Annotated in this window: 71 protein-coding genes (1 of these 71 cut by a window edge); 52 read left to right on the top strand and 19 right to left on the bottom strand. The window is 70.9% G+C overall.

Annotated features, from left to right (window positions below; all coding sequences use genetic code 11):
• Nucleotides 1-571 precede the first annotated feature (571 nt).
• From ACODT0_RS21925 to ACODT0_RS21910, 4 genes are all read left to right on the top strand, one after another.
• Nucleotides 572-1,915, top strand: a complete 1,344-nt coding sequence (locus ACODT0_RS21925) for a hypothetical protein (protein WP_489042261.1) — start codon at nucleotides 572-574, stop codon at nucleotides 1,913-1,915.
• A gap of 143 nt (nucleotides 1,916-2,058) precedes the next feature.
• The gene (locus ACODT0_RS21920) at nucleotides 2,059-2,865 is read left to right on the top strand and encodes an MHYT domain-containing protein (RefSeq protein ID WP_489042260.1); all 807 of its coding nucleotides are present in this window, start codon (nucleotides 2,059-2,061) and stop codon (nucleotides 2,863-2,865) included.
• A gap of 78 nt (nucleotides 2,866-2,943) precedes the next feature.
• On the top strand, nucleotides 2,944-4,104 hold the full coding sequence (locus tag ACODT0_RS21915) for an acyl-CoA dehydrogenase family protein (RefSeq protein ID WP_057597689.1): 1,161 nt from the start codon (nucleotides 2,944-2,946) through the stop codon (nucleotides 4,102-4,104).
• A 153-nt stretch (nucleotides 4,105-4,257) separates the two neighbouring features.
• Nucleotides 4,258-4,566: a Dabb family protein gene (locus ACODT0_RS21910; RefSeq protein WP_261218053.1), complete on the top strand. Its 309-nt coding sequence runs from the start codon at nucleotides 4,258-4,260 to the stop codon at nucleotides 4,564-4,566.
• Nucleotides 4,567-4,569: 3 nt separating this feature from the next.
• On the opposite strand, the gene ACODT0_RS21905 is transcribed toward ACODT0_RS21910, so the two are convergent.
• The gene (locus ACODT0_RS21905) at nucleotides 4,570-5,502 is read right to left on the bottom strand and encodes a LysR family transcriptional regulator (RefSeq protein WP_489042259.1); all 933 of its coding nucleotides are present in this window, start codon (nucleotides 5,500-5,502) and stop codon (nucleotides 4,570-4,572) included.
• Between the two features lie 114 nt (nucleotides 5,503-5,616).
• Here ACODT0_RS21905 and ACODT0_RS21900 point away from each other — a divergent pair, with 114 nt between their 5' ends.
• The 5 genes from ACODT0_RS21900 (at nucleotide 5,617) to ACODT0_RS21880 (ending at nucleotide 12,695) form a co-directional block, all read left to right on the top strand.
• Nucleotides 5,617-6,660 (top strand): tripartite tricarboxylate transporter substrate binding protein, encoded by a 1,044-nt coding sequence (locus ACODT0_RS21900; protein WP_489042258.1) that lies wholly within the window; start codon nucleotides 5,617-5,619, stop codon nucleotides 6,658-6,660.
• Between the two features lie 64 nt (nucleotides 6,661-6,724).
• Nucleotides 6,725-8,431: a carboxylesterase/lipase family protein gene (locus ACODT0_RS21895; protein WP_489042257.1), complete on the top strand. Its 1,707-nt coding sequence runs from the start codon at nucleotides 6,725-6,727 to the stop codon at nucleotides 8,429-8,431.
• An 11-nt stretch (nucleotides 8,432-8,442) separates the two neighbouring features.
• Nucleotides 8,443-9,870, top strand: a complete 1,428-nt coding sequence (locus ACODT0_RS21890; protein WP_489042256.1) for a dipeptidase — start codon at nucleotides 8,443-8,445, stop codon at nucleotides 9,868-9,870.
• A gap of 139 nt (nucleotides 9,871-10,009) precedes the next feature.
• A complete protein-coding gene (locus ACODT0_RS21885; RefSeq protein WP_413762107.1) occupies nucleotides 10,010-11,491 on the top strand; it encodes an SEL1-like repeat protein in 1,482 nt (493 codons plus the stop codon).
• Nucleotides 11,492-11,513: 22 nt separating this feature from the next.
• Nucleotides 11,514-12,695: a S41 family peptidase gene (locus tag ACODT0_RS21880; protein ID WP_261218037.1), complete on the top strand. Its 1,182-nt coding sequence runs from the start codon at nucleotides 11,514-11,516 to the stop codon at nucleotides 12,693-12,695.
• On the opposite strand, the gene ACODT0_RS21875 is transcribed toward ACODT0_RS21880, so the two are convergent.
• Nucleotides 12,689-13,987: a DEAD/DEAH box helicase gene (locus ACODT0_RS21875; protein WP_082321744.1), complete on the bottom strand. Its 1,299-nt coding sequence runs from the start codon at nucleotides 13,985-13,987 to the stop codon at nucleotides 12,689-12,691. The two genes, ACODT0_RS21880 and ACODT0_RS21875, sit on opposite strands and share 7 nt — an antisense overlap.
• A 99-nt stretch (nucleotides 13,988-14,086) precedes the next feature.
• Between ACODT0_RS21875 and ACODT0_RS21870 the strand changes: the two genes are divergently transcribed.
• The 5 genes from ACODT0_RS21870 (at nucleotide 14,087) to ACODT0_RS21850 (ending at nucleotide 17,563) form a co-directional block, all read left to right on the top strand.
• Nucleotides 14,087-14,473: a translation initiation factor Sui1 gene (locus ACODT0_RS21870; protein ID WP_057597644.1), complete on the top strand. Its 387-nt coding sequence runs from the start codon at nucleotides 14,087-14,089 to the stop codon at nucleotides 14,471-14,473.
• Entirely contained in the window at nucleotides 14,473-14,709 is a 237-nt protein-coding gene (locus tag ACODT0_RS21865; RefSeq protein ID WP_489042255.1) for a DUF3820 family protein, read from the top strand. The genes ACODT0_RS21870 and ACODT0_RS21865 overlap by 1 nt, the downstream gene beginning before the upstream one ends.
• A 191-nt stretch (nucleotides 14,710-14,900) precedes the next feature.
• Nucleotides 14,901-15,341 (top strand): RNA-binding regulator, encoded by a 441-nt coding sequence (gene rbp / locus ACODT0_RS21860; RefSeq protein WP_261218032.1) that lies wholly within the window; start codon nucleotides 14,901-14,903, stop codon nucleotides 15,339-15,341.
• Nucleotides 15,342-15,549: 208 nt separating this feature from the next.
• The gene (locus ACODT0_RS21855) at nucleotides 15,550-16,038 is read left to right on the top strand and encodes a tripartite tricarboxylate transporter TctB family protein (RefSeq protein WP_057597256.1); all 489 of its coding nucleotides are present in this window, start codon (nucleotides 15,550-15,552) and stop codon (nucleotides 16,036-16,038) included.
• A 13-nt stretch (nucleotides 16,039-16,051) separates the two neighbouring features.
• A complete protein-coding gene (locus ACODT0_RS21850; RefSeq protein ID WP_057597257.1) occupies nucleotides 16,052-17,563 on the top strand; it encodes a tripartite tricarboxylate transporter permease in 1,512 nt (503 codons plus the stop codon).
• A 56-nt stretch (nucleotides 17,564-17,619) separates the two neighbouring features.
• On the opposite strand, the gene ACODT0_RS21845 is transcribed toward ACODT0_RS21850, so the two are convergent.
• Nucleotides 17,620-18,378 carry a sulfite exporter TauE/SafE family protein gene (locus tag ACODT0_RS21845; protein WP_057597258.1) on the bottom strand — a complete coding sequence of 253 codons (759 nt, stop codon included), beginning with the start codon at nucleotides 18,376-18,378 and terminating at the stop codon, nucleotides 17,620-17,622.
• A 417-nt stretch (nucleotides 18,379-18,795) separates the two neighbouring features.
• Here ACODT0_RS21845 and ACODT0_RS21840 point away from each other — a divergent pair, with 417 nt between their 5' ends.
• Both ACODT0_RS21840 and ACODT0_RS21835 read left to right on the top strand, forming a co-directional pair.
• On the top strand, nucleotides 18,796-20,031 hold the full coding sequence (locus tag ACODT0_RS21840; RefSeq protein WP_489042254.1) for an ammonium transporter: 1,236 nt from the start codon (nucleotides 18,796-18,798) through the stop codon (nucleotides 20,029-20,031).
• Between the two features lie 6 nt (nucleotides 20,032-20,037).
• On the top strand, nucleotides 20,038-20,352 hold the full coding sequence (locus tag ACODT0_RS21835) for a hypothetical protein (protein WP_057597260.1): 315 nt from the start codon (nucleotides 20,038-20,040) through the stop codon (nucleotides 20,350-20,352).
• Nucleotides 20,353-20,362: 10 nt separating this feature from the next.
• Here ACODT0_RS21835 and ACODT0_RS21830 read toward each other — a convergent pair whose 3' ends face one another.
• The 4 genes from ACODT0_RS21830 to amaB form a co-directional block, all read right to left on the bottom strand.
• Nucleotides 20,363-22,042, bottom strand: a complete 1,680-nt coding sequence (locus tag ACODT0_RS21830; RefSeq protein ID WP_489042253.1) for a thiamine pyrophosphate-binding protein — start codon at nucleotides 22,040-22,042, stop codon at nucleotides 20,363-20,365.
• Nucleotides 22,043-22,085: 43 nt separating this feature from the next.
• Nucleotides 22,086-23,321 carry a pyridoxal phosphate-dependent aminotransferase gene (locus ACODT0_RS21825; protein ID WP_489042252.1) on the bottom strand — a complete coding sequence of 412 codons (1,236 nt, stop codon included), beginning with the start codon at nucleotides 23,319-23,321 and terminating at the stop codon, nucleotides 22,086-22,088.
• Entirely contained in the window at nucleotides 23,318-24,235 is a 918-nt protein-coding gene (locus ACODT0_RS21820; RefSeq protein ID WP_057597263.1) for an amino acid ABC transporter substrate-binding protein, read from the bottom strand. The genes ACODT0_RS21825 and ACODT0_RS21820 overlap by 4 nt, the downstream gene beginning before the upstream one ends.
• Before the next feature lie 103 nt (nucleotides 24,236-24,338).
• Nucleotides 24,339-25,880 (bottom strand): L-piperidine-6-carboxylate dehydrogenase, encoded by a 1,542-nt coding sequence (gene amaB / locus ACODT0_RS21815; protein ID WP_057597264.1) that lies wholly within the window; start codon nucleotides 25,878-25,880, stop codon nucleotides 24,339-24,341.
• Nucleotides 25,881-26,140: 260 nt separating this feature from the next.
• Here amaB and ACODT0_RS21810 point away from each other — a divergent pair, with 260 nt between their 5' ends.
• Nucleotides 26,141-26,644 (top strand): hypothetical protein, encoded by a 504-nt coding sequence (locus tag ACODT0_RS21810; protein WP_057597265.1) that lies wholly within the window; start codon nucleotides 26,141-26,143, stop codon nucleotides 26,642-26,644.
• On the opposite strand, the gene ACODT0_RS21805 is transcribed toward ACODT0_RS21810, so the two are convergent.
• Nucleotides 26,634-27,470 carry an IclR family transcriptional regulator gene (locus tag ACODT0_RS21805; protein WP_479671035.1) on the bottom strand — a complete coding sequence of 279 codons (837 nt, stop codon included), beginning with the start codon at nucleotides 27,468-27,470 and terminating at the stop codon, nucleotides 26,634-26,636. The genes ACODT0_RS21810 and ACODT0_RS21805 overlap by 11 nt on opposite strands.
• A 207-nt stretch (nucleotides 27,471-27,677) precedes the next feature.
• Between ACODT0_RS21805 and ACODT0_RS21800 the strand changes: the two genes are divergently transcribed.
• The 7 genes from ACODT0_RS21800 (at nucleotide 27,678) to ACODT0_RS21770 (ending at nucleotide 34,414) form a co-directional block, all read left to right on the top strand.
• Entirely contained in the window at nucleotides 27,678-28,748 is a 1,071-nt protein-coding gene (locus ACODT0_RS21800) for an ABC transporter ATP-binding protein (protein WP_489042251.1), read from the top strand.
• Nucleotides 28,745-29,605: an ABC transporter permease gene (locus ACODT0_RS21795; protein ID WP_489042250.1), complete on the top strand. Its 861-nt coding sequence runs from the start codon at nucleotides 28,745-28,747 to the stop codon at nucleotides 29,603-29,605. The genes ACODT0_RS21800 and ACODT0_RS21795 overlap by 4 nt, the downstream gene beginning before the upstream one ends.
• A 4-nt stretch (nucleotides 29,606-29,609) precedes the next feature.
• Nucleotides 29,610-30,404, top strand: coding sequence for an ABC transporter permease (locus ACODT0_RS21790; protein ID WP_093351031.1), 795 nt, complete (start codon nucleotides 29,610-29,612; stop codon nucleotides 30,402-30,404).
• Nucleotides 30,405-30,701 (top strand): (2Fe-2S)-binding protein, encoded by a 297-nt coding sequence (locus ACODT0_RS21785; protein WP_489042249.1) that lies wholly within the window; start codon nucleotides 30,405-30,407, stop codon nucleotides 30,699-30,701.
• A complete protein-coding gene (locus tag ACODT0_RS21780; protein ID WP_489042248.1) occupies nucleotides 30,698-32,107 on the top strand; it encodes an FAD/NAD(P)-dependent oxidoreductase in 1,410 nt (469 codons plus the stop codon). Before ACODT0_RS21785 ends, ACODT0_RS21780 begins: the two co-directional genes overlap by 4 nt.
• Entirely contained in the window at nucleotides 32,104-33,285 is a 1,182-nt protein-coding gene (locus ACODT0_RS21775; protein WP_489042247.1) for an NAD(P)/FAD-dependent oxidoreductase, read from the top strand. Before ACODT0_RS21780 ends, ACODT0_RS21775 begins: the two co-directional genes overlap by 4 nt.
• A 64-nt stretch (nucleotides 33,286-33,349) precedes the next feature.
• Nucleotides 33,350-34,414, top strand: a complete 1,065-nt coding sequence (locus tag ACODT0_RS21770; RefSeq protein ID WP_057597404.1) for an ABC transporter substrate-binding protein — start codon at nucleotides 33,350-33,352, stop codon at nucleotides 34,412-34,414.
• A gap of 23 nt (nucleotides 34,415-34,437) precedes the next feature.
• On the opposite strand, the gene tet is transcribed toward ACODT0_RS21770, so the two are convergent.
• A complete protein-coding gene (gene tet / locus ACODT0_RS21765) occupies nucleotides 34,438-35,640 on the bottom strand; it encodes a Tet(A)/Tet(B)/Tet(C) family tetracycline efflux MFS transporter (protein ID WP_489042246.1) in 1,203 nt (400 codons plus the stop codon).
• Between the two features lie 90 nt (nucleotides 35,641-35,730).
• Between tet and tetR the strand changes: the two genes are divergently transcribed.
• Entirely contained in the window at nucleotides 35,731-36,408 is a 678-nt protein-coding gene (tetR, locus tag ACODT0_RS21760; RefSeq protein WP_489042245.1) for a tetracycline resistance transcriptional repressor TetR, read from the top strand.
• 61 nt (nucleotides 36,409-36,469) lie between these two features.
• Here the strand turns inward: tetR and ACODT0_RS21755 are convergent, their stop codons facing one another.
• Nucleotides 36,470-38,107 carry a GMC family oxidoreductase gene (locus ACODT0_RS21755; RefSeq protein WP_489042244.1) on the bottom strand — a complete coding sequence of 546 codons (1,638 nt, stop codon included), beginning with the start codon at nucleotides 38,105-38,107 and terminating at the stop codon, nucleotides 36,470-36,472.
• 29 nt (nucleotides 38,108-38,136) lie between these two features.
• Nucleotides 38,137-43,806, bottom strand: coding sequence for an alpha-2-macroglobulin family protein (locus tag ACODT0_RS21750; protein WP_489042243.1), 5,670 nt, complete (start codon nucleotides 43,804-43,806; stop codon nucleotides 38,137-38,139).
• Nucleotides 43,807-44,076: 270 nt separating this feature from the next.
• Between ACODT0_RS21750 and ACODT0_RS21745 the strand changes: the two genes are divergently transcribed.
• The 6 genes from ACODT0_RS21745 to ACODT0_RS21720 all read left to right on the top strand — a co-directional run bounded on the left by ACODT0_RS21745 (nucleotide 44,077) and on the right by ACODT0_RS21720 (nucleotide 49,117).
• Complete coding sequence (locus tag ACODT0_RS21745; protein ID WP_261210097.1) at nucleotides 44,077-44,967, top strand: LysR family transcriptional regulator; 891 nt, start codon at nucleotides 44,077-44,079, stop codon at nucleotides 44,965-44,967.
• Nucleotides 44,968-45,150: 183 nt separating this feature from the next.
• Nucleotides 45,151-46,323: an MlaE family ABC transporter permease gene (locus tag ACODT0_RS21740; RefSeq protein ID WP_057598159.1), complete on the top strand. Its 1,173-nt coding sequence runs from the start codon at nucleotides 45,151-45,153 to the stop codon at nucleotides 46,321-46,323.
• Nucleotides 46,320-47,174, top strand: coding sequence for an ABC transporter ATP-binding protein (locus ACODT0_RS21735; protein ID WP_261210100.1), 855 nt, complete (start codon nucleotides 46,320-46,322; stop codon nucleotides 47,172-47,174). Before ACODT0_RS21740 ends, ACODT0_RS21735 begins: the two co-directional genes overlap by 4 nt.
• Nucleotides 47,175-47,177: 3 nt before the next feature.
• Complete coding sequence (locus tag ACODT0_RS21730) at nucleotides 47,178-48,149, top strand: MlaD family protein (protein ID WP_261210102.1); 972 nt, start codon at nucleotides 47,178-47,180, stop codon at nucleotides 48,147-48,149.
• A gap of 33 nt (nucleotides 48,150-48,182) precedes the next feature.
• Nucleotides 48,183-48,839, top strand: coding sequence for an ABC-type transport auxiliary lipoprotein family protein (locus ACODT0_RS21725; RefSeq protein WP_296732683.1), 657 nt, complete (start codon nucleotides 48,183-48,185; stop codon nucleotides 48,837-48,839).
• Between the two features lie 56 nt (nucleotides 48,840-48,895).
• Complete coding sequence (locus ACODT0_RS21720) at nucleotides 48,896-49,117, top strand: hypothetical protein (RefSeq protein WP_057593185.1); 222 nt, start codon at nucleotides 48,896-48,898, stop codon at nucleotides 49,115-49,117.
• A gap of 14 nt (nucleotides 49,118-49,131) precedes the next feature.
• Here the strand turns inward: ACODT0_RS21720 and ACODT0_RS21715 are convergent, their stop codons facing one another.
• The 3 genes from ACODT0_RS21715 to ACODT0_RS21705 are packed head-to-tail and all read right to left on the bottom strand — an operon-like array spanning nucleotide 49,132 to nucleotide 52,516.
• Nucleotides 49,132-50,145 (bottom strand): alginate O-acetyltransferase AlgX-related protein, encoded by a 1,014-nt coding sequence (locus ACODT0_RS21715; protein ID WP_057593184.1) that lies wholly within the window; start codon nucleotides 50,143-50,145, stop codon nucleotides 49,132-49,134.
• Between the two features lie 2 nt (nucleotides 50,146-50,147).
• Nucleotides 50,148-51,686, bottom strand: coding sequence for a serine hydrolase domain-containing protein (locus ACODT0_RS21710; RefSeq protein ID WP_489042242.1), 1,539 nt, complete (start codon nucleotides 51,684-51,686; stop codon nucleotides 50,148-50,150).
• Nucleotides 51,683-52,516: an IclR family transcriptional regulator gene (locus ACODT0_RS21705; protein ID WP_057593182.1), complete on the bottom strand. Its 834-nt coding sequence runs from the start codon at nucleotides 52,514-52,516 to the stop codon at nucleotides 51,683-51,685. Before ACODT0_RS21705 ends, ACODT0_RS21710 begins: the two co-directional genes overlap by 4 nt.
• 119 nt (nucleotides 52,517-52,635) lie before the next feature.
• Here ACODT0_RS21705 and ACODT0_RS21700 point away from each other — a divergent pair, with 119 nt between their 5' ends.
• From ACODT0_RS21700 to fahA, 6 genes are read left to right on the top strand one after another with little or no spacing between them, the layout of a single operon-like run.
• Nucleotides 52,636-53,595 (top strand): MBL fold metallo-hydrolase, encoded by a 960-nt coding sequence (locus ACODT0_RS21700; RefSeq protein ID WP_057593181.1) that lies wholly within the window; start codon nucleotides 52,636-52,638, stop codon nucleotides 53,593-53,595.
• A gap of 59 nt (nucleotides 53,596-53,654) precedes the next feature.
• The gene (locus ACODT0_RS21695) at nucleotides 53,655-55,331 is read left to right on the top strand and encodes an FAD-dependent oxidoreductase (protein ID WP_489042241.1); all 1,677 of its coding nucleotides are present in this window, start codon (nucleotides 53,655-53,657) and stop codon (nucleotides 55,329-55,331) included.
• A 24-nt stretch (nucleotides 55,332-55,355) separates the two neighbouring features.
• Entirely contained in the window at nucleotides 55,356-55,553 is a 198-nt protein-coding gene (locus tag ACODT0_RS21690; protein WP_057593179.1) for a DUF2783 domain-containing protein, read from the top strand.
• A gap of 21 nt (nucleotides 55,554-55,574) precedes the next feature.
• A complete protein-coding gene (gene hmgA, locus ACODT0_RS21685; protein ID WP_057598158.1) occupies nucleotides 55,575-56,885 on the top strand; it encodes a homogentisate 1,2-dioxygenase in 1,311 nt (436 codons plus the stop codon).
• Entirely contained in the window at nucleotides 56,882-57,856 is a 975-nt protein-coding gene (locus tag ACODT0_RS21680; protein ID WP_489042240.1) for a Bug family tripartite tricarboxylate transporter substrate binding protein, read from the top strand. The genes hmgA and ACODT0_RS21680 overlap by 4 nt, the downstream gene beginning before the upstream one ends.
• A 28-nt stretch (nucleotides 57,857-57,884) precedes the next feature.
• On the top strand, nucleotides 57,885-59,153 hold the full coding sequence (gene fahA, locus ACODT0_RS21675) for a fumarylacetoacetase (protein ID WP_489042239.1): 1,269 nt from the start codon (nucleotides 57,885-57,887) through the stop codon (nucleotides 59,151-59,153).
• An 81-nt stretch (nucleotides 59,154-59,234) separates the two neighbouring features.
• On the opposite strand, the gene ggt is transcribed toward fahA, so the two are convergent.
• The gene (gene ggt / locus ACODT0_RS21670) at nucleotides 59,235-61,043 is read right to left on the bottom strand and encodes a gamma-glutamyltransferase (RefSeq protein ID WP_479671047.1); all 1,809 of its coding nucleotides are present in this window, start codon (nucleotides 61,041-61,043) and stop codon (nucleotides 59,235-59,237) included.
• A 106-nt stretch (nucleotides 61,044-61,149) separates the two neighbouring features.
• Between ggt and ACODT0_RS21665 the strand changes: the two genes are divergently transcribed.
• The 9 genes from ACODT0_RS21665 (at nucleotide 61,150) to ACODT0_RS21625 (ending at nucleotide 73,957) form a co-directional block, all read left to right on the top strand.
• On the top strand, nucleotides 61,150-62,058 hold the full coding sequence (locus tag ACODT0_RS21665) for a LysR family transcriptional regulator (protein WP_489042238.1): 909 nt from the start codon (nucleotides 61,150-61,152) through the stop codon (nucleotides 62,056-62,058).
• Complete coding sequence (locus ACODT0_RS21660; protein ID WP_489042237.1) at nucleotides 62,055-63,215, top strand: branched-chain amino acid ABC transporter substrate-binding protein; 1,161 nt, start codon at nucleotides 62,055-62,057, stop codon at nucleotides 63,213-63,215. The genes ACODT0_RS21665 and ACODT0_RS21660 overlap by 4 nt, the downstream gene beginning before the upstream one ends.
• Nucleotides 63,216-63,387: 172 nt before the next feature.
• The gene (locus ACODT0_RS21655) at nucleotides 63,388-65,871 is read left to right on the top strand and encodes a type VI secretion system Vgr family protein (protein WP_489042236.1); all 2,484 of its coding nucleotides are present in this window, start codon (nucleotides 63,388-63,390) and stop codon (nucleotides 65,869-65,871) included.
• Between the two features lie 22 nt (nucleotides 65,872-65,893).
• Nucleotides 65,894-66,322 carry a DcrB-related protein gene (locus ACODT0_RS21650; RefSeq protein WP_057593172.1) on the top strand — a complete coding sequence of 143 codons (429 nt, stop codon included), beginning with the start codon at nucleotides 65,894-65,896 and terminating at the stop codon, nucleotides 66,320-66,322.
• A 22-nt stretch (nucleotides 66,323-66,344) separates the two neighbouring features.
• Nucleotides 66,345-70,913 (top strand): RHS repeat-associated core domain-containing protein, encoded by a 4,569-nt coding sequence (locus tag ACODT0_RS21645; protein ID WP_489042235.1) that lies wholly within the window; start codon nucleotides 66,345-66,347, stop codon nucleotides 70,911-70,913.
• Nucleotides 70,914-70,938: 25 nt separating this feature from the next.
• On the top strand, nucleotides 70,939-71,343 hold the full coding sequence (locus ACODT0_RS21640; protein ID WP_261213083.1) for an immunity 22 family protein: 405 nt from the start codon (nucleotides 70,939-70,941) through the stop codon (nucleotides 71,341-71,343).
• 92 nt (nucleotides 71,344-71,435) lie between these two features.
• Complete coding sequence (locus ACODT0_RS21635) at nucleotides 71,436-72,458, top strand: thiamine pyrophosphate-dependent dehydrogenase E1 component subunit alpha (protein ID WP_395349720.1); 1,023 nt, start codon at nucleotides 71,436-71,438, stop codon at nucleotides 72,456-72,458.
• A complete protein-coding gene (locus ACODT0_RS21630; RefSeq protein ID WP_489042234.1) occupies nucleotides 72,449-73,429 on the top strand; it encodes an alpha-ketoacid dehydrogenase subunit beta in 981 nt (326 codons plus the stop codon). The genes ACODT0_RS21635 and ACODT0_RS21630 overlap by 10 nt, the downstream gene beginning before the upstream one ends.
• 18 nt (nucleotides 73,430-73,447) lie before the next feature.
• Nucleotides 73,448-73,957, top strand: coding sequence for a MarR family winged helix-turn-helix transcriptional regulator (locus tag ACODT0_RS21625; protein ID WP_413762080.1), 510 nt, complete (start codon nucleotides 73,448-73,450; stop codon nucleotides 73,955-73,957).
• Here the strand turns inward: ACODT0_RS21625 and ACODT0_RS21620 are convergent.
• Nucleotides 73,885-74,565: a peroxiredoxin-like family protein gene (locus ACODT0_RS21620; RefSeq protein WP_057593167.1), complete on the bottom strand. Its 681-nt coding sequence runs from the start codon at nucleotides 74,563-74,565 to the stop codon at nucleotides 73,885-73,887. The two genes, ACODT0_RS21625 and ACODT0_RS21620, sit on opposite strands and share 73 nt — an antisense overlap.
• Before the next feature lie 125 nt (nucleotides 74,566-74,690).
• Between ACODT0_RS21620 and ACODT0_RS21615 the strand changes: the two genes are divergently transcribed.
• The gene (locus tag ACODT0_RS21615) at nucleotides 74,691-75,590 is read left to right on the top strand and encodes a LysR family transcriptional regulator (protein WP_057593166.1); all 900 of its coding nucleotides are present in this window, start codon (nucleotides 74,691-74,693) and stop codon (nucleotides 75,588-75,590) included.
• Between the two features lie 9 nt (nucleotides 75,591-75,599).
• Here ACODT0_RS21615 and ACODT0_RS21610 read toward each other — a convergent pair whose 3' ends face one another.
• The gene (locus tag ACODT0_RS21610; protein WP_261213071.1) at nucleotides 75,600-76,367 is read right to left on the bottom strand and encodes an SDR family oxidoreductase; all 768 of its coding nucleotides are present in this window, start codon (nucleotides 76,365-76,367) and stop codon (nucleotides 75,600-75,602) included.
• A gap of 113 nt (nucleotides 76,368-76,480) precedes the next feature.
• Here ACODT0_RS21610 and ACODT0_RS21605 point away from each other — a divergent pair, with 113 nt between their 5' ends.
• Both ACODT0_RS21605 and ACODT0_RS21600 read left to right on the top strand, forming a co-directional pair.
• Nucleotides 76,481-77,419 carry a LysR family transcriptional regulator gene (locus ACODT0_RS21605; RefSeq protein ID WP_489042233.1) on the top strand — a complete coding sequence of 313 codons (939 nt, stop codon included), beginning with the start codon at nucleotides 76,481-76,483 and terminating at the stop codon, nucleotides 77,417-77,419.
• Between the two features lie 123 nt (nucleotides 77,420-77,542).
• Nucleotides 77,543-78,565, top strand: a complete 1,023-nt coding sequence (locus ACODT0_RS21600; RefSeq protein WP_296734116.1) for a Bug family tripartite tricarboxylate transporter substrate binding protein — start codon at nucleotides 77,543-77,545, stop codon at nucleotides 78,563-78,565.
• A gap of 91 nt (nucleotides 78,566-78,656) precedes the next feature.
• Here the strand turns inward: ACODT0_RS21600 and ACODT0_RS21595 are convergent, their stop codons facing one another.
• The gene (locus ACODT0_RS21595; protein WP_489042232.1) at nucleotides 78,657-78,980 is read right to left on the bottom strand and encodes a DUF1840 domain-containing protein; all 324 of its coding nucleotides are present in this window, start codon (nucleotides 78,978-78,980) and stop codon (nucleotides 78,657-78,659) included.
• A 13-nt stretch (nucleotides 78,981-78,993) separates the two neighbouring features.
• On the bottom strand, nucleotides 78,994-80,265 hold the full coding sequence (locus ACODT0_RS21590; RefSeq protein WP_057593161.1) for an SAM-dependent methyltransferase: 1,272 nt from the start codon (nucleotides 80,263-80,265) through the stop codon (nucleotides 78,994-78,996).
• 187 nt (nucleotides 80,266-80,452) lie between these two features.
• Here ACODT0_RS21590 and ACODT0_RS21585 point away from each other — a divergent pair, with 187 nt between their 5' ends.
• The 3 genes in view from ACODT0_RS21585 to ACODT0_RS21575 are tightly spaced (at most 16 nt apart) and all read left to right on the top strand, a layout consistent with a single transcriptional unit that may run on beyond the window.
• Entirely contained in the window at nucleotides 80,453-82,801 is a 2,349-nt protein-coding gene (locus tag ACODT0_RS21585) for a bifunctional salicylyl-CoA 5-hydroxylase/oxidoreductase (protein ID WP_489042231.1), read from the top strand.
• Nucleotides 82,802-82,817: 16 nt separating this feature from the next.
• Nucleotides 82,818-83,297 carry a MarR family winged helix-turn-helix transcriptional regulator gene (locus ACODT0_RS21580; RefSeq protein WP_057593159.1) on the top strand — a complete coding sequence of 160 codons (480 nt, stop codon included), beginning with the start codon at nucleotides 82,818-82,820 and terminating at the stop codon, nucleotides 83,295-83,297.
• Nucleotides 83,294-84,104 carry the 5' portion of an enoyl-CoA hydratase family protein gene (locus ACODT0_RS21575; protein WP_057593158.1) on the top strand. 44 nt of this gene lie beyond the right edge of the window, so 811 of the gene's 855 nt are visible here — the first part of the coding sequence; the start codon lies at nucleotides 83,294-83,296; its stop codon lies off the right edge, out of view. The genes ACODT0_RS21580 and ACODT0_RS21575 overlap by 4 nt, the downstream gene beginning before the upstream one ends.

Genomic DNA, 84,104 nt, shown 5'->3' with positions numbered 1-84,104 from the left:
TCTCTTGGCGAGACAAGAGAAAGTGACTCGCCCGCCGGGGCGAGACCCGGCCAACGGCCCAACCAAGAGGCAGCACCTGAAGAAAACCCAAACCCCTGTCTCACCAGCGACCAATTCCCCCTCCACATTCCCTAGACTCCCCCGCGCGCCTCAAACAACGCCGAACAAAGAGAAGAGAGAAGGAGACCCCGTGCCCACCTGCCCCCTGTTCCGTCGCTTCGCAATCACCACCGTAGCCATCGCGCTAGCAGCCTGCAGCACCACAACAACGACAACGAGCCCACCGTCAACGACACCAGCAGCCGCGCAGACAGCAGAGCCGGCACCCACCCCGTCCACCCCCCTCCTCACCACCAGACCCACAGCCTGGCACCCCCCAGAGCCCCTGGTCCCCCCCTCCTCCTTCTCCGGCGTCCACGGCCTGGCCATCGACCAGAAGGGCCGCCTGCTCGCAGGCTCGGTCCTGGGCAACACCCTCTGGGAAGTCGACCGAAAAACAGGTGCAGCCAAGATCCTGATCGACGCCCCCGAAGGCCAGTCCGACGACATCGCCATCGGCCCTCAAGGCGAGATGGCCTGGACCAACTACCTCATGGGCATGCTGCGCTACCGCGAGAACGACACCGCCCCCATGCGCGTCCTCGCCAAGGACCTGCCCGGCCTCAACTCGCTGGCCTTCGACCCGCGCAACGGCAAGCTCTACGCCTCGCAGGTGTTCCTCGGCGACGCGCTGTGGGAAATCGACCGCGCGGGCCAGAAGCCGCCGCGGTTGATCCGCAAGGACATGGGCGGCTTCAACGGCTTCGAGGTCGGGCCCGACGGCATGCTCTACGGACCGCTGTGGTTCAAGAACCAGGTGGTGAAGATCGATCCGGCCGACGGGCGCATCACGCCGATTGCCGACGGCTTCCAGATCCCGGCCGCGGCCAACCTCGACGGCAAGGGCAACCTCTGGGTGGTCGACGCGCGCAGCGGCGAACTCGTGAAGGTCGAGCTCGCCACCGGCCGCAAGACGGTCGCGAAGCAGCTCAAGCCCTCGCTCGACAACCTCGCGATCGCGCCCGAGGGCACGATCTACATCTCGAACATGGCCGACAACGAGGTCATGGCCTTCGAGCCCGCCACCGGCGAACTGCGCACGCTCACCGGCGGCAAGCTCGCGGTGCCGGCCGGCATGAAGCTCGACGGCAACGACCTCTGGGTCGCCGATGTGTTCGGCTTCCGGCGGGTGGACGTGCGCAACGGCGAGGTGCGCGACGTGTTCCGCATGCAGCGCGAGCCCGAGCTCGAGTACCCGTTCGCGGTCGGGCTCTCGGCGCGGCTGTTCGCGCTGAGCTCGTGGTTCACGGGCACGGTGCAGCTGGTCGACCGCCAGACGCTGAAGACGGTGGAGACGATCCACGGCCTGAAGGCCCCGTTCGACGCGATCCCGATGCCCGACGGCAGCGTGATCTACGCCGAGATCGCCACCGGCAGCATCACGCGCGCGAGCGGCGCGAAGTTCGCCGAGCGGCAGGTGATCGCGAGTGGGCTCAACGGTCCGGTGCAGATGGTGATCGGCCGCGACGGTGCGCTCTACGTCACCGAGGCGGCCGGCAAGCTGCTGCGCATTCCGCTCGATGCCAGCGCGCCGCTGCGCACCATCGCCGACAAGCTCGCGCTGCCCGAGGGCCTGGCGCAGACGCCCTGGGGCAGCTTCGTGGTGGCCGAGAGCGCGGCGCGGCGGCTGGTGGAGATCGACCCGGCCGATGGCTCGCGCCGCACCATCGCCGAGAACCTGCCGATCGGCCTGGCGCCCGGGCCCGGACTGCCGCCGCCCTATGTGGTGACCGGCGTGGCGATCGGGCCCGACGGCACGGTCTACATGGCGGCGGACCGGAACAACGCGATATACCGGATCCGGCCTCAGCGCTGAAAAATTAAGAAAAAAGTAATCTAAACGGAATTGTAAAAAACCAGTTTACTTTTAAAAACAAACATTACAAACTCGCCCGGAACGGTCCGGTACCACCGATTTCCGGAGGCGAGCGGTACCGTTTTGCTGTCGAAAGGACAACCATGACACCGCTCGTCGCAGGCCAGCTGCTGTCGCCCGAGTACTCGCTGGGGCTGGTGGCACTGTCGTACTTCATTTCCTTCGCCGGCTCGCTGACCGCGCTGATCTGCGCCGGCCGCATGGTCGGCGCCGACGGCCGCCCGAACTTGGCGGCCGTGGCCTGCGCCGCGGTGGCGCTCGGCGGCATCGGCATCTGGTCGATGCACTTCATCGGCATGCTGGCGTACCGGCTGCCGATCTCGATCGCCTACAACATGCCGCTGACCGTGGTCTCGCTGGTGGCGGCGATCCTGATCTCGGGCATCGCGCTCTACCTCGCGGGCGGACGCCGCAAGTTCAGCCGCGCGGGCTGGCTCGCGGGCAGCCTGCTGGCCGGCCTGGGCGTGTGCGTGATGCACTACATGGGCATGTTCGCGATGAACATGCGCGCCACGATGCAGTTCGACCCGATGGCGGTCGGGCTGTCGGTGCTGATCGCGATCAGCGCCGCGGCCGCCGCGCTGTGGCTGGCCTTCAACGTGCGCAAGCTGAGCCTGCAGATCGGCGCCGCGGCCGTGATGGGCCTGGCGGTGTGCACCATGCACTACGTGGGCATGAGCGCGGCCACCATGGTCTGCACCGCCGCCGCCCCGCTCGACGCGCTCGCCATCGGCGGCAGCTACATGGGCCTCACGGTGTTCGGCACGGCCGGCGCGGTGCTGATCTTCATCTACTGGGTGCTCACCGGCAACAGCATCGAGTCGCCGATCTCGGCCGCCTCGAACGCGCGGCCGGCACCGGCCACGGCGCGCCGCGCGCGCACCAGCTAGTTGGCGCAAGCCCCGCGGCCGGGGCGCGCCTAGAGTTCCTGCGATCGGGGCCGGGAGCGCCCCGCCCGTACGGACACCATGCACTACACGCACGAACACCTCGAGATCCAGAAGACCCTGCGCCGCTTCATCGACGAGGAGATCAATCCGCACGTCGACGAGTGGGAGGCGGCCGAGACCTTTCCCGCGCACGAGGTCTTCAAGAAGCTCGGCAACCTGGGCCTGCTGGGCCTCAACAAGCCCGAGGCCTACGGCGGCGGCGGCCTCGACTACTCGTACGCGATGGCGCTGGCCGAGGCGCTGGGCCACGTGAGCTGCGGCGGCGTGCCGATGGCGATCGGCGTGCAGACCGACATGTGCACCCCCGCGCTCGCGCGCTTCGGCAGCGACGAGCTGCGCCGCGAGTTCCTCGCGCCGGCGATCGCGGGCGACACCGTGGGCTGCATCGGCGTGTCCGAGCCGGGCGCGGGCAGCGACGTGGCCGGGCTCAAGAGCCACGCGCGCAAGGATGGGGACGACTACCTCATCAGCGGCCAGAAGATGTGGATCACCAACAGCCTGCAGGCCGACTGGATGTGCATGCTGGTCAACACCGGCGACGGCCCGGTGCACCGCAACAAGTCGCTGGTGATCGTGCCGATGGACAGCCCCGGCATCGAGAAGGCGAAGAAGATCCGCAAGATCGGCATGCACTCGAGCGACACCGGCCTGATCTATTTCGACAACGTGCGCGTGCCGCAGCGCTACCGCATCGGCGAGGAAGGCCAGGGCTTCGTCTACCAGATGCAGCAGTTCCAGGAAGAGCGGCTGTGGTGCGCGGCCAGCTCGCTCGAGCCGATGGACGACTGCATCGCGCAGACCATCGAATGGGCCCAGCAGCGCAAGCTGTTCGGCGGCACGCTGGCCGACCAGCAGTGGGTGCAGTTCAAGCTGGCCGAGCTCAAGACCGAGGTCGAGGCGCTGCGCGCGCTGACCTACCGCGCCTGCGACCTGCACGTGCAGGGCCAGGACGTGACCGAACTGGCCTCGATGGCCAAGCTCAAGACCGGCCGGCTCACGCGCGAGGTGGCCGACACCTGCCTGCAGTTCTGGGGCGGCATGGGCTTCACGCTCGAGAACCGCGTCTCGCGGCTGTACCGCGATGGCCGCCTGGCCTCGATCGGCGGCGGCGCCGACGAGGTGATGCTCGGCATCCTCGCGAAGACCATGGGCATCGCGAAGCGGCCGCCGCGCGACTGAGCCCGGAGCGCCGCCAGCGGAAAACTGTTCTCCAGCGGCGACGCGGTCTTTCGCGCCGCGCCTGCATACCATCGTCCGCACGCCGCGGGCTCCTTTCCTGCCCCGCGGCAGCTGGAGCCTTCGCGTGATCTTCGTCCTTCATTCCCCCGCGCCATGTTCAAGCACATCGTGATGTGGGACCTGCGCGCCGACACGCCCGAGGAGAAGGCGCGCGCCACCCGGTTCGTGAAGCAACAGTTCGAATCGCTGCGCGGCCAGGTCCCGGGCCTGCTGCGCATCGAGGTCGGCATCGATTCGAGCCGCGTCGCCTATGCCTGCGACGTGGTGCTGTATTCGGAGTTCGACAGCCAGGCCGCGCTCGACGGCTATGCCACGCATCCGGCGCACCTGCGCGTGCGCGAGGCGCTCGGCGATCTGCGGATCGCGCGGCACCAGGTGGATTTCGCGGCCGACCCCGGCTGACGGCTACCCCTGCTCGGCCGCCGACTCCGCGCGCGCCAGCGCCATGCAGAAGCCGCGCACGATCTGCAGCGCGGGCGCCTCGGTGCGGCCCTCGAGCGTGACGAAGGCGAACTGCGCATCGAGCCCGGCCTGCGGCGCCACGGCCAGCTCGACCAGTTCGCCGCCGTCGCGCAGCGCGCGCGTGACGGCGAGCACGCCGAGGAAGATCGCGTCGGTGTTGCGCACGGCTTCCACCAGCACGCCGATCTCTTCCGAGGACACCTGCAGCCAGCGCTGCGGACTGGCCTCGCTGCCGTAGCGCTCGACCAGGCGGCGCGCGACGTCGTCGCTCACGCGCGTGGAGATCAGCGGAAAGCGCGCGAGCTCGGCGAAGGCCAGCGCGCCCGCCTCGCGCAGGCGCTGTGCCAGCGGATGGCCGCGCCGGCAGACGAAACCCGAACGCAGGGTGGGCAGCACCTCGATGCGCAGGTCCTCGCTCGGCGAGAGCGCGCGGTAGGTGATCAGCAGCGCATCGATGGCACGCGCGCGCAGCGCCGCGAGCTGCTGCTCGGGCCCGCCGCCGTGCAGCTCGAGGCCGACGCGCGGGTAGTCGCGCAGCATGTGGATCAGGAGCGGCGCCGAGAACAGCGCGCCCGGCGCGGCGCCCAGGCCCAGCCGCAGCTGGCCCGCCTGCCCGTCGCTCAGCAGCGCCGCGGCCCGGCGCAGCTCCTGCGCCTCGCTCGAGATGCGCCGCGCGCGCGCCAGCACCATCGCGCCGAAGGGCGTGAGCTCGTTGCGCTTGCCGATGCGGTCGATCAGCGGCATGCCGAGCTCCTGCTCGAGCATCTGGATGCTGCGGCTGAGCGCGGGCTGCGTGAGGTGCACCTTCTCGGAGGCGCGGCTGAAGGAGCCGGTTTCGGCGAGCGCGAGCAGGTGCTCGAGTTGCTGCAGGTTCATGGCGTGCCGATCATGAGTCCAGATCATGATAAGCAGAAAAACAATGCATTGGACAGATAGATGAGCGATTTCTAGCATCCGTCGCGTACTGCTTTCGACCCAAGGAATCGCCCCATGCACGGCTTCTCGCAACGCTTCTCCCGGCTGTCGTCCGGGCTGTCCCGCCGCCGCGGCGCCCTGGCGCTCGCCGTGGCCCTCGCCGGTCTTGCGGCCGTGGGCACCGGCGCCTGGGCGCAGCCCGCGGCCTTTCCCTCCAAGCTGGTCACCTTGATGGTGCCGTACCCGGCCGGCGCGGCCAGCGACTTCACGGCGCGCGCGCTCGCCGAGCCCGTGGCCAAGGCGCTGGGTGGGCAGGTGATCGTCGAGAACCTGGGCGGCGCGGCCGGCGCCATCGCCGCCAACAAGGTGCTCGCGGCGCCGGCCGACGGCCACTACCTGTTCCAGGGCTCGCCCAGCGAGCTGATCCTCTCGGGCATGGTCAACAAGAGCGTGCGCTACCGCCCCGAGGACTTCCAGCTGGTGGCGCCGGTGGCGATCTCGCCGCTGGTGGTGGTGGTCAACGACAAGCTGCCCGCGCGCACGCTCGACGAGCTGGTGGCGCTGGCGCGCGCCCGCGGCAAGGACGCGCCGCTGAGCTACGGCTCGACCGGCGCGGGCACGCTCTACCACCTGCTGGGCGAGCTGTTCGCCAGGCGCGCCGGCGCGAACGCCACGCACGTGCCCTACAAGGGCGGCGCGCCGCTGATGCAGGACCTGCTCGGCGGCCAGATCGACTTCGCCTTCATGCCCTACCAGGCCTTCTATGCCGACTACGCGCGCCAGGGCAAGCTGCGCGTGATCGGCGCACTCTCGGGCGGCCGCCTGCCGGCGCCCTTCGAGGACGTGCCCTCGAGCGCGGACTCGGTGTCGATGAAGGGCTTCGACTTCAGCATCTGGACCGCCTACGCGGTGAAGAAGGGCACGCCGCAACCGGTGGCCGAGCGGCTCAACGCCGCGATCGAGAACGGGCTGACCAATGCCCATGCGCGCGCCCAGCTCGAGGCGCAGGCCAAGACGATCTTCCAGCCGATGAGCCTGGAGGCGGCCGAGAAGTTCTACCGCGCGGAGATCGCGCGCTACCGCGAGCTGGTGCGCACCGTGGGCTACGAGTCGCCCTGACAGCGCCGCTTTTTCTTTCCCCCACCGACTGAAGAGAGGCCGCTCGCCGGCCCGAAGGAGACTTATGACCCCCCTCGATCGAAGGGCGCCTCCTCGCGCCCTGCCGCTGGCCCTGGCCGCGATCCTGTGCACCGCCCTCGCGGCCTGCGGCGGCGGAGGCGGCAGTGCCGCGAACTTCGCGCTGCCGCCGATCGCCACGCCCGCGCCGCCACCGCCGGCCGCGCCCGATCCCGCGCTCGCCAGCACCGCCGAAGGCCCGGTCGCGGGCCAGCGCCAGGACGGCCTGGTCGCCTTCCTCGGCATTCCCTATGCACGGCCGCCGGTCGGCGACCTGCGCTGGGCGCCGCCGCGGCCGCCCGCTGCGCACGACGCGACGCTGCAGGCCCAGGCCTTCGGCACCGCCTGCCTGCAGGCGCCCGAGACCAATGTCGACGGCCGCTCGGCCGAGGACTGCCTCTACCTCAATGTCTGGAAGCCCGCGGACGCGAAGCCCGGCGACCGGCTGCCGGTGCTGGTCTACATCCACGGCGGCGCCTTCGTGCTCGGCTCGGGCTCGCAGGCCTCGGGCACGCTCGCGGCGCGCGGCGGCGTCGTGGTGGTGAGCTTCAACTACCGGCTCGGCGCGCTCGGCTACCTCGCCAACCGCTCGCTGCGCGCGCTCAACCGCGACGGCAGCCTCGGCAACTTCGCGCTGATGGACCAGATCGCCGCGCTCGAATGGGTGCAGCGCAACATCGCTTCGTTCGGCGGCGACGCGGGCAAGGTCACGATCTGGGGCACCTCGGCCGGCGCCACGCAGAGCTTCTCGCTGCTGCAGTCGCCGAAGGCCCGGGGCCTGTTCCACCGCGCCGTGATGCAGAGCGGCGGTGGCGGCGAATATTCGAACCAGGGCATGGACACGGCGCTGGGCATCGGCGATGCCGCGGTCGCCAGGCTGGGCTGCGCCGGCAAGGCCGACGATGCCGCCACCGTCGCCTGCCTGCGCGGCCTGCCGGCCTCCGCGCTGCTGGCCGTGGGCGGCAGCAAGTGGCGGCCCACGGTCGACGCGCAGGTGCTCACGCAGGTGCCGGCGCGCGCCTTCGAGAGCGGCAACTTCAACCAGGTGCCGGTGATGATCGGCGGCGTGTACGACGAGGGCACCCTGTTCGTCGACAGCAAGCTCGGCGCCGACGTCTACCCGTTCTACCTGCGCGGCCTCGCGCCCGCGGGCTTCGACACCACGGCCATCGAGGCGGCCTACCCGCTCTCGCGCTTCGCGGTGCCGGCGCAGGGCGTCGCGCGCGCCATCGGCGACGGCATGTACGCCTGCGGCAACAGCGCGCGGCGCGGCGCGCTCTCGGCCTGGGTGCCGGTCTACGGCTGGGAGTTCACCGACCCGGTGCTGTCCTTCCCCGCCAGGCCCTCGGCCTTCTACTACGGCAGTGCACACGGCATGGACAGCTTCTATTTCGGCGACATGGCCGACCAGCTCGCGGGCTATCCGTACCTCGATGCCGCCGACACCACGGCCGCGGGCGGCGATGCCGTCGTGGCCACGCAGCGCCGGGCGCTCGCCGCGCAGATGAGCACCTACCTGCTCAATTTCGTGCGCAGCGGCGATCCGAACCAGGGCACGCCGGTCGCCACGCCCTGGCCGCGCTTCGCCTCCCCGGCTGACCCCGCGCTGATCGCCTTCGGCTATCCCGCGATCGGCGTCACGCGCGGCGACTTCGAGCGCACGCACCGCTGCGACACGCTGTGGGGACCGGGCGTGTTCCCGCCGATCTACTGATGAACACCACCATGCATTCCACAGACACCCCTTCCGCGGACGCCGGCACGCAGGCCGTCATCGACCACCTCGCGGCGCGCCAGCAGCCGATCGTGGCCTGGCTCGAGGACTTCCTGCGCATTCCCAGCGTGAGTGCCGACCCGGCCTTCGCGCCCGGCATGGACACGGCGCGCCGCTTTCTGCTCGAGCGGCTGCGCGCCATCGGCCTGCACGAGGTGCAGCTGCTCGACGGCGGCGGCGAGCCCGCGGTCTACGGCGAATGGAACGGCGCGCCCGGCCGGCCCACCCTGATGGTCTACGGCCACTACGACGTGCAGCCCGCCGACCCGCTCGCGCTGTGGCGCACGCCGCCGTTCGAGCCGGCCACGGTCGACGGCCGGCTCTATGCGCGCGGCAGCTCCGACGTGAAGGGCTCGACCACCATCGCGCTCGAGACCATCGCGGCCTTCCTCGCGGTGCGCGGCGGCTGCCCGGTCAACATCAAGGTCTTCCTCGAGGGCGAGGAGGAGACCGGCAGTCCCTCGCTGCGCCACCTGGTCGAGCGCCACCGCGCGCTGCTGCGGGCCGACGCGGTGCTGTCGGCCGACGGCGGCCGCGCGAGCGCCGAGGTGCCGACGATCAACACCGGCGCGCGCGGCAATGCGCAGCTCGAGGTGCGCCTGCGCAGCGCGCACAAGGACCTGCACTCGGGCCGCTACGGCGGCGGCGTGCGCAACGCGCTGCACGAGATGGCGCGGCTCATCGCCTCGCTGCACCATGCCGACGGCGGCGTGGCGGTCGAGGGCTTCCATGCCGGCGCGCAGCCGCCGACGCCGCGGCAGCGCGCCGACACGGCGGCCTTTCCCTACGACGAGGCGGCCTTCTTCGCGGACGTGGGCGGCAGCGACCACGGCGAGCCCGGCTACAGCGCGCGCGAGCGCATCACGCTGCGCCCCGCGCTCGACGTCAACGGCCTGTGGGGCGGCTACACCGGCGAGGGCGGCAAGACCATCGTGCCCTGCGAGGCCGGCGCCAAGCTGACCGCGCGCGTGGTCGCGGGCCAGGATCCGGGCGCCGTCATCCGCGCCGTGCTGCGCCACCTGCAGGCGCACTGCCCGGCGGGCTGCACGCTCGAGACCGTCGCGCTGCACGAGGGCTCGCCGGCCTCCACCCTCGCGCCCGCGCATCCGCTGGTACGCGCGGCCGAGGCCGTGCTCGAGCGCGAGAGCGGCCGGCGGCCGATCCACGTGCGGCTGGGCGCGAGCGTGCCGGTCACCGCGCTGTTCAAGGAGACGCTGGGCATCGACACGCTGATGTTCGGCTTCAACCTGCCCGACGAGGACGTGCACGCGCCGAACGAGTTCTTCCGGCTGGCGTCGATCCAGCAGGGCGCGCGCGCGTGGACACTGCTGCTGGCGGAACTGGCGTCGTACCCGCCGGAGCAGTTCCACGGGCACTGAGCGCGAGGCTCGGCATTCCGCCGGCGGCTTGCCCGCGCGGTGAGCGGCACGGCACCCGCGGCCCCGTTCGGACGCATCGTGATGGCGGCTACCATCGCGCAGCGTCTGCCCGACCCGCCGTCTCCGCCCCTCCTTGCCCATGAAGCTGCTTGCCGCCCGCGTCTGCGCATTCGTCCTCGGAGCCGCCGCGTCCCTCGGCGTCGCCGCCGCCGATCTCGACGCCGGCGTGCGCGCCTACCGGGCCCGGGACTTCGATGCCGCCGTGGGCCAACTGCAGCCGCTGGCCGAGCTCGGCGACCCGGATGCGGCCTTCTACCTGGGCAGCATCCATGCCCGCGACGACAGCCGCCATCAGGACGACTACATGGCCTACAAGCTGCTGTCGCGCGCGGCACGCGCCGGCCGGGTCGATGCCAGCGACGCACTGATCCTGATGCGCGCCAAGGGCAAGGTCAGCCTCGTGTTCGAAGGCTATGCGCTACGCCCCGAGGACAAGGCCGGGCTGGAGCCGCTTCGGCAGGCCGCGCTCGAAGGCCGCTTCGACACGCTCGGCACGGAGAACCTGACGCGGCTCGCGGTCGCCTACTGCGAACACATGGGATTGGCCGAGGGAAGCGGTCCCCAGAGAACCGTCGATCGCAACGAGAACGTGCACGACTGGCTGCAGCGGGCGGCGGAGGCCGGGGAGCCGCGTGCGCAGTTCCTGCTCGGCATGCTGTATGCCGGTGGCCAGCCTTGCCATGGCGTGTCGGTGAAGATCGATCGTGCCCTCGGCCTGTCGTGGTGGCGCAAGGCTGCCGCCCAAGGCCTGCTGCAGGCTCAGCGAACGATCGCCGCCTTCGTCGTGCGCGCACGGGATGGCATCCCGGCCGACCCGAAGGAAGGCATGGAATGGCTGCGCCAGGCGGCGGCTCGCGACGACGCGCCCGCCATGGCGTGGCTGGGCATCTATCACGACAAGGGCTACGGAGTGCCCAGGGATGCGGCGCAAGCCATGCGCTGGTTCCGCAAGGCGGCCGATCTCGACGACGTCACCGCGCTCGACAACCTGGGCGACATGCTGTCGGCGGGCCAGGATGTCCCGGCGGATCCGGTCGAAGCGCATGCCCTGTACCGACGCGCCGCGGACCTGGGGGACCCTTATGCGCAGCGCCGTCTGGCCGAGATCTACACCCAGGGCGCCGGCGTGGAAAAGAACGCGGAACGCGCGCTGCAGTGGCGCACCGCCTCCGCGCGCGGCGGCGACCCGGTGTCGCAGACGATCCTGGGCCAGATGTACCTGTTCGGACGCGATGCGCCGCGCGATCCCAAGGCGGCACTGGACTGGCTGCGCGAAGGAGCGAGCCGCGGCCAGCCGCAAGGCCTGCTTCTGCTGGGCAGCGTGCTGGAGACGGCGCCGGGCGGCCTGGCGAAAGCCTGGGCCCTCTACACGCTGTCGGACCGCGCGGGCGAGCCCCGGGCAGCCCCGCGGCGAAACACCATCCAGGCCCGGATGTCGGCCGACGAACTGGCGCGCGGCAAGCGCCTGGCGGCCGACTGGCGCCTGGACGCACGCCAGCCCGGCGACTGGAATTGGCGGGCTCTCTCCCTCACGGCGACATCGCCGGAGGACAGTTTCTAGACCTCGACAGCGACCCCGCTTCATGGACCTCCGACCGCACTGCATCGCCGCGCTGGCCGCCGCCCTGCTTCCCATCGCCACCCTCGCTCAAGACCGGCCCGCGCGAGAGCCGTTGCCGCGGGACGACCTGCAATCGCTGGCGGCCACCTACCAGCTGCTGCGCGATTCCTACGTGAGGCCGCTCTCCGGCGAGGAGATCCTGCAGGCGGCCTTGCGCGGCATGGTCCGCGAGATCGACCCGGAGGGCGGGCAATTCCTGATGAAAGAGGACCTGGCCGACATGTCGCCACCGCCGAACTACACGGGCGGCGCGGTGGGCCTGGAGATGATCAACCGCAACGGCGAGGTCGCGGTGATCTCGCCCATCGCGGACAGCCCGGCGGAGAAAGCCGGCATCCGCCCCAATGACGTGCTCAGCGCGATCGACGGCACGCCCATCAAGGGCAATCTCAGCCTGGCGTTCAAGATGCTGCGCGGCCCGCTCGGCAGCAGCGCGACGCTCACGATGCGCCGCCCGGGATCGAACACGCCCAGGGATTTCAAGGTCGAGCGGCAGAACGTGCAGGGGGCGGTCGTGCGCCTGTCGATGGCATCGCCGGACATCGCGGTGCTGCGCATCGCCGAGTTCAGGGAAAACACGCTGAACCTGGCGGCCCGGGAGCTCGACGCGCAGTGGCGCAAGCGACCGTTCAAGGGGCTGGTGCTCGACCTGCGGCGCAATCCGGGCGGGCTTTTCGATGTGGCCGTCGGCGTCTCCTCGCTGTTCCTGCCGGCCAGGAGCAAGGTGGTGGAAACGCAGGGCCAGCGCACCGAAGCGAATGCCGTCTATTTCGCCGAACCCGCGTACTACACGCGCGGCGGCGCAGATCCGTTCGCCGGGGTCGCCCGGGAGGTCCGCGAGCTTCCGATGGTCGTGCTTGTGGACGAGGGCACGGCCTCGGGCGCGGAGATCGTGACCGCGGCCCTGCGCGATCACAAGCGGGCGCGCATCGTGGGCCGCAGGACCTTCGGTCGCACGAGCATCCAGACCGTGACACCGCTGGGTGTCGACCGTGCGGTGCGCTTCACCTCCGCCTACTGGTTTCCACCCTCGAACGAAAAGCTCGAAAAGACCGGCATCACGCCGGACCGGGTGGTGGAAGCGGTCGATTTCCAGCGCGAGATCGAGGAGGCGGTCGCCGAGCTTCGCGCAAGGCTTCAGTGATCCTTCCCGGGTGACGGCGAAGCCTTTGCCGCTTCCGCCGCCTGCGCCGCGCGCAGCTTGTCCTTCTTGCTCGGCCGCTTGCCCTTGATGCCGCCCGTGCCGCTGGTGTCGACCAGGGGCGGCGCGACCTCGGTGGGCTCGAAGCCCTCGATGCGCTCGCGCGGCACGCGCCGGTCCTGGCGCTTCTCGATCAGGCGGAAGTGCGCCTCGGAAGCCGGCGTCACGAAGCTGATCGCGAGGCCGCTCTCGCCCGCGCGGCCGGTGCGGCCGATGCGGTGCACGTAGTCGGTGGGCGAGCGCGGCAGGTCGTAGTTGACGACCACCGGCAGCCGCGCGATGTCGAGGCCGCGCGCGGCCAGGTCGGTGGCCACCACCACGTCCCAGCGGCTCTGCTTGAACTGGTCGAGGATGTCGGTGCGCGCGCCCTGCGAGATGTCGCCGTGGAAGGGCACGGCATAGATGCCGTGGCGGTAGAGCTTCTCGGCCACGGTCTGCGCGGCATGCTGGGTGGCGACGAAGACCAGCACGCGGCCCCAGGCCTCGCCGTGCTGCTCGAGCAGGTGGCGCAAAAGCTGGGTGCGGCGGGTGCTGTCGACCTCGATCGCGCGCTGCACGATGTCGGGCGCGGTGCCGGGCTCGCCCTGCACGTCGATCGTTTCGGGGTCGCGCAGCATGCGGTCGGCCAGTGCCTGGATGGCCTGCGGGAAGGTGGCCGAGAACAGCAGGTTCTGCCGCTTCGCCGGCAGCTGCGCGAGGATGCGGCCCAGTTCCTCGGCGAAGCCCAGGTCGAACAGGCGGTCGGCCTCGTCGAGCACCAGGGTGGCGATCGCGTCGAGCCGCAGCGCGTTGTGCTCGACCAGGTCGAGCAGCCGGCCCGGCGTGGCGACGATCAGGTCGGCACCGCCGCGCAGGCCCATGAGCTGCGGATTGATCGACACGCCGCCGAAGACCACCGCGATGCGCAACCGGTCGGGCAGTGCGCGCGCGAGGTCGCGCAGGGTCTCGCCGACCTGGGCCGCGAGCTCGCGCGTGGGCACCAGCACCAACGCGCGAAGCCGGCGCTCACCCCCGGCCGAGTCGGCGGCCAGTCGATGCAGCAGCGGCAGCGAGAATGCCGCGGTCTTGCCCGAGCCGGTCTGGGCCGAGCCGCGCAGGTCGCGTCCCTGCAGAATCGCGGGAATGGCCGCGGCCTGGATCGCGGTCGGCTCGGCGTAGCCGCGTTCGGCGGCGGCGCGCACGAGCGCCGGGGCCAGCCCCAGCGATGCAAAGGACGGGGTGGGCGCAGCGGTCAAGCGGCGGACTCCCCACGGAAGAAGGCGGGCGGCAGGTGCATCGGAAAGGCTCGTCTGGGCTGGAAGAAAAGAGATCGGGAACGAAGAGAACGCAGGAACATGGCAACCCACAAGGACAACCCGGCGGCCACCCGGCTGGTGTATTCGACCGAGGCCGGCGGCCGCATGTGCCCCGATTGCGGCGAACCGCTGGCGCAATGCCGCTGCAAGGACCTCGCCGAGCAGGCGCGGCTGCGCGCCGCCGATGGCATTGTGCGTGTGTCGCACGAGACCGCGGGCAGAAAAGGCAAGGGCGTGACCGTGGTGAAGGGCGTGGCGCTCGACGCGGCCGCCCTGCTTTCGCTCGGCAAGCAGCTCAAGGCGGCCTGCGGCACCGGCGGCACGGTGAAGGACGGCACGATCGAGATCCAGGGCGACCACCGCGAACAGGTGATCGCCACGCTCACCAAGCTGGGCCACACGGTCAAGCGCGCGGGAGGCCGCTGATGAAGCCCGAGGACCTCGAGCGCCTGGTCACGCTGGCGATGCCCTTCGGCAAATACAAGGGCACGCTGATCGCCGACCTGCCGGGCAACTACCTGACCTGGTTCGCGCGGGAGGGTTTTCCCCCGGGAGAGATCGGGCGGCTGCTCGCCTTGATGCATAAAATAGACCACAACGGCCTCTCGGGCCTGCTCAAACCGTTGCGAAACCGCCCGTCGGGATCAGAGGTTTCCCGATGAATGTGCAATTAAAAGCTTGATTTCCCGGCCAAACCGGGATAATCGCCGCTACGTGTCAGTGAGCCATCAGGCTCCCGTGCACGTTATCCGGTGATCGGTCAGTTTCGCGCACAGCGCCTTCGTTTGTTGTGATTCTGGGACTCCATCGCTTTTTCTGTTATTTGGTTTTTTTGAGTTGAGGAGTCCCTTTCATGGGCAAGAAACTTTACGTGGGCAATCTCGCCTACTCGATCCGTGACAACGATCTGGAGCAAGCCTTCGGCGCCTACGGTGCCATCGTCAGCGCCAAGGTCATGATGGAACGTGACACCGGCCGCTCCAAGGGCTTCGGCTTCGTGGAAATGGGTACCGACGCCGAGGCGCAAGCCGCGATCGCCGGCCTGAACGGCCAGCCGGTCCAGGGCCGCGCCCTGACCGTGAACGAAGCCCGCCCGATGGAAGCCCGCCCGCCCCGTAGCGGTGGCGGCGGCTACGGTGGTGGTGGCGGCGGTTACGGCGGTGGTGGCGGCGGCGGCGGTTACGGCGGCGGTGGCCGCAGCGGCGGTGGCGGCGGCTACGGCGGCGGTGGCCGCAGCGGTGGCGGCTACGGCGGTGGCGGTAACGACGACGGCTACGGCCGCGGCGGTTACTAAGCCCTCTCACACCATCGAATGGCGGCCCTGCCGCCTTTCGCTGAAAAAAGCTCCTTCGGGAGCTTTTTTCGTTTCCGGATGTCGCTCGGCCGAGACGGCGCGGGCTTACCCGTAGTAAGCGCTACGCATTAGTCCCTACCGGCCGGGTCAGCCAGCGGTCAGGCGCCGGAAACGACCCTCCTCCCTCCAAAACAGAGGGTCGAGAGACATGAAAATCAAGAGCCAGGCCGACTTCTTTTCAGGAGTCATGTTCACGGCCGTGGGCGGCGCCTTCGCCATCGGCGCCACCGCATACAACATAGGCGACGGGGCCCGCATGGGTCCCGGTTACTTCCCGCTCATGCTGGGCATCCTGCTCGCGCTGCTCGGGCTGGGGATCATGTTCCAGGCCATGGTGGTCGAGACCACCGACGGCGATCCGATCGGCAAATGGGCCTGGAAGCCGCTGGCCTACGTGCTGGGCGCCAACCTGGCCTTCGGCGTGCTGCTCGGCGGCCTGCCGAGCATCGGCCTGCCGGCGATGGGAATGATCATCGCGATCTACGCGCTCACCATCATCTCGAGCCTCGCGGGCGAACACTTCAACCTGCGCGACGTGCTGGTGCTGGCCACCATCCTCGCGGCGGGCAGCTACGTGGCCTTCATCTGGGCGCTCAAGCTCCAGATCCAGGTCTGGCCCACCTTCATCGCAGGCTGAGGAGCACACCACCATGGAACTGTTCCAGAACCTCGCGACCGGCTTCGGCGTCGCCTTCACTTTCACCAATCTGCTGTACTGCCTGATCGGCTGCATCCTGGGCACGCTGATCGGCGTGCTGCCGGGCATCGGACCGGTCGCCACGATCGCGATGCTGCTGCCCGCGACCTACGCGCTGCCGCCCGTCTCGGCCCTGATCATGCTGGCCGGCATCTACTACGGCGCGCAGTACGGCGGCTCGACCACCGCCATCCTGGTCAACCTGCCGGGCGAATCGTCCTCGGTGGTCACCTGCATCGACGGCTACCAGATGGCCAGGCAGGGCCGCGCGGGCCCGGCGCTCGCGGCCGCGGGCCTGGGCTCGTTCTTCGCGGGCTGCGTCGGCACGCTGATCCTGGCCGCCTTCGCGCCGCCGCTGACCGAGCTGGCCTTCAAGTTCGGCCCGGCCGAGTACTTCTCGCTGATGGTGCTGGGCCTGATCGGCGCGGTGGTGCTGGCCTCGGGTTCGCTGCTCAAGGCGGTGGCGATGATCGTGCTGGGCCTGCTGCTGGGCATCGTCGGCACCGACGTGAACTCGGGCGTGGCGCGCTTCAGCTTCGACATTCCCGAACTGACCGACGGCATCGGCTTCGTGGTGATCGCCATGGGCGTGTTCGGCTACGGCGAGATCATCGGCAACCTCTCGCAGCCCGACGACGAGCGCGAGGTCTTCACGCACAAGGTCAAGGGCCTGTGGCCCACCAAGGACGACTTCAAGCGCATGACGCCCGCGGTGCTGCGCGGCACGGCCCTCGGTTCGGCCCTGGGCATCCTGCCCGGCGGCGGTGCGCTGCTGGCGGCCTTCGCGGCCTATGCGCTCGAGAAGAAGATCAAGATGCGCCCGGGCGAAGTGCCCTTCGGCAAGGGCAACATCCGCGGCGTGGCCTCGCCCGAGTCGGCCAACAACGCCGGCGCGCAGACCTCCTTCATTCCGCTCTTGACGCTGGGCATCCCGCCCAACGCCGTGATGGCGCTGATGGTGGGCGCGATGACGATCCACAACATCCAGCCGGGCCCGCAGGTGATGACCAGCAACCCCGAGCTGTTCTGGGGCCTGATCGCCTCGATGTGGATCGGCAACGCGATGCTGATCATCCTGAACCTGCCGCTGATCGGCATGTGGATCAAGCTCTTGACGGTGCCCTACAAGTTCCTGTTCCCGGCGATCGTGCTGTTCTGCGCCATCGGCGTGTACTCGACCAACAACAACACCTTCGACGTCTGGATGGTCGCGATCTTCGGCTTCGTGGGCTACCTGTTCCTCAAGCTGCGCACCGAGCCGGCCCCGCTGCTGCTGGGCTTCATCCTCGGCCCGATGATGGAAGAGAACCTGCGGCGCGCGCTGCTGCTGTCGCGCGGCGCCTGGAGCGTGTTCGTCACGCGGCCGCTGTCGGCGGGCCTGCTGGTGGCCGCGGCGCTGCTGCTGGGCATCGTGCTGCTGCCGGCCGTGAAATCGAAGCGCGAGGAAGCCTTCGTCGAGGATTGAGCGCCACCGCGCTGTTCGACTGAGCAAAGGCCCCGGTGTTCGCCCCGGGGCCTTTTCTATTTGAGGAAGGCGTCGTACGCGGTCTTGAGGATCAGCGCGCTCACCACGACCATGAACACGATCCGCACGAAGCCCGCGCCGTGCCTGAGCGCCACGCGCGTGCCGATCAGGCTGCCGGCCACGTTGGCGACCGCCATCGCCAGCCCGTAATGCCACCAAACGTGGCCCTTGAGCGCGAGCAGCAGCAGCGCCGCGCCGTTGGTGAGCACGTTGATGACCTTGGCCGAGGCCGAGGCGTTGAGGAAGTCGTAGCCCATCCAGCGCACGAACAGGAACACCAGGAAGCTGCCCGTGCCGGGGCCGAAGAAGCCGTCGTAGACGCCGATGCCCAGGCCGATGCTGCAGGCCGCGAGCGTCTCGGCGCGGCCGGTGAAGCGCGGCGCGTGGTGACGCCCCATGTCCTTGCGCGCGAGCGTGTAGAGCAGCACCGCCAGCAGGATGGCCGGCAGCGCGCGGCGCAGGAAGTCGCCCGGAAACTGGGTGACGCCCCAGGCGCCGGCCAGCGCGCCGCAGAAACCGGCCAGCGCGGCCGGCCACAGCGCGCCCCAGCGCATCTGCACACGCTGGCTGAACTGCGCCGCCGAAGCGGCCGTGCCCCAGATCGACGCGCTCTTGTTGGTGCCCAGCAACGTGGCCGGCGGTGCCCCGGGGAAGGCGGCGAACAGCGCCGGCACCAGGATCAGTCCACCACCGCCCACGATCGCATCCACGAACCCCGCGAGCAGCGAGGCCGCGGTCATCAGCCACATTTCCATGGCTGCGATTGTCGCACCGGAATCACTATCAAAAGAGTAGCAACCAACGGCGACGCAGCCGACTCTCCGGCCGCTTTTCAAGGCAAGGAATCGGGGCGCCGATGCGAAAGCGACAGGCAAAAAAAAGCGCCGACCAGCGGCGCTTCTGAATTTTTCAACCCGGCTCTCGGATGTAGCCTTTTGGATGATTGTTCTTGTCGATCGGGAATTTGTCTCCTCGGCCCTCGGCAGCACGAGCAGGGCCCGTTCGCGAGTGGCTGGACTTTAGGGGGTGCACCGCCGCAGTGCATTGGGAATTACCCGCTTTGCCTTACTTTCGCGCACGGCGTAGCAAACCAAAGTGTTTCACGCAGTTAACGATGTGGCACGACTTGTGCACAGAGCCCGGGACCACCACTCCAAGAAGAGACCGCCGCCATGGCCCTGGTACCGCAAGCCTCCATCAGCGCCGCGGACACCGCGTGGATGATGACCTCCACGGTGCTGGTGCTGCTGATGACGCTGCCGGGCATCGCGCTCTTCTATGCCGGCATGGTGCGGCGCAAGAACGTGCTCGCCACCATGGCCTGCGTGGTCGCCATCGCCGCGGTGGTGTCGCTGACCTGGTTCGCGCTCGGCTACTCGCTGGCCTTCACGCCCGGCTGGCCCTGGCTCGGCGGCACCGGGCGCTTCTGGTTCGCGGGCTTCGACTACCTGAAGGACGCCGGCACGCTGGCCGTGAGCCACGTGGCGCCCAACGTGCCCGAAACGGTCTACGCGATGTTCCAGCTGAGCTTCGCGATCATCACCACCGCGCTGGTGCTCGGCGCCTTCGTCGAGCGCATGCGCTTCTCGGCGGTGCTGTGGTTCGCGCTGCTGTGGAGCGTGCTGGTCTACGCACCGATCGCGCACTGGGTCTGGGAGCCCGGCGGCTGGCTCTCGCAGATGGGCGCGCTCGACTTCGCGGGCGGCTCGGTGGTGCACGTCAATGCGGGCGTGGCGGGACTGGTCTGCGCCTATGCGCTGGGCCCGCGCCGCGGCTACGGCCGCGAGCCCTTCGAGCCCTACAACCTGGCCTTCACCATGGCCGGCGCCAGCCTGCTGTGGGTGGGCTGGTTCGGCTTCAACGCGGGCTCGGCGGTGGCGGCCGACGGGCGCGCGGGCCTCGCGATGCTGGTAACGCACGTGGCGGCCGCCGCGGGCGCGGCGAGCTGGATGATCGCCGAGTGGACGGTGCGCCGCAGCCCCTCGCTGCTGGGCCTGTGCTCGGGCCTGGTCGCGGGGCTGGTGGCGATCACGCCGGCCGCGGGCTTCGTCACGCCGCCTTCGGCGCTGGCCATCGGCGCCATCGCCGGCCTGGCCTGCTACTGGGGCGCCACCGGCCTCAAGCGCCTGCTGGGCGCGGACGATTCGCTCGACGTGTTCGGCGTGCACGGCATCGGCGGCATCGTGGGCGCGCTGCTCACGGGCGTGTTCGCCGACAAGGCCATCTCGGGCGCCAGCGGCAACGTGCTGACGCAGGCGATCGCGGTCGGCGGCGTGGCGGTCTACAGCGCAGCCGGCACCGCGATCGTGCTGTTCCTGGTGCGCGTGCTGGTGGGGCTGCGCGTCGATCCCGACAGCGAGGCGCAGGGGCTCGACCTGGCCCAGCACCGCGAACACATCGGAGGCTGAACCGCGATGGATGGCCACGTCCTGTCCGAGAGCGAGCGCATCGCGCTCGCGGCGCGCCTGCACGTGGCACTGCGCCGCAAGCACGGCCGCGTGACCGACACCGAGTGGATGGCCGTCAATGCCGAGTACGCCACCGAGATGGTGCGCTTCGCGCGCGCGCATGCGGCCGAGACCCACGACGATGAGCTCGCGGCCATCGCGCTGCGGCTCGAGCAGGCGATGGAGCCGCTGGCGCGCGCCGCGCGGCTCGAGGCCGCGGCGCGGCTGCCCGACGGCAGCGGGCGGCAGCCGCCGCCCAAATACATCGGCGGCCTGCGTTAGGCCGCCTGCGCTAGGCCCTCTTCGCGAGCGCCGTATCGCGGATCGCCTGCAGCGTGGTCGACGGCGTGATCGCCTCCGGATCGAGCACGCAGTGCAGGATCGCGGGCTTGCCGCTGGCCCGCGCGCGCGCCAGCGCGGGGCCGAACTCGGCGGTGCTCGTCACGCGCTCGCCGTGGCCGCCGAACACCTCGGCATAGCCGCGGAAGTCGGGGTTCTTCAGCTGCGTGGCGCTGACGCGGCCCGGGTAGTGGCGCTCCTGGTGCATGCGGATGGTGCCGTACATGGCGTTGTCGAGCAGCACCACGAGGATCGGCAGCCCGTACTGCACCGCGGTTGCGAACTCCTGGCCGTGCATCAGGAAGTCGCCGTCGCCCGCGAACACCACCACCTCGCGCTGCGGCCACAGCCGCTTCGCGCCGACCCCGGCCGGCAGGCCGTAGCCCATCGAGCCGCTGGTGGGCGCGAGCTGGCTCGCGAAGGCGCGGAACGGCCAGAAGCGGTGCACCCAGGTCGCGAAGTTGCCCGCGCCGTTGCAGAAGATGGTGTCGTGCGGCAGCACCTCGCGCAGGTGCTGCATCACCTCGCCCATCTGCAGCGGACCCGGCACGCGGATCGGCGCGGGATCGCTCCAGCGCAGGAACTCCTCGCGCGCTTCGGCCGTGCGCGACTTCCAGGCCGGCGCCCGCGCCGGCTTCAGCCCGGCCACCGCCTCGGCGAAGGCACGCGGCGTGGCATGGATGCCCAGCGCGGGCCGGTAGAGCTTGCCGAGTTCGTCGGCATCGGCATGCACGTGCACCAGCGCCTGCGCGGGCTGCGGAATGGCCAGCAGCTCGTAGCCCTGCGACGGCACCTCCGACAGCCGGCCACCGACCAGCAGCACCAGGTCGGCCTCGCGGATGCGCTGCAGCATGCGCGGATTGGCGCCCAGCCCCAGGTCGCCCGCGTAGCAGGGATGCTCGGCCGACAGCAGCATCTGGCGCCGGAACGAGCAGTACACGGGCAGCGAGTGGGCCTCGGCGAACTGCGCGAACTGCCGCGCGGCCTCGGCCGACCAGCGGCTGCCGCCGAGCACCACCACCGGCCGCTCGGCCTGCGCGAGGCGCTGCTGCAGCTCGGCGATCTGCGCCGCGCCCGGATGAGTCTCGGTCACGGCATAGGGCAGCGAGTCGGCCACCGCGGCGGCCTCGGTCAGCATGTCCTCGGGCAGCGCGATCACCACCGGGCCGGGCCGGCCCGAGGTCGCCACGTGGAAGGCGCGCGACACCAGCTCGGGCACGCGCGCGGGGTCGTCGATCTGCACCACCCACTTGGCCATGGTGCCGAACACCGCGCCGTAGTCGAGCTCCTGGAAGGCCTCGCGCCCCAGTGCCTCGCGCGCCACCTGGCCCACGAACAGCAGCAGCGGCGTCGAGTCCTGGTGCGCGATGTGCACGCCGGCCGAGGCATTGGTCGCGCCCGGTCCGCGCGTGACGAAGCAGACGCCGGGCCGGCCCGTGAGCTTGCCCTGGGCCTCGGCCATCATGGTGGCGCCGCCTTCCTGGCGGCAGACGGTGACGGCGATGGCCGCGTCGTGCAGCGCGTCGAGCACCGCGAGGAAGCTTTCGCCGGGAACGCAGAACAGCTGCTCGACGCCGTGCAGGACGAGCTGGTCGACCAGGAGCTGGCCGCCGGTGCGGGAGGTGGGGGTCACGAGAGGGCTCCGATGCGAGGGAGAAGAAGAAGGAAGGACGGATTCATTCGAGCGCCGCGCAGGCCGCCGCGATGCGCGCGCAGGCCTCCTCGAGCTGCGCCATCGAGGTCGCGTACGAGATGCGGAAGTAAGGCGCGAGCCCGAACACGCTGCCCGGCACCACCGCCACCTCGAAGTCCTCGAGCAGGTAGCGGCAGAAATCCGCGTCGCTGGCCAGCAGCGCGCCCCGGCGCGTGCGCCGGCCCAGCAGGCCCTGGCAGCGCGCGAAGGTATAGAACGCGCCCTCGGGCCGCGGGCAGTGCAGGCCGTCGATGCGGTTCAGCGCGGCCACCACGAAGTCGCGCCGGCGCTGGAAGTCGTCGCGCCGTTCGGCCACGATCTGCTGCGGCCCGGTCAGCGCCTCGATCGCCGCGGCCTGGCTCACCGACGAGGGGCACGAGGTGGTCTGGCTCTGCACCACGGCCATCGCCGCGATCAGCGCGCGCGGCCCGGCGCCGTAGCCCACGCGCCAGCCGGTCATCGCATAGGCCTTCGACACGCCGTTGATCGTCAGCGTGCGCTCGCGCAGCCGCGGCTCCACCGCCGCCGGCGTGGCGAAGGCCAGGCCGTCGTAGAGGATGTGCTCGTAGATGTCGTCGGCCAGCACCCACACGCGCGGATGCCGCAGCAGCACCTCGCACAGCGGCTTCAATTGATCGGCGCCGTAGGCCGCGCCGCTCGGGTTCGAGGGCGAGTTCAGGAACAACCAGCGCGTGCGCGGCGTGATCGCCGCCTCGAGCTGCGCGGCCTCGAGCCGGAAGCCCTGCGCGTCGCCGCAGGGCACGCCGACCGGCACGCCGCCGCAGATGCGCACGATGTCGGCGTACGAGGTCCAGTAGGGCGCGGGCAGGATCACCTCGTCGCCCGGATCCAGGCTCGCCATCAGCGCGTTGAAGATCACCTGCTTGGCGCCCGCGCTCACGCTGATCTCGTCGAGGCCGAAGTCCAGCGCGTTGTCGCGCCTGAACTTGAGCTGCACCGCCGCCTTCATCGCCGGGCTGCCGTCGAGCACCGTGTAGCGCGTGTCGCCGCGCCCGATGGCGCGCACCGCGGCCTCGCGCACGTTGTCGGGCGTGTCGAAGTCGGGCTCGCCCGCGCCCAGCACGATCACCGGGCGGCCCGCGCGTTTGAGCGCATTGGCATGGTCGGTGATGCGCAGGATCGCCGACACGCCGAGCGCGCGCACGCGCTGCGCCGGCACGAAGTCCGAGGAAGAAGAGACGGCGGCAGCGGGACTCACTTGGCGTAGCTCTCCAGCGGCTTGTCGTTGGGCTCGAGCACCAGCTGCTTGAGCATCGCGCTCATCGGCAGGTTCAGGCTGGTGTTCTTCGGCGGGATCGGCGCCACGAACCACTTGGTGTAGAGGCGCTCGAGCTCGCCGCTCTTCATGAGGCGGCGCAGCGCGCCGTCGACCGCGGCCTTGAAGGCCGGGTCGTCCTTGCGGAACAGCAGCGCGATCGGCTCCGAGCCCAGCGGCTCGCCGACGATGCGGTAGGCCGTCGGGTTCTTCGAGTTCGCGATGATCCCGGCCAGCAGGTTGTCGTCGAGCACGAAGGCATCGGCGCGGCCCGACTCCATCAGCAGGAAGCTCTCGAGGTGGTCCTTGCCGAGCATGGTGTTGATGCTCACGTTGTTGCTGCGCTCGCGCTTGCGCAGCAGCTGCACCGCCGTCGTACCGGTGGAGGCCGACACGGTGCGGCCCGCGAGCTGGTCGAGCGTGGTGATGCCCGAGTCGACGCGCGTGGCCATGCGCACCTCGCTCACGTAGGTGGTGAGCGCGAAGGCCACCTGCTGCTGGCGCGCGAGGTTGTTGGTGGTGGGGCCGCAACCGATGTCGAGCGTGCCGTTCTGCACCAGCGGGATGGTGTTCTGCGCCGTGACCGCCATGTACTCGAGCTTCGCGGCCGGCACGATGTCCTTGAGCACGCGCTCGCACAGCTCCACGTGGTAGCCCACGTACTTCTCGCCCGCGCCCAGCATGTAGGCCATGGGCGGCGAGGCCTCGCGCACGCCGAGCACCGCCTTGCCGCTGGCGGCGATCTTCTCGAGCGTGCCCGCGGGCGCCGGTTGCTGCGCGCCGGCCGTGGCGGCCAGGGCCAGCAGCAGCGTGGCGGCCGCGGCCTTGAGCGGGTGCAGGGATGGAATGAAGTTCATGTCGTCGTCTCCTCGTCGTTGTGGTGGATGGTCAGGCAAGCGCGCAGGCATCCGCTCCGCGGCGACGCTCATGCGCCGCCGCGGCCGGTATGCCGTCAGAAAATCAGTCGCCGATGTCGAAGGTCACGCCTTGCGCCAAGGGCAGTGCCGTCGAATAGTTGATGGTGTTCGTCGCGCGGCGCATGTAGGCCTTCCAGCTGTCGGAGCCGGCCTCGCGGCCGCCGCCGGTTTCCTTCTCGCCGCCGAAGGCACCGCCGATCTCGGCGCCGCTCGGGCCGATGTTGACGTTGGCGATGCCGCAGTCGGAACCGGCGCACGAGAGGAAGCGCTCGGCCTCGCGCATGTCGAGCGTGAAGATCGACGACGACAGGCCCGCGCCCACCGCGTTGTGCTGCTCGATCGCCTCGTCGAGCGAGGCATAGCGCAGCACGTAGAGGATCGGCGCGAAGGTCTCGCGCAGCACCGCGCCGGCATGCGCCTTCAGTTCGACCAGCGCCGGGCGCGCGTAGTAGGCCTCGGCACCGCCGATGCCCTCGACGCGGCCGCCGCCATGCACGATCGCGCCGGCATCGCGGCTCTCGTCGAGCGCCTTCTGCATGCCTTCGAAGGCCGCGCGGTCGATCAGCGGACCGACCAGCGTGCCGGCCTCGCGCGGATCGCCGACCTTCACGCCGCCATACACCTTGACGAGGCGCGGCACCAGCTTGTCGTACACGCTCTCGTGCACGAACAGCCGGCGCAGCGTGGTGCAGCGCTGGCCCGCCGTGCCCATGGCCGCGAAGGCGATCGCGCGCAGCGTGAGATCGAGGTCGGCCGAAGGCGTGACGATGGCTGCGTTGTTGCCGCCGAGTTCGAGGATGGCGCGCGCGAAGCGGGCCGCGAGCTTGGGACCGACCTGGCGGCCCATCGCGGTGGAGCCGGTGGCCGACAGCACCGCCACGCGATGGTCGTCGACCAGCAGCTCGCCGATGTCGCGCTGGCCCAGCAGCAGGCCGAGCAGGCCCTCGGGCGCGTCGGCGCCGAAGCGCTCGATGGCGCGCGCGGCGATCGCATGCACCGCGAGCGCGGTCAGCGGCGTCTTCTCGGACGGCTTCCACACCACCGGGTCGCCGCACACCAGCGCCAGCGCCGCGTTCCACGACCACACCGCGACCGGGAAGTTGAAGGCCGAGATCACGCCGCACACGCCCAGTGGATGCCAGGTTTCCATCATCCGGTGCTCGGCGCGCTCGGTGGCCAGCGTGAGGCCGTAGAGCTGGCGCGAGAGCCCGACCGCGAAGTCGCAGATGTCGATCATTTCCTGCACCTCGCCCGCGCCCTCGGACGGGACCTTGCCGGCCTCGAGCGTGACCAGCCGGCCGAGGTCGCGCTTGGCCGCGCGCAGTTCCTCGCCGAGCAGCCGCACCAGTTCGCCGCGCCGCGGCGCCGGCACCGCGCGCCAGGCCTTGAAGGCCGCATGCGCGCGCGCGATGGTCTCGGTGGCCGCGGCCGGCGTGGTCTGCGCGACCTGCGCGATCACCTCGCCCGTGAGCGGCGAGCGCACCGTCAGCTCGCCGCCGACGTGGGACTCGCGCGGCACGCCCAGGCGCTGGAGCAGTTGTTCGACTTCGGAGGGCAGGGAGACGGAGGTGTGGACTTCGGACATGGGCGCGCTCCGCGGGGGAGTCGGGAAGAAAGAAGAAGGAAGGCGACCGGGGTCGGGGGAACCGCGCCAATATCTGCGAAGTGGGCGGGGTTGGCTAGTGAAAATATGGAAGGACTTGATGCGTTTGGGGAAGGAACTCGGCCGCCGGAGCTCGCCTGCGTATCACCCGCCACGCGCGTTCCTCGAAACGGCTCGCGCGCCTACGCACCGATTTGCGCCCGGCGCCGACGATGCGGCACCCTCACTTCGCCGCCCCTGCCATGAAGCTGATCCACACCCTCTATGCCGCGGTCCATGCGCTGATGGCGCTCGCCTTCGCCATCGCGTCGCTGGTTCTGATCGTGATCGCGGCGCGCGCCGGCTGGGGCGCGGTCGTGCACGACCTCGACCTGCCGGCGGCCGAGGCGATCATCGAGGCGGTGGGCCTGCTCGCGGCGGCTGTCGTGGCGCTGCAGATCTCCCAGACCGTGGTCGAAGAGGAGGTGGTGCGCGACGCCCACATCGGCGCGCCGACCCGGGTGCGTCGCTTCCTCTCGCGCTTCATGGTGGTGATCGTGGTGGCCGTCGCGGTCGAAGGGCTGGTCGCGACCTTCAAGGCGCGCGAGGCGCCGGAGCTGATGCTGCACGCGGCCGCCATGCTGGGCGCGGTCGGGCTGATGATGGCCGGCTGGGGCCTCTTCATCCGGCTCAACCGCTACGCCGAGGAACTGGAGCCCGAGGCGATGCAGGAAGCGAAGAACGAGGACCGCAAGCTCAAGCAGTGATCCTCTGCCCCGCCGGCGACCCCGCCAGGCTCTGCGCCGGCCGGCGCAGCGAGGCATCGAAGGGATTGATCCTCGGCCCGATCGCCACCGCCTCGCGCTGCAGCAGGTCGACCACGGTCGGCAGCCGGTCGGCATTGAGGCGGTCGGCGATGGTGCCCACGCTCAGCGCGGCCACGGCGCGGCCCTCGCGGTCGAGGATGGGCACGGCCACGCCGGCCATGCCCTCGAGCAGGCCGGTGTTGCGGCCCGCGAAGCCGCTCTGGCGCACGCGCTCGATCTCGGTGCGCAGGTAGACCTCGTCGTAGACGCCGTACTCGCGCACGCGCGAGAGGTTGAAGCGGATCACCTCCTCGCGCTCGCCCTCGGGCAGGAAGGCCAGGATCGCGAGCGCGCCCTGCCCCACGCCGAGCGCGATGCGCCCGCCGATGTCGCCGGTGAACGAGCGGATCGGGAACGGGCCCTCGCTGCGGTCGAGGCACACGGCGTCGAAGCCGCTGCGCACCAGCAGGAAGATGCTGTCGCCCAGGCTCGCGCACAGGCGCAGCAGCGCGGGCCGGCACAGGGTGCGCAGGTCGCCGGGATTGCCGGCGTTGGCCGCGAGCGCGAAGAACTCGATGCTCAGCCGGTACAGCTTGCTGCGCTCGTCCTGCTCGACCACGCCCTCGGCCATCAGCGACTGCAGCAGGCGGTGCGTGGTGGCCTGCGTGAGGCCGACGGCGCGCGCGATCTGGGTGACGCGGCCGCCCTCGGCCTGCACCACGCCGAGCGCCCGGATCACCGAAAAGATGCGCGGCACGCCGCCGCTGGCCGCGGTTGTGGTTTCCATGTCCCGTTTCCTTGGAATATGTCGATCTTGCTCGGGCCATCATATTCCATTGAACGGAATAAATTGAAGAAATATTCTGATTAATGGAATACCCGTGGCGATCTGGCGCGATCGTTGCAATAGAGTGACCCGAAAGCACTCACGCATCCATGGCCCCGGCGCCTGCGCGCCGGCCGTGGATTCCGACCCCCGACGAAAGGCGTTTCCATGTCATTCCTGCGGCTCAGCGACGTGTCCAAGTCCTATGGCGCCACCCGCGCGGTGACGGCCATGAACCTCACCGTCGAGAAGGGCGAGTTCGTCTCGCTGCTCGGCCCCTCGGGCTGCGGCAAGACCACCACGCTGCAGATGATCGCGGGCTTCGAGGCCGTGACCAGCGGCCGCATCGAGCTCGCGGGCCAGGACATCACGCATGCCAAGGCCAACACGCGCGGCCTGGGCATCGTGTTCCAGAGCTATGCGCTGTTTCCGCACATGACGGTGGCCGACAACGTGAGCTTCGGCCTCGAGATGCGCAAGATGCCGAAGGCCGAGCGCCGCGAGCGCGTGCAGCAGGCGCTGGCGCTGGTGCACCTCGAGGCGCATGCCGCGCGCTATCCGCGCGAGCTCTCGGGCGGCCAGCGGCAGCGCGTGGCGCTGGCGCGCGCGCTGGTGATCGAGCCGCCGGTGCTCTTGCTCGACGAGCCGCTGTCGAACCTCGACGCCAAGCTGCGCGAGGAGATGCAGTTCGAGCTGCGCCAGATCCAGCGCAAGGTCGGTACCACCACGGTGATGGTCACGCACGATCAGAGCGAGGCGATGTCGATCAGCGACCGCGTGGTGGTGATGGAAGGCGGCCGCGCGACGCAGATCGACCATCCGCACCGCGTGTACGAGCATCCGAGCACGCGCTTCATCTCGACCTTCGTGGGCAAGGCCAACCTGCTGCCGGGCCGGGTCACGGCCTGCGGCACCGGCAGCTGCAACGTGGCGGTCGGGCCGCTCGCGGTCGAAGTCGGCGAAGGTGGCTACGACAGCGGCGCCGCCGTGCTGATGAGCGTGCGCCCCGAGAAGCTGCAGCTGGTGCCCGCGGGCAGCGGCCGGCTCGACGGCACGGTGCGGGAGCGCTTCTTCCTCGGCAGCCAATGGCTCTACCGGCTCGCCACGCCGGCCGGCGAGCTGATGGTGCTGAGCCCCAACGACGGCCGCGCCGCGCTGGCCGAGGGCGACGCGGCCGGCATCGACTGGCCCGCGCACTGCACGCGCCTGTTGCGCGACGAAGCAGCGGTGGCGGCATGAGCGGCATCTCCCGCAAGGCCACGCCCTGGTGGCTCTCGGGCCCCGCGCTGGTGCTGTTCATCGCGCTGCTCGTGGTGCCGCTGCTGCTCACGGCCGTGCTGTCCTTCAACGTCTACGACCCGGCCAGCGGCCCGCGCACCGGCGAGTTCACGCTCGCGCACTACGCGCAGGTGTTCGGCGACGACTACTACCACGGCATCTTCTGGCGCACCTTCTGGATCTCGGCGCTGGTCACGCTGATCTGCGTGCTGATCGGCGCGCCCGAGGCCTATGTGCTGAGCCGCATGCGCAACCCCTGGCGCTCGGTGCTGCTGCTCGTGGTGCTGGCGCCGCTTTTGGTGTCGGTGGTGGTGCGCGCCTTCGGCTGGAGCATGCTGCTGGGCCCTGAGGGCGCGGTCAACGCGCTGCTGCAACTGGTGGGCATCGGCCAGGTGAAGATCCTCTACACCAGCGCGGCCGTGGTGATCGCGCTGGTGCACGTGATGCTGCCCTTCATGGTGATCCCGGTCTGGACCTCGCTGCAGAAGCTCGATCCCGGCGTGGAGAACGCGGCCCTCTCGCTCAATGCCACGCCCTTCACCACCCTGCGCCGCATCGTGCTGCCGCAGGTGATGCCCGGCATCCTCTCGGGCAGCCTGATCGTGTTCGGCCTCGCGGCGAGCTCGTTCGCGATTCCCGGCCTGCTCGGCGGACGCCGGCTCAAGATGGTCGCGACCGTGGTCTACGACGAGTACCTGAGCGAGCTCAACTGGCCGCTGGGCGCGGCCGTGGCGCTCACGCTGCTGGTGGCCAACCTCGTGGTGATGCTCAGCTACAACCGCCTGGTCGAAGGCCGCTACAAGAAAGCGCTGGGGTGATCGCATGAGCAGGAACGGCCCCATCGCCCTCGCGTTCAACGCGCTCGTCATCGCCTTCATGCTGGCCCCGCTGCTGGTGGTGTGCATCGTCGCGTTCACGCCCGAGAACACGCTGACCATCCCGACCACGCACTTCTCGCTGCGCTGGTTCGAGGCGGTGTTCGCGCACCCCGACTTCATGCAGTCGTTCTGGAACAGCCTGTGGCTCGCGCTGAGCGCGGCCACCATCGCGACGCTGCTCGCGGTACCGGCCGGCATGGCGATCACGCGCTACGACTTTCCGGGCCGCGACTTCCTCAACGGCCTGTTCCTGTCGCCGCTGATCATTCCGCACCTGGTGCTCGGCGTCGCGCTGCTGCGGCTGTTCGCGCTGGTGGGCGGCACCGGCAGCTTCGGCTGGCTGGTGATGGCGCATGCGCTGATCGTCACGCCCTACACGCTGCGGCTGGTGGTGGCGGCACTGGTGGGCTTCGACCGCAGCGCCGAGCAGGCCGCGCTCTCGCTGGGCGCGAGCCAGGCCACGGTGTTCCGCCGCATCACGCTGCCGATGATCCTGCCGGGCGTCACCGGCGGCTGGATGCTGGCCTTCATCAACAGCTTCGACGAAGTGACGATGTCGATCTTCGTCACCTCGCCGAGCACGGTGACGCTGCCGGTGCGCATGTACATGTACGCCACCGAGTCGATCGACCCATTGATGGCCGCGGTGTCGGCGCTGATGGTGGCCGTGACGGCCGTCGCGATGGTGGTGCTCGACCGGCTCTATGGCCTGGACCGCGTGCTGGTGGGGCGCAAGTAGATGGCGACCCATGCATTGCTGCATCGCGTGGCCGAGACCGGCCGCGCCACGGTGTCCTTCACGCTCGACGGCGCGCCCGCCTCGGCGCTGGCCGGCGACACGGTGCTGACCGCCGTGCTCACGCAGGCCGCCCGGCTGCGCCGCAACGAATTCAGCGACGCGCCGCGCGCGGGCTTCTGCATGATGGGCGCCTGCCAGGACTGCTGGATCGCGACCGCCGAGGGCGAGCGGCTGCGCGCCTGCTCCACCTTCATCGCGCCGGGCATGGCGCTGCTCACCGGGCGGGGCGAGGCATGACGACGACGGCACTTCCTCCCGTGATCGTCGGCGCCGGGCCGGCCGGCGTGCGCGCGGCACAGGCGCTGGTCGCGCATGGCTTGCGCCCGGTCGTGATCGACGAGGCCGCGCGCGCCGGCGGACAGATCTACCGCCGCCCGCCCGCCAACTTCGTCGAACGCGCGGCGGCCACGCTCTACGGCTTCGAGGCCGCGCGCGCGAAGGCGGTGCACGCGGCCTTCGACGGCCTGCGCGATCGCATCGACTACCGGCCCGACAGCCTGGTGTGGAACGCGCAGGGCGGCGTGCTCGACGTGCTGCACGGCCCCACGCGCAGCACCGCGCGCGTGCCGCATGGCCCGCTGATCGTGGCCACCGGCGCCACCGATCGCGTGCTGCCGCTGCCGGGCTGGACCCTGCCCGGCGTCTACACGCTCGGCGGCGCGCAGGTGGCGCTCAAGTTCCAGGGCTGCGCCATCGGGCAGCGCGTGGTGTTCATGGGCACGGGGCCGCTGCTCTACCTCGTGGCCTACCAGTATGCGAAGGCCGGCGCGCAGGTGGCGGCCGTGCTCGACACCGCGCGCCTCGCGGACCAGGTCGCGGCCACGCCCGCGATGCTGCGGCAGCCGGCGGTGCTCGCGAAGGGCGTCTATTTCGTCGCCTGGCTGCGCGCGCATGGCGTGCCGCTGCATGGCGGCGTGCGGCCGCTGCGCGTGCTCGGCGACGATGCCGCGAGCCGCGTCACCGGTATCGCCTGGCACGACGGCCGCGAGGAACGCCGCATCGACTGCGATGCCGTCGGCTTCGGCTACGCGCTGCGGTCCGAGACCCAGCTCGCCGACCTGCTGGGCTGCCGCTTCGAATTCGCACCGATGCACCGCGCTCACCTGCCGGTGCGCGATACGGCGGGCCGCTCGAGCGTGGCGGGCGTGTACCTCGCGGGCGATGGCGCCGGCATCATGGGCGCCGACGCGGCCGAGTGGGCCGGCGAGCGCGCGGCGCTCGCGCTGCTCGCGGACCAGGGCGTGGCCGTCGATGGCGCGCGCGCCGCGCTGCTCGAGCGCAAGCTCGACCAGCTGACGGGCTTTCGCCGCGGACTCGAACGCGCGTTTCCGCTGCCGCGGGACTGGGCCGCCAACGCACCCGACGAGCTCGTCGTCTGCCGCTGCGAGAACATCACGGCCGGCACGCTGCGCCAGACCGTCGCGGTCAACGGCGCCGACGAACTCAACCGCCTCAAGGCGCTGTCGCGCGTGGGCATGGGCCGCTGCCAGGGCCGCATGTGCGGCGTGGCCGCGGCCGAGATCCTCGCGCATGCGACCGGCCAGCCGCTCGCGCAGGTGGGCAGGCTGCGCGGTCAGGCGCCGGTCAAGCCGATACCGATCCGGCTCGTCACGCAGGCCCCCGCCGAGGGAGCGCGCGCATGAGCACCACCCGTACCCTGCGCTGCGACGTGGCGATCGTCGGCGGCGGCATCGTGGGTTCGTCGGCCGCGCTCGCGCTGCGGCGCATGGGCCTGGAGGTGGTGCTGCTCGAGCGCGACCTCTGCGGCTCGCGCTCCAGCGGCGTCAACTACGGCGGCGTGCGGCGCCAGGGCCGGCCCTTGAGCCAGCTGCCGCTGGCGCAACGCGCGCACCGCATCTGGGGCCGGCTCGGCGAACTGATCGGCACCGAGGGCGAGTACCAGCGCTCGGGCCATTTCAAGATCGGCCGCAGCGAGGACGACATGGCCGCGCTCGAACGCTACCGCGCGAGCGTGCGCGACGCCGGCTTCGACCTCGGGCTCGAGCTGGTGACGGGCACGCGGTTGCGCGAGCGCTGCCCCTGGCTCGGCGCGCGCGCGCTCGGCGGCTCGCTGTGCATCGAGGACGGGCAGGCCAATCCGCGGCTGGTGTCGCCGGCCTTCGCGCTCGCGGCACGCCAGGCGGGTGCGCAGGTGCTCGAGCGCCATCGCGTCGACGAGGTCGCGCACGACGGCACGCTGTTCCGGCTGCGCGCCACGCATGCCGAGGGCACGCTCGAGGTGCGGGCACCAGTGCTGCTGAACTGCGCGGGCGCCTGGTCGGGCCCGATCGCCACCCACTTCGGCGAGGCCGTGCCGCTGCAGTCGGGCCATCCCGCGATGGCCGTGACCGAGCCCCTGCCCTTCTTCATGGACTGGAGCCTCGGCGTCGAGGGCGGCGGCATCTACTGCCGCCAGGTCGCGCGCGGCAACCTCGTGCTCGGCGGCGGTGCCGGCATCGGGCTCGATGCCGAGCGCGCGCGTTCCGAGCGCGACGCGATCGCCACGCTGTCGACGCAGGCGATCGAGCTCTTGCCGCGGCTCGCGCATGCGCACTTCATCCGCACCTGGAGCGGCACCGAGGGCTACCTGCCCGACCGCCAGCCGGTGCTGGGGCCGAGCCGCACCACGCCCGGCCTGTTCCACGGCTTCGGCTTCGCGGGGGCGGGCTTCCAGATCGGCCCGGCGGCGGGCGAGGTGCTGGCCGAACTGGCGCGCGACGGCCGCAGCACCACGCCGATCGAGGCCTTCGCGATCGAGCGCTTCCTTCCCGACACGCGGGCCGAGCGGCCCGCCGAAGCCGCCGCATCGGCCTCGCACTGAACACGACCAGAGCAACCCACCGCAACCGCAGATCCACCCTCGACACCGAACGGAGAGTCCCACCATGGCACGACGCGAACGCACTTCCTTTTTCCTCACCTTCGCCGCCACCGCGGCGGCCGCCCTCGCGGGCTTCGGCGGCGCGGCCCACGCGCAGACGAAGACGCTCTACATCGGCATGAACGGCGGCACGATGGAGAAGGCGTACACGCAGTACGTCTTCCCGGCCTTCGAGAAGCTCTACGGCGCGAAGGTGGTGGTGGTTCCCGGCACCTCCTCCGACATCCTCGCCAAGGCGCAGGCCAACAAGGACCGGCCGCAGATGCACGTGATGTTCCTCGACGACGGCATCATGGTGCGCGCCATCGGCATGGGCCTGTGCCAGAAGCAGAAGCCCAATCCCTCGCTGGCCGAGATCTACCCGGCCGCGCGCTTCAAGGACGACATGGCCAGCGGCGTGAGCCTGGGCATGACCGGCCTGGCCTACAACGCGAAGATGTTCAAGGAGAAGGGCTGGGCCGCGCCCACCTCGTGGATGGACCTGGCCGATCCGAAGTTCAAGGGCAAGGTGGTGTTCCAGTCGATGTCGTCCTCGTCCTTCGGGCTGCACGGCTTCCTGATGTTCAACCGCATCCAGGGCGGCAACGACAGGAACGTGGAACCCGGCTTCAAGGCCTGGCCGACCACCATCGGCCCCAACGTGCTCGAGTACATCCCGAGCTCGGCCAAGCTCTCGGAGATGGTGCAGACCGGCGAGGCCGCGATCTTCCCGCTCACGCCGACGGCCGTGGCCGCGCTCAAGGTCAAGGGCATCCCGGTGGAATACGCGCCGCCCAAGGAGGGCGCGGTGGTGCTGATGGTGGGCCAGTGCGTGATCGCCAACAACAGCGAGCCCGAGCTGTCGCAGAAGCTCGCCGAGTTCCTGCTGAGCCCGCTGGCGCAGGCCAACGTGCTGCAGTACGGCGCGCAGATCCCGACCAATCCCAAGGCCCCGGCCGTGGGCGAGGGCGCGACGCAGGTGGCCGAGATCAACCAGTGGATGAAGAGCGCCATCACCATCGACTGGGAGAGCATCAACGCCAACCGGCCGGCCTGGAACGCGCGCTGGAACAAGACGATCGAGAAGTGACCGGCGCTTTTCGGTGAAGTGGCTCAGCGCGTGCGGCGCAGCAGCACCGGCAGGCACAGCAGGTAGAGCGAGGCACCCGCGAGCCACACGATGCCCGGAAAGCGCGCGCGGAACGCGAAGTACAGCGGGCTGATCAAGAGCGGCCCGAACACCGCGGCCAGGCTGGTGATGCTCGCGAGCACGCCCTGCAGCCGACCCTGCTGCGCCTCGCCCACGCGCGCCGACAGCGTGGCCTGCAGCGCGGGCGCGCAGACGCCGCCCATGCACAGCAGCGGCAGCAGCGCGATGGCCATCCAGCCCTGGGAGGCGAAGGCGATCAGCGCATAGCCGGTGCCGTCGGCGATGGTGCCGACGGCGATCGCCGCGCGCTCGCCCCAGCGCTCGACCAGCGGGCCCGCCGCGAAGCCCTGCACCAGCGCATGGAGCAGGCCGAAGACCGCGAGCGAGAAGCCGACCATGGTGCCGTTCCAGGCATAGCGGTCCTGGCCGTAGAGCACCCAGGTGGTGCCCGCGACCTCGCCCACCAGCACCAGCAGCAGGAACACGCCGAGCAGCGGCAGCAGCGCGGGGAAGCTCGTGGCCCATCGCAACGGCGCGAGCGGATGCAGCACGCCGCGGTCGAAGGGCTGCGCGGCGAGCGCCGGCGGCCGCGATTCGCGCAGCACCAACAGGCCGACCAGGAAGGTCAGGCCGTTGAGCGCGGCCGCCGCGATGAAGGGCAGGCGCACGCCGTGGTCGCCGAGCACGCCGCCGAGCGCCGGCCCCGCGATGAAGCCCAGCCCGAAGCAGGCGCCCATGCGGCCGAACCAGCGTGCGCGCTGGTGCTCGGGCGTGAGGTCGGCGATGGCGGCCGAGGCCACGGCCATGCTCGCGCCGGTCATGCCGGCGATCGCGCGGCCCACGAACAGCAGCCACAGCGAGGGTGCGAAGGCCATGAACAGCGCGTCGATCGCCGCGCCCAGCACCGAGACCAGCAGCACCGGCCGGCGGCCGAAGCGGTCGCTGAGCGCGCCGAGCACGGGCGCGCAGAGGAACTGCATCAGCGCGTAGAGCGAGAGGAAGGCGCCGAAGTGCCAGCCGAGCTCGCCGCCGTGGCCGACCTCGCGCAGCAGGCTCGGCACGATCGGCATGACCAGGCTGATGCCGATGGCATCGAGCGTGACGATCGCCAGGATCACCGCCTGCGCATGGCGGCCTCCGGCGAATGGAATGGAATTGGAGGACATGTTGGAATTTATCGTTGATAAGGAATTATCAGCGATAAATTTTGGGCTGTGAAGTACCCTCCCGGATCGACACCCGGCAAGCACATCTGAATGAAACTGGACCGCGAAGCGATCCTCGAGGCGGCACTCTCGCTGCTCGACGAGGTCGGCATGGACAAGCTCAGCACCCGGCTGCTGGCCGAGAGGCTGGGCGTGCAGCAGCCCGCCCTCTACTGGCACTTCAAGAACAAGCGCGCGCTGCTCGACGCGATGAACGGCGAGATCCTGCGCCGCAGCCATCACCGCAAGCTGCCGCTGCCCGACGAGTCGTGGGAGAGCTTCCTGCGCGAGAACGCGCGCAGCTTCCGGCGCGCGCTGCTGGCGCGGCGCGACGGCGCGCGCCTGCATGCGGGCTCCGAGCCCGACCCGGGCGACCTCGACATGGTCGAGGCCCAGCTCGCGGCCGTGGTGCGCCTGGGCGTGCCGCCCGCGCAGGCGATGACCCTGCTGATCGCGCTGGGCCGCTACACCGTGGGCTGCGTGCTCGAGCAGCAGGCGACGCCGGCCGACGCGGCGATGCAGCAGCAGACGCTCGATGCCGCCGCGGCCTCGCGGCCGTTGCTGGCGGAGGCTTTCGCGACCTACCGCGCGGCCGGGCCCGATGCGCTGTTCGAGATCGGCGTGGACCTGATGCTTGAAGGCGCGAAGGTGCGGCTCGAAGAAGCCGCCGACCGGGGACGCGCCCCGGCTGCTGCCTTGCGTTCGAAGAAGGAAAACCGTTCACGCTGAGCTTGTCGAAGCGCCGCGCGAGGCTTCGACAGGCTCAGCCCGAACGGTTCCTGGAGCGCTCTCAGCGCCCGGCTTCCGCGCGGATCCAGCCCGCCGCCTTCTCCGCCATCATCAAGGTGGGACTGTTGGTGTTGCCGCTCGTGATGGTCGGCATCGCGCCCGCATCGACCACGCGCAGGCCCTGCACGCCGCGCACGCGCAGCCGCGCGTCGAGCACCGCCATCGGATCGTTGTCGGCGCCCATCCTGGTGGTGCCCACCGGATGGAAGATGGTGGTCGCGATGTCGCCGGCCAGGCGCGCGAGGTCCTCGTCGCTCTGGTACTGCACGCCGGGCTTCCATTCCTGCGGCTTGTACTTGGCGAGCGCGGGCTGCGCGGCGATGCGGCGCGTCACGCGCAGCGAGTCGGCCGCCACCTTGCGGTCCTCGTCGGTGCTCAGGTAGTTGGGCGCGATCGCGGGCGCGTCCTCGAAGCGCTTCGAGCGGATGCGCACCGTGCCGCGGCTCGTGGGGTTGAGGTTGCACACGCTCGCGGTGAAGGCCGGGAAGGCGTGCAGCGGCTCGCCGAAGGCATCGAGCGACAGCGGCTGCACGTGGTACTGGATGTTGGGCCACTCGCGATCGCTCGAGCTGCGCGTGAAGGCGCCGAGCTGCGAGGGCGCCATGCTCATCGGGCCGCTGCGGCTCATCACGTACTCCAGGCCGATGCGCGCCTTGCCGAACAGCGAGGAGGCCAGCACGTTGAGCGTGGGCGCGCCGTCGATCTTGTAGACCGCGCGGATCTGCAGGTGGTCCTGCAGGTTGGCGCCGACGCCGGGCGCGTCGACCGCCACCTCGATGCCGTGCTGGCGCAGCAGCTCCGCCGGGCCGATGCCCGAGAGCTGCAGGATCTGCGGCGAGCCGATGCTGCCCGCGCTCAGGATCACCTCGCGCGTGGCATGCGCCGTCACCATCTCCTGGCCGTTCCAGATCCGCGCGCCGGTGCAGCGCTGCGTGCCGTCGGCCTGCCGCTCGATCACCAGCTGCGAGACCTGCGCGCCGGTCCAGAGCTCGAAGTTGGGCCGGCCGTAGCAGGTGGGCCGCAGGAAGGCCTTGGCCGTGTTCCAGCGCCAGCCGTTCTTCTGGTTGACCTGGAAGTAGCCCACGCCCTCGTTGCTGCCGCGGTTGAAGTCGGTGGTGTGCGGCACGCCGGCCTCGACCGCGGCGGCCGCGAAGGCATCGAGGATGTCCCAGCGCAGCCGCTGCTTCTCGACCCGCCATTCGCCGCCCGCGCCGTGCATCTCGTCGGCGCCGAGGTAGAAGTCCTCGTGCTTCTTGAAGGCCGGCAGCACGTTCTGCCAGCGCCATTCCTCGTCGCCGGTGAGCGCGGCCCACTGCTCGTAGTCGCGCGACTGGCCGCGCATGTAGATCATGCCGTTGATGCTCGAGCAGCCGCCCAGCGTCTTGCCGCGCGGATAGCGCAGCACGCGGCCGTTGAGGCCGGCATCGGGCTCGGTGCTGTAGAGCCAGTCGGTGCGCGGGTTGCCGATGCAGTAGAGGTAGCCGACCGGGATGTGGATCCAGTGGTAGTCGTCCTTGCGGCCGGCCTCGACCAGCAGCACGCGCTTGTCCTTGTCGGCGCTGAGCCGGTTCGCGAGCAGCGCGCCGGCGGTGCCGGCGCCGATGACGATGTAGTCGAAGGTGGTGTCGTTGTCTCTCATCTTTGCTTTCTCTTTTCTGGCGTGTGCTCTCAGGGTTGGACGGTCATGGTTTCGGGCACGCCCTCGCCGAAGACCTCGGGCGCGTACATCGCCTCGGCGCGCACGGGCGGCAGCCTGAATTCGCCCGCGTTGTTCAGGCGCACGGTGTACTCCACGCGCCATTGGCCGCGCGGCACGTAGCGGAAATAGGCGCGCCAGCTGTCGGTGGCGCGCTCGACGTGGCTGGGCCAGGCCCAGCCGCCTTGCGTCTCGCCCTGCCGCGCCAGGCTGCTCTCGCGGCCCAGGCCGCGGCCGAGCTGGCTGGCACCCGAGGGCACGGCGTCGCGCACCACCACCCAGGTCTGCGCGGCCGTGGATTCGAGATCGAGCCGCACGCGGTAGACGTCGCCCACCGACCACCGGCCCTTGCGCTTCCGCTCCACCGGCGTGACGCTGCGGCGCACCGACAGGCCGTGCGCGAGCGGCTGCGCATTGCGCGTCGCGGCCAGCGCGCTGACGACGGCCCAGGGCTTGCCGCCGCCTTCGTGGCGCAATTGCAGCGTGCCTTGCGCGCCCTGCGCGGGCCAGGGCAGCAGCATGTCGGGCGCCTTCGCATCGGTCCAGGCGGCCTCGCGCGTCGCGCGGCCCAGCGCCGCGCGCGTGACGCCGTCGACCGGTCCGGCCTCGAACTGCTGCTGGAAGTTGCGCAGCGCCACGGTGCTCCAGGCATTGCCGGTGGTGGTGCTCCAGCGGCCCGCGCTCTGGCGGCCGACCAGGCCCTGCACGATCAGCGGCGCATCGGCCTTCCAGGCCGCATCGGTGCGCGCCCATTGCTGCGCCAGCAGCGCCATGCGCGCGGCCGTGCTGTCGCCGCTCCACATGAACCACCACCAGTGCAGCGCCGGCTCGTCGCGCCAGCGCATGCGCGTGCCCTGCACGTCGAAGCGGCCGCGCAGCTGCGCGCCGGCCTCGGCCAGCGCGGCATCGCGCACGGCGTCCGCGGGCATGGCCAGCAGCGTGCGCGACCAGTCGACCAGCGACTGCGCCGAGAGCGCAGCGACGGACTGGGGCCGCAGCACGATGTTCCGGCGGCCCTGCTCGACCAGCGTGGCCTGCGCGGCGAGCTGCTGCGATTCGAGGTAGTTGCGCGGCGCCCAGTCCTGCGCCTCGAGGCGGCCTTCGAGCAGCGACTCGAGCGCATCGAGCATGCGGCGGCGCTGCGCCTCGGGCACCGGCCAGCCCTTGGCCTGCGCGATGTCGAGCAGCTGCACCGTGAGCATCTCGCTGCCCGGCAGCGTGGGCTCGGGAAAGTAGCGCGCCAGGCCCTTGTCGTCGATGTACTTCGGCAACTGCGCCATCAACCGGTCCCAACTCGCGCGGTCGTCGAGCGAGACGAAGCGCGAGCTCTGCTGCTCGAGGCACATGTACGGGTACTGCGCCATCCAGCGCATCGATTCGGCGAGCGCGGCATCGACCAGGCTGGACTGCAGCGCGACGCGCACGCCGCCGACCAGCGGCACCGCATCGCGCGGCTGCGCCACGGGCACGGCACCCGCGTCGGCCACCGGCAGCAGCATCGACTGGCGCACCGTGGCGTTCAGCGCGGGCACCACGCGCTGCACGATCTCCAGCGCGTCGCGCTCGTCGACGCCGGCCCCCCGGCCCTGCGCACCGATGCGCCAGCGCAGCGCGCCCGCGCCGCCCGGCACGGCCACGGGCCACAGCACTTCCTGCGTCTGGCCGGGCGCGAGCTGCAGCCGGCGCTCGATCTTCAGGCCGCGCGCGGCCAGTGCCTCGGCGGGCACGATCTCGCGCGCGCCCGACCATTCGTCGCCGGGCTCGACCGCGGCCTCGGCCTTGAGCACCGCGGCGAGCGCTGCCTTGCCGGTGTTGCGCAGGCTGAGCTTCTGCACGATCGCATCGTCCGCACGCAGCAGCTCGGGCAGGCCGCTGAAGATCTGCAGCGGCTGGGTGCTGACGAGCGTGGCCTCGCCCTCGCCGAACTGCGCCTCGCCCGCGCTCGCGATGGCGACGATGCGGAACTGGGTCAGCGCGTCGTTGAGCGGCACGGTGGCGCGGGCGATGCCCTGGGCGTCGGTGCGCAGGTCGGTGCGCCAGAGGACGAGCGAGGAGAAATCGGAGCGTGTCGGGGGCGCGTCGCCGCCGTCGAGCCCCGCCGCCCTGCCGGCCGCCATCATCGCCGCGGGAGCCGGCACCACGCCGGGCATGCTGCGCGCGGCCTCGTCGTAAGGCCGGTGCGTGGGCTGCCATCCGAGGTCCACGCCGCGCAGCAGCCCGGCATCGAGCGCGCCGCCGCGCACCGAATTGCCGCGCTGGGCGAACATCGCCTTCGCGAGCGCCCAGGTCCCGTTGGGCTTGAGCGCGAGCAGTGCCTGGTCGACCGCCACCAGCGTGACGCGCGCATCGGCCACGGCCCGGCCGGCGGCATCGCGCACCGCGACCTCCACCGGCACCTGCGCGCGTGGCCGCGCATCCGTGGCCGCGGGCCGCACGCCCACCGAGAGCGTCCATGCATCGGGCCGCACCCGCAGGTCGGCGCGCTGCGCGCTCGACAGCGGCTCGTCCTTGCCCGCGCCCTGCAGCGGATACACGTAGCGCGCGGACAGGGCCACGTTGGGCGCGTGCTGCGCGGCGAGCGGCAAAGCGATGCGCTGCTGCAGCGCCGAGAGCGCATGCACGCTCGCGCTCATCACGCCCTCGCGCTCGACGGTCAGCAGCAGATGGGCCGGCAGGCGCTCGGGGCGCGCGACGACGATGGCCGTGTCGCCGGGGCCGAAGTCCGGGCCGTTGTCGACCTGCAGCGCGTCGCGCGCCAGCGCCTCGCGCCAGCCTAGCGACCAGCGGTTCTCGAGCATCGCGGTGCGCACGATCGCTCGGCTGTGCCTGAGCGAATCGGCGCTGGCCTCGAACAGCCAGTGTTCGGCGACCTGTGCCCCCTGCGCATCGTCGGGCAGTCGCCATTCGCAAGCCCATTGGCCCTGGGCGTCGGTGCGCGCGCTGCACACCTGCGTCTCGGGGCCCAGATCGACGATGCTGTACTGGCCGCCGTTCCAGTCCCGCCGCACGGGCCTGACGCGCACCGTGACGGGTTCGTCCGCCACCGGCCGGTCCCTGTCGTCGAGCGCGATGCCTTCGATCGCCTGCGGCCGGTCGCGCTCCTTCGCGCGCACGCGCAGGCCGAGCTTCATGCGGTCGGGCCACAGCATGGCGGCACTGCCGACGGTCTGCGTCTCGCCGTTCGGGTCCTGGAACTTCAACTCCGTCTGCAGCAGCATCGGGCGCTCGAGCGGCGGCGCGGCGAGACGGATGCGCGCCTTGCCGTCTCGATCGAGCCGCGCCTGTTCGGCCGGGATGGCCGGCGGCATCGCGCGGCCCTGGGCGGTCTCCGCGTCGTAGAAGGAATAGCCTTCGCGCGGCGCGCGCACCTGCGCGAGCCAACTCTGCTTGACCTCGACGGGCAGTCCCACCGCGGCACCGCCCGCGAAGTAGGCCAGCCGCGCATCGAGCTGCGCCACCTGCGTGTCGCGCTCCCAGAAGGCCTTCGCCTGCAGGGCCGCGTCGAACACCGGCGTGCGGAACTCCTCGACCTGGAACTGCGTGCCGCCGAGCCGGCTGCCGGCCTGCGACAGGCTCACCGTGTAGTCGCCGAGCCGGGCATCGCGCGGGATCGTCCATGCGCTCGTGGCGCTGCCGTCGGCGCCGAGCATCGCGCTGGTGGCGAAGACCTTCTCGCCCGCGCCATGGCGGATCTCGATCTCCACCGCGCCGCGCGGCGGCAGGGCGAAGCCGCGGCTTTCCAGCAACCGCACCACGTGCTGCATGCCGACGGTCTCGCCGGCCTTGAAGAGCGTGCGGTCGAGCACCGTGTGGGCGCGCAGGTTGCGCGCGGCGCCGCCCGTGGCTTGATATCCGTACCAGTTCGCCGGCACCTGCATCACGGCCATGTCGTTGCCGGCGCGCACCACCACCCAGGCGCCGTTGGCATAGCCGGCGTCGCTGCAGGCGAGCCGGCCCCGCAGCGCCTCGCCGGGCTGCGCCAGGCCCTGCGCGTCGGTCCTGCCGCGCCAGAGCAGTTCGCGCTTGCAGGAATAGATCGCCACCTCCGCGGCCGCCACCGGCAGCGCGGTGTCGAGCGCGGTCACCCAGACCGACGAGGCGCCGATGTCGCTGAAGCGCGCATCGGGGTTGAGGTTGGTGGCCTGCACCACCGTGTAGCGCTGGAACGGCCCGGGGTCCGGCCGCTCGCCCGGCAAGGGCTTGCGGTTGCCCATGTAGTCGGAGAAGGCCGCGCTGTCGGCGCGCACCACGTGCAGGCCGGGCGCTGTCAGCGGCACGCCGACGAACTCCATCGCGCCGCCCTGCGTGGGAATGGTCGAGGTGCGCGGCGCGCCGGCCTTGTCGTCCAGCGGCGTGGCGGGCCAGGCGTTCGACCTGCGGGCCTGCAGCAACTCGATCGCATAGGCCTCGATGCCCTCGCCCATCTCGCCGCCGAAGCGCCACTGGCGCACCGGCAAGGACTTTTCAGCGCGACGCACCGCGAAGGCCGCGACCGCGCCGCCGCTACCCGGCTGCCACGGCATGACCGACTGCGCATGGACGGCGCCCAGATAGGGCGGCAGCTGCACGAAGGCGACGCTTCGCGGGAACTCGCCGGCGTTGGCGAGCGGCCGGCCCAGCGTGTCGCGCAGTTCGGCCGGCATCCGCAGGCTGTAGCGGCTGTCCTCGCCGAAGCCCGCCGCGGCAGGCGTCGCCGTCAGCTGCGTCGTCTCCTGCGGCTGGCGCCAGGCGGGCATCGGGGTCAGCGGCATGTCCCGGCCCGCCGGGTCCACGAGCCGAACCTGCCGCGCGGCCTCCAGCGACAGCGGCGCCGAGAACACGATGTTCAGCGACAGGCGCGGGTCGCAGGCCTCGCGGCCCCTGGGATGTTCGAGGACGGTGCAGCCGACGCGGGCGGTGAAGGGCGGACGCACGCGATAGCTGAAGGACCGCGGCTCGCCGTCCTGGACGAACCGCAGCACGGCGCCCTCCGGCACCGGCTGCGCGCAGCGCAGGCCGAGTGCGAAATTGCGCGATCCGCGCTCGCGGCGCGCGGTCTCGAGCGCAGCCTCGAGCGCCGCCCCGGTCACGGCCACCGCGGGTTGGCGCCGCACCCGGTCGCCGTCGTGCACCTCGCAGGCGAAGCCGGCCGCCAGCGTTGGCGCAGCTTCGGCCGGCTGCGGGTCATGGTGGCGCAGCAGGACGACCTGATCGGGCGCGATCTCCGATCCCTCGGCCGGCTCGCTGCTGAAGAAGCCGTAGGGCCCGGCGACGAAGCCGGCCATCGACGGCGTGCTCACCGCCTCGCCAGCCAAGGTCTTCAACCCCGGCTTGAACACCACGCGGCAACGCGTGCCGCCGCGCACGTCCTGCGCGAACTCGAAGGCCCAGGCGCGCGGCCCGATCCAGCGGGCGCTGCCCGCCGGCGTCCGCGGCGTGCACTGCACGCTCGCGGGTTCGGCACCGTCGTCCTGACCCAGCGGCACCATGTCGGCGTCGAAGCGCACCGCCACCTGCCGCACGTCGCGCGCCTCGCCCTGCGGGCTCACCGACAGCACGCTGGCCGCATGCAGCGGCGGCGTCGCGCAGGCCGCCAGCAACGCGGCCAGCACGGCCATCGGCCAAGGGGTTCGACGGGATGCCTCGCGAGAAGTCGCAGCCATGGTTCCTCCGTTCTTCGTGAAGTCTTGTGCCCGCGGATGCGCAAGGCCTGCGCTCCGTCCACCCCTCCTGGGGATCACGGCGACTCTACGAAAGAAAGGTTTCAGCGAAAGCGGCATCGACCCGCCCCGGTGACGGCGAAAGATATTTCACGGACTGATGGATGCGGCGACTGCTCCATGGCCATCATTGGGCCCAATCCACGAGGGGAAAGCCAATGAATTCGGTTCGCCCAGCGTATAAACCTGCCTTATATGACTGCCGCCGCCCCGATGGACCTCCAGATCCTGCGCGCCTTCGTGCTGGCCGCGCGCGAAGGCAGCGTCTCGCGCGCCGCCGCCAGGCTGCACCTCACGCAGCCCGCCGTGAGCCTGCAACTCAAGCGCCTGGCGGAGGACACCGGCCTGCAACTGTTCACCCGCACGCCGCACGGGCTGGCGCTCACGGCCGACGGCGCGGCGCTGCTGCCGCAGGCCGAGCGCGTGCTGGCCGCGGTGGGCGACCTGCAGCAGGCGGCGCGCAACCTGCAGTCGACGGTGCGCGGCGCGCTGCGCATCGGCACCATCCTCGATCCCGAATTCACGCGCCTGGGCATGTTCCTGCGCGAGCTGGTCGAGTCGGCGCCGCAGATCGAGACCGAGCTGCGCCACGGCATGAGCGGCACGGTGCTGGCGCAGGTGCTGCGCGGCGAGCTCGACGTGGGCTTCCATCTCGATGCGGACGGCGATGCGGACGGCGGCGATGCCGCGCTGGCCGCGCGCACCCTCACGCGCTTCACCTACCGCGTGGTCGCGCCGGCCGGCTGGGGACCTCAGGTGACGGGGCGCGACTGGAAGGCGCTGGCGGCGCTGCCCTGGCTCGCGACGCCGCCCGAATCGGCGCACCACCGGCTGCTCGAGCGCGTGTTCGGGCCGCTGGGCCTGGCGCCGCGCCGGGTGGCGCTGGTCGACCAGGAGGCCTCGATGCTCGACCTGCTGAAGTCGGGCGTGGGCCTGAGCCTCTTGCGCGACTCGATCGCGATCCGCGAGAGCCAGGCCCACGGGCTGGTGCTGGCCGACCGGGTGCAGCTCGACTGCGCGCTGCGCTTCGTGTCGCTGGCGGCGCGGCGCAACGAGCCGGTGATCGCGAGTGCCTGGGATGCGCTGACGCGCGCCTGGAGCTGAGCCTCCAAAAGGTTTCACGAAAAGTTAAGAAAGGCCTCAGGAAAAACGGCGTGCTTCCCTACGTAATCCAGGGTTCGGTCGCACATGGCGCCCCGGGGCCTACGGTTAGGATGCGCGCTGCATTTTGAAACCTTTGGTTCGTTTCGCTCCTCCTTCCTCCTCTTCCCACCCGCCCCCCGGACCATGCCCTCCACCACGACGCCTGCCGACAGCCCCGCTGCAGCCGACGTCGGCGCGAGTCCCCGCATCGAGTCGCGCGAACAGGACGGCCGGCGCTGGATCGTGGCGAGCGGCCGCTGGACCACGCTGGCGATGTCCTCGGCCGCCGACTGGCAGGCGCTCGCGAAGAGCCTGGACGCGCTGCCCAGGCAGGACGATGCGGCCTGGGACCTGCGCCCGATCGCGCAGCTCGACCACATCGGCGCGCAGTTGCTGTGGGAGCGCTGGCGCCACGACTGGCCGGCCACGCTCGAGCTGGCGCCGCGGCACAAGGCGGTGCTCGACCAGGTGGCGCAATACACGGTCGGCACGCCCGAGGAACCGGCCAGGACGCTGACCGAGCGGCTGCGCGACTTCTCGCACAACGGCCCGCGCGCGATGGGCGTGGTGCGCGACTTCGTCGGGCTGATCGGCCAGCTCACGATCGACGTCGGCAAGCTGCTGGCGGCGCCGCACCGCGGGCCCTGGCGCGACTTCTCGGGCCACCTCTACCAGTTCGGCGCGACGGCGCTGCACATCACGGCGCTGGTCGGCCTGCTGATCGGCGTGGTGCTGGCCTACCTGATCTCGCAGCAGCTGCGCCAGTACGGCGCCGAGACCTTCGTGGTCAACATCCTCGGCCTGTCGCTGGTGCGCGAGCTCGGCCCGGTGCTCGCGGCGGTGCTGATCGCGGGCCGCTCGGGCTCGGCGATCACGGCGCAGATCGGCGTGATGCGCGTGACCGAGGAGCTCGACGCGATGCGCGTGATGGGCATCCCGCACGGCTTTCGGCTGGTGATGCCGCGCGTGCTGGCGCTCGCCATCGCGATGCCGCTGATCAGCCTGTGGACCTCGATGGCGGCGCTCCTGGGCGGCATGCTCGCGGCCGACGCGGCGCTCGACATCTCGCCGGCCTATTTCCTCTCGGCGCTGCCGCGCGCGGTGCCGATCGCCAACCTCTGGCTGGCCACCGCCAAGTCGGCGGTGTTCGGCATCCTGATCGCGCTGATCGGCTGCTACTTCGGCATGAAGGTCAAGCCCAACACCGAGAGCCTGGGGCGCGGCACCACCTCGTCGGTCGTGACCTCGATCACCGCGGTGATCCTGGTCGACGCGCTGTTCGCCGTGCTGTTCAAGGGCATCGGGTTCCGCGGATGAACGCGCAGGCCACGCCTTCCACCGCCGCGCCCGAGACCGTGGTCGACATCCGCCGGCTGTGGACCGTGTTCAGGAACACCGACGGCGAGCAGGTGGTGCACCGCGACCTCGACCTGCGCATCGCGCGCGGCGAGGTGCTGTCGCTGGTCGGCGGCTCGGGCACCGGCAAGACGGTGCTGCTGCGCCAGATCCTCGGCCTGGAGAAGCCCTCGAAGGGCACGGTCGAGGTGCTGGGCCAGGCGCCCGGCGAACTCAGCGCGGCGGGCGCGGCCAACGTCGGCATGCTGTTCCAGCACGGCGCGCTGTTCTCGGCCTTCAGCGTGCTCGAGAACATCGCCTTTCCGCTGCGCGAGCTCAAGCTGCTGCCCGACGAGCTGATCCGCAACGCGGCGCTGGTCAAGCTGCAGATGGTGGGCCTGGAGCCGCGCCATGCGAACCGCAGCCCGGCCGACCTGTCGGGCGGCATGATCAAGCGCGTGGCGCTGGCGCGCGCGCTGATCATGGACCCGCCGCTGCTGCTGCTCGACGAACCCACGGCCGGCCTCGATCCCGAGGCCTCCGACAGCTTCTGCGACCTGCTGCGCGGGCTGCACCGCGAGCTCGGCCTCACGGTGGTGATGGTCACGCACGACCTCGACACGCTGTTCGACCTCAGCACCCGCATCGCGGTGCTGGCCGACCAGAAGGTCATCGTGAGCGGTACCGCGCGCGAGGTGATCGCCTACCCGCATCCCTTCATCCACGAGTACTTTCTCGGTGGGCGCGGCCAGCGCGCCCTGGAGGCGCTGCACGACAAACCCGCCCCCGAATCACATGCGCCGCGGCTCGGGGCCGGCGGCGCCGAAAGGTAGTCCATGGAAAACAAGGCCCATGCCCTCGCCGCCGGAGCCTTCGTGCTCGGCCTGCTCGCCGTGCTCGTGGGACTGGTGGTCTGGTTCACGCGCGACAGCACCGTGCGCAACATCTACGAGCTCTCCACGCGCGACCCGGTCAGCGGCCTGCAGCCGCAGGCGATGGTGCGCTACCGCGGCATCGCGGTCGGCAAGGTCACGCTGATCGACTTCGACCCCAAGGTGAAGGGCAACGTGCGCGTGCGCATCACGGTGGACGAACGCGTGCCGCTGACCACCTCGAGCTTCGCCACGCTGAGCTACCAAGGCGTGACCGGCCTGGCCTTCATCGCGCTGGACGACAAGGGCGAATCGAACGTGGCGCTCAAGCCCGACAACGGCGACCCGCCGCGCATCCCGCTCAAGCCCTCGATGCTGGCCCAGTTGCAGGACCGCGGCGAGGCGATCATCAACCAGGTCGAGGAGGTGACCAAGCGCGCCAACCGCCTGCTCAACGACGACAACCAGAAGCGCGTGGCCGATGCGCTCGAGAACATCGCGGCCGCGACCTCGAGCGCCAACCAGCTGATGCAGCGCCTCGACGGCACCGTGAAGACCGGCGTCGCCCCCGTGCTGCAGCGGCTGCCCGACACGCTCGATTCGGTGAAGAAGGCCGCGGGCGACGTCTCGCGCGTGGCGAACAACTTCAACGGCACCGTGACCCGGCTCAACGCACCCGACGGACCGGTGCAGCGCCTGGGCGACGGCACCAAGGCGCTGGCGCAGGCGGTCGATTCCTTCAACGCCGCCACGCTGCCGCGCGTGAACCGCGTGGCCGACGACACCTCGCACGCGGTGCGCCGGCTCGGCCGCGCGGCCGACAGCATCAACGACAACCCGCAATCGCTGCTGTTCGGCAACGGCGGCGCGGCGGCCGGACCGGGCGAGCCGGGCTTTTCGCCGCCGCCCGCCTCGGGCAACGGCGCCCGGCCCTGAGGCACCGGCATCCACGATGGCAGGACAACGACCATGAAGAACGCCACGCATCCCCTTCTCGGCCTTGGCCTCGCGCTGCTGCTGGCCGGCTGCGGCGCGCTGCCCGACAAGCCCCAGCGCGCCACGCTCTACGACTTCGGTCCCGGGCCGATGGCGGCGCAGCAGGCGAGCAGCGCACCGACGGCGCAGACCATGATCGCGCTGCCCGAGATCGAGGCCAGTCCACGGCTCGACGGCACGCAGATCCTCTACCGCCTCGGCTATGCCGACGCCAACGAACTCAAGCCCTACGGCCAGTCGCGCTGGAGCCTGTCGCCCGCGCAGCTGCTGCGCCAGCGGCTGCGCGACACGCTGGCCGAGCGCCGCACCGTGCTCGGCCCCGAGGAGAGCGCGACCATCGCGCGCGCCGAGGGCCGCGTGCCCGACACGCTGCGTCTCTCGCTCGACGAGTTCAGCCACTACTTCGATTCGCCCACCGCCAGCGTGGGCCTGGTGCGGCTGCGCGTCACGCTCGTGCGCGGCGGCACCGGCGGCGACCGCGTGCTGGGCCAGAAGCTGATCACCGTGCGCCGGCCCGCGCCGAGCGCCGACGCACCGGGCGGCGTGAAGGCGCTGGCCGCGGCCAGCGACGCGGCGATCGCCGAGATCGTGCAGTGGGTGGACCAGCAGCAACAGCAGCAGCCGCGGTAGTAAGCTGCCGCCAGCCGCGGCACACCGCATCGGCCCACGGACGGAGGACACCCACCATGAACGCCACCCGCATCGTCGGCATCATCCTGATCGTCGCCGGCATCGCCGGGCTCGGTCTCGGCGGCTTCAGCTTCACGCGCGAGACGCACCAGGCCAAGCTCGGGCCGATCGAGCTGTCGGTCAAGGAGAAGCAGACAGTGAACTTCCCGGCCTGGGCCGGCGTCGCGGCGATCGTGGTGGGCGGCGTGCTGGTGCTGTTCGGCGGCCGCAAGGGCTGAACGGCCTCGCGGCCTCAGCCCCCGCGCGGCGCGGCCAGCTTCTCCTTCACCGCCTGCACCATGCGGTCGCCCAGCACCAGCTGCCCCTGCATCGAGATGTGGGTGTCGTTGGGCATGTAGAAGTCGCGCATCGCGGTCTTCTGCTGCTGCGCGAAGGCGTACAGGTCGGGGCCGAGGCCGGCCTCGCCGAAGGCCTTCACGAAGTCCCGCGAATGCGCGGGCTTGAGATAGGTGGTGGTCTTGTCGGGCACGATCATCCAGAGGATCGGCACCGTGCCGCGCGCCTTGCCGAAGGCCTGCAGCTGCGCCGCGTGCGCGGCCGTGAGTTCGCGGCTGGCCTCGTCCTGGCCCAGGAACAGCGCCATCTCGCAGCGCCGGTTGCTGAACAGCGCGCAGCCGTCGGGCACCGCATGCGCGCGCGTCTGCTGGTCGCAGCCGCTGCGCTTCTTGCCTTCGATGGCCGCGCGCGTGCAGCGCTGCGTGAGGAAGCCGGCGTAGAGCTGGCCCTCCCAGTTGAGCGCGAAGCCCGGCACGCTGTCGAGCGGCGGCGACGGCACCTCGGGATTCGCCGCCAGCGGCTTCTTCATTTCGCGGCAGGCCTGCGAGCGCTCGAGCCGGAAATCGACCAGCCGCTCCACGCTCTCGACGATCACCAGCTTGCCGCGAAAGCCGCCGGCCGCGAGCCAGCCGTCGAAGTCGTCGCACAGCGTCTCGTCGATGCCCTGCCAGTAGGTGGTGGCGACGCCGTATCCGGCCTTCGCGAGCTGCGACTGCCAGCGGTGCGTGGCCGAGAAGCTGTCGCCGATCACCAGGATGTCGGCCTGCTCGAGCGGCACGCCGCGCAGCAGCGCGGGATCGACGTGCGGCGGGTCGATGCGCCAGCCGAAGTCGTGGTCGGAGATGCGCCCGATGCGCGCGAGGTCGCCGTAGGGCGCGGGCGTGAAGAGGGTCTGCAGCAGCAGCCCGACGAGCACGGCATAGCCGATGCCGAAGATCCAGAGCCAGAGCCTGGCGAAGGAAGCGTTCATGGTCATGGCGCGGGCTCCCCGCGCATTTCGGCCTGGAAGCCGTAGGAGTTGGAAAAGACGAGGTCGATGCCCTCGGCGCCATCTTCGCGCAGCCGCAGCAGGTAGCGGGTGCGCAGCGGTTCGCCGAGGATGCGCGCTTCCACGTCGAAGCTGCGCGCATCGCTCCAGCGGCCCCGGGTGGCGACCACCGGCATCGGGCCGCCCGCGGGGCTGGTGCGGAACAGGCCGTCGAGGCCGATCGGCGCGGTGAAGCGCTCGTCGGCGCCGCCGGGGCGGCGCGCGGCGGTCACGACCTCGTAGCGCGGGTTCGCGGGATCGAGCTCGAGCCGCAGGCTGCGCAGCCCGATCGGATTGGCACCGAAGCGCCAGGTGCGGCCCGCGAGGCGCTGCGCCGCCTCGGGCACCGGGCCGGCCTCGGAGGGCTTCTCGGCCGTGGCCTTCGCCACCGCGGCCTCGAGCGCGGCCTGGGCCGCGGCATCGTCGGCGACGGCGCCGCCGGCCTTGACCGACCGCAGGATGCGCTCGATCAGCAGAGGCACCGGCGCCGCGCGCGTGCTCGTGAACACCGCCACCGCGTCGGCCTCGGGCAGCACCACGATGCCCTGGCCGTTGTGGCCCATGGCCATGTAGACGCGGCGCGCGGGCAGGGTCCACCAGCCGTTGGCATAGAAGAAGCCCGGCGTGCCGAGGTCCTTCATCTCGACCGTGGCCGCGAGGTTCTTCGCGACCCAGGCGGCCGGCACGAGCTGGCGGTCTTCCCAGCGGCCGCCGCGCAGGTAGAGCTGGCCGATCTTCGCCATGTCGCGCGGCTGCAGCGCGAGGCCGAAGCCGCCCACGGGCAGGCCCTGCGGGTCCTGGCGCCAGCGCAGGTCGGCGATGCCCAGCGGCTTGAACAGGCGCTCGGCGGCGTAGGCCCGCAGGTCGCCGCCGGTGCGCCGCGCGAGCAGCGCCGACAGCAGTTGCGAGTTGCCGCTGTTGTAGTTGAAGCCGGCGCCGGGCGCCTGCGCCATCGGGCGGCCGCGCACGTAGGCGGCCCAGTCGCTCGCGCGCTCCATCTCGATCAGCGAGACCGGTTTGCCGCGGTCGTTGAGCGGCTCGGTCCAGTCGATGCCCGAGGTCATGTCGAGCAGGTGCGCGACCGTGACCGCGCTGCGCTGGGGATCGGTGGCGCCGTCGAACACCGGGTCGTCGAGGCGCAGCCGGCCGTCCTCGATGGCGATGCCCGCGAGCGTGCCCACCACGGCCTTGGTGACCGAGTTGACCGCATGGCGCAGGCCGGGGCGGAACGGCGCGTAGTAGGCCTCCACCACGATGCGGCCGTGGCGCACCACCAGCAGGCTGTCGAGCTGGTGGGTGGCGCCGAGTTCCACCAGCCGCGCGAGCTCGGCCGGGTCCATGCCCTGCGAGGCGGGCGTGGCGACGGTCCAGCCGGCGGTGGGCCAGGGGCCGTCGTCGGCCGCGGCGGCACCACCCGCGAAGGCGAGGGAGACGGACAGCGAGAGGGCCTGGAGGCCCGCGGCCACGGCATTCGACGCGTTCATCGGCGGCTCGCCCCCAGCCGTTGCGACACCGCGTCGGCGCAGCCCTTGAGCGCGGTGCCGATGGCGCCGTCCCAGGTCGTGTCGAAGATGCCGGCCGGGCCGATGGCGGTGATCGCGAGCACGATCGCGCCCGTGTGGTCGAACACCGGCGCGGCCATGGCGCTCACGCCCTCGATCACCTCGCCGTCGGAACGGCTGATGCCGTGCGCGCGCACCTCCTGCAACTGGCGCTCGAAATCGGCCCACGAGGGCAGCGGCTGCACCGGCGGCATGCCGGCCGGCGGCGCGGGCTCGGCCTTGCGCTGCTTCTGGCGCAGGCGCTCGGCCTCGAGCAGTTCGCGCACGCGCTCGGCGTCGAGGTAGGCCGCGAACACCCGGCCCGAGGCCGTGTTGGTCAGCGAGAACACCGTGCCGTGGCGCATGTTGACGTGCACCGGCGAGGGCGATTCGGCCGTGCGCACGATGGTCGCGCCGCGCGCGCCCCAGACCGCCAGCGCGATGGTGTGGCCGGTCTGCTGCGCGAGCTGGGCGATGGCCGGCGTGGCGATGTGCACCGGGTCGGCCTGCTGCAGGCTGATCAGGCCCAGTTGCAGCGCCAGCGGGCCGAGCAGATAGTGGCCGCTCGCGCGGTCCTGCTCGATCAGCCCCAGCCGGCCGAAGCTCACCATGTAGGGATGGGCCTTGGCGGGCGTCATGTCGGCCTCGCGCGCCAGGTCCTTGAGCGCCATCGGCCGGCCGTGGTGCACCAGCGCGCGCAGCAGCTGGCCGCCGACCTCGATGCTCTGGATGCCGCGCTGGGCGCGGTCGGCGTCAGGTTGTGCTTCGTTCATGGAGTGGGGATTAGACATGAAGCGATTCGCGGCTTACACTCGCGGAAATTCGTTAACCGCAAATTCGTTCGATTTAGACGAATTCACGATCCACCCACTCACTCCACCGGAGACACACGATGAGCCAAGCCAAGAAATTCGCCAGCCAGGCCGACATGGAAGAGAAGAAGGTCACCTTCAGCCAGATCTCGGAGCACGCCTGGGCCTACACCGCCGAGGGCGACCCGAACACCGGCATCGTGATCGGCGACGACTGCGTGCTGGTGGCCGACACCCAGGCCACGCCCGCGATGGCGGCCGACGTGGTGCGCCGCATCCGCGAGGTGACCGACAAGCCGATCAAGTACGTGGTGCTCACCCACTACCACGCGGTGCGCGTGCTGGGCGCGGCCGGCTACGGTGCCGAGCACATCCTGGCGAGCCAGGACACGCGCGACCTGATCGTCGAGCGCGGCGAGCAGGACAAGGCCAGCGAGATCGGCCGCTTCCCGCGCCTGTTCCAGAACGTCGAGACCGTGCCGCCGGGCCTGACCTGGCCCACCATGACCTTCACCGGCAAGATGACCCTGTGGCTCGGCAAGCTCGAGGTGCAGCTGCTGCAGCTCGGCCGCGGCCACACCAAGGGCGACACCGTGGTCTGGCTGCCGCAGGAACGCGCGCTGCTCTCGGGCGACCTGGTCGAGTTCGGCGCCACGCCGTACGCGGGCGACGCCTATTTCAAGGACTGGCCGCAGACGCTGGACAACGTCGCCGCCCTCAAGCCCGCCGCGCTGGTGCCGGGCCGCGGCGCCGCGCTGACCACGCCCGAGGCCGTGGCCGAGGGCCTGACGGGCACGCGCGACTTCATCGCCGACGTCTACGCCAGCGTGCAGGAAGGCGTGAAGGCCGGGCGCGACCTGAACGCGGTCTACAAGGACACCTACGAGAAGCTCAAGCCCAAGTACAGCCAGTGGGTGATCTTCGACCACTGCATGCCGTTCGACGTGAGCCGCGCCTACGACGAGGCCTCGGGCCATGTCGACCCGCGCGTGTGGACCGCCGAGCGCGACGTGGAGATGTGGAAGGCGCTCGAAGGCTGAGACGGGCGCTCCCTCCCCGCCGAGGGAGCGGCAGGACAGAAGAGACGGAGACAACGGACGTGAACGCACTCGCCACCGAAGCCGCGCAGGTCGATTACCAGAGCCTGCGCTTCGACTACCGCCGCCACCCCGACCAGGACGCGGCCCCGCCCGCGCGCCACCCGGTGGTGGTGGTCGGCGCCGGCCCCGTGGGCCTGGCGCTGGCCATCGACCTCGCGCTGCGCCAGGTGCCGGTGGTGCTGCTCGACAACGACAACACCCTGTCGACCGGGTCGCGCGCGATCTGCTTCGCCAAGCGCACGCTCGAGGTCTTCGACCGGCTGGGCTGCGGCGACCGCATGGTCGACAAGGGCGTGTCGTGGAACATCGGCAAGGTCTACTTCCACGACGAGCAGGTCTACCGCTTCGACCTGTTGCCCGAGCCCGGCCACGAGCGCCCGGCCTTCATCAACCTGCAGCAGTACTACGTCGAGGGCTACCTGGCCGAGCGCGCGGCGCAGCTGCCGCTGATCGACATCCGCTGGAACAACAAGGTCACCGGCATCGCGCAGGACGCCGATGGCGCGACGCTGACCGTGGAAACGCCCGAGGGCGAGTACCGGCTGGCCGCCGACTACGTGAGCGCCTGCGACGGCTCGCGTTCGAACCTGCGCCAGCTGCTGGGCCAGGAATCGAAGGGCCGCGTGTTCCGCGACCGCTTCCTGATCGCCGACATCACGATGGACGCGCAGCTGCCGACCGAGCGCCGCTTCTGGTTCGACCCGCCCTTCCATCCGGGCCAGAGCGTGCTGCTGCACAAGCAGGCCGACGGCATGTGGCGCATCGACTTCCAGCTCGGCTGGGAGGCCGACCCGGTGGAGGAGCGCAAGCCCGAGCGCATCGTGCCGCGCGTGCGCGCGCTGCTCGACAGCATCGGCCACGCGGGCGTGCAGTTCGAGATCGGTTGGGCCAGCGTCTACACCTTCGCCTGCCAGCGCATGGACAGCTTCCGCCACGGCCGCGTGCTGTTCGCGGGCGACTCGGCGCACGGCGTGTCGCCGTTCGGCGCGCGCGGCGCCAACTCGGGCGTGCAGGACGCCGACAACCTGGCCTGGAAGCTGGCCGCCGTGGTGCGCGGCGAGGCGCCCGATGCGCTGCTCGACAGCTATGCCGGCGAACGAGAGTACGCGGCCGACGAGAACATCCGCAACTCCACGCGCGCCACCGACTTCATCACGCCCAAGAGCGAGGTCAGCCGGCTGTTCCGCGACGCGGTGCTGGCGCTGACGCGGCGGCACGCCTTCGCGCGCACGCTGGTCAACAGCGGCCGGCTGTCGGTGCCCTCGGTGCTGCGCGGCTCGCCGCTCAACACGCCCGACGTGGAAGGCGACGGCTTCGCGGGCGCGATGGTGCCGGGCGCGGCCGCGGCCGACGCGCCGGTGGCGCTCGCCGACGGCGGCAGCGGCTGGCTGCTGCGCGAGCTCGGCCGCACGCACGGCTTCACGGCGCTGGTGTTCGGCGATGCCGACGACGCGGCGGTCGCGCGGAGCCTGCGCGCCATCGAGGCCGCGGCGCTGCCGCTGCGCACCGTGCGCGTGCCCGCGGGCGAAGCGAGCGAACTGGCCGTGCGGCGCTACGATGCGCGGCCCGGCACCGTCTACCTGCTGCGCCCCGACCAGCATGTGAGCGCGCGCTGGCGCGCGCCATCGTCCGCGCAGATCCGCGCGGCCTTCGACCGCGCGCTCGGCAAGGCCTGAGACCACACGCAGCGAGACATTGCCATGACCGCATCCACCCCCACGCTGATCACCGACGCGCACCTCGAGGCGCCCGACGATTTCTACGAAGCGCTGATCGAGGCGCACCAGGGCCTGAGCACCGAGGAGAGCCACGCGTACAACGCGCGCCTCGTGCTGCTGCTGGCCAACCACATCGGCTCGCTGCCCGTGCTGCGCGAAGCGCTCGCGGCCGCGAAATGAACACCACCCAGTGAGGACACCATGACCGCCGCAACTCCCGCCACCGAGCGCCGCTACCAGAGCGGCTTCGGCAACGAATACGCGTCCGAGGCCGTGCCCGGCGCGCTGCCGCAGGGCCGCAACAACCCGCAGCGCGGGCCCTTCGACCTCTACACCGAGCTGCTCTCGGGCACCGCCTTCACCGCGCCGCGCCACGAGAACCGCCGCACCTGGCTCTACCGCCGCCAGCCCTCGGTGGTGTCGGGCCGCTACCAGCCCTATGCGCAGGCGCACTGGACCACCGGCGCCGACCGCGAGATCGCGCTGCCGCCCGAGCCGCTGCGCTGGCATCCGCAGCCGCTGGACGGCGCGGCCGGGCACGACTTCGTCGACGGCATGCACACCATCGCGGCCAACGGCGATGCCGAGTCGCAGGTCGGCATCGGCTCGCTGATGTACCTGGCGGGCCGCTCGATGGACAAGCGCGCCTTCGTCAACGCCGACGGCGAGATGCTGGTGGTGCCGCAGCAGGGCCGGCTGGTCATCACCACCGAGCTCGGCGTGCTCGAGGTGAAGCCCGGCGAGATCGCGCTGCTGCCGCGCGGCATGGCCTTCAAGGTTGCGCTGCCCGACGGCCTCTCGCGCGGCTACGTCTGCGAGAACTACGGCGCGCACTTCCGCCTGCCCGAGCTCGGCCCGATCGGCTCGAACGGCCTGGCCAACGCGCGCGACTTCCAGGCGCCGGTGGCGGCCTTCGAAACGGAAGAAGGCGGCTACGAGATCGTCAAGAAGTTCGGCGGCCGCTTCTGGCACGCGCCGATGAAGCAGACGCCCTTCAACGTGGTCGCCTGGCACGGCAACCTCGCGCCCGTGAAGTACGACACCGCGCATTTCATGGTGATCGGCTCGATCAGCTTCGACCATCCCGATCCCTCGATCTTCACCGTGCTGACCTCGCCCAGCGACACGCCCGGCACCGCCAACTGCGACTTCGTGATCTTCCCGCCGCGCTGGATGGTGATGGAGAACACTTTCCGTCCGCCGTGGTTCCACCGCAACCTGATGAGCGAGTTCATGGGCCTGGTGCTCGGCGAGTACGACGCCAAGCCCGGCGGCTTCAAGCCCGGCGGCGCGAGCCTGCACAACAGCATGGTGCCGCACGGCCCCGACGAGGAAGCCTTCGACAAGGCCACCCACGCCGACCTCAAGCCGCACAAGCTCGACAACACGCTGGCCTTCATGTTCGAGAGCCGCTACCGTTTCATCCCGACGAACTTCGCGCTGCAAAGCAAGGCGCTCGACACCGACTACGCCGACTGCTGGGCCGGCCTCAAGGACCAGTTCAAGCCATGAACCCCGTCTTCGCACTGACGCGCCGCGCCGCGGTCCTCGCGCTGCTCGCCGCGCCCCTGTTCTCGCAGGCCGCGGACTTCCCCACCAAGCCGATCCGCTTCATCGTGCCCTACACCCCGGGCGGCACCACCGACCTGGTGGCGCGCACCGTGGGCCAGAAGGTGTCGGAGAAGCTGGGCCAGCCGGTGCTGATCGACAACCGCGGCGGCGCGGGCGGCAACATCGGCATGGATGCCGTGGCCAAGGCCGCGCCCGACGGCTACACCATCGGCTTCGGCGCCATCTCGACCAACGCGCTGAACCCGCACATCTACAAGTCGATGGCCTTCGACCCGCGCAAGGACTTCACGGCCATCAGCCTGCTGGGCACCTCGACCATCGTGCTCGAAGTGCCGGCGGCCTCGCCGATCAAGTCGGTGGCCGACCTGATCGCGGCCGCGAAGAAGACTCCGGGCATGCCCTACGCCACCGCGGGCGCGGGCACCTCGATGAACCTGGCCGGCGTGATGTTCGCGCAGATGACCGGCACCGAGCTGACGCACGTGGCCTACAAGGGCAGCGGCCCGGCCATCACCGACATGCTGGGCAACAACATCGGCCTGATGTTCGACAACCTGCCGGCCTCGCTGCCGCACATCCAGGCCGGCAAGCTGCGCGCGCTGGCCGTGGCCGGTCCCACGCGCTCGCCCTCGCTGCCCGAGGTGCCGACCATCGCCGAGGCCGGCCTCAAGGGCTATGCGCTCGAGCCCTGGTTCGGCGTCTACGGCCCCGCCAACCTGCCGGCGCCGATCGTGAAGGTGCTCAACGAGGCCTTCGTGGAGGCGCTCGCGCAGCCCGACGTGAAAGCCAAGCTGGCGCAGGCCGGCTTCTCGCCGCGCGGCTCGAGCGCGCAGGAACTGGCCACGCTCACGCAGACCGAGTACCAGCGGCTCGGCGAGGTGGCGAAGAAGGCCGGCATGACGGCCGAGTGAACCGAACACAGCAACGAAAGACACATCCATGACCACCGCACTGAACGCCACCCACGACCCGAAACTGCGCAGCTGGGTCGCCTCGGCCAATGAAGCCGGCAGCGACTTCCCGATCCAGAACCTGCCCTTCGGCCGCTTCCGCGCGGCCGGCAGCACCGAGGCCTTCCGCATCGGCGTCGCCATCGGCGACCAGGTGCTCGACCTGCGCGCCGCGGGCCTGGTCGACAGCGACGACATGAACGCGCTGATGGCCGCGGGCACCAAGGAGCGCCAGGCGCTGCGCGCCGCGCTCTCGGCCGGCCTCGCCGAAGGCAGCGACAAGCAGGCCGCCTGGTCGAAGGCGCTCGTCGCGCAGGCGCAGGCCGAGATGACCGTGCCCTGCCGCATCGGCGACTACACCGACTTCTACACCGGCATCCACCACGCGACCACCATCGGCAAGCTGTTCCGTCCCGACCAGCCGCTGATGCCCAACTACAAGTGGGTGCCGATCGGCTACCACGGCCGCGCCTCGTCGATCGGCGTGAGCGGCCAGGTCTTCAAGCGCCCGCAGGGCCAGACCAAGGCACCCGATGCCGCCGAGCCCAGCTTCGGTCCGTCGAAGCGCCTGGACTACGAACTCGAGCTCGGCTTCCTGGTCGGCCGCGGCAATGCGCTCGGCGAGCCGATCGCCATCGGCGAGGCCGAGGAGCACCTGTTCGGCGTGACCCTGCTCAACGACTGGTCGGCGCGCGATCTGCAGGCCTGGGAGTACCAGCCGCTCGGCCCCTTCCTCGCGAAGAACTTCGCGAGCACGCTGTCGCCGTGGATCGTGACCATGGAAGCGCTCGCGCCCTTCCGCGCGAAGTTCGAGCGGCCCGAGGGCGATCCGCATCCGCTGCCCTACCTCGACGCGCCGTCGAACCGCGCAGCCGGCGCGCTCGACATCACGCTCGAGGTGCTGCTGCAGACCGCGAAGATGCGCGAGGCCGGCGAGGCGCCGGTGCGCCTCACGCTCGGCAACACCACCGAGGCCGCCTACTGGACCGCGGCACAGCTCGTGACCCACCACACGGTGAACGGCTGCAACCTGCAGCCCGGCGACCTGCTGGGCTCGGGCACGCTCTCGGGCCCGAAGCCCGACCAGGCCGGCTCGCTGATGGAGCTCACGCTCGGCGGCAAGCAGGCGGTGACCTTGCCCAACGGCGAGAAGCGCACCTTCCTCGAGAACGGCGACACGCTGGTGATGCGCGGCTGGTGCGAGCGCGCGGGCGCGGTGCGCATCGGGCTCGGCGAGGTCAGCGGCACGGTGGTCTGACGCCACCGGCGTTCGTCCTGCACAAGACAGTGAAGGCGGTGAAGGCGGCAACGCCTTCACCGCCTTTTTCACGTCAGGGCCTCAGGGCTTCGGCGCCACCACGAGCGCGAGGCCGTCGGGATTGCGCGGGTCGGACACCGGCACCGGCGCATTGCCCACGACCTGGATCGCCTGGATGTTCTGGCCGCCGGCCAGTCCGTCCTGCATCGTCCAGCCGCGTGCGCGCAGGTTGTCGGCCGTGGCCGCGGGGAAGCGCTCGGCCTCGTAGTAGATGACGTTGTCGGGCAGCAGCTGGTGGTGGAAGCGCGGTTGCGCCTGCGCCTGGTCGAGCGGCAGCTTGTAGTCGAGCACGTTGACCAGCACCTGGTAGACCGCCGTGAAGATGCGCGAGCCGCCGGGCGTGCCGAGCACCAGCGCGAGCTTGCCGTCCTTCACCGCGATGGTCGGGCTCATCGACGACAGCGGGCGCTTGTTGGGCTGGATCGAGTTGACATCGCCGCCGACCACGCCGAACTGGTTCGGCACGCCGGGCTTGGCGGAGAAGTCGTCCATCTCGTTGTTGAGCAGGAAGCCCGCGCCCTCGACCACGATGCCGCTGCCGAAGCCGCCGTTGAGCGTGTAGGTGATGGCCAGTGCGTTGCCCCACTTGTCGACCACCGAGAAGTGCGTGGTCTGCGGCTTCTCGCCGGTGCTGACCGGCGGCACGGGGTCGGTGCCGAGGCCGGGCTTCACCTTGGCCAGCGGCGTCGGCGTGGCGGGGTTGACCTCGGCCGCGCGGCCCTTGAGGTAGTCGTCGGCCAGCAGCTTCAGCATCGGCACCTGGTAGAAGTCCGAGTCGCCGAGGTACTGCGCGCGGTCCGCGAACACGCGCTTCTCCATCTCCGCCGTCAGGTGCACGTACTGCGCCGAGTTGAGCGGCGCCTTGGCGAACTGCGGCTCGAGGTCCTTCTTCATCTTGAGCAGTTGCCCAATGCCGAAGCCGCCCGAACTCGGCGGCGGCGCGGTGTAGACCGTGTGGCCGTTCCAGTCGATGGCCACGGGATCGCGCCACACCGCCTGGTAGTTCTTCAGGTCGTTCTTGCTGATGAGGCCGCCGGTGCGTCCCATCTCGGCCACCAGCAGGTCGGCCGTCTTGCCGGTGTAGAACTCGCTGCCGCCGTTGTCGCTGATGCGCTGCAGCGTGTCGGCCAGCTCGGCCTGCTTGAACAGCTGGCCCTTGATCATCTTGCCGCCGAAGTACTTGTTGAAGTTCGAGCGGCTGTTGACGGTGGTCAGCTCGGCCGTCGAGTACGCGACGAAGCCGTTGCGCGCATAGGCGATGGCCGGTGCCAGCACCTGCGCCCAGCTGAGCTTGCCGAAGCGCTGGTGCGCGGTCCACATGCCCGCGACCGAGCCCGGCACGCCCGCGGCCAGCGAGCCGTCGAGGCTCAGGCCCGGGATCACGTCGCCGTTCTTGTCGAGGTACATGGTGGGCGTGGCCGCGCCCGGTGCCTTCTCGCGGAAGTCGAGGAAATAGGGCTTGCCGTTCATCCAGGTCGTCATGAAGCCGCCGCCGCCGAGGTTGCCCGCCTCGGGCAGTGTGACGGCGAGCGCGAAGGCCGTGGCGACGCCGGCATCGACGGCATTGCCGCCCGCGTCGAGGATCTGCTTGGCGGCGGCCGCGCCGAACTGGTCGGGCGATGCCACCGCGCCCGCGTTGAGCGTGGTGCTCTCGGCCGGAGGCGCCGGTGGCGCGGCGGGAACGACGGGGGCGAAGGCGGTGCCCGATCCGCCACCGCCGCAAGCGGAAATACCGATGGTGGCGAACAGGATCAGGGAATGAAATGCGCGGCGCGACGTGGCGTGCGTGAAGGGCACTGTGAGTCTCCTCAAGTTGTGAATCTCTGGCATGCTCGCCAGGCTTTTTTGGGGGGTGCGCACTCCCGGGGGCGGACTGTAGTGCCCGGTCCTGCCAGCGTCTAACGAAAGATTTTCGATTTACCTATTCCGGATCCTCATGGAGACAAGAAAGCTGGCGCACCTGATCGAATTGGCGATGACCGGCTCCTTCAGCCGCGCGGCCGCCAACCTGCATCTCACGCAATCGGCGCTGAGCAAGAGCATCCAGTCGCTCGAGGCCGAAATCGGCGTGCCGCTGATCGAGCGGCTCGGGCGGCGCTGCACCACCACCGCCGCGGGCTCGCTGGTGGTCGAGCGCGCGCGCCGGCTGCTGGTCGACGTCGACAACCTCTCGGTCGGCGTGAGGGACGAGGCCGTGCTCGAGGGCACGCTGCGCGTGGGCTTCGGTGCCGGCCCCGGCGCGTGCATGAGCGCGGACTTCATCAACCACGTGCTCGAGGCGCATCCGCGCGTGAAGCTGCTGGTGCGCCGCGGCACGGCGCGCTTCCTCATGGGTGCCCTGCGCGACCGCTCGATCGACGCCGTCCTGATCGACGCGCGCTCGCTGGTGCTGTCCGACGAGCTCGTGGTCGAGCGCCTGGGCGGCCTCGCGGGCGGTGCCATCTGCCGCGTCGGCCATCCGCTGGCCGCGCGCGCGGCGGTCACGATGCAGGACCTGCTGCAGTACCCGATCCTCAGCACCGACGTGTCGGACGAGGTGGCGACGCTGACGAAGGAGCACTACGGCCTGAACGACGACGTGCGCCACTCGACCACCGTGGAGTCGGAGGAACTCGAGCCCCTGATCGCCGCGACCGCGCGCTCCGACGCGATCTTCTTCGGCGCGCTCGCGGCCGCCGGCGAGCAGATCGCCGCGGGCCGATTGCGGCGCATCACGGTCGAGTCGCAGCTCGAGCTGTCGATCCCGGTCGCGCTCGTGCGGCTGGCCAGCAAGGGCGAACAGAAGCTGGTGCAGGTGGTGCGCGAGTTCGCGGCCCATTGGTTCGCGGCGCGGGAGACCCCATGAAGCCTTCTTCGTCGCGCATCGCGAAGCGCGTGCTGGCGAGCGCGCTGGCCGGTCTCGCCTTCGGCGCGCTCGCGCAGGAGCAGACCATCCGCATCGGCCTGGTCGCGCCCATGAGCGGCGCACTGGCCGTCTCGGGCAAGGCCAACCAGAAGGGCGGGCAACTGGCCGTGGACGAACTCAATCGCCAGCAGTTGCGCATCGGCGGGCAACGCGCGCGCTTCGAGCTGATGGCCGAGGACGACGCTGGCGATCCGAAGCAGGGCACCGCGGCCGCGCAGAAGCTGGTGGACGCCAGGGTCCACGGCGTGGTCGGCCACCAGACCTCGGGCTCGGCCATTCCCGCCTCGCGGCTCTACAGCGAGGCCGGCATTCCGCAGGTCTCGCCTTCGGTCACGGCACCCAGGTACACCGACCAGGGCTTCAAGACCACCTTCCGCATCGTCGCGGGCGACGCCAGCATCGGCGACGCGATCGCCACCCATGCGGTGCAGCGGCTGCGCATGAAGCGCTTCGCGATCGTCGACGACCGCAGCTCCTACGGCCACGGCATCGCCGAGGAGTTCGCCAAGGCCGCCGTGCGCGCGGGCGGCACCATCGTCGGCCGCGAACATGCGAGCGACAGGAGCAGCGACTTTTCGGCCATCCTCACGACGATCAAGGCGCAGCAACCCGATGCGATCTTCGTCGGCGGCATGTACGCGATGGCCGGCCCGATGCTGCGCCAGATGAAGCAGCTCGGGCTCGGTGCCGGCATGCTCGGCGGCGACGGCATCTGCGACAACGAGCTGCTGCGCCTGGCCGGCGGCGCGGCGCGCGACGACCAGGTGTTCTGCGCGGCCTCGGGCGAGATCGAGGACGACCGCGAAGGCCGGCTGCGCGACTTCCGGAAGGCCTACCGCCAGCGCTTCGACATGGACCCGGAGCTGGTCTCGCTGTATTCCTACGACGCGGTGAAACTGCTCGCGGATGCGATGCGCCGCGCCGATTCCGCGAACCCCGAGACCTACCTGCCCTTCCTGGCACGCACGCGCGACTACGCCGGGCTCACGGGCAGGATCTCCTTCGATGCGAAGGGCGACCTGCTGCATCCGCAACTGGCGCTCTACACCTTCAGGCACGGCGTGCGCGCGCACCTGGCGACGGTCCAGATGCCGTAGCGCGCGCGGCCGCTGCGAGCTTTCGTACTCCTCGCGCGACCGGATCGCCCGCCGCGCGCCGCGTGTCATATCCCGGCCATGAAAGCTTCATAAGGTCATCGCAGCACCTGGGGCCACACCGTCTTGCGCTCCAGCGATCGACGGCCATCAGGTCACGGGGAGACCAGAAGGAATGAACCGCAGCTTCATCGCCCACAGTCCGCTGGGCGAGCGCGTGAAGTTTCGCTCGATGACGGGACAGGAGCGGATCTCCACGCTGTTCGAATCGCGCGTGCGCCTGGTCGCCGACACGCCCGGCATCGCCGCCCGGAGCGTGCTCGGCAAGGACATGACGATCGAGATCGACCTCGCGACCGAGCTCGGCGGCGCGGGCCGGCGCTTCATCAGCGGCCAGGTCACGCGCTTCGCGCGCGTGGGCAAGGACGACGGCGACATGCATGTCTACGAAGCCGTGCTGCGCCCCTGGCTCTGGTATGCCACGCGGCGCTCGGACTTCAAGATCTTCCAGTTCAAGACCGTGCCCGAGATCGTGCAGGAGGTGCTCGCGCCCTATGGCTTCGCGATCGAACCCAAGCTCTCGGGCAGCTACCGCAACTGGGACTACTGCGTGCAGTACGGCGAGACCGACTTCGACTTCGTGAGCCGGCTCATGGAGTCCGAGGGCATCTACTACTTCTTCGCGCATGCAAAAGGCAGCCATCAGCTCGTGCTGTGCGACGGACCGGGCTCGCATGCGCCGCTGCCCGCCGGCCCGGTGAAGGTGCCCTACCACGCGGGCGTGCTCGCGGCGCAGATCCTCGAGCAGGACTTCATCGACAGCTGGCACCACGCCGAGGACATCGCCTCGGGCCATTTCGCGGCCGACGACTACGACTTCAGGAAGCCCCACGCCGAGATCGACACGCTGCGCCGCCAGCCCGCGGGCCATGACCACGACAGCTACGAGCGCTACGACTGGCCCGGCGGCTACACCGAACTCGGCGACGGCGAGAACTACGCACGGCTGCGGCTCGAACAGCAGATCGGCCGGCGCGAATCGATCGAAGCCGAAGGCAACCTGCGCCACATCGCGCCCGGCTACCTGTTCGACCTCGCGCGCCATCCCGATGCCGAGGACAACCGCCGCTACCTGATCGAGGCCGCGAGCCACGACTTCCAGGAGAACGCGCTGCGCGTGGCCGCCGCCGGTGCCGCCTACGGCGAATCGACCAGCAGCACCAGCTACCGCCAGGCCTTCGCGGTGGTGCCCGACAGCGCGCCCTACCGCGTGCCGCGCCTCACGCCGCGCCCGCGCACCACCGGCCCGCAGACCGCGGTGGTGGTGGGCCCCGCGGGCGAGGAGATCTACACCGACGAGTACGGCCGCATCAAGGTGCAGTTCCACTGGGACCGCTACGGCCAGCGCGACGAGAACGCCTCGTGCTGGATCCGCGTCTCGCAGACCTGGGCCGGCGGCGGCTACGGCAGCATGCAGATCCCGCGCATCGGGCAGGAGGTGATCGTCGACTTCCTCAACGGCGATCCCGACCACCCGATCGTCACCGGCTGCGTCTACAACGCCGCGCAGATGCCGGCCTGGGAGCTGCCGCGCCACAAGACGCAGTCGGGCATCCAGACGCACTGGAGCAAGGGCGGCGGCGGCAAGCACATGCTGCGCTTCGAGGACCAGCGCGGCAGCGAGCACATCGAGCTCTCGACCGACCATGGCGCCACCCACCTGCACATGGGCTACCTGATGAACCAGGGCTCGGAGGTGCAGCGCAGCTACGGCTTCGAGCTGCGCACCAACGAGTGGGGTTCGATCCGCGCCGACAAGGGCCTGCTCTTGACCACCTACACGCAGGACTTCACGCAGAAGATCTCGCGCGACAACCCCGACGGGCACGAGCAGCTCGGCGCCACGCTGGCCCAGAGCCAGGCCCTGATGCAGGAGGCGGGCCAGGCGATGGCCGCCACGAAGTCGCTGGTCGGCGCGCTGGCGCGCGGCAAGAACCAGCAGCTCGTGGGCCTGGTGCAGGGCGTGCAGTCGGCCGGCGGCACCTCGCAGGCGGTGGCGGCGCTCGCGGCCGCGGGATCGCCCGAGGGCGGCGTGTCGGACGATGCGGACCCCTCGATGGACGAGGCGCAGCAGATGCTGGGCCTGTCGCGCAAGATCGACAAGCCGGTGGTGTCGATCGTGAGCCCCGAGGGCCAGACCATGATCAGCCCCAAGCCCATCGTCGTGAGCTCGGGCCGCAGCGTGTCGATCCGCGCGCAGTCGGCCATGACGCTGACCAGCGGCGCGCAACTCACGCAGCTCGCCAAGACCGGCATGGTGACGCAGGTCAGCACCGGCGGCCAGGTCAACGTGGTGTCGGCCGGCGACATCGTCTCGCGCGCCAGCGAGGGCGCGATGAACCTGCTGTCGAAGAACGATGCCACGCTGGCCTCGACGAGCGAGAACGCGAACCTGTTCGGCAGGAAGTCGGTGATCGTGAATGCGGCCGAGCAGGACGTCTTCGTGCTCGGCAAGACCAGCATCTCGCTGCTCTGCGGCGAATCGTCGATCGTGCTGCTGGCCGACGGGACCATCCGGATCAAGGGCAAGACCGGCGTCTTCGAGTTCTCCGACACGCTGGACCAGACGGGCCGCAACAAGATCCTTCTCAACTGCTGAGGCGCGCCCGCCGGAAAGCCGAATGCACTATCACTTCCAACGCGGCACCGTCGAGGTCCCCGACCACTACAACGACCGCACGATGCACGTGCTGGTGCCCGCGGGCGCCGGCTTCACCTTCATCATCAGCCAGGACGAGCTCGAGCCCGGCGAGTCGCCCGAGGCCTTCGTGCAGCGCCAGCTCGGCAACCTCGCGCGCCAGGTCACGAAGTTCGAGGAGACCGCGCGCGAGGCGATCTTCCTGGGCCCGCCCGAGCAGGGCGTGCAGGGACTGCGCATCGAGTTCAGGTACCGCCAGCGCGGCAGCTTCTCCTACCAGTGCCAGGGCATCTTCCCGTTGTCCGACCGCAAGACGCTGCTGACCTTCACCGCCAGCGCCGCCGCGCCCTTCGACGCACCGCAGCTGCAGCTGTGGCGGCAGATGGTGGCGAGCGTGGCGCTGCGCCGGTAGGCCCCGCAGCGCGAGCCGCGCCATGCCCGAAGCCGCGCGCATCGACGACGCCATCGGCCATGTCTCCGTGTGGGCCCGGCTCGCGCGCGTGGGGTTGCGCGTGGCCGCGGGCATGGCCGAGGCGGTGCTCGTGGGCGCGGCGATCGTGGGCGTGGCCGCGCTCATGTCCACGCCGGTCGGCTGGTGCGGCGCGATCTTCGCGGGCGGGCTGATCGCCGGCTTCGTCGGCGGCGCGACCGGCTGGAGCGACTACAAGGAAAAGAAGATCAAGGAGCTGACCGAGGACATCGGCTCGCCCACGGTCACCGGCGCCATCAGCCGCATGGGCTCGCCCGACGTGCAGGTCAACGGCAAGGCGGCCGCGCGCGCGATCGCGGACTCGGGCGCCTGCTCGAGGCACTCGGGCCCGATCCCGATCGCCGAAGGATCGGACTCGGTGTGGATCAACACCTTCCCGGCCGCGCGCAAGGGCGACAAGCTGCAGTGCTCGGCCGCGATCGTCGAGGGCAGCGCCAACGTGTTCATCGGGGGCGCGAAGACCGCCTACATGGAGATCGCCGACGACAAGGAATGGTGGGAGACCGCGCTGGAGATCGGCATCGGCCTGGCCATGGGCCGCGGCAGCTTCGGCGCGCGCCTCGGCTGCCTGGGCATGGGCATGCTCGCCAACATGGCGGCCGACCGGCTGGGGCGCGGCTTCCGCTCGCTGATCGGCTATCCCGTGCATCCCGCGACGGGCGGCAAGATCCTGACCGGCGAGGCCGACACCGACTTCGTGCTGCCGGGGCCGCTGCCGATCGTCTGGAAGCGGCGCTACAGCAGCCACGACCGCCGCGCCGACGGGCCGTTCGGCACCGGCTGGAGCGTCGCGCCCCATGGGGTGAGCCTGCGCGTGCAGCCCGGCGCGGGGCCGCGCGCGCTGGTCTACACCGACGAGGCGGGCCGCGAGGTCGAGATGCCGGCCCTGCAGCCCGGCCACGGCCTCTTCAACGTGGCCGAGATGTTCTCGATCGGCTGCACGCCCGGCGGCCACTACGAAGTGACCACGCTCGAGGGCCTGCTCTACCAGTTCGGCGCGCCGGCGGCGCCCGAGGTCGCCGAGACGCTGCCGCTTCGGCGCCTGCGCGACCGCAACGGCAACTGGATCGCCTGCCGCCACGACGCGGCGCGGCGCCTCGCCGAGATGGCCGACAGCATCGGCCGGCTGCTGCGCTTCGACTACGCGGGCGACTCGCGGCGCGTGCAGGCCATCCACCTCGCCAAGGGCGCGGAGGACGAGATACCGGGCCTGCTGGTGCGCTACGGCTACGACGCCAACGCACAGCTGGCGACGGTGATCTCGCGCGAGGACCGGCCGCTGCGGCGCTTCGCCTACACCGACGGCCTGATGACATGGCAGGAATCGGCCGGCGGCTTCTCCTGCGGCTACGAATGGGAACCGGCGGACGCGGCCACCGGGCCCGAGGGCGACCGCCGCGTGCTGCGCCACTGGACCGGGGACGGCGAGCACTGGGACATCGCCTATGCCGAGGCTTCGGGCCCGGACGCGGCGGGCACCACCGTCGCGACCGACCAGCTCGGCCGGCGCTCGAGCTGGTGCTGGGATGCCGGCTACAACCTCACGCGCTACGTCGATCCGCTGGGCCACGCATGGACCCTGCAATGGGACGCGGACCGGAAGCTGCGCAGCGTGCGCAACCCGGGCGGCGGCGAGCTGCGCTTCGCGTACAACGCCCATGGCATGCCGGTGGCCGAGACCGATCCGCTGGGCCGCAGCACGCGCACGCTCTGGGACGACCGCTGGTTCGAGCCGCGCAAGATCACGCTGCCCGACGGCCGCAGCTATCTCTTCGAGTACGACGACCGCGGCAACCACACGGTGCTCATCGATCCCGCGGGGCAGGAAACCCGCTACGCCTACGACCGCTTCGGCCTGCTCGAGGCGGTGACCGATGCCCTCGGCGGCACCAGCCGCCTGCGCTGGAACCGGCGTGCGCAGGTCGTGGCGCGCACCGACTGCTCGGGCAAGACCACCCGCTTCGCCTACGACGCCTGGGGCTTCCCGCAGTCGGTGACCGACGCCGCCGGGCAGTCCACGCGCTTCGTCCACGACGCGATGGGGCGGCTGCTCTCGATGTCGCAGCCCGACGGCTCGCACCATGCCTATCGCTACGAAGCGGCCGGCCGCCTGGTCGGTGCCGTCGATCCGCTGAGCCGCGGCACGCAGCTGGTGCTGAACGCGCGCGGCCAGCCCACGCTGCAGCAGGACGCGCAGGGCCGGCGCATCGAGCTGCACTACGACGGCGGCCATCGGCTGCATGCGCTGGTCAACGAGAACGGCATGCACTTCCGTTTCGCGCACGACGAGGCCGACCGCGTGGTGGAGGAGCATCGCGCGGGCGGCACGCGCGTGTGCATCGAGTACGACGCCAATGGCTGGCCGTCGGCGGTCGTGCACTACCCGGGCATCGGCGACGAGGACCTCGCGCTCGACGGGGGCGCGGATGGCGGCACGCGCACGCAGCCGCTGCGCACCGAGTTCGTCCGCGATGCCGCGGGCCGGCTGGTGGAGAAGCGCACCGCGCGCCATCGCTACCGCTACCGCTACGACGCGCTCGACCAGCTGGTGGAGGCCTGCAAGCTCGCGCCCGCGGAGGCCGGCGGCGAGCCGCGCGCGCTGCATCGCGTCGCCTTCGAGTACGACCGCCTCGGCAACCTCGCGGCCGAGACCGCCATCGACGAGACCACCGGCGAGCGCCATGCGCTGCGCCACGAGCACGACGCGCTGGGCAACCGCACGCGCACGCTGCTGCCGGCGCTGGGCGACGGCGGCGTCCAGCGCGCGCTGAACTACCTGCACTACGGCTCGGGCCACCTGCACCAGATCAACCTCTGGCAGCGGCACGGCGACGCGCCCGCGGAGCACGCCCTGGTCAGCGACATCGAGCGCGACGACCTGCACCGCGAGGTGGCGCGCACGCAGGGCCGGCTGGCCACGCGCTTCGCCTGGGATCCGCTGGGGCGCCGCGTGGCGTCGTGGTGCCGCGCGGCATCGCTGGGCGAGGCCTTCACGCCGCGCGACGCCGGCTGGCGCGAGGCGATGGACAGCGTGGGCACCGCGCGCGCCCGGGTTCTCGACGGGCTGATGAAGGAATACGGCTACGACCTCGCCGGCGAACTGCGCCATGCGCGCCATTCGCTGCAGGGCCGCACGGAACACGGCTACGACGCCACCGGCCGCATCGAGGCCACGCGGCGCGTGCCGCGCGCGGCATCGGGCGCGGCCGCGAACGAGGAACGCTTCGCCTACGACCCCGCCGGCAACCTGCTCGACAGCGCGATGGCCGGCGCCCGGGGCCCGGGCTACGTGCGCGACAACCTCGTGCGCGTGTTCGAGGACAAGCGCTACGACTACGACGGCCACGGCCGCCTCGTGCGCAAGCGCGCGGGCCGCCACACCGAGCAGCGCTTCGAGTGGGACGAGGAGCACCGCCTGCTCGCGGTGCGCACCACGCGCCGGCCCGGCACGCCGCAGGCCGTGACGCAGCACACGCGCTTCGACTACGACGCGCTCGGCCGCCGCGTGGCGCGCCACGATGCCTTCGGCAGCACCCGCTTCGTGTGGGAAGGGCTGCGGCTGCTCGAGGAGCGGCGCGGCGGCCACGCGACCAGCTACGTCTACGAGCCCGACTCCCACGTGCCGCTGGCGCGGCTCGACGCCGGGCAGGACACGGCCGGGCGCGAGGCCGGCGAGCTTCGCTACTTCCACACCGCGCCCTCGGGCCTGCCCGAGGAGCTGAGCGACAGCGAGGGCCGGCTGTGCTGGCGCGCCAGCTACCGGACCTGGGGCGCGACGGTCTCGGAGCAATGGGAGACGGTGGCGCTGGACGGGCGGCCCGCCGTGTCCGGCGCGCCGGCGTCCCCGCCGCTCGAGCAGAACCTGCGGCTGCAGGGCCAGTACCTCGACCGCGACACCGGCCTGCACTACAACACCTTCCGCTTCTACGACCCCGACATCGGCCGCTTCATCGGTCCCGACCCGATCGGGCTGAGCGGCGGCATCAACCTCGGCAGCTACGCACCCAACCCCTACGGCTGGATCGATCCGCCGGGCTGGGCCGGCGGCCTGTGGGGCGGGCCGGGGCAGCCGGCGAGCTTCGACACCTGGTTCGACAACGCCAGCGTGGCCGACGTGCGCGAGGCGATGGCCAACCCCGCCTCGCGCGACGCGATCCACACCGCGCTGCGCAACGGCGGCGGCGCGCACGAGTGGTTCCCGGTGTCGATGGCCGACAAGGCCAAGGAGCTGGGCTTCTCGGCACAGGAACTCAAGAAGCTCACCACGCCCACGCGCGAGGTCTGGTTCCAGAACGTGCCCGATCCGCGCAACCCGGGCGAGACCCTCTCGGGCCCGCACTCCACCGGCGCCGCACTGCCCGAGGGCCAGTCGGGCCGCGCCAGTTCGCTCGCGCACAAGATCCTCTTCGCCAAGCTCGCCGGCGCCACCTCCAAGGCCGGCGCGCTCGCGCGCATCCGCAACTTCGCGAACAAGTACACCCGCGGAGGAAAATCCTCCATCGGCAAGTGCTAGCCCGCCACCGCATCGAGGCCACCCCATGATCGACAGCAGAACCCCCGGCATCGTCTCCGTCTGGATGGGCACCACCCGCCAGTCGCTCGAGGACTTCAACCAGTACACCGAAGGCATGGAGACCGCGGGCTCGGGCTGCCCCGCACATGCGGACTTCGGCTGCGACTTCATCGACTCGGACGTGTTCGTCGCCTATCTCGCCGCGGGCGGCGCGGCGGTGCCGGTCGAGGACCTGGCCGAGGAGGTCGACGTCTCCACCAACGAGGCCGTGGCCGCGATCGCCGCGCGCTGCCACGAGCTCGGCATCGACAGCGCCAACGCGCTGTACTACTGGGTGAACTGCACCTTCACCGAGGAGCAGCCGGGACGGCTCTACAACGGGCTGCGCTTCATCGGGGCCTTCGACGACCGGAAGAAGCGCAAGCGCTGAGCGCCGGCCCCGGGGAAAGCCCCCTGCCCCCAGTCCGTCACGCTTGATACGATTTTTCCGCAAACGCCCATTCCACAGGCGTCGGAGACAAGATGGACCTGGACATCCCCAGCGGCGCCGCCGAGGCGCTGTACCGCACCATGGTGCGCATCCGCGCGTTCGAGAACGCGGCCGAGACGGCCAGCCAGGGCGGCGTGAGCGCCTATGGGCAGCAGGCCGGCGGCGCGGCCAAGGTGCGCGGGCCGCTGCACCTGTCGACCGGGCAGGAGGCGGTGCCGGCCGGCGTCTGCGCGCACCTGCGCGCGAGCGACTACCTCACCTCCACGCATCGCGGCCACGGCCACACGCTGGCCAAGGGCGCCGACCTCGCGCGCATGATGTGCGAGCTGTTCGGCAAGGCCACGGGCTTCAACGGCGGCAAGGGCGGCTCGATGCACATCGCCGATTTCTCGGTCGGCATGCTGGGCGCCAACGGCGTGGTGGCGGCCGGGCTGCCGATCGCGGTGGGAGCGGCGCATGCGCAGAAGGTGCTGGGCCAGGGCGACGCGCTCACGGTCTGCTTCTTCGGCGACGGCGCGATCAACCGCGGCCCCTTCCTCGAGGCGCTGAACTGGGCCCGCGTGTACGAGCTGCCGGTGCTGTTCGTCTGCGAGGACAACCGCTGGAGCGCGACCACCGCGAGCGGTCCGATGACCGCGGGCGAAGGCGCCTCGGCGCGCGCCGAAGCGCTGGGCATCGCGGCCACGCAGGTCGACGGCAACGACGTGTTCGCGGTGCACGCGGCCGCGGCGCGGCTGGTGGCCGAGGTGCGCGGCGGCGGCGGACCGCGGCTGCTGCATGCGCTGACCTACCGCGTGAAGGGCCACGTGTCGGTCGACCTCGCGGCCTATCGCGATCCGGCCGAACTGGCGGCGGCGCTCGAGACCGATCCGCTGGCCCGCGCGCGCGGCCGGCTGCTGGAAGCCGGGCTCGAGGCGGCGGCGCTCGATGCGATCGAGAACGCGGCCACGGCCGAGGTCGAGGCCGCCCTGGCCACCGCCGACGCGGCGCCCTGGCCCGAGGCCGGCGCCGCCTTCACCGACGTGCAGACCACGGGAGCCGGGCAATGGCACTGAACGCAGCGAACAGCGTGGAAGAACTCAGCTATTCCGAAGCCGCCGTGCGCGCGATCGCGCGCGAGATGGAAGCCGACGCGCGCGTGGTCGTGCTCGGCGAGGACGTGGGCCGCGGCGGCATCTTCGGCCAGTACAAGGGGCTGCAGCAGCGCTTCGGCGAGCGGCGCGTGATCGACACGCCGATCAGCGAGGCCGCGATCATGGGCGCGGGCGTGGGCATGGCGCTCGCGGGCCTGCGGCCGGTGGTCGAGATGCGCGTGGTCGACTTCGCGCTGTGCGGCATGGACGAGCTGGTGAACCAGGCCGCCAAGAACCGCTTCATGTTCGGCGGCCAGGGCCGCGTGCCGCTGGTGGCGCGCATGCCGGGCGGCATCTGGGACGCCTCGGCGGCGCAGCATTCGCAGTCGCTCGAGGCCTGGTTCGCGCACCTGCCGGGCGTGGTGGTGGTGAGCCCGTCGACGCCGCAGGACAACCATTCGCTGCTGCGCGCGGCGCTGCAGTGCGGCGACCCGGTGGTCTACATCGAGCACAAGACGCTGTGGGGCGCGCGCGGCCCGGTCGACGAGACGCTGGCGGTGCCGCTGGGCAAGGCGGCGCGCATGCGCCAGGGCGATGCGCTCACGCTCGTGAGCTGGAGCCGGCAGGCGCAGGTCTGCGCCGAGGCCTGCGAGCGGCTCGCGGCCGAGGGCATCGCGGTCGACCTGATCGACCTGCGCACGCTGTGGCCCTGGGACCGCGAGACGGTGTTCGAATCGTGCGCGCGCACCGGCCGGCTGCTGGTGGCGCACGAGGCGGTGCAGGCCGCGGGCTTCGGCGCCGAGATCGCGGCCAGCGCGGCCGAGGCCACGGGCTGCCGCATCGCGCGGCTCGGTGCGCCGCGCATTCCGGTCGGCTATGCGCCGGTGCTCGAGGCGCAGTCGCGCGTGGGCGTCGACGCCATCGTCGCGGCGGCGAAGAAGCTGGCGGGCTGACACGCGCCCCGCGCACCCATGGACCCGCTGTTCTTCAAGCTGGTGCGCGTGGTCAACCTCACGGCGCGGCCCTTCCACGAACGCGTGGGCCGCGAGCACCAGCTCACGCTCAACGAGTGGCGCACGATGGCGGTGCTGGGCGCGCAGCCCGGGCTCACCGCCTCGCAGGTGGCCGACCAGACCGGCCTCGACAAGATGGCGGTGAGCCGCGCGCTGGCCGGCCTGAAACGTCATCGGCGCGTGCAGTGCCGCGAGGATCCGACCGACCAGCGCAGGAGCCGGCTGCACCTCACGGCCGCGGGCAAGGCGTTGCACGCAACTGTGAGCGAACTGGGCCGCGAACGCGAGGCCGCGCTGTTCGCGGGCGTGGGCGCCGACGAGCTCGCGCGGCTGGGCAGCACGCTCGACCGGCTGATCGCCTCGGTGAGCGGCGACGCGGAGACCCAGGCCCAGGCTCATGCGCCGGCGGTCGCGCGCAGCCGCTCGAGCACCGGCAGCAGCTCCGAGGGATCGGGCCGCTGCGTGTAGTCCGGGTTGACCTCGGCATAGGCGATGGTGCCGTCGCGCGCGATCACGTAGCGCGCGGGCATCGGCAGGGTCCAGCTCGGCTCGCCGTTGACCACCGCGAGGTCGTTCCTGAACACGTCGCGGTAGAGGTCCTGCAGGTAGCCCGGAAGCGCGAAGCGCAGGCCGAAGGCGGCGGCCACGGCATTGCCGGTGTCCGACAGGATCGGGAAGGCGAGCTTGTTGTCGCGCGCCGACTTGCGGCTGTTCGAGGGCGTCTGCGGCGACACCGCCACCAGTTGCGCGCCGAGCGCCTGCAGGCCCGGCAGCGCTTCCTGCAGCGCCTGCAGGTCCAGGTTGCAGTAGGGGCACCAGACGCCGCGGTAGAAGGTCAGCACCAGCGGGCCCTGGGCCAGCAGCTCCTGCGACGACCAGGCGCGGCCGTCGGCGTCGTGCAGCGTGAAGACCGGGGCGCGATCGCCGGCGCGCAGCGCGCGGTCGGCGGCGCCCGAGGCGATCAGCTCGTCGGTGGCGCGGTGCATGGGCTCGTGGATGAAGGCGGGCGCGTTCCACGGCGGGCCGCCGGCTTCGAAGTTGGCGCGGAAGGCGGCGAGTTTCTCGGGCAGTGACATGGCGATTTCTCCAGCAGGTTGAAGGCACCGGCGGTGCCGTGCCGTCACTGTCTTTGATTCGCCGTTCAGCCGGTAGCCGGCCGGCACGACTAAGATCCATTCGCCATGCAAATCAATCGCAAGCCATGAGCGACCGGCTGCTCGCCCTGCGCCTGTTCACGCGCGTCGCGCACGCGGGCAGTTTCTCGCGCGCGGGGCGCGAGTTCGGGCTCTCGCAGCCTTCGGCCTCGCGCGTGATCGCGACGCTCGAGAAGGAAGTGGGCGCGGCGCTGCTGACGCGCACCACGCGCGCCGTGACGCTGACCGAGGCCGGTGCCGACTACCTCGCGCGCATCGAACCGATCCTGGCCGCGCTCGAGGAGGCCGACCATGCGGCGCGCGGCACCGGCGAGCTGCGCGGCGTGCTGCGCGTGGCGCTGTCCTCGAGCTTCGCGGTGCGCGAGGCGATCCCCGCGCTGGCGCCTTTCATGGCGCGGCATCCGGCGCTGCGCGTCAAGCTGCTGATGCACGACCAGCTGCAGGACCTGGTGAGCGAGGGCGCGGACCTCGCGTTCCGCTTCGGCACGCTGCCCGATTCCAGCGCCACGGCGCGCAGCCTGGGGCTGTTCCAGACCCTGCTGGTGGCCGCGCCCGGCTACCTGCGCCATGCCGGCACGCCGGCGCTGCCGGCCGAGCTCGCGGCGCACGCGGTGGTGGCCGGGCCGAGCGGCGGCGCGTCCTGGTCCTTCGAGCGCGACGGGCGGAAGGTGTCGGTGCGCATCGCGGGCGCGCTGCTGAGCAGCACGATGAACGAGGGCTCGATCGCCGCGGCCGTGGCGGGCCTGGGCATCACCCACACCAGCGAGCTGGGCTGCGGCGCCGAGCTGGCCAGCGGCGCGCTGGTGCGGGTGCTCGCGGACTGGCGCATGGCGCCGGTGGAGCTGCATGCGGTGTTCCCGGCCGGGCGCGCCGCCAAGCCCTCGGCGCGCGCGCTGGCCGAGCACGTCGGCGCGACGCTGGCGGCGCGGGCGACGCCCGGCCGCTGAGCCGCGCGCTCAGGCCGCGAAGCCGCCGTCGATGTTGAGTCCGGCGCCGGTCACGAACGCGGCCTCGGGGCTCGCGAGGTAGGCCACCATGCCCGCGATCTCGTCGGCGTGGCCGTGGCGGTCGAGCGCCATGAAGCTGTGCATGGTCGCGGCCATCGGGCCGTTGGCCGGGTTCATGTCGGTGTCGACCGGGCCGGGCTGCACGTTGTTGACCGTGATGCCGCGCGGACCGAGGTCGCGCGCCAGGCCCTGCACCAGGCCCGTGAGCGCCGACTTGCTCATGGCGTAGATGCTGCCGCCCGCGAAGGGCATGCGCTCGGCGTTGGTGCTGCCGATGTTGACGATGCGCCCGCCGCTGCCCATGTGCGCCAGCGCGGCCTGGATGGCGACGAACACGGCGCGCACGTTGACGGCGATGGTGCGGTCGAAATCGGCCAGCGTGAGCTGGTCGACCGGGCCCAGGTGCAGCACGCCGGCGCTGTTGACCAGGATGTCGATGCGGCCGCCGAAGTGGCGCGCGGCCTGGTCGATGCCGGCCTTGAGCGCCTCGGCATCGGCGCTGTCGATCTTCAGCGCGAGCGCGCGGCCGCCCTCGGCCTCGAGGCTGCGCGCGAGTTCCTCGGCGACGGCCTGCGAGCTGCTGTAGCTGAAGGCCACGGCGGCGCCGTCGCGCGCCAGGCGGCGCACGATGGCCGCGCCGATGCCGCGCGAGCCGCCGGTGACGAAGGCGACCTTGCCCGCGAGGACGGGGGCCGGGGAAGTGGTGGTGGAGGTCATGGTTTTTTCCTGGGTGAGTGGTGTTGGAAGGCCTCCAGTCTCCGCCTTCGATTGCGTTTGCGGTAGCCATCAATCGGTCCCATCAAATTCAACCATTGGTTGAAAATAGGACGATGGAACCGCTCAACCATCTCGCCTCCTTCGTGCAGAGCGCCGAGGGCGGCAGCTTCTCGGCCGCCGCGCGCCGCCTCGGGCTCACGCCGGCCGCGGTCAGCAAGAACGTGGCGCGGCTGGAGGCGCGGCTCGGCGTGCGGCTGTTCCAGCGCAGCACGCGCCGGCTCACGCTGACCGAGGGCGGCGAACGCTTTCTGGCGCAGATCGGCGGCGCGCTCGCCACCCTGCAGGAGGCGGTGGCCGGCATCGACAAGGACGACGGCCAGCCCTCGGGCACGCTCAAGGTCAGCATGGGCCAGGCCTTCGGCCGCGCCCACGTGCTGCCGATGATGGGCGACTTCCTCGCGCGCTACCCGGCGATCGTGCCGGACTGGCATTTCGACAACCTGCAGGCCGACCTCGTCGGCGAGGGCTTCGACGCGGCCATCGGTGGCGGCTTCGAGCTGTCGGCCGGGCTGGTGGCGCGCGAGCTGGCGCGCATCCACGTGGTGGCGGTGGCAGCGCCGGCCTACATGGCGCAGCGGCGGATGCCGCGCCATCCCTCGGAGCTGGCAGCGCTCGACGCACTGGTGCGCCGCTCCTCGCCCACGGGCCGGCTGCGCAGCTGGACCTTGCGGCATGCGCGCGGCGCGGCGAAGGAGGCGGAGGTCACGGTCGAGCTGCCGCGCCCGCGCGCGATCTTCAACGACCCCGAGGCGATCGCGCAGGCCGCGCTGATGGGGCTGGGCGTGGCGATGCTGCCGATGCCCTTCGTGGAGCAGGGACTGCGCGACGGCAGCCTGCTGCGGCTGCTGCCCGAGTGGCACCACGACGCGGGCGCGGTCTGGCTCTACTACCCGAGCAAGAAGCTGCTGCCGCCGAAGACGCGGGCCTTCGTCGACTTCGTGCTCGAGCGCTTCCGTGAGGAGCGGTTTGCGCAGCGCATGCAGGTGGGCTGAGCGCCGCACCGGGCCGCCCCAGGCAAGCTCGCACCGCCGTGCGAAGCACGAAGGCGCTCCGATGAGCCACGCCCGGGGTTTTCACCCGCGACGGCCGCGGCACGCGCCTGTACAAAGGCGCGCATGACTTCTTCCCCTCTGCACTTCCCGTCCCGGCGCGCGCTGCTCGCCGCCTCGATCGCCGCCGCCACCGCCGTGCTCGCCGCACCCTCGTGGGCACAGGGCACCTGGCCCACCAAGCCCGTGCGCATCGTCGTGCCCTTCGCCGCGGGCGGCACCACCGACATCCTCGCGCGCGCGGTCGCGCCCGAGCTCTCGAAGGCCTTCGGCCAGCAGTTCATCGTGGACAACCGCGCGGGCGCCGGCGGCAACGTGGGCGCGGAGATCGTGGCGCGCGCGCCGAACGACGGCTACACGCTGCTGATGGGCACGGTGGGCACGCACGGCATCAACCGCGCGCTCTATCCGAAGCTGCCCTTCGACCCGATCAAGGACTTCGTGCCGATCACCATGGTGGCCGCGGTGCCGAACGTGATGGAGATGAACGCCGAGAAGGCGAAGACGCTCGGCATCCACAACGTGCAGGACTTCATCAAGTACAGCAAGGCCAACCCCGGCAAGTTCAACATGGCCTCGAGCGGCAGCGGCACCTCGATCCATCTCGCGGGCGAGCTGTTCAAGAGCATGACGGGCACCTTCATGGCCCACATCCCCTACAAGGGCTCGGGCCCGGCCCTGCTCGACATGGTGGCCGGCAACGCCGACGTGATGTTCGACAACCTGCCCTCGTCGATGGCGCAGATCAAGGCCGGCAAGCTCACGGCGCTGGCCGTGACCAGCGCCCAGCGCTCGCCCGCGCTGCCCGACGTGCCGACGGTGGAAGAGGCCGGCGGCCCGACGCTCAAGGGCTTCGAGGCCAGTTCGTGGTTCGGGCTGCTGGCGCCCGCGGGCACCTCGCCCGAGATCGTCAACCGCATCCAGCAGGAAGTCGCCAAGTCGCTCGGCACGCCGGCGATCAAGGAGAAGATGCTGGCGCAGGGCGCGATCCCGAGCGGCAGCACGCCGGCCGACTTCACGAAGCTCATCGCGAGCGAGCACGTGAAGTGGGCGAAGGTGGTGAAGGATTCGGGCGCGAAGGTGGACTGAGAGCGTCCCGCCCGAGAGAAGATTCAGCGCCCGTCCGTCGCGGACTGGCGCCGGCAACCGGCCGCCGCGCGGCCGGTTGTCCGACCCGGACTCAGGTGGTCCAGGTCACGTCCTTGTTTTCGGCCAGCGATTCCTTGAGCATGTGCAGCAGCGGCGTGGCGCGCTGGTGCAGCGCCACATGCTGTTTTTCGGCGTCGTGGGTGTGGTCCTCGACCGCGAATTCGTCATGGTTGTGGGTGTTGGCTTTCTCGCGCGCGAGCGCGGCCTCGATGGCCGAGATCGCCCCGGGAATCTGCTCGACCGTGATGATTCCTTGCGCGGAAGGCGACTTGCCGACGATGTCGAACAGCTGGCGCGCGTGCGTCTCGAGCATCACGAAATCCGACGAGGCCCTGGACTGGAAACGATAGAGCATGGGGTTGTCCCTTTCACTTGTAGAGATGATCACGCGTGAAAGGGTACACCGATTGCGCACCGCGCAAGGTGCCGTGATCGACCTTGCCGTCGGGCTTGGTCGAGACCATCTGGTACAGGCCGATCCAGCCCTGCTCGAAGCTCATGGCCGAGCCCGCGAGGTAGAGCCGGTAGGCGCGCAGGATGCGCTCGGCGTTGGCGTGCTGGCGCTCGCTGCCGCCGTTGCGCAGCACGGCGCGCGCCGTTTCGAGCTGCGCCTCGAGCGCGTCGGACCAGGCCCACAAGGTGCGCGCGTAGTGCGGCCGCAGGCTCTCGACGTCGACGATCTCCAGGCCGGCCGCCGCGGTCTCGCGCAGCACGTGCGTGACGTGCAGCAGCTCGCCACCCGGGAAGATGTACTTCTCGATGAAGTCGCCCATGCCGTTGCCGAGCTGGCGGTAGTTGAGCTGGCCCGAGGTGATGCCGTGGTTCATCAGCAGGCCGCCGGGCGCCAGCAATGAATGGATCTTGGCGAAGTAGGTCGGCATGTTGGCCGCGCCCACGTGTTCGAACATGCCCACCGAGGAGATCTTGTCGAAGGGCCGCTCCGCCGACAGCTCGCGGTAGTCGCGCAGCTCGACGCGCACGCGGCCCGTGAGGCCCTTCTCCTCGATCAGGCGCTGCACGTGCGCATGCTGGTTGCGCGACAGCGTGATGCCGGTGGCGTCGACACCGTAGTGCTCGGCGGCCCACAGCAGCAGGCCGCCCCAGCCCGAACCCACGTCGAGGTAGCGCTCGCCGGGCTTGAGCATCAGCTTGCGGCAGATGTGGTCGAGCTTGGCTTCCTGCGCCTGCGCCAGCGTGAGGTCGGGCGTCGCGTAGTAGGCGCAGGAGTAGACCCGGCGCGGGTCGAGCCAGAGTGCGTAGAAGTCGTCGGAGACGTCGTAGTGGAACTCGATCTGGGCGGCGTCCTTGCGCAGCGAATGCGAGCCGCGGGACTTGGCCAGGTGCTGCAGGCGGCTCCACCATCCGGTGTCGGTCTCGGCCGGGTTGCCGGGCAGCAGGCCGACGGCGGCATCGATCAGGTCGCGCATGGCGCCCTCGATCTGCACCTTGCCCTCCACGTAGGCCTCGCCGATCGCGCCCACCTGTCGGGCCGCGAGCTTGGCCAGTGCCGACCACTCCGAAAAAGCCAGCGTGACACGCGAACCGGCTGCGGCAACCCGTCGCCCATCGGGCAGTTCCAGTGCCACGGGCACGGGTAGCGAAGCCAGCTGCGACTCGATCTTGGGTATCAAGCTTTGCATGGGCCGCATGGTATTGATTTTTCGAGCTTCTTGCATGCGGTTGCATCCGGCGGCCCGGATCGTGTCGCGGGGACACCGGCCGGCGCCAGCGCGGACGGGCCCGATGTGCTGCGGGTAAATCCGTTTGACAGCAGATTGTTTATGTCTAAACTATTCAACCATGAACAGCATCGCCCACGCCCCGTCCATGGACCTCCAACGCATCCTGTGCATCGGCGGCGGGCCCGCCGGCCTGTACTTCGCGCTGCTGATGAAGGCGCGCAACCCGGCCCTCCAGATCACGGTGGTGGAGCGCAACCGGCCCTTCGACACCTTCGGCTGGGGCGTGGTGCTCAGCGACCAGACGCTCGCGAACCTGCGCGCGGCCGACCCCGAATCCGCCGCGCTGATCGGCGACGACTTCCACCACTGGGACGACATCCAGGTCTTCTTCAAGGGCCGCCAGGTGCGCTCGGGCGGCCACGGCTTCTGCGGCATCGGCCGCAAGCGGCTGCTCAACATCCTGCAGGAGCGCTGCCTCGCGCTCGGCGTCGAGCTGGTGTTCGAGACCGACGTGACCGACGACCAGGCACTGGCCGCGAAGTACGAGGCCGACCTGGTGATCGCGAGCGACGGCCTCAACAGCCGCATCCGCCAGCGCTATGCCGACGTGTTCCAGCCCGACATCGACCTGCGCCAGTGCCGCTTCGTCTGGCTCGGCACGCACCAGACCTTCGACGCCTTCACCTTCGCCTTCGAACAGACCGAGCACGGCTGGTTCCAGGCCCACGCCTACCAGTTCGACGAGGACACCTCGACCTTCATCGTCGAGACGCCCGAGGCCGTGTGGCAGGCCCATGGCCTCGACCGGATGGAGCAGCCCGAGGCGATCGCCTTCTGCGAGAAGCTGTTCGCGAAGTACCTCGACGGCCACTCGCTGATCAGCAACGCCACGCACCTGCGCGGCTCGGCCAACTGGATCCGCTTCCCGCGCGTGGTGTGCGAGCACTGGACGCACCGCGTCGACGTCGGCGGCCGCTCGGTGCCCGTGGTGCTGATGGGCGATGCCGCGCACACGGCGCACTTCTCGATCGGCTCGGGCACCAAGCTCGCGCTCGAGGACGCGATCGACCTGGCCAACGAATTCGCCGCCGGCGGCAGCACCGACCAGGTGCTCGAGCAGTACGAGGCGCGCCGCAGCGTCGAGGTGCTCAAGATCCAGAACGCCGCGCGCAACTCCACCGAATGGTTCGAGAACGTGCCGCGCTACACCGGCATGGAGATCGAGCAGTTCGCCTATTCGCTGCTCACGCGCTCGCAGCGCATCAGCCACGAGAACCTGCGGCTGCGCGACACCAAGTGGCTCGGCGGCTACGAGCAGTGGCTGGCCGGCGGCAAGGCCGTCGCGCCCATGCTGATGCCGCTCAAGGTGCGCGGGCTCGAGCTCAAGAACCGCATCCTGGTCTCGCCGATGGCGACCTACAGCGCGGTCGACGGCGTGCCGCAGGACTTCCTGCTGGTGCACCTGGGCGCGCGCGCGCTCGGCGGCGCGGCGATGGTGTTCGTCGAGATGACCAGCCCCACGCCCGAAGGCCGCATCACGCCCGGCTGCACCGGCCTCTACAACGACGAGCAGCAGGCCGCGTTCAAGCGCATCGTCGACTTCGTGCACGCGCAGTCGAGCGCGAAGATCGCGATGCAGCTCGGCCACAGCGGCCCCAAGGGCTCGACGCAGGTGGGCTGGGAAGGCACCGACGAGCCGCTGCCCAGCGGCAACTGGCCGCTGCTGGCCGCCAGCGCGCTGCCCTACGGCGAACAGAACCAGCTGCCGGCCGCGATCACGCGCGCCGAGATGGACACGCTGCGCGATCAGTTCGTGGCCTCGACCCGCCGCACGGCCGAGGCCGGCTTCGACTGGCTCGAGCTGCACTGCGCGCACGGCTACCTGCTGTCGGCCTTCATCAGCCCGCTGACCAACCTGCGCGAGGACGAGTACGGCGGCAGCCTCGAGAACCGCTGCCGCTATCCGCTCGAGGTGTTCCGCGCGATGCGCGCCGCCTGGCCGGCGGACAAGCCGATGAGCGTGCGCATTTCGGCCCACGACTGGGCGCCCGGCGGCAACACCGATGCCGACGCGGTGGCGATCGCGCGCTTCTTCAAGGACGCGGGCGCCGACTTCATCGACGTCTCCTCGGGCCAGACCACGCGCGCCGCCAAGCCGGTCTACGGCCGCATGTACCAGACGCCGTTCGCCGACCGCATCCGCAACGAGGTCGGCATCTCGACCATCGCCGTGGGCGCGATCACCGAGGCCGACCAGGCCAACAGCATCATCGCCGCCGGCCGGGCCGACCTCTGCGCGATCGCGCGGCCGCACCTGGCCGACCCGGCCTGGACGCTGCACGAGGCCGCCAAGCTGCAGAGCCGCGCCGTCGAGTGGCCGAAGCAGTACCTGAGCGGGCGCGACCAGATGTACCGCGAGATCGCGAAGCAGCAGCAGATGGCGGCCGCCGCCAATGCAGCGATGGCCGCGGCGCAAAGCGAAGAGACGCACTGAACGACGGCGGCACCCCATGGACCTCGAAGCCCGCGCCCACGCCGAACACCCCGAAGCGCTGCGGCTGTGGCTGCGCCTGCTGACCTGCACGCAGCTGATCGAGAAGGAAGTGCGCAACGGGCTGCGCGCGCAATTCGCCACCACGCTGCCGCGCTTCGACCTGATGTCGCAGCTCGAGCGCTCGCCCGAGGGGCTGAAGATGAACGAGCTGTCGCGCCGGATGATGGTGACCGGCGGCAACGTGACCGGCATCACCGACCAGCTCGTGACCGAGGGCCTGGTCGAGCGCGTCGACGTCGAGGGCGACCGCCGCGCCTGGCGCGTGCGGCTCACGCCGCGCGGCCGCAAGCTGTTCCACGAGATGGCGCAGCAGCACGAGGACTGGATCGTCGAGGCCTTCGCGGGCCTCACGGGCAAGGAGATCGCGCAGCTGCACAAGCTGCTCGGCAAGGTCAAGCAACACTCACAGAGCCAGACACTGGCGGAGGCCGAATGAAGCACTACATCGGCGCGGGCAATCCCATGCACGCGCAATTCGAAGCGAAGGCGGCCTATGCCGCGAAGCACTTCGCCTGGCACTACGACAACGGCGTGGGCACCATCACGCTGAACCGCCCCGAGCGCAAGAACCCGCTGACCTTCGACTCGTACGCCGAGCTGCGCGACCTGTTCCGCGCGCTCAATTACGCGAGCGACGTGAAGGTGATCGTGGTCACGGGCGCGGGCGGCAACTTCTGCTCGGGCGGCGACGTGCACGAGATCATCGGTCCGCTGACCGGCATGCGCATGCCCGAGCTGCTCGAGTTCACGCGCATGACGGGCGACCTGGTGAAGGCGATCCGCGCCTGCCCGCAGCCGATCGTCGGCGCGATCGACGGCGTGTGCGCCGGCGCCGGCGCGATGATCGCGCTGGCCTGCGACCTGCGCTACGGCTCGCCCGCCACGCGCACCGCCTTCCTGTTCACGCGCGTCGGCCTGGCCGGCGCGGACATGGGCGCCTGCGCGCTGCTGCCGCGCGTGATCGGCCAGGGCCGCGCTTCCGAGCTGCTGTTCACGGGCCGCGCGATGACCGCGCAGGAAGGCCATGCCTGGGGCTTCTTCAACGCGCTGCACGAGAGCGACGCGCTGCTCGAGGCCGCGACCAAGATGGCGCGCGAGCTGGCCGAGGGCCCGAGCTTCGCGCACGGCATGACCAAGACCATGCTGGCGCAGGAATGGTCGATGACCATCGACCAGGCGATCGAGGCCGAGGCGCAGGCGCAGGCGATCTGCATGCAGACCGAGGACTTCCGCCGTGCCTACG

This window comes from Variovorax sp. FG153 (assembly GCF_057809595.1).
The sequence above is the reverse complement of the archived record's forward strand: the minus strand, read 5'-3'. Positions and strand labels throughout refer to the sequence as shown.

Bases quoted from the DNA above. Each gene is read 5' to 3' on its own strand.
- ACODT0_RS21925 (WP_489042261.1), top strand. From the start codon at position 572: ATGGCCTGGACCAACTACCTCATGGGCATGCTGCGCTACCGCGAGAAC.
- ACODT0_RS21920 (WP_489042260.1), top strand. From the start codon at position 2,059: ATGACACCGCTCGTCGCAGGCCAGCTGCTGTCGCCCGAGTACTCGCTG.
- ACODT0_RS21915 (WP_057597689.1), top strand. From the start codon at position 2,944: ATGCACTACACGCACGAACACCTCGAGATCCAGAAGACCCTGCGCCGC.
- ACODT0_RS21910 (WP_261218053.1), top strand. From the start codon at position 4,258: ATGTTCAAGCACATCGTGATGTGGGACCTGCGCGCCGACACGCCCGAG.
- ACODT0_RS21905 (WP_489042259.1), bottom strand. From the start codon at position 5,502: ATGAACCTGCAGCAACTCGAGCACCTGCTCGCGCTCGCCGAAACCGGC.
- ACODT0_RS21900 (WP_489042258.1), top strand. From the start codon at position 5,617: ATGCACGGCTTCTCGCAACGCTTCTCCCGGCTGTCGTCCGGGCTGTCC.
- ACODT0_RS21895 (WP_489042257.1), top strand. From the start codon at position 6,725: ATGACCCCCCTCGATCGAAGGGCGCCTCCTCGCGCCCTGCCGCTGGCC.
- ACODT0_RS21890 (WP_489042256.1), top strand. From the start codon at position 8,443: ATGCATTCCACAGACACCCCTTCCGCGGACGCCGGCACGCAGGCCGTC.
- ACODT0_RS21885 (WP_413762107.1), top strand. From the start codon at position 10,010: ATGAAGCTGCTTGCCGCCCGCGTCTGCGCATTCGTCCTCGGAGCCGCC.
- ACODT0_RS21880 (WP_261218037.1), top strand. From the start codon at position 11,514: ATGGACCTCCGACCGCACTGCATCGCCGCGCTGGCCGCCGCCCTGCTT.
- ACODT0_RS21870 (WP_057597644.1), top strand. From the start codon at position 14,087: ATGGCAACCCACAAGGACAACCCGGCGGCCACCCGGCTGGTGTATTCG.
- ACODT0_RS21865 (WP_489042255.1), top strand. From the start codon at position 14,473: ATGAAGCCCGAGGACCTCGAGCGCCTGGTCACGCTGGCGATGCCCTTC.
- rbp (WP_261218032.1), top strand. From the start codon at position 14,901: ATGGGCAAGAAACTTTACGTGGGCAATCTCGCCTACTCGATCCGTGAC.
- ACODT0_RS21855 (WP_057597256.1), top strand. From the start codon at position 15,550: ATGAAAATCAAGAGCCAGGCCGACTTCTTTTCAGGAGTCATGTTCACG.
- ACODT0_RS21850 (WP_057597257.1), top strand. From the start codon at position 16,052: ATGGAACTGTTCCAGAACCTCGCGACCGGCTTCGGCGTCGCCTTCACT.
- ACODT0_RS21845 (WP_057597258.1), bottom strand. From the start codon at position 18,378: ATGGAAATGTGGCTGATGACCGCGGCCTCGCTGCTCGCGGGGTTCGTG.
- ACODT0_RS21840 (WP_489042254.1), top strand. From the start codon at position 18,796: ATGGCCCTGGTACCGCAAGCCTCCATCAGCGCCGCGGACACCGCGTGG.
- ACODT0_RS21835 (WP_057597260.1), top strand. From the start codon at position 20,038: ATGGATGGCCACGTCCTGTCCGAGAGCGAGCGCATCGCGCTCGCGGCG.
- ACODT0_RS21820 (WP_057597263.1), bottom strand. From the start codon at position 24,235: ATGAACTTCATTCCATCCCTGCACCCGCTCAAGGCCGCGGCCGCCACG.
- amaB (WP_057597264.1), bottom strand. From the start codon at position 25,880: ATGTCCGAAGTCCACACCTCCGTCTCCCTGCCCTCCGAAGTCGAACAA.
- ACODT0_RS21810 (WP_057597265.1), top strand. From the start codon at position 26,141: ATGAAGCTGATCCACACCCTCTATGCCGCGGTCCATGCGCTGATGGCG.
- ACODT0_RS21805 (WP_479671035.1), bottom strand. From the start codon at position 27,470: ATGGAAACCACAACCGCGGCCAGCGGCGGCGTGCCGCGCATCTTTTCG.
- ACODT0_RS21800 (WP_489042251.1), top strand. From the start codon at position 27,678: ATGTCATTCCTGCGGCTCAGCGACGTGTCCAAGTCCTATGGCGCCACC.
- ACODT0_RS21795 (WP_489042250.1), top strand. From the start codon at position 28,745: ATGAGCGGCATCTCCCGCAAGGCCACGCCCTGGTGGCTCTCGGGCCCC.
- ACODT0_RS21790 (WP_093351031.1), top strand. From the start codon at position 29,610: ATGAGCAGGAACGGCCCCATCGCCCTCGCGTTCAACGCGCTCGTCATC.
- ACODT0_RS21785 (WP_489042249.1), top strand. From the start codon at position 30,405: ATGGCGACCCATGCATTGCTGCATCGCGTGGCCGAGACCGGCCGCGCC.
- ACODT0_RS21780 (WP_489042248.1), top strand. From the start codon at position 30,698: ATGACGACGACGGCACTTCCTCCCGTGATCGTCGGCGCCGGGCCGGCC.
- ACODT0_RS21775 (WP_489042247.1), top strand. From the start codon at position 32,104: ATGAGCACCACCCGTACCCTGCGCTGCGACGTGGCGATCGTCGGCGGC.
- ACODT0_RS21770 (WP_057597404.1), top strand. From the start codon at position 33,350: ATGGCACGACGCGAACGCACTTCCTTTTTCCTCACCTTCGCCGCCACC.
- tet (WP_489042246.1), bottom strand. From the start codon at position 35,640: ATGTCCTCCAATTCCATTCCATTCGCCGGAGGCCGCCATGCGCAGGCG.
- tetR (WP_489042245.1), top strand. From the start codon at position 35,731: ATGAAACTGGACCGCGAAGCGATCCTCGAGGCGGCACTCTCGCTGCTC.
- ACODT0_RS21755 (WP_489042244.1), bottom strand. From the start codon at position 38,107: ATGAGAGACAACGACACCACCTTCGACTACATCGTCATCGGCGCCGGC.
- ACODT0_RS21750 (WP_489042243.1), bottom strand. From the start codon at position 43,806: ATGGCTGCGACTTCTCGCGAGGCATCCCGTCGAACCCCTTGGCCGATG.
- ACODT0_RS21745 (WP_261210097.1), top strand. From the start codon at position 44,077: ATGGACCTCCAGATCCTGCGCGCCTTCGTGCTGGCCGCGCGCGAAGGC.
- ACODT0_RS21740 (WP_057598159.1), top strand. From the start codon at position 45,151: ATGCCCTCCACCACGACGCCTGCCGACAGCCCCGCTGCAGCCGACGTC.
- ACODT0_RS21735 (WP_261210100.1), top strand. From the start codon at position 46,320: ATGAACGCGCAGGCCACGCCTTCCACCGCCGCGCCCGAGACCGTGGTC.
- ACODT0_RS21730 (WP_261210102.1), top strand. From the start codon at position 47,178: ATGGAAAACAAGGCCCATGCCCTCGCCGCCGGAGCCTTCGTGCTCGGC.
- ACODT0_RS21725 (WP_296732683.1), top strand. From the start codon at position 48,183: ATGAAGAACGCCACGCATCCCCTTCTCGGCCTTGGCCTCGCGCTGCTG.
- ACODT0_RS21720 (WP_057593185.1), top strand. From the start codon at position 48,896: ATGAACGCCACCCGCATCGTCGGCATCATCCTGATCGTCGCCGGCATC.
- ACODT0_RS21715 (WP_057593184.1), bottom strand. From the start codon at position 50,145: ATGAACGCTTCCTTCGCCAGGCTCTGGCTCTGGATCTTCGGCATCGGC.
- ACODT0_RS21710 (WP_489042242.1), bottom strand. From the start codon at position 51,686: ATGAACGCGTCGAATGCCGTGGCCGCGGGCCTCCAGGCCCTCTCGCTG.
- ACODT0_RS21705 (WP_057593182.1), bottom strand. From the start codon at position 52,516: ATGAACGAAGCACAACCTGACGCCGACCGCGCCCAGCGCGGCATCCAG.
- ACODT0_RS21700 (WP_057593181.1), top strand. From the start codon at position 52,636: ATGAGCCAAGCCAAGAAATTCGCCAGCCAGGCCGACATGGAAGAGAAG.
- ACODT0_RS21690 (WP_057593179.1), top strand. From the start codon at position 55,356: ATGACCGCATCCACCCCCACGCTGATCACCGACGCGCACCTCGAGGCG.
- hmgA (WP_057598158.1), top strand. From the start codon at position 55,575: ATGACCGCCGCAACTCCCGCCACCGAGCGCCGCTACCAGAGCGGCTTC.
- ACODT0_RS21680 (WP_489042240.1), top strand. From the start codon at position 56,882: ATGAACCCCGTCTTCGCACTGACGCGCCGCGCCGCGGTCCTCGCGCTG.
- fahA (WP_489042239.1), top strand. From the start codon at position 57,885: ATGACCACCGCACTGAACGCCACCCACGACCCGAAACTGCGCAGCTGG.
- ggt (WP_479671047.1), bottom strand. From the start codon at position 61,043: ATGCCAGAGATTCACAACTTGAGGAGACTCACAGTGCCCTTCACGCAC.
- ACODT0_RS21665 (WP_489042238.1), top strand. From the start codon at position 61,150: ATGGAGACAAGAAAGCTGGCGCACCTGATCGAATTGGCGATGACCGGC.
- ACODT0_RS21660 (WP_489042237.1), top strand. From the start codon at position 62,055: ATGAAGCCTTCTTCGTCGCGCATCGCGAAGCGCGTGCTGGCGAGCGCG.
- ACODT0_RS21655 (WP_489042236.1), top strand. From the start codon at position 63,388: ATGAACCGCAGCTTCATCGCCCACAGTCCGCTGGGCGAGCGCGTGAAG.
- ACODT0_RS21650 (WP_057593172.1), top strand. From the start codon at position 65,894: ATGCACTATCACTTCCAACGCGGCACCGTCGAGGTCCCCGACCACTAC.
- ACODT0_RS21645 (WP_489042235.1), top strand. From the start codon at position 66,345: ATGCCCGAAGCCGCGCGCATCGACGACGCCATCGGCCATGTCTCCGTG.
- ACODT0_RS21640 (WP_261213083.1), top strand. From the start codon at position 70,939: ATGATCGACAGCAGAACCCCCGGCATCGTCTCCGTCTGGATGGGCACC.
- ACODT0_RS21635 (WP_395349720.1), top strand. From the start codon at position 71,436: ATGGACCTGGACATCCCCAGCGGCGCCGCCGAGGCGCTGTACCGCACC.
- ACODT0_RS21630 (WP_489042234.1), top strand. From the start codon at position 72,449: ATGGCACTGAACGCAGCGAACAGCGTGGAAGAACTCAGCTATTCCGAA.
- ACODT0_RS21625 (WP_413762080.1), top strand. From the start codon at position 73,448: ATGGACCCGCTGTTCTTCAAGCTGGTGCGCGTGGTCAACCTCACGGCG.
- ACODT0_RS21620 (WP_057593167.1), bottom strand. From the start codon at position 74,565: ATGTCACTGCCCGAGAAACTCGCCGCCTTCCGCGCCAACTTCGAAGCC.
- ACODT0_RS21615 (WP_057593166.1), top strand. From the start codon at position 74,691: ATGAGCGACCGGCTGCTCGCCCTGCGCCTGTTCACGCGCGTCGCGCAC.
- ACODT0_RS21610 (WP_261213071.1), bottom strand. From the start codon at position 76,367: ATGACCTCCACCACCACTTCCCCGGCCCCCGTCCTCGCGGGCAAGGTC.
- ACODT0_RS21605 (WP_489042233.1), top strand. From the start codon at position 76,481: ATGGAACCGCTCAACCATCTCGCCTCCTTCGTGCAGAGCGCCGAGGGC.
- ACODT0_RS21600 (WP_296734116.1), top strand. From the start codon at position 77,543: ATGACTTCTTCCCCTCTGCACTTCCCGTCCCGGCGCGCGCTGCTCGCC.
- ACODT0_RS21595 (WP_489042232.1), bottom strand. From the start codon at position 78,980: ATGCTCTATCGTTTCCAGTCCAGGGCCTCGTCGGATTTCGTGATGCTC.
- ACODT0_RS21590 (WP_057593161.1), bottom strand. From the start codon at position 80,265: ATGCAAAGCTTGATACCCAAGATCGAGTCGCAGCTGGCTTCGCTACCC.
- ACODT0_RS21585 (WP_489042231.1), top strand. From the start codon at position 80,453: ATGGACCTCCAACGCATCCTGTGCATCGGCGGCGGGCCCGCCGGCCTG.
- ACODT0_RS21580 (WP_057593159.1), top strand. From the start codon at position 82,818: ATGGACCTCGAAGCCCGCGCCCACGCCGAACACCCCGAAGCGCTGCGG.